The 115,343-nt window shown below is 70.3% G+C and carries 87 protein-coding genes and 2 pseudogenes (2 of these 89 cut by a window edge); 37 read left to right on the plus strand and 52 right to left on the minus strand.

Annotation, left to right across the window (positions count from 1 at the left end; all coding sequences use genetic code 11):
- On the minus strand, window positions 1-646 hold the 5' portion of the coding sequence (locus tag EAT51_RS05140) for an efflux RND transporter periplasmic adaptor subunit (RefSeq protein ID WP_165421898.1). It extends 545 nt beyond the left edge of the window; only the first 646 of its 1,191 coding nucleotides appear in the window; its start codon is at window positions 644-646; its stop codon lies beyond the left edge, outside the window.
- A 300-nt stretch (window positions 647-946) separates the two neighbouring features.
- Here EAT51_RS05140 and EAT51_RS05145 point away from each other — a divergent pair, with 300 nt between their 5' ends.
- Both EAT51_RS05145 and EAT51_RS05150 read left to right on the plus strand, forming a co-directional pair.
- Complete coding sequence (locus EAT51_RS05145; RefSeq protein WP_228257818.1) at window positions 947-3,367, plus strand: glucose/quinate/shikimate family membrane-bound PQQ-dependent dehydrogenase; 2,421 nt, start codon at window positions 947-949, stop codon at window positions 3,365-3,367.
- Between the two features lie 140 nt (window positions 3,368-3,507).
- On the plus strand, window positions 3,508-4,368 hold the full coding sequence (locus EAT51_RS05150) for an IclR family transcriptional regulator domain-containing protein (protein WP_130514733.1): 861 nt from the start codon (window positions 3,508-3,510) through the stop codon (window positions 4,366-4,368).
- Window positions 4,369-5,009: 641 nt separating this feature from the next.
- On the opposite strand, the gene pcaC is transcribed toward EAT51_RS05150, so the two are convergent.
- From pcaC to EAT51_RS05205, 9 genes are all read right to left on the minus strand, one after another.
- Window positions 5,010-5,402, minus strand: coding sequence for a 4-carboxymuconolactone decarboxylase (gene pcaC / locus EAT51_RS05155; protein WP_130514735.1), 393 nt, complete (start codon window positions 5,400-5,402; stop codon window positions 5,010-5,012).
- A 19-nt stretch (window positions 5,403-5,421) separates the two neighbouring features.
- Window positions 5,422-6,201 carry a 3-oxoadipate enol-lactonase gene (pcaD, locus tag EAT51_RS05160; RefSeq protein WP_130514738.1) on the minus strand — a complete coding sequence of 260 codons (780 nt, stop codon included), beginning with the start codon at window positions 6,199-6,201 and terminating at the stop codon, window positions 5,422-5,424.
- Between the two features lie 25 nt (window positions 6,202-6,226).
- A complete protein-coding gene (locus EAT51_RS05165) occupies window positions 6,227-7,564 on the minus strand; it encodes a 3-carboxy-cis,cis-muconate cycloisomerase (protein WP_130514740.1) in 1,338 nt (445 codons plus the stop codon).
- Window positions 7,565-8,344: 780 nt separating this feature from the next.
- Entirely contained in the window at window positions 8,345-8,908 is a 564-nt protein-coding gene (gene pcaG / locus EAT51_RS05180) for a protocatechuate 3,4-dioxygenase subunit alpha (protein ID WP_130514745.1), read from the minus strand.
- A gap of 3 nt (window positions 8,909-8,911) precedes the next feature.
- Window positions 8,912-9,619, minus strand: a complete 708-nt coding sequence (pcaH, locus tag EAT51_RS05185; RefSeq protein WP_130514747.1) for a protocatechuate 3,4-dioxygenase subunit beta — start codon at window positions 9,617-9,619, stop codon at window positions 8,912-8,914.
- 308 nt (window positions 9,620-9,927) lie between these two features.
- Entirely contained in the window at window positions 9,928-11,136 is a 1,209-nt protein-coding gene (gene pcaF / locus EAT51_RS05190; RefSeq protein ID WP_130514749.1) for a 3-oxoadipyl-CoA thiolase, read from the minus strand.
- 13 nt (window positions 11,137-11,149) lie between these two features.
- Window positions 11,150-11,794 (minus strand): 3-oxoacid CoA-transferase subunit B, encoded by a 645-nt coding sequence (locus EAT51_RS05195; RefSeq protein WP_130514751.1) that lies wholly within the window; start codon window positions 11,792-11,794, stop codon window positions 11,150-11,152.
- Entirely contained in the window at window positions 11,791-12,471 is a 681-nt protein-coding gene (locus tag EAT51_RS05200; protein ID WP_130514753.1) for a 3-oxoacid CoA-transferase subunit A, read from the minus strand. The genes EAT51_RS05195 and EAT51_RS05200 overlap by 4 nt, the downstream gene beginning before the upstream one ends.
- Window positions 12,472-12,697: 226 nt before the next feature.
- Entirely contained in the window at window positions 12,698-14,005 is a 1,308-nt protein-coding gene (locus EAT51_RS05205; RefSeq protein WP_130514755.1) for an MFS transporter, read from the minus strand.
- 497 nt (window positions 14,006-14,502) lie between these two features.
- Here EAT51_RS05205 and EAT51_RS05210 point away from each other — a divergent pair, with 497 nt between their 5' ends.
- The 3 genes from EAT51_RS05210 (at window position 14,503) to EAT51_RS05220 (ending at window position 17,410) form a co-directional block, all read left to right on the plus strand.
- Window positions 14,503-15,579 carry an aromatic ring-hydroxylating dioxygenase subunit alpha gene (locus EAT51_RS05210; protein WP_130514757.1) on the plus strand — a complete coding sequence of 359 codons (1,077 nt, stop codon included), beginning with the start codon at window positions 14,503-14,505 and terminating at the stop codon, window positions 15,577-15,579.
- Window positions 15,580-15,592: 13 nt separating this feature from the next.
- Complete coding sequence (locus tag EAT51_RS05215; protein ID WP_130561373.1) at window positions 15,593-16,354, plus strand: GntR family transcriptional regulator; 762 nt, start codon at window positions 15,593-15,595, stop codon at window positions 16,352-16,354.
- 72 nt (window positions 16,355-16,426) lie between these two features.
- On the plus strand, window positions 16,427-17,410 hold the full coding sequence (locus tag EAT51_RS05220) for a PDR/VanB family oxidoreductase (RefSeq protein ID WP_130514763.1): 984 nt from the start codon (window positions 16,427-16,429) through the stop codon (window positions 17,408-17,410).
- Between the two features lie 378 nt (window positions 17,411-17,788).
- Here the strand turns inward: EAT51_RS05220 and pobA are convergent, their stop codons facing one another.
- Complete coding sequence (gene pobA, locus EAT51_RS05225; RefSeq protein ID WP_130514765.1) at window positions 17,789-19,033, minus strand: 4-hydroxybenzoate 3-monooxygenase; 1,245 nt, start codon at window positions 19,031-19,033, stop codon at window positions 17,789-17,791.
- Window positions 19,034-19,119: 86 nt separating this feature from the next.
- Here pobA and EAT51_RS05230 point away from each other — a divergent pair, with 86 nt between their 5' ends.
- A complete protein-coding gene (locus tag EAT51_RS05230; RefSeq protein WP_130514767.1) occupies window positions 19,120-20,040 on the plus strand; it encodes a helix-turn-helix domain-containing protein in 921 nt (306 codons plus the stop codon).
- A 77-nt stretch (window positions 20,041-20,117) separates the two neighbouring features.
- Here EAT51_RS05230 and EAT51_RS05235 read toward each other — a convergent pair whose 3' ends face one another.
- The 15 genes from EAT51_RS05235 to EAT51_RS05305 all read right to left on the minus strand — a co-directional run bounded on the left by EAT51_RS05235 (window position 20,118) and on the right by EAT51_RS05305 (window position 44,637).
- Window positions 20,118-21,089, minus strand: coding sequence for an alpha/beta hydrolase (locus EAT51_RS05235; RefSeq protein WP_130514769.1), 972 nt, complete (start codon window positions 21,087-21,089; stop codon window positions 20,118-20,120).
- Between the two features lie 50 nt (window positions 21,090-21,139).
- Window positions 21,140-23,281, minus strand: coding sequence for an acetate--CoA ligase family protein (locus tag EAT51_RS05240; protein ID WP_205953458.1), 2,142 nt, complete (start codon window positions 23,279-23,281; stop codon window positions 21,140-21,142).
- A gap of 29 nt (window positions 23,282-23,310) precedes the next feature.
- Window positions 23,311-24,147 carry a p-hydroxycinnamoyl CoA hydratase/lyase gene (locus tag EAT51_RS05245; RefSeq protein WP_130514771.1) on the minus strand — a complete coding sequence of 279 codons (837 nt, stop codon included), beginning with the start codon at window positions 24,145-24,147 and terminating at the stop codon, window positions 23,311-23,313.
- Between the two features lie 167 nt (window positions 24,148-24,314).
- Window positions 24,315-25,787, minus strand: a complete 1,473-nt coding sequence (locus tag EAT51_RS05250) for a benzaldehyde dehydrogenase (protein WP_130514772.1) — start codon at window positions 25,785-25,787, stop codon at window positions 24,315-24,317.
- Between the two features lie 32 nt (window positions 25,788-25,819).
- Entirely contained in the window at window positions 25,820-26,587 is a 768-nt protein-coding gene (locus EAT51_RS05255; protein ID WP_130514774.1) for a coniferyl-alcohol dehydrogenase, read from the minus strand.
- A gap of 16 nt (window positions 26,588-26,603) precedes the next feature.
- Window positions 26,604-27,602 carry a SphA family protein gene (locus EAT51_RS05260; protein ID WP_425478184.1) on the minus strand — a complete coding sequence of 333 codons (999 nt, stop codon included), beginning with the start codon at window positions 27,600-27,602 and terminating at the stop codon, window positions 26,604-26,606.
- A gap of 209 nt (window positions 27,603-27,811) precedes the next feature.
- A complete protein-coding gene (locus EAT51_RS05265; protein WP_130514778.1) occupies window positions 27,812-28,291 on the minus strand; it encodes a MarR family winged helix-turn-helix transcriptional regulator in 480 nt (159 codons plus the stop codon).
- A gap of 84 nt (window positions 28,292-28,375) precedes the next feature.
- Window positions 28,376-29,716, minus strand: a complete 1,341-nt coding sequence (locus EAT51_RS05270; RefSeq protein ID WP_130514780.1) for a spinster family MFS transporter — start codon at window positions 29,714-29,716, stop codon at window positions 28,376-28,378.
- An 18-nt stretch (window positions 29,717-29,734) separates the two neighbouring features.
- Window positions 29,735-31,069: an alginate export family protein gene (locus EAT51_RS05275; protein ID WP_228257836.1), complete on the minus strand. Its 1,335-nt coding sequence runs from the start codon at window positions 31,067-31,069 to the stop codon at window positions 29,735-29,737.
- 921 nt (window positions 31,070-31,990) lie between these two features.
- Window positions 31,991-32,848: a type I 3-dehydroquinate dehydratase gene (gene aroD, locus EAT51_RS05280; protein WP_228257819.1), complete on the minus strand. Its 858-nt coding sequence runs from the start codon at window positions 32,846-32,848 to the stop codon at window positions 31,991-31,993.
- Window positions 32,849-32,924: 76 nt separating this feature from the next.
- Window positions 32,925-34,220, minus strand: a complete 1,296-nt coding sequence (locus tag EAT51_RS05285) for a carbohydrate porin (RefSeq protein WP_130514784.1) — start codon at window positions 34,218-34,220, stop codon at window positions 32,925-32,927.
- A 56-nt stretch (window positions 34,221-34,276) separates the two neighbouring features.
- Window positions 34,277-35,779 (minus strand): NosD domain-containing protein, encoded by a 1,503-nt coding sequence (locus EAT51_RS05290; protein ID WP_205953459.1) that lies wholly within the window; start codon window positions 35,777-35,779, stop codon window positions 34,277-34,279.
- A 914-nt stretch (window positions 35,780-36,693) separates the two neighbouring features.
- Window positions 36,694-38,049, minus strand: coding sequence for a Gfo/Idh/MocA family protein (locus EAT51_RS05295; RefSeq protein ID WP_130514786.1), 1,356 nt, complete (start codon window positions 38,047-38,049; stop codon window positions 36,694-36,696).
- Window positions 38,050-38,253: 204 nt separating this feature from the next.
- A complete protein-coding gene (locus EAT51_RS05300) occupies window positions 38,254-41,247 on the minus strand; it encodes a TonB-dependent receptor domain-containing protein (protein WP_130561375.1) in 2,994 nt (997 codons plus the stop codon).
- A gap of 120 nt (window positions 41,248-41,367) precedes the next feature.
- A complete protein-coding gene (locus tag EAT51_RS05305; protein ID WP_235872342.1) occupies window positions 41,368-44,637 on the minus strand; it encodes a TIM-barrel domain-containing protein in 3,270 nt (1,089 codons plus the stop codon).
- Window positions 44,638-45,043: 406 nt separating this feature from the next.
- On the opposite strand from EAT51_RS05305, the gene EAT51_RS05310 reads away from it, so the two are divergent.
- The 6 genes and pseudogenes from EAT51_RS05310 to EAT51_RS05335 all read left to right on the plus strand — a co-directional run bounded on the left by EAT51_RS05310 (window position 45,044) and on the right by EAT51_RS05335 (window position 49,881).
- Window positions 45,044-46,210 (plus strand): SIS domain-containing protein, encoded by a 1,167-nt coding sequence (locus EAT51_RS05310; RefSeq protein WP_130514792.1) that lies wholly within the window; start codon window positions 45,044-45,046, stop codon window positions 46,208-46,210.
- Window positions 46,203-47,135, plus strand: a pseudogene (locus tag EAT51_RS05315) (ROK family protein); the annotation flags it as partial. The gene EAT51_RS05310 and the pseudogene EAT51_RS05315, both read left to right, overlap by 8 nt.
- Before the next feature lie 105 nt (window positions 47,136-47,240).
- Window positions 47,241-48,026: a DeoR family transcriptional regulator gene (locus EAT51_RS05320; RefSeq protein ID WP_130514796.1), complete on the plus strand. Its 786-nt coding sequence runs from the start codon at window positions 47,241-47,243 to the stop codon at window positions 48,024-48,026.
- 251 nt (window positions 48,027-48,277) lie between these two features.
- Complete coding sequence (locus tag EAT51_RS05325; RefSeq protein WP_130514798.1) at window positions 48,278-48,880, plus strand: transcriptional regulator; 603 nt, start codon at window positions 48,278-48,280, stop codon at window positions 48,878-48,880.
- 71 nt (window positions 48,881-48,951) lie between these two features.
- Window positions 48,952-49,452: a hypothetical protein gene (locus EAT51_RS05330; protein WP_130514800.1), complete on the plus strand. Its 501-nt coding sequence runs from the start codon at window positions 48,952-48,954 to the stop codon at window positions 49,450-49,452.
- A 69-nt stretch (window positions 49,453-49,521) separates the two neighbouring features.
- Entirely contained in the window at window positions 49,522-49,881 is a 360-nt protein-coding gene (locus tag EAT51_RS05335; RefSeq protein WP_130514802.1) for a hypothetical protein, read from the plus strand.
- 261 nt (window positions 49,882-50,142) lie between these two features.
- On the opposite strand, the gene EAT51_RS05340 is transcribed toward EAT51_RS05335, so the two are convergent.
- A complete protein-coding gene (locus EAT51_RS05340; protein ID WP_130561376.1) occupies window positions 50,143-52,497 on the minus strand; it encodes a Tex family protein in 2,355 nt (784 codons plus the stop codon).
- A 185-nt stretch (window positions 52,498-52,682) separates the two neighbouring features.
- Here EAT51_RS05340 and EAT51_RS05345 point away from each other — a divergent pair, with 185 nt between their 5' ends.
- A complete protein-coding gene (locus EAT51_RS05345) occupies window positions 52,683-53,042 on the plus strand; it encodes a hypothetical protein (protein ID WP_130561377.1) in 360 nt (119 codons plus the stop codon).
- Between the two features lie 32 nt (window positions 53,043-53,074).
- Here the strand turns inward: EAT51_RS05345 and EAT51_RS05350 are convergent, their stop codons facing one another.
- The gene (locus EAT51_RS05350) at window positions 53,075-54,301 is read right to left on the minus strand and encodes an MFS transporter (protein ID WP_130514808.1); all 1,227 of its coding nucleotides are present in this window, start codon (window positions 54,299-54,301) and stop codon (window positions 53,075-53,077) included.
- A 76-nt stretch (window positions 54,302-54,377) separates the two neighbouring features.
- Between EAT51_RS05350 and EAT51_RS05355 the strand changes: the two are divergent.
- From EAT51_RS05355 to EAT51_RS05370, 4 genes and pseudogenes are all read left to right on the plus strand, one after another.
- Window positions 54,378-55,172: pseudogene (locus EAT51_RS05355) on the plus strand (AraC family transcriptional regulator).
- 266 nt (window positions 55,173-55,438) lie between these two features.
- Window positions 55,439-55,921 carry a hypothetical protein gene (locus EAT51_RS05360; protein ID WP_130514810.1) on the plus strand — a complete coding sequence of 161 codons (483 nt, stop codon included), beginning with the start codon at window positions 55,439-55,441 and terminating at the stop codon, window positions 55,919-55,921.
- Between the two features lie 19 nt (window positions 55,922-55,940).
- On the plus strand, window positions 55,941-57,224 hold the full coding sequence (locus EAT51_RS05365) for an XVIPCD domain-containing protein (RefSeq protein ID WP_130514811.1): 1,284 nt from the start codon (window positions 55,941-55,943) through the stop codon (window positions 57,222-57,224).
- A gap of 308 nt (window positions 57,225-57,532) precedes the next feature.
- On the plus strand, window positions 57,533-57,706 hold the full coding sequence (locus tag EAT51_RS05370) for a DUF1328 domain-containing protein (protein WP_130514813.1): 174 nt from the start codon (window positions 57,533-57,535) through the stop codon (window positions 57,704-57,706).
- 214 nt (window positions 57,707-57,920) lie between these two features.
- Here the strand turns inward: EAT51_RS05370 and EAT51_RS05375 are convergent, their stop codons facing one another.
- The 8 genes from EAT51_RS05375 to glyQ form a co-directional block, all read right to left on the minus strand.
- Window positions 57,921-58,364, minus strand: a complete 444-nt coding sequence (locus tag EAT51_RS05375) for a VOC family protein (RefSeq protein ID WP_130516131.1) — start codon at window positions 58,362-58,364, stop codon at window positions 57,921-57,923.
- A 612-nt stretch (window positions 58,365-58,976) separates the two neighbouring features.
- On the minus strand, window positions 58,977-61,127 hold the full coding sequence (locus EAT51_RS05380; protein WP_425478172.1) for a S46 family peptidase: 2,151 nt from the start codon (window positions 61,125-61,127) through the stop codon (window positions 58,977-58,979).
- 162 nt (window positions 61,128-61,289) lie between these two features.
- Window positions 61,290-61,937: a hypothetical protein gene (locus tag EAT51_RS05385; RefSeq protein ID WP_130514815.1), complete on the minus strand. Its 648-nt coding sequence runs from the start codon at window positions 61,935-61,937 to the stop codon at window positions 61,290-61,292.
- 60 nt (window positions 61,938-61,997) lie between these two features.
- Window positions 61,998-65,765 carry a translocation/assembly module TamB domain-containing protein gene (locus EAT51_RS05390; protein WP_130561421.1) on the minus strand — a complete coding sequence of 1,256 codons (3,768 nt, stop codon included), beginning with the start codon at window positions 65,763-65,765 and terminating at the stop codon, window positions 61,998-62,000.
- Window positions 65,766-65,842: 77 nt separating this feature from the next.
- The gene (locus tag EAT51_RS05395; protein ID WP_130514817.1) at window positions 65,843-67,912 is read right to left on the minus strand and encodes an autotransporter assembly complex protein TamA; all 2,070 of its coding nucleotides are present in this window, start codon (window positions 67,910-67,912) and stop codon (window positions 65,843-65,845) included.
- Between the two features lie 187 nt (window positions 67,913-68,099).
- Window positions 68,100-70,217, minus strand: a complete 2,118-nt coding sequence (glyS, locus tag EAT51_RS05400) for a glycine--tRNA ligase subunit beta (protein ID WP_130514819.1) — start codon at window positions 70,215-70,217, stop codon at window positions 68,100-68,102.
- 71 nt (window positions 70,218-70,288) lie between these two features.
- Window positions 70,289-70,921, minus strand: coding sequence for a glutathione S-transferase family protein (locus tag EAT51_RS05405; protein WP_130514821.1), 633 nt, complete (start codon window positions 70,919-70,921; stop codon window positions 70,289-70,291).
- Window positions 70,918-71,847, minus strand: a complete 930-nt coding sequence (gene glyQ / locus EAT51_RS05410) for a glycine--tRNA ligase subunit alpha (protein ID WP_130514823.1) — start codon at window positions 71,845-71,847, stop codon at window positions 70,918-70,920. Before glyQ ends, EAT51_RS05405 begins: the two co-directional genes overlap by 4 nt.
- Window positions 71,848-71,939: 92 nt before the next feature.
- Between glyQ and EAT51_RS05415 the strand changes: the two genes are divergently transcribed.
- The 3 genes from EAT51_RS05415 to EAT51_RS05425 all read left to right on the plus strand — a co-directional run bounded on the left by EAT51_RS05415 (window position 71,940) and on the right by EAT51_RS05425 (window position 75,420).
- A complete protein-coding gene (locus EAT51_RS05415) occupies window positions 71,940-73,748 on the plus strand; it encodes a GspE/PulE family protein (RefSeq protein ID WP_130514825.1) in 1,809 nt (602 codons plus the stop codon).
- Complete coding sequence (locus EAT51_RS05420) at window positions 73,745-74,470, plus strand: glutamine amidotransferase (RefSeq protein WP_130514827.1); 726 nt, start codon at window positions 73,745-73,747, stop codon at window positions 74,468-74,470. The genes EAT51_RS05415 and EAT51_RS05420 overlap by 4 nt, the downstream gene beginning before the upstream one ends.
- A gap of 62 nt (window positions 74,471-74,532) precedes the next feature.
- Window positions 74,533-75,420 (plus strand): BPSS1780 family membrane protein, encoded by an 888-nt coding sequence (locus EAT51_RS05425; protein ID WP_130514829.1) that lies wholly within the window; start codon window positions 74,533-74,535, stop codon window positions 75,418-75,420.
- Window positions 75,421-75,806: 386 nt separating this feature from the next.
- On the opposite strand, the gene tatC is transcribed toward EAT51_RS05425, so the two are convergent.
- From tatC to EAT51_RS05445, 4 genes are all read right to left on the minus strand, one after another.
- Window positions 75,807-76,571 carry a twin-arginine translocase subunit TatC gene (gene tatC / locus EAT51_RS05430; protein ID WP_130514831.1) on the minus strand — a complete coding sequence of 255 codons (765 nt, stop codon included), beginning with the start codon at window positions 76,569-76,571 and terminating at the stop codon, window positions 75,807-75,809.
- Window positions 76,552-76,998, minus strand: a complete 447-nt coding sequence (gene tatB, locus EAT51_RS20395; RefSeq protein ID WP_130514833.1) for a Sec-independent protein translocase protein TatB — start codon at window positions 76,996-76,998, stop codon at window positions 76,552-76,554. Before tatB ends, tatC begins: the two co-directional genes overlap by 20 nt.
- 63 nt (window positions 76,999-77,061) lie before the next feature.
- Window positions 77,062-77,298 carry a Sec-independent protein translocase subunit TatA gene (tatA, locus tag EAT51_RS05440; RefSeq protein WP_130514837.1) on the minus strand — a complete coding sequence of 79 codons (237 nt, stop codon included), beginning with the start codon at window positions 77,296-77,298 and terminating at the stop codon, window positions 77,062-77,064.
- 106 nt (window positions 77,299-77,404) lie between these two features.
- Window positions 77,405-78,316, minus strand: coding sequence for a lipid-binding SYLF domain-containing protein (locus tag EAT51_RS05445; RefSeq protein ID WP_130514839.1), 912 nt, complete (start codon window positions 78,314-78,316; stop codon window positions 77,405-77,407).
- Window positions 78,317-78,481: 165 nt separating this feature from the next.
- Here EAT51_RS05445 and hemH point away from each other — a divergent pair, with 165 nt between their 5' ends.
- Together hemH and EAT51_RS05455 are read left to right on the plus strand one after the other, a co-directional pair.
- Window positions 78,482-79,474, plus strand: coding sequence for a ferrochelatase (gene hemH / locus EAT51_RS05450; protein ID WP_130516137.1), 993 nt, complete (start codon window positions 78,482-78,484; stop codon window positions 79,472-79,474).
- Window positions 79,471-80,328: an alpha/beta fold hydrolase gene (locus EAT51_RS05455; protein ID WP_130514840.1), complete on the plus strand. Its 858-nt coding sequence runs from the start codon at window positions 79,471-79,473 to the stop codon at window positions 80,326-80,328. The genes hemH and EAT51_RS05455 overlap by 4 nt, the downstream gene beginning before the upstream one ends.
- A 285-nt stretch (window positions 80,329-80,613) precedes the next feature.
- On the opposite strand, the gene EAT51_RS05460 is transcribed toward EAT51_RS05455, so the two are convergent.
- The 6 genes from EAT51_RS05460 to ttcA form a co-directional block, all read right to left on the minus strand.
- Entirely contained in the window at window positions 80,614-81,705 is a 1,092-nt protein-coding gene (locus EAT51_RS05460) for an alpha/beta hydrolase family protein (protein ID WP_130514842.1), read from the minus strand.
- 16 nt (window positions 81,706-81,721) lie between these two features.
- Window positions 81,722-82,549, minus strand: a complete 828-nt coding sequence (locus EAT51_RS05465; protein ID WP_130514844.1) for an AraC family transcriptional regulator — start codon at window positions 82,547-82,549, stop codon at window positions 81,722-81,724.
- A gap of 273 nt (window positions 82,550-82,822) precedes the next feature.
- Window positions 82,823-83,605, minus strand: coding sequence for a M48 family metallopeptidase (locus EAT51_RS05470; protein WP_130514846.1), 783 nt, complete (start codon window positions 83,603-83,605; stop codon window positions 82,823-82,825).
- A gap of 55 nt (window positions 83,606-83,660) precedes the next feature.
- The gene (locus tag EAT51_RS05475; RefSeq protein WP_130514848.1) at window positions 83,661-84,560 is read right to left on the minus strand and encodes a recombination-associated protein RdgC; all 900 of its coding nucleotides are present in this window, start codon (window positions 84,558-84,560) and stop codon (window positions 83,661-83,663) included.
- Window positions 84,561-84,695: 135 nt separating this feature from the next.
- Entirely contained in the window at window positions 84,696-85,388 is a 693-nt protein-coding gene (locus tag EAT51_RS05480) for a hypothetical protein (RefSeq protein ID WP_130514850.1), read from the minus strand.
- Window positions 85,388-86,296, minus strand: a complete 909-nt coding sequence (gene ttcA / locus EAT51_RS05485) for a tRNA 2-thiocytidine(32) synthetase TtcA (RefSeq protein ID WP_130514852.1) — start codon at window positions 86,294-86,296, stop codon at window positions 85,388-85,390. Before ttcA ends, EAT51_RS05480 begins: the two co-directional genes overlap by 1 nt.
- Before the next feature lie 116 nt (window positions 86,297-86,412).
- Between ttcA and EAT51_RS05490 the strand changes: the two genes are divergently transcribed.
- The 5 genes from EAT51_RS05490 (at window position 86,413) to EAT51_RS05510 (ending at window position 89,356) form a co-directional block, all read left to right on the plus strand.
- Entirely contained in the window at window positions 86,413-86,619 is a 207-nt protein-coding gene (locus EAT51_RS05490; protein ID WP_130561378.1) for a YdcH family protein, read from the plus strand.
- Window positions 86,620-86,812: 193 nt separating this feature from the next.
- Window positions 86,813-87,475, plus strand: a complete 663-nt coding sequence (locus EAT51_RS05495) for a hypothetical protein (protein ID WP_130514856.1) — start codon at window positions 86,813-86,815, stop codon at window positions 87,473-87,475.
- Between the two features lie 56 nt (window positions 87,476-87,531).
- Window positions 87,532-88,155, plus strand: coding sequence for a hypothetical protein (locus EAT51_RS05500; protein WP_130514858.1), 624 nt, complete (start codon window positions 87,532-87,534; stop codon window positions 88,153-88,155).
- Window positions 88,152-88,766: a hypothetical protein gene (locus EAT51_RS05505; protein ID WP_130514860.1), complete on the plus strand. Its 615-nt coding sequence runs from the start codon at window positions 88,152-88,154 to the stop codon at window positions 88,764-88,766. Before EAT51_RS05500 ends, EAT51_RS05505 begins: the two co-directional genes overlap by 4 nt.
- On the plus strand, window positions 88,763-89,356 hold the full coding sequence (locus EAT51_RS05510) for a hypothetical protein (protein ID WP_130514862.1): 594 nt from the start codon (window positions 88,763-88,765) through the stop codon (window positions 89,354-89,356). Before EAT51_RS05505 ends, EAT51_RS05510 begins: the two co-directional genes overlap by 4 nt.
- On the opposite strand, the gene EAT51_RS05515 is transcribed toward EAT51_RS05510, so the two are convergent.
- From EAT51_RS05515 to EAT51_RS05525, 3 genes are read right to left on the minus strand one after another with little or no spacing between them, the layout of a single operon-like run.
- Window positions 89,353-90,609, minus strand: a complete 1,257-nt coding sequence (locus tag EAT51_RS05515; RefSeq protein WP_130514864.1) for a hypothetical protein — start codon at window positions 90,607-90,609, stop codon at window positions 89,353-89,355. The genes EAT51_RS05510 and EAT51_RS05515 overlap by 4 nt on opposite strands.
- A 13-nt stretch (window positions 90,610-90,622) precedes the next feature.
- Window positions 90,623-93,301, minus strand: a complete 2,679-nt coding sequence (plsB, locus tag EAT51_RS05520) for a glycerol-3-phosphate 1-O-acyltransferase PlsB (RefSeq protein ID WP_130514866.1) — start codon at window positions 93,299-93,301, stop codon at window positions 90,623-90,625.
- On the minus strand, window positions 93,301-94,308 hold the full coding sequence (locus tag EAT51_RS05525; protein ID WP_130514868.1) for a hypothetical protein: 1,008 nt from the start codon (window positions 94,306-94,308) through the stop codon (window positions 93,301-93,303). Before EAT51_RS05525 ends, plsB begins: the two co-directional genes overlap by 1 nt.
- Window positions 94,309-95,136: 828 nt before the next feature.
- Here EAT51_RS05525 and EAT51_RS05530 point away from each other — a divergent pair.
- From EAT51_RS05530 to EAT51_RS05560, 7 genes are all read left to right on the plus strand, one after another.
- Window positions 95,137-96,123 carry a glucokinase gene (locus tag EAT51_RS05530; protein WP_235872339.1) on the plus strand — a complete coding sequence of 329 codons (987 nt, stop codon included), beginning with the start codon at window positions 95,137-95,139 and terminating at the stop codon, window positions 96,121-96,123.
- Window positions 96,120-98,450, plus strand: a complete 2,331-nt coding sequence (locus EAT51_RS05535) for a beta-N-acetylhexosaminidase (protein ID WP_130514870.1) — start codon at window positions 96,120-96,122, stop codon at window positions 98,448-98,450. Before EAT51_RS05530 ends, EAT51_RS05535 begins: the two co-directional genes overlap by 4 nt.
- Before the next feature lie 174 nt (window positions 98,451-98,624).
- Entirely contained in the window at window positions 98,625-101,819 is a 3,195-nt protein-coding gene (locus tag EAT51_RS05540; protein ID WP_130514872.1) for a TonB-dependent receptor, read from the plus strand.
- An 89-nt stretch (window positions 101,820-101,908) separates the two neighbouring features.
- Window positions 101,909-103,297 carry an APC family permease gene (locus EAT51_RS05545; RefSeq protein ID WP_130514874.1) on the plus strand — a complete coding sequence of 463 codons (1,389 nt, stop codon included), beginning with the start codon at window positions 101,909-101,911 and terminating at the stop codon, window positions 103,295-103,297.
- Between the two features lie 3 nt (window positions 103,298-103,300).
- Entirely contained in the window at window positions 103,301-105,985 is a 2,685-nt protein-coding gene (locus EAT51_RS05550; protein WP_228257822.1) for a glycoside hydrolase family 2 protein, read from the plus strand.
- Window positions 105,986-105,987: 2 nt separating this feature from the next.
- Window positions 105,988-107,040: a LacI family DNA-binding transcriptional regulator gene (locus EAT51_RS05555; RefSeq protein ID WP_130514876.1), complete on the plus strand. Its 1,053-nt coding sequence runs from the start codon at window positions 105,988-105,990 to the stop codon at window positions 107,038-107,040.
- Between the two features lie 8 nt (window positions 107,041-107,048).
- Entirely contained in the window at window positions 107,049-107,885 is an 837-nt protein-coding gene (locus EAT51_RS05560; protein ID WP_130514878.1) for a sulfotransferase family protein, read from the plus strand.
- Window positions 107,886-107,972: 87 nt separating this feature from the next.
- On the opposite strand, the gene pyrF is transcribed toward EAT51_RS05560, so the two are convergent.
- Window positions 107,973-108,692 carry an orotidine-5'-phosphate decarboxylase gene (gene pyrF / locus EAT51_RS05565; RefSeq protein ID WP_130514880.1) on the minus strand — a complete coding sequence of 240 codons (720 nt, stop codon included), beginning with the start codon at window positions 108,690-108,692 and terminating at the stop codon, window positions 107,973-107,975.
- A complete protein-coding gene (locus tag EAT51_RS05570; RefSeq protein ID WP_205953460.1) occupies window positions 108,689-109,615 on the minus strand; it encodes a 5'-nucleotidase, lipoprotein e(P4) family in 927 nt (308 codons plus the stop codon). The genes pyrF and EAT51_RS05570 overlap by 4 nt, the downstream gene beginning before the upstream one ends.
- A 123-nt stretch (window positions 109,616-109,738) precedes the next feature.
- On the opposite strand from EAT51_RS05570, the gene EAT51_RS05575 reads away from it, so the two are divergent.
- Both EAT51_RS05575 and EAT51_RS05580 read left to right on the plus strand, forming a co-directional pair.
- On the plus strand, window positions 109,739-110,410 hold the full coding sequence (locus tag EAT51_RS05575; protein WP_130514882.1) for a YceH family protein: 672 nt from the start codon (window positions 109,739-109,741) through the stop codon (window positions 110,408-110,410).
- Window positions 110,411-110,473: 63 nt separating this feature from the next.
- On the plus strand, window positions 110,474-112,459 hold the full coding sequence (locus EAT51_RS05580) for a lysozyme inhibitor LprI family protein (protein WP_165422683.1): 1,986 nt from the start codon (window positions 110,474-110,476) through the stop codon (window positions 112,457-112,459).
- A 580-nt stretch (window positions 112,460-113,039) separates the two neighbouring features.
- On the opposite strand, the gene EAT51_RS05585 is transcribed toward EAT51_RS05580, so the two are convergent.
- Window positions 113,040-115,019, minus strand: a complete 1,980-nt coding sequence (locus EAT51_RS05585) for a UvrD-helicase domain-containing protein (protein WP_130561380.1) — start codon at window positions 115,017-115,019, stop codon at window positions 113,040-113,042.
- A 123-nt stretch (window positions 115,020-115,142) separates the two neighbouring features.
- Here EAT51_RS05585 and EAT51_RS05590 point away from each other — a divergent pair, with 123 nt between their 5' ends.
- Window positions 115,143-115,343: the 5' end (the start) of a thymidine kinase gene (locus EAT51_RS05590; RefSeq protein WP_130514888.1), read on the plus strand. The gene runs 426 nt beyond the window's last position; the window shows 201 of its 627 coding nt (coding positions 1-201); the start codon lies at window positions 115,143-115,145; its stop codon lies beyond the right edge, outside the window.

Below are 115,343 nucleotides of genomic sequence, written 5' to 3' on the forward strand. Positions count from 1 at the left end.
TGACGTCCAGGTAGATCGGATCCAGCCGCTGGATGGTGGTCAGCGCGGTGTCCTGGTCGGCGGTGAGCAGCGCGCCGACGGTATAGGCTGAGGTGCCGATGCGGCCGGAGATCGGCGCGGTGATGCGGGTGTAGTCCAGGTTGATCTTGGCCGCCTGCGCATTGGCCTTGGCCGCGACCACCGCCGCCTCGTCCTGGCGCAGGGTGGACAGCGCATCGTCGGCGTCCTGCTTGCTGGCCGCGTCCATGGCGGTCAGGGTGCGGGTGCGCTCGGCCTTGGGTCGCGCGCTGGCCAGCGCCGCCTCGGCCTGGACCAGATTGCCGCGGGCGACATCAAAGGCGGCCTGGTACGGCGCCGGGTCGATCAGGTACAGCGGCTGCCCGGCCTTGACCTCCTGGCCTTCCTCGAACAGGCGCTGGCGTAGCAGCCCGCCGACCTGCGGGCGCACATCGGCGGTCTCGTAGGCCACCGTCCGGCCGGGCAGGGTGCGCTCGACCGGCAGCGTGCGTGCGCCCAGGGTCATCACCCCCACCCGCGGCGGCGTCTCGGTGGTCGGCTTGTTGGCGGAGCAGCCCCCGGCCGCGGTAACGGCCAGCAACAGGGCACAGTGAACAAGACGACGAGGCGCCAGCGGAAGGTCGGACATGGGATTGCAGCCGGTGAGAAGCGCGCAACGCTACTCCCGAGATGTGTTGCATCGCGACATCCCCGCGGCGGGGCGTTGTACGCCCTTCACCAAGGTCGGAAAAACGTCGGAGCCGGCACAGTCCGTCGCATCCATCGGCCCCGGCACTTCTGTGCTATTACCGAACACTAATGCGATAATCGCCCAACCCGCCGACGCCCGCCTGGGCCGCGGCATGCCATCCTGCGCCCCGGCGCCCGCCCTCGCTGCGGCCGTCCTTCGACGGCGGATGCCGCCATCACGTTGCAGAGGAATCAGAACGTGCAAACCGAAACGAACGTGCCGGCCGGTGGCCGGATCCTGCTGTGGAGCGTCGGCCTGCTGCTGGCGCTGATCGGCCTGGCGCTGCTGGCCGGCGGCATCAGGCTCGCCACCCTCGGCGGCAGCCTCTACTTCCTGCTGATGGGCGCGGCCAGCCTGGTCTCGGCGGTGCTGCTGGTGCTGCGCCGCCCGGCCGGTGCCTGGCTGTACGCCGTGGCCTTCGTGCTCAGCGTCGTCTGGGCGCTGTGGGACGCCGGCCTGGAATTCTGGCCGCTGGCCTCGCGGCTGATGATGCCGGCGGTGCTGGCGCTGCTGGTGGCGCTGACCTACCCGACGCTGCGCCGCGCCCGCGGCCTGGCCGGCGGACGCGGCGCCTACGCGCTGGCGGCGGTGCTGGCGCTGGCCTGCGCCGGCGGCCTGGCCGGCATGTTCGTGCCGCATCCGACGGTGGCCGCCAAGGGCCCCGGCCCGGCGCTGGTGCCGGTGGACCCGGCGCATGCGCAGACCGACTGGGCGGCCTACGGCAATACCGACGGCGGTAGCCGCTTCGCCGCGCTGGACCAGATCAACCGCAACAACATCAAGGACCTGAAGGTCGCCTGGACCTATCGCACCGGCGACATCGCGCAGAGCAACGGCAACGGCGCCGAGGACCAGACCACGCCGCTGCAGATCGGGCAGAAGGTGTTCCTGTGCACGCCGCACAACAACGTGATCGCGCTGGACGCGGCCAGCGGCAAGCAGCTGTGGAAGCACGAGATCAACGCCCAGTCCTCGGTCTGGCAGCGCTGCCGCGGCCTGGCCTACTTCGATGCGAGCAAGCCGCTGGTGCAGCCCACCGCGGCCGGTTCCACGGCGGTGACCCCGGTCAGCCTGCCGGCCGGCGCCAACTGTGAGCGCCGCCTGCTGACCAACACCATCGACGGCCGCCTGATCGCCCTGGATGCCGATACCGGCGCGTTCTGCCGGGGCTTCGGCACCGATGGCCAGGTCGACCTGAAGGCCGGCCTGGGCGCCGCGCCCGATCCGTTCTACCAGCTCACCTCCGCCCCGACCCTGGCCGGCACCACCGTGGTGGTCGGCGGGCGCGTGGCCGACAACGTGCAGGCCAACATGCCTGGCGGCGTGGTCCGCGGCTTCGACGTGATCACCGGCGCCCAGCGCTGGGCCTTCGACCCGGGCAATCCGGACGACAAGGCGCCGCCGGCGCAGGGCCAGACCTACGCGCGCAGCACGCCCAACGTCTGGGCGCCGATGTCCTACGACGCGGCGATGAACACCGTGTTCCTGCCGATGGGCAGCCCGTCCACCGACCTGTACGGCGCCGAGCGCACCGCGCTGGACCATCGCTTCGGCGCGTCGATCACCGCGCTGGACGCCAGCACCGGTCAGGTGAAGTGGGTCTACCAGACCGTGCACAACGATCTGTGGGACTTCGACCTGCCGATGCAGCCGAGCCTGATCGACTTCCCCACCGGCAACGGCACCACCCCGGCGGTGATGATCGGCACCAAGGCCGGCCAGCTGTACGTGCTCGACCGCGCCACCGGCAAGCCGCTGACCGAGGTCAAGGACGTCCCGGTCAAGGCCGCCGACATCCCCGGCGAGCCCTATTCGCTGACCCAGCCGCTGTCGGTGGGCATGCCGCAGATCGGCACCAAGCACCTGGCCGAGTCGGACATGTGGGGCGCCACCCTGCTGGATCAGGTGCTGTGCCGCATCGCCTTCAAGCAGATGCGCTACGAGGGCCTGTACACCGCGCCGGGCACCGACGTGTCGCTGAGCTTCCCCGGCTCGCTGGGCGGCATGAACTGGGGCGGGTTGTCCTTCGACCCGGTGCATGGCTACGCCTTCGCCAACGACATGCGCCTGGGCCTGTGGGTGCAGATGATCCCGCAGAAGGCCGACAAGGCGGCCGCCTCCAGCGGCGGCGAGGCGGTCAACACCGGCATGGGCGCCGTGCCGCTCAAGGGCACCCCGTACGCGGTCAACAAGAACCGCTTCCTGTCCGCGCTGGGCATCCCCTGCCAGGCCCCGCCGTTCGGCACGCTGAGCGCGATCGACCTCAAGACCCGCCAGATCGCCTGGCAGGTGCCAGTGGGCACGGTCGAGGACACCGGTCCGCTGGGCATCAAGATGCACATGCCCATGCCGGTCGGCATGCCGACCCTGGGCGGCACGCTGGCCACGCAAGGCGGCCTGGTGTTCATCGCCGGCACGCAGGACTACTACCTGCGCGCCTTCGACAGCGGCACCGGCAAGGAACTGTGGAAGGCGCGTCTGCCGGTCGGCAGCCAGGGCGGCCCGATGACCTATGCGGTCAACGGCAAGCAGTACATCGTGGTCACCGCCGGCGGCGCGCGCCAGTCGCCGGACCGCGGCGACTACGTGATCGCCTACACCCTGCCGGACGCCAAGTAAGCCGCGTTTCGCGCGTCGGCCACGCCGGCGTCAAGGCAGCAACGAGCGGCGGACCTTCACCGGTCCGCCGCTTCTCGTTTGGGCGCCCGCCGCGCGCGCCGCTACCATGGCGCTCCGCCCGCCCGCAGACTCGCCCGCCGATGACCGACTCTTCCAAGCCCCGCGCTCGCCGCAAGCCCGCTCCGGCTTCGGCGATCGCCGAGCGCGGCCTGGCGCGCGAGATCATGCGGCAGATCGACGCCGCCCAGGGCGACCCGGACTTCATGACTTCGCTGGCGCGCGGCATGGCGGTGCTGAGCGTGTTCGCCCAGCACGGGCGCGAGGTCACCATGTCGCAGATCAGCGCCGAGACCGGCATCCCGCGCGCGGCGGTGCGGCGCGCGCTGTATACGCTGGCCAAGCTGGGCTACGTGGGCGAGCACGGCCGCGGCTATGTGCTGCTGCCGCGCGTGCTGGGCATCGGCGGCGCCTACGTGGCCTCCGCGCCGCTGGCGGTGGCGGCCCAGCCGGTGCTGGACGCGCTGCGCGATGCCGTGCACGAGTCCTGCTCGCTGGGCGTGCTCGACGGCGACGACGTGCTGTACGTGGCGCGGGCCGAGACGGTGCGCATCATGTCCATCGGCCTGCGTTCGGGCAGCCGCCTGCCGGCGTACTGCACCTCGATGGGCCGCATCCTGCTGGCCTCGCTGCCGCCGGACACGCTGGAAGGTTATCTGGAGCGCAATCCGCTGCGCCCGCGCACCGAGCGCACCATCACCCATCCGACCGAGCTGCTCGAGGTGCTGGCCAAGGTGCGGCGCGAGGAGCTTTCGCTGACCGACCAGGAGCTGGAGATCGGCCTGCGCTCGATCGCGGTGCCGGTGCGCAACCGCGCCGGGGCGGTCATCGCGGCGCTCAACATCGGGACCCAGGCGGGACGGGTGAGTCTGCAGACGATGCATGCGCAGCTGTTGCCGCCGTTGCGGCAGGCGGCGGCGCGGTTGGGGGCGGTGTTGAGTTAGGGACGCGGCGCTTGCTTGGGTTTGAGCTTGGGCTTGGATCCGATGCTTGGATGCTTGTATCAACGGCAGAAGGCATCGCGCCTGCGGCGCGCCAATGGCAAAGGCTTTCGCGCCTGCGGGCGCGAGCTACTTTTGTCTTGTCAAAAGTAGCCAAAACCGCTTCTCGCCGGGACGCACGCCGACGCTACGCGTCGGTCCCCTGCGCTCCTCGCGAAGCAGGGCACGGCGCCCAAACTCGCTTCGCTCAAACAGGGCGCCTCTTGGGCCCTGCTTCGCTGCGGTGCTCGGCGTGCTTTACGGCTCAGACAGGGAAAGCGACTGCAAAAGCAGAGGCTGTGAGCAACAGCAACAGCAACAGCAACAGCGACAGCGACAGCGACAGCGGGAGGTGGGGCGGAGGCGGGGACGGGGCCTGGGCTGGGAGCCGGGGCCGAAGCGGTCCTTTCAGACCGTCATTCCCGCGAAAGCGGGAATCCAGGGACTTTGCGCTGCTCGCTCGTGCTTCGCTTTTGATCCACCGGTGCGGGATCGCGCGAAGAGCGCCGTTTCAAATCGCCAAGGGTGATGCGCAGGCGCGTTGGCTTTGGAAGGGACATGGGTGTCCCTTCCAAGCACTGCAGCGGGTCACACCGACCAGAGCCTCACCCAGCCGGCTCAGCCGCCTGCTCTTCCAGAATCGGCTTGGCCAGGGCGAAAGCGTGGTTCGCGGCCGGCACGCCGCAGTAGATCGCGGTCTGCAGCAGCACTTCCTTGATCTCGTCGGCGCTGACGCCGTTGTTGCGGGCGGCGCGGATGTGCAGCTTGAACTCCTCGTCGTGGCCCAGCGCGACCATCATCGCGATGGTCAGCAGCGAGCGGGTGTGCCGCGGCAGGCCGTCGCGCGTCCACACCTCGCCCCAGGCGGCGCGGGTGATGAAGTGCTGGAACTCGTGGGTGAAGTCGGTGCGTGCGTCCAGCGAGCGCTGCACGTGCGCCTCGCCCAGCACGGCCTTGCGCACGGCCAGGCCGGCTTCGTAACGGGCTTGTTCGTCCATCGTGGGGTCCTTGAGGCTCTCAGGCGGTGAGGAAGTCGCGCAGCGCGGCGGTGAAGGCGGCTGGCGATTCGAGATTGCAGATGTGGCGGCCCGGCACCTGGACGAAGCGGCCGTCGGCCACGTGCTCGGCGATGAACTGCAGGTCGGCCGGCGGGCACACCGGGTCGTCGTCGCCGGCGATGGCCAGCAGCGGCACGGCGATGCCGGCCAGGTCGTGGCGGAAGTCGGCCTGGCCGACCGCGTTGCAGCAACCGACATAGCCCTCGGGCGAGGTCGCCAGGAAGGTGTCCAGCACCGCGCGCACCTGTTCCTCGTGCGTGTCGGTGTAGTGCTCGGTAAACCAGCGCATCACCGTGCCCTCGGCCAGCGCCTTGAGGCCCTGCGCGCGCACCTGCGCGATGCGCGCCTCCCAGCTCTCGGCGGTGCCGATCTTGGCGGCCGTGGCGCAGACCGCCAGCCGCGTCAGCCGGTCGGCGGCGTTGAGGCCCAGCCATTGTCCGGTGAGCCCGCCGATGGACAGCCCGCAGAAGTGCGTGCGTTCGATCCCCAGCGCGTCCCACAGCGCGACCACGTCGCCGCCGAGCTGGTCGATCGTGTAGAGGCCGGCGGGCGCGGTGGACTGGCCGTGGCCGCGGCGGTCGTAGCGCAGGATGCGGAAGTCGCGTTCCAGTTCGGCCACCTGCGGCTCCCACATCGACAGGTCGGTGCCCAGCGAGTTGCAGAAGGTCAGCCAGGGCGCGCCCTCGGCGCCGTCGATGCGGTAGTGCAGGCGGTGGGTGGGCAGGTCGAGAAACGCCATGGTTGGCTCCGTCGCGGGAAAGGGATCAGTCGGCCGCGAGCACGCGGTCGATCCAGGTGTCGCTCATGCCGCGCCAGCTGTCGGCGGCGAACAGCGCGTCGAGGCGCGCGGCATCGAGGACGGCACTGACTTGCGCGTCTTCGGCCAGCACCTCGCGCAGGTGGCGCTGCTCGCCGACCGCGCGCTTGGCGGCGGCCTCGACCAGCGCATGCGCGGCGGACTTGCCGAGCGTGGCCGCCAGCGCGACCGACACCGCCTCGGCGTAGAGCAGGCCGCCGAAGCTGTCCAGATGCGCGGCCATGCGTGCGCGGTCCAGCTGCAGGCCATCGAGCACCACGGTCATCTGCGCCAGGCTGCCGGCGGTGAGGCGGATCAGTTCGGGCAGCGTTTCCCATTCGGCATGCCACTGGCCGGGCGCGCGCTCGTGCGGCTGGCTCATGGCGGCCAACAGCGTGGACACCAGCGCCGGCACGCGCGTGGCCGCGGCGATGGCTGCCACGCAGCCGACCGGGTTGCGCTTGTGCGGCATCGCCGAGGAGCCGCCCTTGCCGGCGCCGCTGGGTTCGAAGGCCTCGCCGACCTCGGACTGCATCAGCAGCACGATATCGGTGGCGATCTTGCCCAGCGCGCCGGCCAGCAGCGCGAAGGCGGTGCCGACCTCGACGATGCGGTCGCGCGCGGTGTGCCAGGGCAGGGCGGGCAGCGGCAGCTCCAGCTCCCGGGCGAGCGCCTCGGCCACCTCCAGGCCGCGGTCCTCGAGCGAGGCCAGCGTGCCGGCGGCGCCGCCGAACTGCAGCGCCAGCGCGTCGGCGCGCAGCGCCCGCAGGCGTCGTTGCGCGCGTTGCAGCGCATCGAGCCAACCGGCGGCCTTCAACCCGAAGGTGACCGGCACGGCCTGTTGCAGCAGGGTGCGGCCGGGCAGCCCAGTGTCGCGCTCGGCCTGCGCCAGCGTGCGCAGGATGGCGCACAGCCGTTCGAGCTTGGGCGTCAGGGTGTCGAGCGCCTGACGCAGCTGCAGCACGGTGCCGGTGTCGATCACGTCCTGGCTGGTGGCGCCCCAGTGCACCCAGCGCGCGGCGTCTTCGTCACGTGCCTTCACCTTGGCGGTGAGCGCCTTGACCAGCGGGATGGCGGGGTTGCCGGCCAGCGCGGTGGCCGCGCCGAGCGCGTCGAGATCGAAGGCTTCGGCCCGGCAGGCCTCGGCGATCGGGCCGACGGCGCTGTCGGGAATCACGCCGCAGCGTGCCTCGGCGCGGGCGAGCGCGGCCTCGAAGTCGAGCATGCCCTGCAGCCGTGCGCGGTCATCGAACAGGGCGTCGATGTCGGGATCGCCGAACAGGGGGGCGAGCAGGCGGGAAGTCATCGATGCGGGTCTTCGGTGTGAGGCTTGATGGGATTATGGTGGGCCGATGGCAGGAAGGATGACGTCAAACCGCACGTTGCCGTTGCCGTTGCCGTTGCATTTGCTGTTGCTGTTGCTGTTGCTGTTGCTGTTGCTGCTGCTCTTCGCTTTTTGTCTGAGCCGTAAAGCACGCCGAGCACCGCAGCGAAGCAGGGCCGAAGAGGCGCCCTGTTTGAGCGAAGCGAGTTTGGGCGCCGTGCCCTGCTTCGCGAGGAGCGCAGGGGACCGACGCGCAGCGTCGGCGTGCGTCCCGGCGAGAAGCGGTTTTGGCTACTTTTGACAAGACAAAAGTAGCTCGCGCGGCGAAGCCGTGCGAAAGCTTTGCTTTTGAAAAGCGCCCGCACGGCGCTCAAGTTTTGTTTGCAAATTAAATTCAAGTTTGGCTAAGAACTGGCGCAGCACTGATTGGACAAGAGCAACGCGCCTGCGGCGCGCCAAGTGCAAAGCTTTCGCGCCTGCGGCGCGACTTCCTTTTGTCTTGTCAAAAGGAAGCAAAACCGCTTCTCGCCGGGACGCGAGCCGCCGCTGCGCGGCGGTCCCCTGCGCTTCTCGGAAGACGGGGCACGTCGCCCAAACTCGCTTCGCTCAAACAGGGCGACTCTTCGGCCCCGTCTTCCTGCGATGCTCGGCTCGCTTTACGGCTCAGACAGGTGAAGCAAAGCAACAGCAAACGCAACAGCAACAGCAAACGCAACAGCAACAGCAACAGCAACCGCTAATGCAAAGGGCGAAAAGCGGCGCTCAGTAGCTGAAGAACACCGTCTCCCGCTCGCCCTGCATCTTCACATCCCACGCGTACTGCCCCGGCGCCGTCTGCCGCGCGATCAGCGTCTCGCGCCGCGCTTCCGGCACCAGCGCCAGGATGCCGTCCTCGCCATTGCTGGCCTCGTCGGAGAAGTAGATGCGCGTCGGCGCCGCCTTGAGCAAGCCGCGCATGAACACCAGCGCCACCAGGTGCGGCGCCTGCGCGATCCCCTTCAGGCCCGGCACGCGGCCCGGCTTGATGGTGCTGAAGGAGAAGCGCCCTTGCGCGTCGGTGGGCACACGGCCCCACCCATGGAACGCCGGGTCGTGCGCGTCGCGGCGTGGGTCTTCTGCGTGGTCGTAGATGCCGTCGGCATCGGCCTGCCACAGCTCCAGCACCGCATCGCTGACCGGCGTGCCCAGGCCGTCGTAGACCGTACCGGTGATGGTGATGCGTTCGCCCTTGGCCTCGGGCGGGGCGATCTGCGTGTGGTACAGCGGTTCCAGCCCCAGACGGTAGTAGGGGCCGACGGTCTGCCACGGGGTCGATTGAAGGCTCATGCGTTACTCCCAGACGGTCTGCTTGCGGCCGCGCAGCACGATGTCGAAGCGATAGCCCAGCGCGTACTCGTTCTGCGTGGTCTCCCAGTCGAAGGCCGAGACCATGCGCGCCTTGGCCTGCGGATCGGGCACGCAGTTGTAGATCGGGTCGAAGGCCAACAGCGGATCGCCCGGGAAGTACATCTGCGTGACCAGGCGCTGGCCGATGCCTGCGCCATGCAGCGAGAAGTGGATATGCGCCGGGCGCCAGGCGTTGTAGTGGTTGCGCCACGGATAGGCGCCGGGCTTGACCGTCTTGAAGCGGTAGTGGCCGTGCGCGTCGGTCAGGACCTGGCCGGTGCCCTTGAAGTTGGGGTCCAGCGGCGCGTCGTGCTGGTCGCCGGCGTGCAGGTAGCGGCCGGCGGCATTGCACTGCCAGACCTCGACCACGGTGTTGCGCACCGGCTTGCCGTTCTCGTCCAGCACGCGGCCGGAGACGATGATGCGCTCGCCCAGCGGCTCGCCCGCAAAGCCCGCGGTCAGGTCGGCCGCATGCTCGCCCAGGGTGAGGCGGTCCAGCGTGGGGCCGGTCACTTCCGAGAGCGTCACCGGGATGGCGATGGGGTCGCTGCCCACGCCGCGCAGCACCGTGGAGGCGTAGGGCGGGTGGATGTAGGGCGGTTGCGAGCCGGGGTATGGCTTGCGGTAACCGGAAAGGGGGGAATCGCGCATCGCGGGCTCCGTTGGCTGGGCGACACCGAGGCGCCGCTGTTGCTTCATGTAGAGCGGAGCTTGCTCCGCTGCTGTTGCCGTTGCTGTTGTTGCTGTTGCTGTTGCTGTTGCTGTTGTTGATTTTGCTTCACGCCAAAGACGTGCAGGTGTTCAGCTCGTTGGGAAGGCCCCAGCGGAGTCCCCAAAAGGGGATTGCCACAAGCTCCGCTCTACAGGACGGGGCGATGCTCGGGGAAGGCCTCAGCGGAGTCCCCAAAAGGGGATTGCCACAAGCTCCGCTCTACGAGGCAGAACGATCCTCGGGCCACTCAAACCCGCTCGATCGCCAGCGCCACGCCCTGACCCACGCCGATGCACATGGTCGCAAGTCCGCGGCGGCCGCCGCTGGCCTCGAGCTGGCGCAGCAGGGTCAGGGCGATGCGCGCGCCGCTCATGCCCAGCGGATGGCCCAGGGCGATCGCCCCGCCGTTGGCATTGACGTGGGCGGCATCGTCGGCCACGCCGAGTTCGCGCAGGCAGGCCAGGCCCTGGGCGGCGAAGGCCTCGTTGAGTTCGATCGCATCGAAGTCGCCGATGGACAGGCCCAGGCGCGCCATCAGCCTGCGCGTGGCCGGCACCGGGCCCATGCCCATGTAGGCCGGCTCCACGCCGGCGCTGGCGAAGCCCAGCACCCGTGCGCGCGGGGTCAGGCCCAGCGCCTGCACCTGCTCGGCGCTGGCCAGCAGCAGCGCGGCGGCGCCGTCGTTGATACCCGAGGCGTTGCCGGCGGTGACCGTGCCGGGCTGGCGGAAGATCGGCTTGAGCTTGGCCAGGCCCTCGAGCGTGGTGTCGGCGCGCGGATGCTCGTCCACGCCGACCTCGGTGGTCTCGCCGCGCTTCCTGCCCGGGACGGTGACCGGCGTGATCTCGCCCTCGAAGAAGCCGGCGGCCTGCGCGGCGGCGGTGCGCTGCTGGCTGCGCAGGGCGAAGGCGTCCTGGTCCTCGCGCGAGATGCCGTAGCGCGCGGTCACGTTCTCGGCGGTCTCGCCCATCAGGTCCACGCCGTAGAGCTGCTTCATCTTCGGGTTGATAAAGCGCCAGCCCATGGTGGTGTCTTCGATCTGCTGGTTGCGGGCGAAGGCGCTCTCGGCCTTGCCCATCACCCATGGCGCGCGCGACATCGACTCCACGCCGCCTGCGATGGCCAGGCCCAGCTCGCCGGCGCGGATGCCGCGGGCGACGGTGCCGATGGCATCCAGGCCCGAACCGCACAGGCGGTTGACCGTGCTGCCCGGCACGCTGACCGGCAGGCCGGCCAGCAGTAGGCTCATGCGCGCCACGTTGCGGTTGTCCTCGCCGGCCTGGTTGGCGCAGCCCAGATAGACGTCCTCGATCGCGGCCGGATCGAGGTCGGGGTGGCGCGCCAGCAGCGCCGCCAGCGGCACCGCGCCCAGGTCGTCGGCGCGCACGCCGCTCAGGATGCCGCCGTAGCGGCCCACGGGCGTGCGGATGCCATCGACGATGAAGACTTCACTCATGCGCTTGCTCCGTTCAGTGCGCCAGGGTCAGGCCGGTCAGGCGCTGCAGTTCCTCGATGGACAGGCCATCGACCAGTTCGACCACGCGCGCCCCGTCGGGGCCGAGGTCGAACACGCCTAGGTCGCTGTAGACCCGGCTGACGCAGCGCAGGCCGGTCAGCGGATAGCTGCATTCGGCGACCAGCTTGCTCTCGCCGGTCTTGGTCAGCAGATCCATCATCACGTAGGTCTGCTTGGCGCCGATGGCCAGGTCCATCGCACCGCCGACGGCGGGGATGGCGTCGGGCGCGCCGGTGCTCCAGTTGGCCAGGTCGCCATGCTGGGAGACCTGGAAGGCGCCCAGCACGCAGATGTCCAGGTGGCCGCCGCGCATCATCGCGAACGAATCGGCGTGGTGGAAATAGCAGCCGCCGGTCAGCAGCGTCACCGGCTGCTTGCCGGCGTTGATCAGGTCCGGATCCTCCTGGCCCGGCGCGGGCGCCGGTCCCATGCCGAGCAGGCCGTTCTCGCTCTGCAGGAAGATCTCCTTGTCCGCCGGCAGGTAGTTGGCCACCTGGGTGGGCAGGCCGATGCCCAGGTTCACGTAGGCGCCCTCGGGGATGTCGCGCGCCACGCGCGCGGCCATCTGCTCGCGGGTCATGCGCTGGTAGCCGCTCATGCGCGGGCCTCCGCGTGGCCGACCGCGACCACGCGCTGGACGAAGATGCCGGGGGTGACGACGGCTTCGGGATCGAGCCCGCCGAGTTCGACCACCTCGTGGACCTGGGCGATGGTGCACTTGGCCGCCATGGCCATCAGCGGGCCGAAGTTGCGCGCGGTCTTGCGGTACACCAGGTTGCCCCAGCGATCGCCGCGGTGCGCCTTGATCAGCGCGACGTCGGCGTGGATCGGGTACTCGAGCACGTAGTGCCTGCCGTCGATCTCGCGGGTTTCCTTGCCGGCGGCCAGTTCGGTGCCGTAGCCGGTCGGGGTGAAGATGGCGCCCAGCCCGTTGCCGGCGGCGTGGATGCGCGCGGCCAGGTTGCCCTGCGGCACCAGCTCCAGTTCGATCTCGCCGGCGCGGTAGGCCGCATCGAAATGCTGCGAGTCGCTCTGCCGCGGGAACGAGCACACGATCCTGCGCACGCGCTTGTGCTTGATCAGCGCCGCCAGGCCGGTCTCGCCGTTGCCGGCGTTGTTGTTGACGATGGTCAGCTCGCGCGCGCCGTGTTCGATCAGCGCCTCGATCAGCGCGTCGGGCATGCCGGCCGTGCCGAAGCCGCCGATCATCACCGTGGCGCCGTCGCGGATATCGGCCACCGCCGCCGCGCACGAGGGCAGGGTCTTGTCGATCATGGCATCACCGCGCCGCCGCCGGCCGCGCGCGCTTGGGCAATCAGGGACATCGAAGTCGCATCCTCTCGCTTGGACAGTCCGCGCGCGCAAGCCGCGCGGGCCGTCAAGGTGGACCGCGCGAAAAACCGCGTCAATCCGAATATCGGTTTTAAGTTCGTTATTCGCACAAACTGGACCAAAGTCGAATCCCTCGCCTGGGCCGGCATCCGCGCGTCCGCGCCGGAGCTCAGCGCGCCGGCTGCAGACGCATCGTCAGTACCGCGGCAATGGCCACCAGCAGCGGCAGGGCCAGCACGTAGTACAGGTTGGCCGGCTGCCAGCCGGCGTCGACCAGCACGCCGACGGTCATCGGCGAGAGGATCGCGCCGACGCGGCCGATGCCGATCGCCCAGCCCAGGCCGGTGGTGCGCACGGTCGGCTCGAACACGATCGGCGCCACCGCGTACAGGCCGGCCATCGAGCCGAACAGCGCGGCGCCGATCACGAAGGCCACCGGGAAGGCCAACTGCAGCTGCGTGCCCAGCGAGGCGAACACCACCATGCCCAGCGCGGCGATCAGGAAGCTGGTCGCGGTCAGCCGCGGCAGGGCGAAGCGCGCGGCCAGCCAGCCGAACAAGGCCCCGCCGATGATGCCGCCCAGGTTCAGCAGCACCCCGCCGGTGACGCCCTGCTCGGCCGACAGCCCGGCCTGCACCAGCAGCTTGGGCGTCCAGCTCAGCACGAAGTAGAAGGCGAACATGTGCATGAAGAAGCCCAGCGCGATCAGCACGCTGTTGCGGCGCAGGCGCGGCGTGAACAGCGCCGCGTAGCCCGCCTTCTCCGGCGCCGGCGGCACCGGCGGCAGCGCGTCCAGCTTCGGGGCACGCATGCGCGCCAGCAGCGCGTTGAGCCGGGCCAGCGCGTCGGGCGGGCGCCGGCTGAGCAGGAAGTCCAGCGACTCTGGCAGCAGCGCCAGCACCACCGGGATGCACAGCAGCGAGGCAAGCGCGCCGAAGAAGAACGCCGCGTGCCAGCCCCAGCGCTCCAGCAGCACCGTGGCGATCAGCCCGCCCAGCGTGGCGCCGATGGGATAGCCGGTGGCCTGCAGCGCCACCGCGGTGCTGCGCCACTTGGGGCTGGCGTATTCGGCGGTGATCACGCCCACGCCGGCGAGCATGCCGCCGATGCCCAGGCCGGTGAACACGCGCAGCCCGGCCAGCTGCCAGGCATTGCGCGCCAGGCCGGACAGCGCCATGCCCACGGTCAGGATCACCAGGCACCACAGGATCATCGCGCGCCGGCCGTAGCGATCGGCCAGCGGCGCCAGCACCAGCGAACCGGCGGCCATGCCGACCAGGCCGGCGCTGAGCATCAGCCCGAGCTCCTTGCCGCTCAGGCCCCAGTCGGCCGACACGTGCGGCGCGGCGAAGGCCATCACCATCACATCGAAGCCATCGAGCATGTTGAGCAATACGCAGATGGCGATGGCCAGCCACTGGAACGGGCTCATCGACTGCAGCGTGAGCGGGGGCGGGGCGAGGGAAGACTGGGACATGGCGTTCCTTGGCGGGTGTGACGGGCGCGCTTGGATGCGGGCGGACACGGACCGGCGGATGGCGGGCGCCAGTGGCGCGAAAGGCGTTCTACGCTAGTTTTCGGGAGGCTGCGGGATCAAGTACGAATATCGCCTGATCGTTCGGTATTCGGTCATTTCGTACTAGACATCCGTCTAATACCCAGGGGCCTCGATCTGGCGCTCGCGGCATGGCCGGGGCGGATGCCGCGAGAGAAGGCGGGCCTCGGTTGCGTTGGGACGCCCCGACGCCGATGCCGGCTTTGGTCTGCCCGACAGGCTGCGCGAGCGCGGACTGCCGTCCGTCGAGTCCCGAGCGCGATGCTGCGATGCAGCGTGCGTGACGCCCTCCGTATGTATACAAAAATCACCGTCGAGGCCCAGCGTCTGCATCGAAGAAGTGGCGGAAATCCGGATTGATGGACGATTCCGCCGGTGACCATCGACAAAGCTACCCTCCATGTATACAGGAGTCCGCCATGTCCACTGCCGCCCCGCGGTTCCCACTCAATGCCTGGTACGCCGTCGCCTGGGACCATGAAGTCCGGCACGCGCTGCTGCCGCGCAAGTTCTGCAATCTCGATGTCGTCCTCTACCGCACCCAGGCCGGCCGCCTGGTGGCGCTGGAAGACGCCTGCTGGCATCGCCTGGTGCCGCTGTCGATGGGACGGCTGCGCGGCGATGACGTGGTCTGCGGCTACCACGGCTTGGTCTACGACGCCCGTGGCCGCTGCGTGCACATGCCCTCGCAGGAGACGATCAACCCTTCCGCCTGCGTGCGCGCCTTCCCGGTGGCCGAGCGGCACCGCTACGTCTGGGTCTGGCCAGGCGATCCCGCGCTGGCCGATCCGGCGCTGATTCCGGATTTGCACTGGAACAGCGACCCGCAGTGGGCCGGCGACGGCCGCACCATCCAGGTCAAGTGCGACTACCGCCTCGTGCTGGACAACCTGATGGACCTGACCCACGAGACCTTCGTGCACGGTTCGAGCATCGGCCAGGACGAAGTGGCCGAGTCGCCGTTCCAGGTCACCCATGGCGAGCGCACCGTGACGGTGTCGCGCTGGATGCGCGATATCGATGCACCGCCGTTCTGGGCGCGCCAGATCGAGCATGCATTGGGCTACCGCGGCAAGGTCGACCGCTGGCAGATCATCCGCTTCGAGGCGCCGTGCACCATCGCCATCGATGTGGGCGTGGCCATCGCCGGCAGCGGCGCGCCCGAGGGCGACCGCAGCCAGGGCGTCAACGGCTACGTGCTCAACACCATCACGCCCGAGACGGACACCACCTGCCACTACTTCTGGGCCTTCATGCGCAACCACTCGCTGCACGAGCAGTCGATGACCACGCTGCTGCGCGAGGGCGTGAGCGGGGTGTTCGGCGAGGACGAGGCGGTGCTGGAGGCGCAGCAGCGCGCGATCGACGCGCATCCGGACCACGCCTTCTACAACCTCAACGTCGATGCCGGCGGCATGTGGGCGCGGCAGCTGATCGAACGCATGGTCGCGCGCGAGCAACGCGGCCACGCGCTCGACCTGCGCCTGGTCGGCTGAAGGCGCGCCTGCCGTGTCCGCCTCCACGCCCTTCCGCTCCAGCGCCGCGCAGACCACGCGCGCGCTGCTGGAACTGCGCGACCTGATCCTCGGCGGCGAACTGGCCGCCGGCGAGCGCCTGTCCGAGCTGGCCGTGGTCGAACGCCTCGGCGTCTCGCGCACGCCGGTGCGCGCGGCCCTGCAGCGCCTGTGCGAGGAGGGCCTGGCCACGGCCCTGCCCGGCGGCGGCTATGCGGTGGCCGCCTTCAGCGAGCGCGAGGTCGACGACGCGATCGAACTGCGCGGCACGCTGGAGGGCCTGGCGGCGCGGCTGGCGGCCGAGCGCGGCGCCAGCCAGGCCCAGCTCGACGCGGCTTATGCGCTGCTGGCGCGGATCGATGCGGTGCTGGACTCGGCGCTGACCGAGGACGACTTCGCCGACTACGTGCAGCACAACGAGCAGCTGCATGCGCTGCTGATCGCAATGGCCGGCAGCGCGCTGCTCGCGCGCGAGTTCGCCCGCACCGTGCAGCTGCCGTTCGCCTCGCCCAATGGCTTCGTGATGGCCCAGGCGGTCGCCCCCGAGGCGCGCCTGATCCTGACCCTGGCCCAGGACCAGCACCGCCAGGTGGTCCAGGCTATCGCCCAGCGCCAGGGCGCGCGCGCCGAAGCCCTGATGCGCGAACACGCGCGCCTGGCCCAGCGCAACTTCCACCACGCGCTGCGCGACCAGCATGCGATCGACCGGGTGCCCGGCAACGCGCTGATCCGCCGCCAGCCGCCGTCCACCTCGTAGCGCGTCGTCGCGTCGCGGCCAGCGTCGCGCGGCGCTCGAACGCACTCTTCCCATCGCAATCGGAGCCCTGCCATGCGCAAGGACAACCAGTGGTCCCCGCTCCGCGTCGTCGCCGTCGCCGATGCCTGCGACGGCGTGCGCGAACTCCTGCTCGACCCCGGCGAACACGCGCGCGCCTTCGAGGTCGGCAGTCATCTCGACTTCCGGCTGCCGCTGGAGGGGCGCGAGGACATCCGCTCGTACTCGCTGGTCGGCGAGCCGCGTGCCGATGGGCGCTACCGGATCGCGGTGCGGGCGATGCCCGACAGTCGCGGCGGTTCGCGCTACATGTGGACCCTGCGGCCGGGCGATACGGTGCAGGCCTCGGCGCCGAGCAACAACTTCGCGCTCGATGACGGGGCCGAGGAGATCCTGCTGGTCGCCGGCGGGATCGGCATCACCCCGATCCTGGGCATGGCCCAGCGCCTGGCGCGCCGGCATCCTGCGTTCCGCCTGCTGTATGCCGGACGCCACGCGGGCGCGATGGCCTACCTGGACGAGCTGCATGCCTGCCTGGGTGAGCGCCTGCAGCTGCACTGCAGCGACGCACAGGGCGCGCCGGATCTGGACGCGCAGATCGCCGGCCTGGGCAGCAACGCCGAGATCTACGTGTGCGGTCCCTTGGCCATGCTCGAAGCGGTGCGTAAGGCCTGGCACGCCGCGGGCCGTTCGCGCGCACGCCTGCATTTCGAGACCTTCGGCAACAGCGGCAACGCGCCGGCGCGGCCGTTCGTGGTCAAGCTGCCTGCGCTGGACATGGAGGTGCCCGTGGCCGGCAATCAATCCATGCTCGACGCGCTGGAGGCGGCTGGCGTGGCGATGATGTCCGACTGCCGACGCGGCGAATGCGGCCTGTGCCAGGTCGAGGTGATCGAGGCAGGCGAAGGCCTGGACCACCGCGACGTCTTCCTCAGCGACGCCCAGCGCCAGGCCAGCCAGACCGTCTGCGCCTGCGTCTCGCGCGCACTCGGCGCCAGCATCAGCATCGACACCGGCTACCGGCGCGACGCGCTGTAGGGGCGCGTGCGCTGCCCCCTCCCTTTGGCCGCAGGCCAAGGGGAGCTCGAAGTCGCGGCTAGCGACTGAGGGGGAGGGGTGCTCTTCGCGGCAAAGCTTGAGGAGCGAAAAGCACCCCCTCCCAACCTCCCCCTTTCGCTACGCGAAAAGGGGAGGGGCGTGGCTTGCGGGTTGCTTCCTCAGGCGGTGAACGTTGTTGCTCCCTCCCTTTGGCCGCAGGTCAAGGGGAGGGCTGGGGAGGGGTGCTCTTCGCGGGAAGGGTTGAGAAGCGGAAAAGCACCCCCTCCCAACCTCCCCCTTCGCTGCGCGAAAGGGGAGGGGCGGGTCTTGCGGGGATGATGGTTTCTCGACTGCCGTTCTTGGGGTTGAACGCGGCTTCTAGCCGCCAGCTGTAGCGCTGACCGCCTCGACCGCCTCAGCCACCTCAAGCGTCGCCGCGGCCGCAGGCAGTTCCAGCGGCAAACCGGCGTAGTTCTCGGCGATGGTGTCGCGGCCGCTTGGGCTGGCCAGCAGATAGTCCAGTTCGGCCTCGTGCAGGCGGCGGTCGAAGGCGTCCTCGCTGGGGAACCGGTGCAGCATCGTGGTCATCCACCAGGAAAAGCGCACCGCCTTCCACACGCGCTTGAGCGCCAGTTCCGAGTAGCGCAGCAGGGGTGCGCTGCTGCCGTCGCGCGTGGCCTGGGCGAACAGCGCCGCCAGCAGGCCGACGTCGCCGGCGGCCAGGTTCAGGCCCTTGGCGCCGGTGGGCGGCACGATATGCGCCGCATCGCCGGCCAGGAACAGGCGCCCGTACTGCATCGGCTCGACCACGTAGCTGCGCAGCGGCGCGATGCTCTTCTCGATCGAGGGCCCGGTCGTCAGGCGCGCGGCCACCTCCGCGGGCAGGCGCGCGCGCAGTTCTTCCCAGAAGCGCGCGTCCGGCCAGTCCTCGACCCGCTCGCCCGCAGGCACCTGCACGTAGTAGCGCGTGCGCGTGGCCGAGCGCATCGAACATAGCGCGAAGCCGCGCGTGTGGCGCGCATAGATCAGCTCCTCGTTCACCGGGGGCGTGTCGGCCAGCACGCCGAGCCAGCCGAAGGGATACACGCGCTCGTACTCGCGCAGCACGCCGGCGGGAATCGCGGCGCGGCTGACGCCGTGGAAGCCGTCGCAGCCGACGATGTAGTCGCAGTCCAGGCGCACGCGCTGGCCCTGGTGCAGGTATTCGACCCAGGGGCGCGTGCCGTCCAGGTCGTGCAGGGTCGCGTCCTCGGCCTCGTAGACGGTGACCGCACCAGCGTCGGCGCGCGCCTGCATCAGGTCGCGGGTGACTTCGGTCTGGCCGTAGATGGTGACCGCGCCATGGCCGCCGTGGCCGCGCAGGTCGATACGCTCGCGGCGTTCGCCCAGCACCAGCTCGAAGCCGTGGTGGACGATGCCCTCGGTGCGCAGGCGCGCGTCGGCGCCGGCCTGCCTGAGCAGTTCCACGGTGCCCTGCTCGAGCACGCCGGCGCGGATGCGCGAGAGCACGTACTGCGGCGAGCGCCGTTCCAGCACGATGTTGTCGATGCCCTGGCGCAGCAGCAGCTGACCGAGCAGCAGGCCGGCGGGGCCTGCGCCGATGATGGCCACGGTCGTCTTCATTCGCCCTCCCGAGCGTGCATGGCGGTACTTTTCCTGCATTGTTTTTCGCAGGCGTGCCGAATCCAATGGACTAACCGCGCCAGTTCATGCACTTTTCGCAGATGGCCGAGAAGACCGTCCGCCCCGCCGTCGTACCCGCCTTCGGCCTGTATGGCGAGCGCGGCGGCAGCGCGCCCACCGATGCCCTGCACTGGGAGTCCATCCCCGCGCGCAGCCGTCTGCACGACTGGCACATCCGTCCGCATCGCCATCACGACCTGTCCCAGCTGCTGTACGTGCAGCGCGGTCCGGCCGGCGTGCAGATCGATGGCGAGGTGCGTCGCATCGCCCGGGCCACGCTGGTGTGGATGCCGCCGCTGCATGTGCATGGCTTCGAGTTCCATGCGCGCATCCGCGGTCACATCGTCACCCTGTCCCCGGCGCTGCTGGCGCACTGGACGGCGCAGTGGCCCGAGCTGGCCGCCGCCCTGGCGCGGCCGGCCTGTCTGGAGGTGGGCCATGACCGCCCGCAGCTGGACGCCTGCTTCGCCGCGATCGCCGGCGAGCATGCGCATGGCCGCGAAGGACGCGGGGCGATGCTGCACGCGCTGGCCGGCCAGCTGCTGGTCTGGGCCGCGCGCCGCTGCCTGCACCAGCGCCAGGCCCTGCCCGATGCCGAGCAGGCACGCGGCGCCGCGCACGTGCGCGCGTTCCTGGGCCTGCTGGATCAGCACTACCGCGAGCACTGGCCGCTGCAGCGCTACGCTGAACAGCTCGGCCTCAGCGCAGGCCATCTGGGCCTGCTGTGCCGGCAGTTCGCCGATGCCACGCCGCTGGAGTTGGTGCAGCGGCGGGTGATGCTCGAGGCGCGGCGCAGCCTGGTCTACACCGCGATGAGCGTGCAGCAGATCGCCGCCTGGCTGGGCTTCGCCGATGCGGCGTACTTCAGCCGCTACTTCAGCCGCAACGCCGGCTGTTCGCCGAACGCGTTCCGTCGCGCCCGGCAAGGCACCGGCGCGGCGTCGTGACCGCGCCAGCGCGCGCCGTCGGCGCCAGCGTAGATCGCGCTCCACGCAAGCCATGCAAGCGCCGAGCGCGACGGCCGCTAGGCCAGATGCTGGCGCAGGAAGTCGCCGCTGCGCACGATGGCCTGCGCAGCGGCCGGGACCGCGCCGGCCATCTCGATGAAGCCGTGCACCATGCCGGGCAGTTCGACGTACTCCACCGGCACGCCCGCCGCCCTTAGCGCCTCGGCGTACAGGCGGCCGTCGTCGAGGAGCGGATCGCACTCGGCGGTGAACACCAGCGCGGGCGGCAGTCCGGAGAAATCCGTCGCCTGCAGCGGCGAGAGCCGCACATCGCGCGGGTCCAGGCCCGAGGACAGGAACGGGCCGGACATGGCCTGCATCAGCTCCAGCGTCAACGGCGGCACCGCGCCGTTCCTGCGCCGGGACGGGAACGCATCGCCGGCGGAGGACAGCTCGGTCCCCGGGTAGATCAGCACCTGCGCACGCAGGGCCACCGCGCTGCCGCGCAGCGCGTGGCAGGCCATCGCGGCCAGGCCGCCGCCTGCGCTGTCGCCGGCGACTGCAAGGCGCGCCGGATCCAGGCCGAGCTCGGCGGCATGCGCCGCCAGCCAGCGGATGGCCGCCAGCACATCCTCCGGGCCGGCCGGCGCCGGATACTCCGGGGCCAGCCGGTAGTCCACCGCGATCACCGTACAGCCGGCGGCCTGCGCCAGGCGCCGGCACACCTTGTCGTGGCTGTCCAGGTCGCCCAGGATCCAGCCGCCGCCATGCAGGTAGACGACGGCCGCCGACGGCGCCGTGGCACCCGTGGGCAGATAGCGCCGCAGCGGGATCGGCCCCAGCGGCCCGTCGGCCTGGAAGTCGCGCACGTCCGACATCGGCCACGCATCGCCGCCGAGCATCGTGGTGATCTCGCGATAGGCCGCGCGCATCGCCGGTGGCGGCAAGGTGTGCAGCGGCGGCTTGCCGTCCACGGCGGCGGCGATGGTCGCCAGCGCCTGGAGCACATCGGGCGCCAGGCGCGAGGGGTCGAAGGGATCTGCTTGCATCGCGTGCTCCAACGCTGGGGTCGGGTGGAAAGGGGGGGCGAGTGGCGGGCTCAGTCGATCAGCATCAGCGCGTCCAGGGCGACCAGGCCCTGGCCTTGCGGATACAGCACCACCGGATTGAGGTCGATCTCGGTGACCCGCGGGCTGCCGCGCAGCAACGCGCCCAGCTTCACCACCAGCGCGGCCAGCGCGGCGGTGTCCAGCGCCGGTGCGCCGCGATGGCCGTGCAGCAGGGCAGCGGCCTTGAGCAGGTCCAGCTCGCGCTGCACCGCCGCGGCGGTGAGGTCGGCCGGCAGCAGCCGCACATCGTGCAGGACCTCGGCGGTGACCCCACCGAAGCCGACCAGGATCACCGGGCCCCACTGCGGGTCCTGGCGCGCGCCGACGATCATCTCCAGCCCGCGCGCGCCCATGGCTTCCACCAGGACGCCGTCCACCGCGACGCCGGGCGCGTGCGTGGCCAGGTTCGCCTGCAGCCGGGCCCAGCCCTGCGCCAGGGCCTGCGCATCGCCCAGGCCCAGGATCACCCCGCCCACATCGCTCTTGTGGCTCAGCTGCGGCGATTGCACCTTCAGCGCGACCGGCCAGCCGATGCGCTCGGCCACCTCCTGCGCCTGCTCCAGCGTGGTGGCCAGTTCGCCTCGGGCGAACGGCACGCCATGCGGGGCGAGCAGCGCCTTGGCCTGGTACTCCGGAATCACTCCGCCACCGGCAGGCAGGGACAGCTCGACCGGTGCCGTGGGGTCCTGCGCGAAATCGCACTCGGCCAGCGCCGCCAGGCGCTGGATCGCCCGCAGCGCGCGCTCGGTGCTGGGGAAGTAGGGGATGCCCAGCGCGCGCAGCTCGGCGATGGATTCCGTCGGCACCTGCGCGCCTTCGTCCAGGCCGGCGAAGATGACCGGGGTGTCCGGGCGCCGCTCGCGCATCGCGCGCAAAACCGGCGGCAGCTTGATCGCGCAGGTCACCGGATCGGTCTGGATCAGGCCCAGCAGGATCGAGGAGAAGCGCGCATCGTCGAACAGCGCCAGCAGCGTGCGCGTGTACAGGTCCGGATCGACCAGACCCTGCGCGGTGAGATCCAGCGGATTGCTGACCGCCACGAACGGCGGCAGCGCCGCACGCAGCGCCGGCGAATCGGCATCGTCGATCACCGGCAAGGCCAGTCCCAGTTCCTCGCACAGGTCCAGGCACAGCGCCTTGAACGCGCCGGACTCGCCCACGATCGCGGTGCCGGCGGCCGGCAGGCGTGGGCAGCGCAGGGCGATCTCGGCGATGTCGCCCAGTTCCTCCAGCGTCTCGGCCAGCACCACCCCGGCGCGTTCGACCAGGGTGCGCATCACCGCATGGTCGCCGGCCATCGCCCCGGTGTGGGTGGCCGCCGAGGCGCGCGCGGCGCTGCTCTTGCCCGGATGCAGCAGCACCAGGCGCTTGCCGGCCGCGCGCGCACGCGCGGCCAGAGCCAGCAGCCGGCGCGGCTGGCGGAACTGCTCGGCGATCATCGCGATCACCGGCGTGCCGGCCTGATCGATCAGGAACTCGAGATGGTCCTCCAGATGGCTGGCCGCCTCGTTGCCGGTGGAGATCGCATACGACAGGGGCAGGTGGCGGCTGGCCAGGGTGGTGTTGAGCACCGTCATCATCGCCCCGCTCTGGGAGAGGATGCCGATGGCCGGCTGCGCGCGGTTGCGGGCGGCCTGCGCCTCGCTGATGGCGACCTCGATGAAGGTCAGCGGGATGCGCTGCAGATAGTTGATGCAGCCCAGGCAGTTGGGGCCTTGCACCAGCATGCCGGCCTGCGCGGCGATCTGCGCGATCTGGCGCTGCTGGGCCTGGCCTGCCTCGCCGGCCTCGGCGAAGCCGGCCGAGAAGATCACCACCGCGCCGACCCGGCGCGTGGCCAGCGCGTGCACCGCCTCCAGCACCGCCGGCTGCGGGATCGCCAGCACCGCCACGTCCACCCCCTCGTGCAGCGCCTCGATCGAGGACAGGCACGGCCTGCCCTCGATGTCCGCACGCTTGGGATTGATCAGGTGGATGTCGCCGTCATAGCCGTTGCGCAGCAGGTTGCCCAGCACCGAGGCGCCCAGCGCCCCGGGCGTCGGCGAGGCGCCGACGATCGCGATCGAACGCGGCGACAGCAGCCGCTGCACCGGCGTGCGCGCGTCGGCGACCGGCATCGGAGTCGTGCTCATGTCCATCGTTACCCTCCCTCGACGATGGCTCAGGCGCGACGCTGCTTGGACAGGTCGTAGGCGCCCAGTCCGGGCTTGTAACTCTTCTCGTCCAGGAACTGCTTGAGGCCTTCCTTGCGGCCGTCGTCGTAGCTGTTGGCCGCCTCCTGCGCGCGCACCAGGAAGTCCTCGGCGTTGTCGTAGGTCATCTCGCGCACCCGGCGGATCGCATCCTTGGTGGCCTTCAGCGCGACCGGGTTCTTCTTGCGCAGCGCCTGCGCCACTTCGTCCACGCGCGCCTTCAGCGCGGCGGCGGGCAGGGCCTCGTTGACCAGGCCCCACTCGGCGGCGGTGCGGCCGTCGATCGGTTCGCCCAGCATCGCGTGGTACATCGCGCGGCGGAAGGAGAGCAGCTCGGCGGCGACCTTGGACGCCCCGCCACCGGGCAGGATGCCCCAGTTGATCTCCGACAGGCCGAACTTGGCCTCCTCGGCGGCGAAGGCCAGGTCGCAGGCGAACAGCGGGCCGTAGCCGCCGCCGAAGCACCAGCCGTTGACCATCGCGATGGTCGGCTTCTGGTACCAGCGCAGCCGCCGCCACCAGCCGTAGCTCTCGCGCTGGGCCTTGCGCGTGCCGGCCAGGCCGTGCGCCTCGGTGTCGCGGAAGTACTCCTGTAGGTCCATGCCGGCGGTCCAGGCGCTGCCCTCGCCGGTCAGCACCAGCACGCCGACGTCGTCGCGGAACTCCAGTTCGTCCAGCACCTCCATCATGCGGCGGTTGAGCGCCGGGCTCATGGCGTTGCGCTTGTCGGGGCGGTTGAACTTCACCCAGGCCACGCCGTCCTCGATGGTGTAGGCGACGGTCTCGTGTTCGGTGTTGCTGCTCATGTGGATACCTTTAGCGGGGGGGAGGATGGGAGTTGCCTTCTCCCACCGGGAGAAGGTGCCCCGAAGGGGCGGATGAGGGTTCGGGTGAAGCCTCGTGCGCTCGAGTCCGCGCGTCGCTTTCGCGCCGGGCCCTCACCCCTCTCCCGATGGGAGAGGGGCTTTCAAGCTCAGAACGGGTACTGCGGCACGGCGCCCTTGACCGTCACCCACTGCCAGTGGGTGTACTGCTCCCAGTCGGCCGGGCCGCCGACGCTGGTGCCGTTGCCCGAGGCGCCGGTGCCGCCGAACGGGTTGACCACCTCGTCGGCCACGGTCTGGTCGTTGATGTGCAGCAGGCCGGTCTGCAGGCGCTCGCCGATCGCCATCGCGCGCCCGACCGAGGCGGAGATCACGCCGGCCGACAGGCCGTACTCGGTGGCGTTGGCCAGTTCGATGGCCTCCTCGTCGTGGTCGAAGGGGATGATGTTGGCGACCGGGCCGAACACCTCTTCCTCGAACGCGCGCATGCCCGGCCTGACGTTGGACAGCACGGTCGGCGCGTAGAACAGGCCCTCGTGCGTGCCGCCGGCCTCGACCACCGCGCCGGCCGCCACCGAGGCGTCGACGATGTCCTTGACGTTCTGCAGCTGGCGCTGGTCGATGATCGGCCCCAGCGCGACCTGGCCGGTGGCCGGGTCGCCGACCGGCAGATGGCGAGCCTTCTCGGCCAGGCGCCGGGTCAGCTCGGCGGCGATGCCGCGCTGGACCAGCACCCGGCCGGTGGCCATGCAGATCTGGCCCTGGTGGAAGTAGGCGCCGAAGGCGATGGCCGAGACCGCCTTGTCCAGGTCGGCATCGTCGAGCACGATCAGCGCGTTCTTGCCGCCCAGCTCCAGCGAGACCTTCTTCAGATGCCGGCCGGCGAGCTCGCCGATCCTGCGGCCGGCGGCGGTGGAGCCGGTGAAGGCGATCATCGGCACGCCAGGCGCCTCGACCAGGGCCTGGCCGGCGTCGGCGCCGCCGGGCAGCACGTGCAGCAGCCCTTCGGGCAGGCCGGCGGCGGCGAGCACCTCGGCGATCACGAAGCCGCCGGCATACGGCGTGCGCGGATCGGGCTTGAGCACGACCGCGTTGCCGACCGCCAGCGCCGGCGCCACCGAGCGCAGCGACAACACCAGCGGGAAATTGAACGGCGAGATCACACCGATCACGCCCAGCGGCAGCTGCCGCGCCAGGCTCAGCCGCCCCGGCACGCTGGGCAGCACCTGACCGGTGGCATGCAGCGGCATCGCCGCGGCGCGCTGCAGCAGCACGATCGCCTCGCGCACCTCGTGCTCGCCCTTGGCCAGGATGCCGCCGGTCTCGCGCGCGATCAGCGCCGCGGCCGCGGCCGCGTGTTCCTGCAGGATCGCCGCGGCGCGGTGGAAGACCGCGGCACGTTCGCGCGGGGCCGTGGCCGCCCAGCCGCGCTGGGCCGTGCGGGCGCGGGTCACGGCGGCGGTGACCTCGCTCGGGCCGGCCTTGCCGACCGTGTGCAGCGGCTTGCCGGTGCCCGGCTCGATCACCTCGAGCGTCGCGGGCGCGGCGATCCACTGGCCGTCGAACAGCTTGCCTTGCCAGGTGGCGGCGTCGGCCACGGGAGAAGCGGATTGAATGTCCATGATGCGCAGTCCAGGGGAGAAAGAGAGGGAGTTCAGATCGCGCTGGCGGCCAGGCCGCCATCGACCGGCAGGTTGACGCCGTTGATCCAGCGCGCCGCGTCGGAGGCCAGGAATACGATGGCCTCGGCGACCTCGTCGGCGTAGGCGGGGCGCTTCATCTTGCCGGCGTCGGCCTGGACGCGTTCGGGGCCGAGCATCGTCACGAAGTCGCCCAGGATCGGTGTGAACACGGGCCCGGGCGCGACGCTGTTGACGCGCACATCGTGCCGGGCGAACCAGTCCTGCGCGCGCCGCGCGGTCCACACGATCAGCGCCTCCTTGAAGTACTGGTAGCAGGTGGCCTGCGGCACCGGATGCGCCGCCAGCCAGGCCTCGCCGGCGGCGTAGTCGGGCGTCTGCGCCAGCGCGCGATGCAGGTCCACGCGCTGCGGCCATTCGGCGCCCAGGATCGAGGCGACGTTGATGATGCCGCCGCCCGGCACGATCCGCGGCAGCAGCGCCTGACTCAGATGGCGCAGGCCCAGATAGTTGACCTTGGCCACCAGTTCGACCGGCGCGGTGCCGGGCACGCCGGCGATGTTGGCCAGCGCATCGATGCGTGCGGGCAGCTTGGCGACCAGGGCATCGATCGCGGCCGGGTCGCCCAGGTCGGCCTGGTGGAAGGCCTCCAGGGTCATGCTGACCGGATTGCGGTCCACGCCGATCACGCGCGCGCCGTGGAAGCGGGCCAGCCGTGCGACTTCGCCGCCGATGCCGGAGGACACGCCGGTGACGACCAGGGTCTTGTTGTGCAGGTGCATGGGAGTGGGGTCCGGATCAGAACACGTGGATGTATTGGAAATTGACGTTGCGACCGGAGGCGGTGTTCTTCACCTCGACCGGCGCATAGAAGGTCGCGTTGAGGATGTTGCGGCGATCGAACTGCCACGACCCGCCCGGGCCGAGATAGAACTGGGTCTGCTTGGTGTCGGCCACGCGCTGGCCGTTGGTCTGGTTGTCGCGCAGCTGCCTGAGGTAGTAGCCGCTGAGGCCGAGCCGGAAGGACGGGCTGAGCGCGTAGGAAGTGGCGAAGTTCAGCCACGCCGCATCGCCGGCCTTGCCGTTGCGGAACACGAAGCCAGGCACGGGCGGTGGGTTGGACGCCTTGTCGGCGCGGAAGTTGTAGACATAGTTCAGACGCGCGCTGATCTCCCACTGCGGCGTCGGCAGCACGGTGAAGGCCCAGTTGGGAACGACCGACCAGGCACACGCGCTCTGGTTGAGATCGCGATCGCGGTCGAACTTGCCCACCGGCGCGATGGCGTCCAGCTCGAAGCGCTGGGTGAACACCGGCCGGCCACCGCGCATCACCGGCATCATCTGCAGGTAAGGGCCGAAGGTGATATCGCCCAGTCCGAATCCGTTATCGCGCAGGCGCACCGGGCTGCTGCCGGCGAAGCTGGCATCCAGGTTGACCAACGGAAGCAGCACGGTCAGTCCCAGGCGTCCCTGCCCCAGCGTGTACGGCGTGGCGTAGGCGAGCTGGGTCAGCAGCAGGCTGGAGCGGATGCGGGGATCGCGGAACAACGGCGAATCATCGCCGTCGCTGTCCTTGATCGCATCGAGCTGCGAGTAGCGCGCGTACTGGATGATGCTCAGGCCCGGATCGGTGCGGCCGAAGCCATCCAGGAAACTGGTGCCGCCGGTGTTGAGACCGCTGGTCAACTGCACGGTCTGCGGTACGGCCTGCGCCCAGGCCGGCGCGGTGGCCAGGACCAGCGCGGCGGCCAGGGGCCGACGCCAGCGGCCGGAGGCGGGGAGACGACAAACGCGGATGCGAGGACGGTTCACTGCAAGACCTCAGGTCAGGAGCTGAAGGGCCGAACGCGGGGAGGACAGCAGGGGGAGAAACAGCGGGCACGGACCGGCCGCGGCGGCAGGTCCATGGCGCGCGGCCACAACGGCGCCGCCTGTGCAGGCGCATGCGGGAGAGTGGAAGTGGACTTCGCGCCGCGCGCGCCTCACAGGCGCGCCGGTGTGGCCGGTCAGTCGAGCGCGGTCAGCGTGTCCAGCGCGCGCAGCAGCGCCCGACTCTGTGTGGCGCCCAGCGCTTGGCTGAAGCGCGACTCCATCTCCAGGATCAGCGTCTCGGCGCGGTTGAGCAGGGTCTTGCCGGCGGCGGTCAGGTGCAGGTGCTGCATGCGCCGGTCCTGCTGTCCGCGCACCTGGCGCAGCAGGCGCCGCTTGACCAGGCGCGCGATCACGATCGCCAGGTTGGGCGGAGAGACGTCGAGCACCTCGGCCAGCTGGCGCTGGTTGACGCCGCTGTTCGCATCCACCAGCACCAGCACCGAGTAATCGACCGGCTTGAGCTCGCAGGCGCTCACGCAGTCCAGGAACATCCGGCGGATACGCAGCTCGGTCCGCGTCAACCGGAAACCGAGCAGACGGGTCAAGCGGGCCTGATCGATCGGTTCGACGGTCTCGCTGTTGCCGAGGGGAGCGGGTGTACTCAAGACCGGCATGGAGGCACGCGGTGGAGGAAGCCACAGCATAACGCAGCGATGGGTCGTGCCCGCGTGCATCGGCCCGGCAGCTCGCATGCGGCCTCATGCATGCGCTCCGCTGCTGCGCAGCAGCGCGCGATAGGGTCTGGCGGCGACCATCAGGCAGAGGGCACCGATCGCTGCCGACAGGGTGCAGACCACGCCCAGGGACAGGCCCACGCGGTGTTCGTCGCCGAGAACATAGTCGGTGCCCGCCGCGACCAGGAACGGGCCCAGGCCGAGGCCGATCAGGTTGACCAGCAGCAGGTAGATCGAGGTCACCTGCCCGCGCAGCCGATTGGGCGTGACGGCCTGCAGGATCGACGGCGCCAGCGCCACCGGCATGCCCAGGAAGAACGTGGTCAGCGCGATCGCCACCAGTGCGATCGTCGGGCTCGGCGCGAAGGCGAACAGCAGGCTCGTGGCGATCAGCACCAGCGCCCCGACCAGCGAGATCAGCAGGGCCGCATCGCTGCGCCCGCGCAGCGCCAGCCGGTCGGCGAGGTAGCCGCTGAGCAGCATGCCGCCGATCCCGCAGGTCAGGATGATGACGCCGTAGACCGGACCGATCTGCCCCGGCGTCCAGCCCCATTGGCGGATGAAGGTGGCCGGCAGCCAGGCGGTGATGCCGAAGGTGATCATCGCGATCACGCCGTTGGCCAGGAACAGCGCGGCGTACACGCGCAGGTTGCTCCTGAGGTGCGACAGGTCCGGTGCGGGTGCGCTGGCCTGCTGTTCGCGCCGGGCCGGCTCGCGCACGGTGAGCATCAGCGCGATGGCCAGCAGGCCCGGCAGGGCGACGATGATGAAGGCCGCCTGCCAGGGCCGGAAGCTGCCCAGCAGCGGCAGCACCACCTCGCTGGCCTGGCTGGTGGCGGCGATCACCATGCCGCCGACGATGAAGGCCGCCGCCGAACCGATATAGACCCCGGCGGTGTACACGCTCATCGCGCGCGCGCGTTTGTGCGGCGGGAAGTAGTCGGCCAGCATCGAGTACGCGGCCGGCGACAGCGAGGCCTCGCCGACGCCGACGAACACCCGCGCCAGGAACAGGGTGAAGAAGCTGGTGACGTAGGCGCCGGCGGCGGTGGCCAGGATCCAGACCACGATGCCGATCACGATCAGGTTGCGGCGATTGCGGCGGTCGGCCACGCGTCCGAGCAGCACGCCGATGAAGGTGTAGAACACCGCGAAGGCGAACCCGTGCACGATGCTGAAAGCCGCATCGGACAGCCCCAGGTCGCGCTTGATCGGCTGCACCAGCAGGCCCAGGATCTGGCGATCGACGAAGGACAGCGTATAGGCCAGCAGCAGCACCAGGGTGACGTACCAGGCATAGACCGGCCGGTGCGCGGTGGCGCCGGGCGCGGCGGAGACGATCGGAGCGGGAGCGGCAGCGGTCATCGAATCGGTCTCCGGCGCTCAGAAGCGCAAGGTCAGGTACGGGGCGACGTAGAAGTAGTCGCGGCCTTCGCGCGTGCCCTCGCGCAGGAACGCACCGGCGCTGGTGTGATGGACATAGACATCCAGGCTGGCGAAGTCGTTGAAGCGATACTTCACCCACATCACCTTGCGCACGCCGATGTCGCGCGCCTGGTTGGCATCGCCTGGCTGCACCACGCGCCAGCCGGCCGCGTATACCCCGTCGTGCAGGCTCTGGCGCTGCAGCTTGAGCACGTACAGGTCGACCCACAGCTTGTCGCTGGGGCGCAGCACCAGCTCCGGGCCGAAGTAGCGCACGTTGGTGGTCAGCATGCTGCCGTCGAACACCGACGCGCGCGCGTACAGGCCATTGAAGGTGTTGAGCTCGCCATCGCCGGGACGCCTGTCGCCGGAGGAGGCCTCCATGCGCAGGCCGAGCCGCGGCTTCCAGGCCTGGTCGAAGCTGTAGCCGGCGAACAGGGAACCCTGCCAGGCGCGCACGCGCTGCCCGGCGAAATGGCCGCGCTGACCGATCAACTCCAGGTCGTAGTCCCAGCGCGCGTAGGTGCCGCTGAAGCGGGTCGACAGGGTCTGGCGATGGTCCTCGCCCACCACGCCGGCATAGCGCCGCCCGTTCTGGTGCGTGTCCAGATAGATCGCTTCCAGCTTCGCCGCGCCCTGCGTCCCGGTGTACAGCGGCTTCTCCACGTGCGCGCCCCACAGGCGCTGGGCATCGTCGCTGCGGTCATCGAAGCTGCCCACGCGCGTCTGCACCGGACGCCCCCACAGCAGCCCGCCGCTCAGGCCCGGCCGCTGGTAAAGCACGCGCAGCGCATCGAACGGCATCCGCGAATTGGCCGGATCGCGCGGGTCGAGCAGGCGCTGCCAGGCGTAGGCGATCTGCTGGCGGCCGGCGCGCAGCCGCCAGGTCGGCACCGCGGCGTCGCCGGACAGTTCGACGAACCCCTGTGCCAGGACCAATGCGTTGCGGTCGGTGGCCTGCACTGGCCGCGTCCGCAGTCCGGCGACGGAGCTGCTGGCCAGCTCGCCGAACAGTCTCAAGTTGGGCGTGGGTCGATAGTCGGCCCACAGACGGAAGCGTTGCTGCCAGTAGCCGTGCGGGTCGGTGGCGAAGCGCCCGAAGCCGTTGTCCTGGCGGAAGTCGTACAGCGTGCGGCTCTCGCCGCCCAGGCTCAGCCAGCCCGAGCCGACCGGGATGTACTTGAGCCGCTCCCAGCCCGTCCTGGAGACGGCGCCCAGCGCGCTGTAGTCCTCTTCGTAAGGCAACAGCTTGGCCTGCGGACCTGCCGCCTGCGCCGCGCCGGCGGCGAGCACCGCCGCCAAGCCGGAAAGGCGGCGCAGGCGCCGTGCCGATGAGACTCGTCCTGCTCCGTCCTGCACTGCCATCGATTCCCTCCCAAGGACCGGATGCCATGTACGACCGACTGCAACGAAGACCGCGCCACCATCCCGGCGAGCGCCGGATGGCAATTTGATTAATTCAAATAAAGGTTACTGGCCATAACGATCTTCGCAAGCTGCATTGCAGCATCGCGCGATGCGCGCGCGGTGGTTCGATTCGGTGGGCTTATCGAGGTCGCCAGGCGGGAGGGCGCCTCGCGTGCCGCGAGCGTCGCCGGCAAAAGGGAGGTATGGCGCCGCGCGTGGGGCGCGTGGCCAGACCGGCTGCCCGGCTGCTCGGTTGCGGAAGGGTTGATCTGCCTTACGCGTCTTGCGCTCTTGGCCACAATTGCGGTCAGCGGTGGGCGCGGTACGCGCACGCAAGCCCGGTTCGCCGGCAGTAAGTGCGCCGCGTGGACGACCGCCGCCAGCGTCGGCAGCCAACAATTCGAGTCCCGAGCTCAGCGCGAAAGAGGACGCGACGCGAAACTGCGCGTGAGCACGCCCTTGCGATCGCGCCGCTCGCCGCGGTCTGCGGACGAACCGCGCCGCGGCGGCCGCTTCCTCACCACAGTCGCATCCCGACAGGGTTGATCGCTCGGCCATCGGCGCCGGGATCGGCGAGCACAAGGCGATCCAGGTCAGGCCGGCGCCGCACCTTTGGCCCAGCGCACGGTCAGACAGTCACCCGTCGCTGGCAACCCGCGACGCGATGACTTCCATCGCCGTCACGCGGGCGTGGTCATGCTTATCGACGCGCACCCGGATCGTGCGCGTCGACGCGCCGCGCACCCGTTCGAGCACGCCGGAGGACGGCTCGGCGGCATGGAGAAACTTAAGCGGTATGACGCCGGCTCAGTGCGCTGCACCGGCCGCCTGATGCAGCGTGTCGAGCACCTCGCGCAGCCGCCCGACCTCGATCTGGCCCGGTGCCGAGGCGGTGCCGATCATGCCGAAGGTCATGGCCTGGCCGAAGGTCTCGCCGGACAGGCGCGAGACCACGCCCACCGGGCCCATCGACATGGTCAGCAGCGGCCGGTCGCTGCTCTGGCGCAGCTGCCAGGTGGCATCGAGCAGCTTGAGCACATCGCCGGGGTTCTGCGGCATCACCGCGATCTTCAGCACGTCCGCGCCGAGGGCCTGCTGCTGGCGCAGGCGGGCGACGATCTCGGCCGTGTCCGGCGTGGCGTGGAAGTCGTGGTTGGACATCACCACGTAGGCGCCGGCCGCGTGCGCGGCGGCGACGATGGCCTGGACCACCGCGCGGTCGCGGAACATCTCCACGTCGTACAGGTCGGCGGCATGGGCCTTGATCAGCGCCGCATAGAGCTTGCCGTAGTCGGCATCGGCGATCGCGGTGGCGCCGCCCTCGGCCTTGGTGCGGAAGGTCAGGATCACCGGCTTGCCGCCCGCCGCCGCGGCGATCTGCGGGGCCAGCTTGACCAGCGCCTTGGCGTCGCTGGCGATGTCCAGGTAGTCGACGCGCCACTCGACCACGTCGGTGTCGGCATTGGCGCCGATGCGCTGGGCCTGGGCCAGCTGCTCGGCCGCGGTCTTGCCGGTGATCGGCACGATGGTCTTCGGCGCGCCCTGGCCGATCTGCACGCCCTTGACGGCGATGATGCGGACGGCGGGCGGGGTGGACGCGTTGGTCATGTCGGCGGCATTGGCGGCGATGGCGGCGCCGGCCATCAGGGTAAGGGCCAGCAGCATGCGGGCGGCTAGGGTAGTACGGCGGAGCTTCATCTCAAGTCCCTCCCGGGAGCGATGGCGTGCGGTGCGGCGTCTTTCAGAAGGTGATCTTGGCCTGCAGACCGACGGCCAAGGCGTTGTCGGTCTGCGCGTAGGAGAAGGTGCCGGGGTTGGTGATGTACTGCACATCCGGGCGCAGCATCAGCCACGGATTGACCTGGAAGCTGTAGGACAGCTCGTACAGCTCCTCGGCGCCGCTAAGCGCGAACAGCGGCGAATCGGCCGGCACGCCGGCGGTGGTCAGCGCGGCGCGGCGCGCATCCAGCAGGCGATGGTTGATGTCCGAGCCGACGTAGCCCAGCGCGATGCGGTCCTTGCTGCGCGCGCCCACGCCCTGCCATACCCCGCCGATGGCGTACCAGCGCTTGAGCTGGGCGGTGTCGCTGTCGGAGACCATGTACTCGGCGAAGGCGTTCAGGCCGATGCTCGCGTCGCTGCCCGGCGTGTAGAGCTTCTGCTCGGCCAGCACGTAGGCGCCGTCGCGGCCGGTGACGCTGCTGGTGTCCAGGCCCTTCTTGGGCACGCGCGAGGAGTCGTAATAGCCGCCGAACTTGTACACGCCCGGATACAGCGTGCCGGCGCCCGGCTTCCAGGTCAGCTCGACCGGGAACAGCGAGCCGGTGGTGCCCTCGACGAAGGGCCGGAACGCGTTGCGCTCGATGTTGCCGCCCAGGTTGGGATTGACCTGGAACCAGCCGGCGCGCAGGTTCACCGAGGACGTCAACTGCTCGGCGAACTCGCCGCCCCAGCGCGCGGTCGGGTAGTTGTACCAGCCGCTGTTGCCGCTCATGGCCAGCGGGTGCGCGCAGAAGGCGGCGTTGACGAAGCTGGTGCCGGCGCTGAGCAGGCCGAACTGGTTGCCCATCGCGTAGAAGCCCAGCTTGAAGTACGAGCGGCCGGCGTTGAAGGTCTGGTCGTAGCTGAGCTCGGACAGGCGCGTGTACTGGCCGCCGTAGGCTTCCTGGATCGGGAAGCGGTTGCCTACCAGGTCGGCCGAGGTGCTGCGGCCGCGGCGGTCGTTGAGGGTGAAGCGGAAGGTGCCGCCGTCCCAGCCGGCCAGCTTGCCCATGTCCAGATCGAAGCCCACGCGCACCTGCTGCGCGTAGCGCGCGCCGGTGTCCAGGCCGCCATCGACCACGCCCATCGCCTCGCCGACATAGTCGCCGCGCAGGCTGATGCCCTTGTCCACCAGCGCGGCGCGCTCGCCGTTCCAGCCGCCGGTCATGGTGGTCGCATCGAAGCGGTCCTGCGCCTGGGCCAGCAGCGGCGTGGCCAGCAGGGCGAGCGCCAGCGGCGTCAGGGCGCGGGGGAAGGGGCGGGAGACGTACGACATGGGGGGATTACCGGTGAATGCGAAGGAATTACGGGTGCGGCGGTCGGGCAGGGACTTCAGCGCGCCACGGCGCGCGGCGCGGACAGGGGCGAGGTGGCCCCGTCCACGGCGGTCACGGTCGCCGTGACGCCGGCGACATCGGCGGCGGCCGGCACGGCGAAGGAGAAGCGCGCCTGGCCCTGGGCGTCGGTGGTCACCAGGGCATCGCCCAGGTAGCGGGCCGCCTCGGTGTCGCTGGCGCGCGGGTTGCCGAAGACTTCCACGCGCTGGACGGTGTTGGCCGTGCCATGCAGCTGGCCCTGGATCTGCAGGGTGGCGCCGCTGCGGCGGGCCTGTTCGACCACCGGCGCGGCCAGGCCGTCGTTGGGCGCGGGCTGGCAGTGGTCGGTGACGCGCGCGCTGCAGATCTTGGCCAGCTTGGCGGGATCGCTCTCCACGCCGCCGCCGCGCGAGCCGACGAAGTCGGCATGTTCCAGCCCCGGCACGCCGAACACGATCGCGCCGCGCGCCTGGCCCGGCACGCAGGCGCCGCCGGCCTGGCAGCGCTCGATCTTCAGCCCGTTGCCGAAGATCGCGTTGCCGGTAATCCGGTTGGGCCGCGAGACCGGCTGCGGGCGCAGCGCCACGCCGATGCCGTTGCCGGTGATGGTGTTGCCGTCGACCACGTTGTCGCGGCCGGTCAGGCTGACGCCGATGGAATTGCCGGTGAAGGTGTTGGCGGCGATGGTGTTGCGGTTGCCCCAGTTGATCTGCAGGCCGTCGGAGTAGTCCTCGAAGCGGTTGCGCAGCACCAGGTTGTCGTTGCCCCACAGGATCTCGATGCCCTGGGAAGGCTCGGGATTGGCGTCGGTGGAGCGGAACAGGTTGTCGGCCACCAGGTTCCAGGCCGCGCCGCGGGTCAGCTCCAGGCCATCGCCGTTGTCGATGAATTCGTTGCGTACCACGCGGTTGTGCACGGTGGTCGTCGGCGTGGACTGGCCGTTGCCGTCGTCGCCGGTCAGCATCACCCCGGCGCCGCCCTTGTTGGCGACGATGCGATTGTCGTGCAGCCAGTTGTCGTGGCTGCGGTTAATCAGCACGCCGATGCAGAAGTTGCGCACTTCCAGCCCGGCCAGCTCGACCCCTTGCGTGTCGCGCAGGACCAAGCCCGGCAGGGTCGTGGTGCGCACATTGGTGCCGTACTGGCCCGGCACCGCGCCCGGGCAGGCCTGGGTGCCGGTGCCGGTGACGTAGGCGGCGCCGTCGATGGCCACGTATTGGCCGGACTGCGCGAAGGGCAGGCCGACGATGGCCACCGGGCCCTTGATCTCCGGCAGGGGCGCGCGCGGCTTGATCACATAGGGCGCGGCGCCGACCGCGGCGATCTCGATCCGGTAGGTGCCGGGAGCGGCGTTGGCGGTGGTGATGGCCCAGCGCAGCGAGCCCGGGGCCTCGTCATCGTCGTAGCGGTCCACCTTCAGCACCTGGCGCGGGGCCGGATCGGGCTCGGCCTGATGGCCGGCGGCCAGCAGCGGCAGGCAGGCCAGCAGGCCGCTGGCGACAAGGAGGACGGGGCGCATCTGGATCTCCGGCGGTACAGGGGTGTCTGCGCGGGCCGCGCAGCATGCCGCAAGGGCGGGGTGCGCGTGATGCCGCGGCAACGGCCGCCGTCGATCCGGCACCCGTGAGGACAGGTGCACACGCTAGTTTTATCGCAGTGCAGCATTCAAGTTCGATATTCGCTTGATGGTGCGAATATCGGACTATCGGGCTACTACCTTGGTCCAATGGCCGGGCCTCGCGCGCAGGGAATTTTCTCTGATTGAGGGCTTGTGGCGTTCTCGGCTTCGGATGGGCAGCGGTCCGGCGGGCGGGGGCCGCTTATCCCTCAATCAGGGCATCCTGCCCTGATTCGGGCGCTCGGCTTCCTGCCTCGCTAGGCGCGGCCCCCGCCCGCCGGCCCGCTGCCGCGCGCGTCCAGTCACGAGGCTTCGGCTTGCGCGGTCGTTCGAACCCCTAGCCCATGCGCAGAGCGCGATCAGTGACGGGAGGGCTTCAACTTGAGGCCCCCTCCCTTGCGCGCAGCGCAGGGGAGGGATGGGGAGGGGTCGGGGGCTTTACCGAGAAAGCCAACGAAGCAAGAGCAAAAGCACCCCACCCCGGCCCTCCCCTTCGCCTGCGGCGAAAGGGAGGGGGCAGAGCGCTCGCTCGGTGTCTTTGAATCGAAAGAAGTCTCGATCTACCCGCCGCAGTGCCTCGACCCGGCCGGGCGCGCGGAGAGCGGGCCAAGGATGGCCCGCGGCGGCGAGTCCGCCAGGGATGGCGGACCGAGCCGAGGAGCCGTGCCCGGCCGGGTCGAGGCTGGCTGGCGAAGCCCGCGCGCAGGCCTCGCTCTGATGCCATCACCTGATTCGTATCCCCGCACTCCTGCGAGAACAAAAAACGCCGCCCGGCGGAGCCAGGCGGCGTCGAGATCGGCACTGGCAGCCGCGGGCTAGTAGCGTGCGTCGAAGGCGAAGATCGGCTTGCGCTGCTGCCACTGGCCGCGGGTGAAGTCCGGGAAGTCCAGCGTCTGGAAGCCCTGCGCGATGGACTGCTCGGACAGCGGGGTGATCGCGCTCCAGGTCACCGCATCGAAGATGTCGATCGGCATCGGCGCCTGGGCCTTGAGCGCCTCGACGAAAGCGTGCATGACGAACCAGTCCATGCCGCCATGGCCCGCCCCGGCGGCATCGCCGGCGTACTGCTTCCACAGCGGATGTTCGTACTGGTCCTGGTAGGCCTTGAAGTCCTCCCACTCGTGCGGCGGGCTGCGGCCCTCGATATGGACGCCGTGGTTGAGGTCCATCCACAGCCCCTTGGTGCCCTGCACGCGGAAGCCCAGCGAGTACGGGCGCGGCAGCGAGGTGTCGTGCTGCAGCAGGATGGTCTCGCCGTTGGCGCAGGCCAGGGTGGTGGTGACCACATCGCCCAGCTTGAAGGTGACCTTGGTGCTGGGATGCGTGGTGCCGCCGCTCTTCTCCACCGTGTAGTCGTGCAGGCCGCGCGCCTTGGTGGCGAAGGCGTTGATGCGGGTGAAGCGGTTGCCGCGGTTGATGCCGGTGTACATCGCGCACGGGCCGATGCCGTGGCTGGGGTAGAGATCGCCATTGCGCTCGACCGAATGCTCGGTGCGCCAGCGCGCCTCCGACCAGCCCTTGGGGCCAAACTCCACGCCGCTGTCGTAGGGGTGGGCGGGATTGCCGTCGTTGAACTTCACCCCGCGCAGGTCGTGCTGGTAGCCGCCCTGCAGGTGGATCAGCTCGCCGAACAGGCCGGCGCGCACCATCTGCAGGGCCGCCATCACATCGCGCCGGTAGCACACGTTCTCCAGCAGCATGTACGGCGTGCCGGTGCGCAGCTGGGTCTCCAGCACGTCCCAGTGGTCCTGCAGGGTGATGCCGGCGACCACCTCGCAGCCCACCGCCACCTTGGCCTGCATCGCGCCGATGGCCATCGGCGCGTGCCATTCCCACGGCGTGGCGATGATGACCCCGTCCAGCCCGCGCGTCTCGAGCAGGCGCTTCCACGCGTTCACATCGCCGTCGGCGCCGTACAGCTTCGGCGCCGGCTTGCCGGCCTTGGCGACCATCGCCTGGGCCTGTCCGAGCATGATCGGCTCGATGTCGCACAGCGCCACCACGTCCACATCGTCGCGGCGCAGCAGCTCGGTCAGATGCACCTGGCCGCGCATGCCCGTGCCGATCACGCCCATGCGCAGCCGCCGGCCGCGCGCCCAGGCGGGGGTGGCCGACAACAGGCTGGTGGCCGCCAGCAGGCCGCCTGCGGCGATGAAGTCTCTGCGGTTCATGGATGCGGTGTCCTCTTCATTGGAATGCGATGAGCCGGCACGGCGCGCCGGCGCGTTGAAACGGTGCCACGTGTTGCTCGGCTTCCGCCCCTGCCTTTCGCCGTAGGCGAAGGGGAGGAGGGGAGCGGTTGCTCTACCACTACGCGCGCGGAGACAACCCCTCCCCGCCTCCCCCCGCTTCGCAAGGGGAGGGGCCCACGCCGGTCAGAACTTGTACCCCGCCTGCAGGCTGACCACCCGCCCATAGATGCTGGCGTAGTCGCTGGAGTCGCCCAGGAAGCTGTTGGGATCGTAGAAGGGCTTGCGGTCGAACAGGTTCTTCAGCGTCAGCCCCACGTTCCAGTGTGCGTCCGGGCGCCAGGCCACGCTGAGGTTGGCCGTCCACCACGACGGCGCGCCGTCGCACTTGCTCTTCTCCAGCGGCAGGTAGCCGGCGGTGCAGGTATCGGCATTGTTGTCCTGAGCGTCGATCCGGTCCCAGCCCCACTTGGTGCCGCCGGTGTAGTTGAAGAACAGGCTGGTGGTGAAGGCCCGGTAGGTCCAGTCGGCGTTGAGCGTGGCGCGCAGGCGTGGGTTGTTGTAGTAGCCCACGGTGTTGCCGTAGTACCAGCGGTACTCCTCGTCGATGTAGCTCTCGCTGCGGCGCGCGATGGTGGCGGCCAGGCCCAGGTTCAACTTGCCCCAGGCCCCGAGCGAGAACTGGCTGCGCGCATCGATGTCGAAGCCGTCGATCAGCGTCTTGCCCTGGTTCTTGTACTGGCCCACCACGGCGGACACGTTGCCCACGCTGTAGCCGGGCAACGTGCCGGGGCAGGCCACGCCGGCGCTGGGGTCGGCGCACATGGCCGCCAGCTGCGCCAGGTTGGCGCGGTCGGCGTCGGTGATCGGCGAGCGGGTCATCGACAGGATGTCGGTCTGCTTGCTGTAGTCCGGCGCCACGATCTCGTTGCGGCGATAGACGAACCAGTAGTCGGCCGACACCGACAGCCAGCGCACGGGCTCGAACACGAAGCCCAGCGTGGCGATCTTGGCCTTCTCCGGCTGCAGGTTCTTGTTGGGCTGGGTCATGCGCGCCACGGTGCGGCTGCAGTCGCTGTTGAGCAGCGCATTGCCCAGGTCCACATCGCCGGCGCGCCGCGACTGCAGCAGCAGGTTGGCGATCGCGTTGGTCTCGGCGCAGCGGGTCTCGTCGCGGTAGCCGCCGAGCTGGGCGAACACGCCGCCGGTGCCGGCCTCGGCCAGGCTGGGCGCGCGGAAGCCCTCGGAGTAGGTGCCGCGCAGCATCAGCTGCGGCAGCGCCTGGTACTTCAGGCCGATCTTCGGCGCCAGGTTGGTGTCGAAGTTGGGGTACTTGTCCGCGCGTAACGCCGCGTCCAATTCCAGCTTCTCGGTCAGCGGGGCCACGGTCTCGGCGAACAGCGCATAGGTGTTGCGCGCCCCGTCGAACCACGAGCCGCCCTGCTGGGTGATCAGGCCATTGGCCGCGTCCGGGTTGCCCGGGGTGTAGAAGGTCTCGCGGGTGGCGTTGAAGCCGAACGCCGCGCGCATCTCGCCGGCCGGCAGCTGCGCGATCGGTCCTTCGATCTTGCCGTCCAGGGTATGCAGGCGCGTCCAGGACTGGATGTCGAAGGTCGGGAACGCCTCGCGGATCAGCGCCGCGTTGGCCTCACTGATCTCGCCGAACTTGTACGCCGGATGGTCGGAGATGATCACACGCCCGGTGCCCGGCTCTACGGTGAACGGGCCGAAGGCCTTCTCGAAGCCCTTCAGGTTGACGTTGACGGTCTGGTAGGTGACCGAGTGGCTGCCGGCGGTGGCGAAGGCCGTCTCCCAGTTCCATTGCCCCAGCTGGCCGCGCAGGCCGGTGACCACGCGATAGCTCTTGTCGGTGTTGCGCTGGCCGAAGTAGTCATCGCCGGCGTCCTGCAGCAGGTACTGCAGGCCGACCACGCCGCCCATCATCGCCTTCAGCGCCGGGCTGGCGCGGTTGTATTCGTTGTTCGGCCCCAGATACGGATACAGGAACTGGTTGACCGTGGTGCCGGTATTGCGCGAGAACCAGCTGGTCGGATTGCCGGTGGTGGTGTTGAACGCGCGCGGTGTGCCGCCGTTGGCGCGCAGGTCGATGTCGGTGTAGGTGCCCTCGGCGAAGGCCTCGGTGGTGTCGCCGACCAGGAAGTGGCTGTTGAGGTAGACCGTGGTGCGCTCGGACTGCGCGCCGCCATCGATCTCGTTGTTCATCCAGGTCTGCCAGATGCAGCGCGGGCCGGCGGCCTCGGCGGTGAGCACGTTGTTGCAGCCCGGCGCGGCCTCCTGCACCTTCTTGCCGGTGACCGGGTCGAAGGCGAAGTAGCTGCCCGGATTGAACTCGCCGGGCTTGCTGCCGGTGCCCAGGCGCAGGTTCTTCAGGTAGTTGGGATTGTTGACGTAGTACTGCGCCGGGCGCTTGTCGTAGACATCGCTCAGCGGGATCGCATCGCGCTTGTAGTAGTTGACCGAGCCGTAGACGTTGTAGCGGTCGCGGTCCAGGTCGCCGAAGCCGCCGGTGATGCTGGCCTGGTGCTCGCCGTAGGAGTCGATGCGCGAGGAGCTGTCGGTGGTCAGGTTGATCTCGGCGCCCTGGTAGTCGCGCTTGGTGATCACGTTGATCACGCCGGCGATCGCGTCGGTGCCGTACACGGCCGAGGCACCGTCGGTGAGCACTTCCATGCGTTCGATCGCCGCGGCCGGAATGGCGTCGATGTTGACGAACTGGGTCTGGAAGCCGGCCGGCGCGCCGTAGTAGGACAGGCGGCGGCCGTTGAGCAGCACCAGCGTGCCCTGCGCGCCCAGGCCGCGCAGGTTGGCCTGCGAGGCGCCGTCGGAGCCTGAGAACAGCGAGCGGAAGTCCTGCTGCGCCGGCCGCGCCGCCGGCAGGTTGTCGAGCACCTGCAGCAGCGTGCGCGCGCCCATGTTCTCGATCTCCTGCTTGCTGATGACCTGCACCGGCGAGGCGGTTTCCACATCGGTGCGCTTGATGTTGGAACCGGTGACCTGGATGCGGGCCAGGTCGGTGGCCTGCTGGTCCTTGGCCTGCTCGCCGTCCTGGTCGGTGGTGTCCTGGGCGGCGGCGGGCAGGGCGAGGGCCAGCAGCACGCTGGCCAGGGCCAGCGACAGCGGGGAACGGGAGCGGGGGCGGAACGGGCGTGCGGGCAACATCGAGGGTCTCTCCTGGCAGATAACGGCGCTTGGGTGGCGGTGCGCCGGACAAAGCGATCCCAGGGCCGCGGCCTTGCGGTCGCGGCTGGAAGGGCGGGGCAGAGCGGTGTTACGCGGGGGTCATGGGCGCAGGACGCTGGCGGTGTCGCCCTCCTGGCCGATCAGCACGGCATTGGCCCAGTCGGCGCAGACCTGGGACGGGGAGGCGCCGGTCGCACCGGTGGTGCGCAGGCTCAGGGTCGACAGGCCGCGGATGTCCAGCTCGGGCTTGACCACGCCCGGCGCCTGGACCAGCCCGCTGTCGTAGAGCAGGCGGCCGTCGCCGAACACCTGGAACTGCAGCCCACCGGCCTGGCGACAGGCATCGTCGATGCCCAGGTCGGCGCGCAGCAGGCGCCACTGGCCCTTGAGCGCCAGGTCGATGCGGCTGTCGGGGCCCACGCCCAGCCCGCGGCGGAATAGCAGGCCGTTCATGCGCAGCTCGCCGCCGCGCAGCGCGCGGTCGGGCATGACCCGGCCGGCCAGCGCCGCCGGCAGCGGCAGCTCGGACAGGAAGCGCTGCTGGGCGGGGCGCTCGGGCTCGACGTGTTCGAGGATATGGAAGGTGGACAGCGTGATCGGCCCGACATCGCGCGGCTGCAGCGCATCGATGGCGCGCGCGCCGCCGCCACCCTGGGCGGCCAGCACCATCGGATCGGTGCTTGATGCGCCGTCGCCCTCCGGGTTCTGCACGCTGAGCACGCGGAAGCGCAGCAGGCGCCCGGCGTGGGCGGGGAAGTCGATGTGCTGGGTGCCCTGCGCCAGCTTGAGCGTGCCGCGCGCGACCGGTGCGCCCCACTCGCCGTTGCTGTCGGCCAGGTAGACCTCGTAGTCGCGCACCTGGCCGTGCTTCCAGTTGGCGTCGTTGCGCGGGGCCAGTTCGATGCCGTCGATCAGCTTGCGCTCGCCGAAGCCGACCACCCACTCGTGCGCGCCGGTGCGCACGGCCTGGTTGCGCACGGTGCGGAACCAGGTGCCGGGGTCGTCGTCGAAGGCGTTCTCCAGCGGCTGCCCGGGCTCCTCGGCCGGTCGGTTGACGACCAGCAGGCTGTCGGCGGGCAGCGCGCGGCCCAGCTCCGGCGCGGCCGGGTAGGCATCGTCGGCCGGCGCGGGCGCGACGGGGAAGTCCAGCTCCAGCGCCAGCGGCGTGCGGATATCCACCGTCGCGGTGCGCACGTGCAGCGTGCCGCGACGCTCGCCGGCGTCGAAGGACCAGCCTTCGGTCGCGCGCTCCAGCGCGGCGGCATCGGCCACTTGCGGCAGCGCGCGGCCGTCCAGCCGCACGGCGCGCGGCGCCTGCCGGCTGGACACGCGCAAGGCGTAGCGGCGCTGCGCCAGCTGGCCCTGGTACTGGCCCTGCACCGCGCCGAGCTCCACCCGCACCGGGCCGGCGCCCTGCTCCGGAGCGTGCACGACGACGTCCTGCGTGCTCGATTCGCCCTGCTGGTAGCGGCGCGTGCTGCCGTCGTCCTCGTACAGCGTGTACTGCGAGTCGCCCTGCGGATACAGGTCGAAGGTCACCTCGTCCAGCGGCTTCTGCCCGTCGAACAGCATCTCCGGATACATCGGCACGATCGCCCCGGCGCGCACGAACACCGGCAGCGTGGCCAGATCGACCTGGCGGTCCAGCTGGCGCCCCTGCGCGCCGGCCTGCACGCGGCGGCCGTCCCAGTAGTCGATCCAGGTGCCGGCCGGCAGGTGGATGTCGCGGCGCCAGCCGCGGCTGGCGGCCTGGCTGAGGTAGACCGGCGCGATCAGCAGGTCGCGGCCGAGCAGGAACTGGTGCTTGTAGGTCTCATCGTGCGCATGCGGGTCGCCGGGGAAGTCCCACATCAGCCCGCGCACCGGCGGCGCGCCGGTCTGCGCCGCCTCGTGCACCAGTCCGTACATGTATGGCGTCAGGCGCATCTTCAGCTTGAGCGCGGCGCGGTTGATGCTGCGATAGGGCTCGTCGAACCACCATGGGTGCTTGCGGTCGTTGGCCGACCAGCCGGACATGCCCATCAGCACCGGCGTGAACGCCTTCCACTGCAGGTCGCGGGTATAGGTCTCGGCGCTGCCGCCGAAGATCCCGTCCACATCGCCGGTGGCGTAGGCTAGCCCCGACAGCCCCGAGCCGATCAGCGTGGGGATATGCCAGGCGATGTAGTCCCAGCTGCCGCTCTGGTCGCCCGTCCAGGCCACCGCGTAGCGCTGGATGCCGGCCCAGCCCATCACCGTCCACAGGAACGGGCGCGAGTCGGAGTTGTCCAGGATGCCGTCGTAGGCCGCGCGGTTGGCATCCATGGCGAACTGATAGCCCTTGCCGGTCCAGGCCACGTCCAGCTTCTGCACCCGGCTGCCGGCGGTGCCGACCTCCCAGGCGATCTTGTCCACGCCGTTCTCAGTCCACAGGCCGGTCTTGAACCCGTACTTGGCCAGCCCCTGCACGACCTGCGGCAGCTGGGTATAGCCGCAGCCGTAGCCGTCGTTGGGCAGGATCCAGCCGCCGGGCATGTCGTGCGCGCGGTACTGGCGCGCCACCGTGTCGATCACGTCGGGCGTGGTGCCGGTGGGGCCGTCGTGCCAGCCGTCGGGCACGGTGCCGGGCTTCTTGGCGTTGTCGCCATCGTTGTAGCAATCGGCATCGCCGTAGGACAGCGCCCAGCGCGCCAGCATGGTGGGCCGGCCGGTGAGCCGGGTGTAGCGCTCCACCAGCTGCGGCAGGCCGGCACCGACGAAGTAATAGGCGTCGAAGCGGTCCTCGCGATGCAGCAGCGTGGCCTGGTCGGGCTGGCGCAGGTCGTAGTCGCCGTCGCGCCAGGTGTTGCGCAACATGCCCCAGCCGCGGTCGCTGAGCAGCATCGGCGCCGGGCTGGGCCGGTCGCCGTCCTCCCAGCCGCCGGAGTAGGAGATCTCCAGCTCGCGGCCCTTGAACTGGTAGCGCCCGTTCTGCTGGCCGCCGCCGTAGAAGCCTTCGTCCGGCTGCGAGGACAGCACCTGCACGCTGCGGTCCTGGCCCAGGTCCAGCGGCTGCAGCTCCTGCCACAGCGACACCGCCCGGCCCTGGTCCAGCCGCTCCAGGCGCAGGCGTAAGGGCGCGCGCTGCACGTGCAGCACCAGCGCATCGGTGCGCACGCGCAGCTCCTGGGCGTCTTCCTCCAGGCGCGCCTGCGCGGCGGTGGCCGGCTGCGGCAGCACGATCGGCGTCGCCTTGTCGCCGGCGCCGGTGAGCCTGCCGTCGCGCCCGGCCTGCACGCGCACGATGTCGGCGGCGACCACCTCGATGCGCATCACCCCGCCGTTGTCGGTGCGCAGCAGCCAGGCGTGCTCGCCCTGCGCGCTGACCGACCGCACATTGCCGATCGACATGGCCCCGGCCGCACCGGAGGCCAGCAGCAGCGCTGACAGGAGGGTGGCACGCAGCGGCGATCGCGGGGCTCGGACTTGCACCTGGAAGGCTCCGTTTGCCGGTTCAACCGACGTGCGAATTGCAGTTCGTCGCCGACTGTACGGCAGCATTTCGAAAGGTGTCAACGAAATGAAAGGCAAAAGCAACTAAGCGCGTGCTGAAAAGAAAGATTAGCCGGCGGGATTGTTTCGCTTTGCTGGTGCCTCACCGCGTTGAGCCGCCCTCCGCTGGCTCGATTGATGCGCTGGAGCAGCGACGACCTGCCTACGGCGCGGTGCATGCAATGGCGAACCTTTTCATTTTCTTTCGTTATTTGACATTTCGAAAGGAAGACGGGATGTTGCGCCGGCCCAACTGGATGCTTGCATGGACCTGATTCCGCTTTCCGATGCCCCCGCCTGGCAGCGCCTGGGAGGCGCGCACACGGCAGCCGAGATCGCCCAGCAGCCGGCGCTGTGGGAGGCGCTGGCCCAGACCCTCGCCCAGACCTGGCCGCAGGTGCAGGCCTTCCTGGGCGATGCGCTGACCGACCCGCGGCAGCGCGTGCTGTTCACCGGCGCCGGCAGCTCGGGCTTCATCGCCGAGATGGTGGCCGACACGATCAACGCGCAGTGGCCGGCCGAAGTACGGGCCCTGCACACCACCAACCTGCTGACCCATCCGGCGCTGTACCTGCAGCGCGACCGGCCGACCCTGCTGGTGTCCTTCGGCCGCAGTGGGTCCAGCCCGGAGAGCGTGGCGGCGGTCGAACTGGTGCGCGCCAGCGTGGACCAGGCGCGCTTCCTCGACATCACCTGCAATGCCCAGGGCGAGCTGGCGCGGCGCGGCGCCGGGCGGGTCGACACCTTCACCCTGCTGATGCCGCGGGCCAGCTGCGATCAGGCCTTCGCCATGACCAGCAGCCTGACCTGCATGCTGCTGGCGGCGCTGGCGGTGTTCGACCGCGGCGATGGGGACACGCGCGGCGCGCGCCTGCACCAGGTGGCCGCGCTGGCGCGCCAGGGCCTGGCGCAGTGGGACGCGCCGGTGGCGGCGCTGGCCGCGCGCCCGTTCGAGCGGGTGATCTATCTGGCCAGCGGGCCGCTGGAGGCGCTGGCGCGCGAGGCCGCGCTGAAGGTGCTCGAACTCTCCGCCGGGCGCGTGCTGGCGCTGGCCAACACGCCGCTGGGCTTCCGCCACGGCCCCAAGTCCACGCTGGATGCGCGCACCCTGGTGATCGTGCTGCGCAGCGTGCAGCCGCTGGCGCGCCGCTACGAGCAGGACCTGCTGGCCGAACTGCGCCGCGACGGCGTGGCCGGCCAGGTGCTGGCGATCGGCCCGCACGCCGACATCGGGGCCGACGACGACCTCACCCTGACCGTGCCGGCGACCACGCCGGCGCTGGACGATGCGTGGCTGGCGCCGGTGTGGCTGGGCCTGGCCCAGCTCTACGCGCTGCGGCGCTCGGCGGCGCTGGGGCTGACCCCGGACAATCCCTTCCCCGACGGCACCGTCAACCGCGTCGTGCAGGGCGTCACCATCCACCATGGCTGACGCATCGCCCGCCTGCTACGGCATCGACATCGGCGGCACCAAGATCGAACTGGTGGCCTGCGATGCGGCCGCGCAGGTGCGCTGGCGCCAGCGCGTGGCCACGCCGCAGGGCGACTATGCCGGCTTCCTCGCCGCGGTCGCCGCGCTGGTGGAGCAGGCCGATGCCGCGCTGGGCCAGGCGACCAGCGCCATCGGCATCGCCCTGCCGGGCGTGCGCGAGCGCGGCAGCGGCCGCCAGCTCAGCGCCAACGTGCCGGCGCTGACCGGGCAGACCGTCGCCGCCGACCTGCGCGCGCGGCTGGCGCGGCCGCTGGCCTTCGGCAACGACCTGCAGTGCTTCGCCCTGTCCGAGGCCCACGGCGGCGCCGCGCAGGGCTATCCGAGCATGTTCGGCGCCATCCTCGGCACCGGCGCAGGCGGCGGCTACTGCGTGGACGGGCGGCTGATCACCGGCTTCAACGGCCTGGCCGGCGAATGGGGCCACTGGAGCGTCCCCGGCCACCTGCTGCAGCGCCATGGCCTGCCGCTGCTGCCCTGTGGCTGCGGCCTGCAGGGCTGCGTGGAGCGCTATGTCTCCGGCAGCGGCCTGGCCGCGCTGGAACGCCATCTGGGCGGTACCGCGCCCGACGCGGCCGCAGTGATCGCGCTGGCCGAGGCGGGCGATGCGCGTGCCCGCCACGCGCTGGAGATCCATCGCGATCTGCTCGGCCACAGTCTGGCCGCGCTGGTGCTGGCCCTGGATCCGCACGTGATCGTGCTGGGCGGCGGGCTGTCGCAACACGCACCGCTGTATGCGCAGCTGCCCGATGCGGTGGCCGCGCACCTGTTCGCCGGCGCGCAGGTGCCGCCGATCGTGCCGCCGCGTTTCGGCGATGCCGGCGGCGCGCGCGGCGCGGCCCTGCTGGCCTGCCAGCCGGGCCTGTCCTCGAGTCCCCAGGAGCACGCCATGTCCTCGTCGCAGTCCTCGCTTCCCGGCCGTCGCGCCGGCGACGCGTCCGGCTAAGCTGCCGAACCCTTCCGGCACCCCGCGATGGCCACGCGCAACACCCGCTCCCGCCGCCAGCAGATCCTGCAGGCCCTGATCGAGCAGGGCGGCGTGCAGGTGGGCGCGCTGGTCGAGCGCTTCGGCGTCTCGGCGGTGACCATCCGCGCCGACCTCAATCACTTCCAGGCCCAGGGGCTGGCCACGCGCACGCACGGCGGCGCCAGCCTGGTGCGCACGCCGCCGCAGGAGCGCGACATCCATGAGAAGGACACGCTCAACCTGCCGCTGAAGGATTCCATCGGCCTGCGCGCCGCGCAGCTGGTCAGGCCCGGCGACAACATCATCATCGACTCCGGCTCGACCACCATGACCCTGGCGCGCCACCTGCACGGCCATCGCGACGTGTCGGTGATGACCAACGGCCTGAACATCGCCTGGGAACTGGCCACCGCGCCCGGCGTCAACGTGCTGCTCTCCGGCGGCCAGCTGCGCAAGCAGTCGCTGTCGCTGCAGGGCAACCAGGCCGAGCTGAGCCTCAACGCCTACAGCTTCGACACCCTGTTCCTCGGCGTGGACGGCCTGGACCTGCAGTTCGGCCTGACCACCCACGACGCCTCCGAGGCCCGCCTCAACCAGCGCATGGTCGAACACGCCCGCCGCGTGGTCGTGCTGACCGACGCCTCCAAGTTCGGCAAGGTCAGCCTGCACCGCATCGCCAAACTGGAGCAGGTGCACACCATCATCACCGACGCCGGCATCGACGCCGCCACGCGGGAGGGGCTGCAGCGGATGGGGGTTGAGGTGATCATTGCAGAGCCGGAGGGCGGTTGATTCGGCTCGATGATCAGGCCGCCCGAGTCGCCGGTGCGTCGGCGCAGCGTCTGACGCGCATAGCGCTATGCATGGGTGCCGCGTCCGCCGTGCGTACCCGGCGACTGCGAATGCCGGATTGATGTGCGCCACGCAAGCCCTTGTCGCGTGATGAGTTTTTCCTGTTGAAGCCCCCGGCAGCAGAACAGCAGACTCGCCGAATATTCCCCATTGTGGGGTCGAATGGCAGTTAGGCCTTCTTCGAGGCTGCGATGAACCCCGACGATCTCAAGGACCTCTCTTCCTTCTTCAGTGAGTTACAGCAGGAAACCGACCGCGGTCTTCCGCTAGTTGCTGCCGCGCTGATTGACGAGAAGCTACTAGAGACACTCCAGTCATTCCTTTGCCCTGGAAAATCAGCAGATCGGCTGCTAATTGATCCAAACGCTCCACTCGGCACATTCTCGGCCAGGATCAACGCTTGCGCTTCACTCGGGCTCATAGATGAATTTGAGTATCGCGAGATCACCCTGATCAGGCGCATCCGTAATCTGTTCGCACATTCGCGGCACGGACTCACTTTCAGCGATGAGAAGGTGGTTGGTCTATGCAGCAGTCTTGAGTCACCCCTGCCTTCCGGAGAGATATATGCAGCAGCCGGGGGGCGATTTCGCTTCATCAATGCGACGGTTTCGCTCTCGCTTCGGCTGTTCTATCGTGCGAGATGGGTTGCCCTAGAGCGCCGCGAAGCCAAGACGTGGGTTAAACCCGATGAGGTAGGCTGGCGGTCGTTTGAGACTGAGCAACCGCAGGAAGGTGCTCAATTCATCGCACTTGGTCTTTCGGGTCTGCGGGTTGGCGAGCGGAAGACCTAACAGTTAATTCAAGCCGACGCCGCTTCGCGGTGCGGCGTAATTCAGTCGTTAGGCAGCACAAGAGAAATGCAATGCCAGACATCATTGAAATTTCAAAAATTTTCGGCGCGGGCGGAACAATTTTAGCCGCTGTCATTGGATTGATTGTCTGGCTGCGCCCGATAAAAATAGTTCCCGGCATTCACCTCATCTTGGATGGTTCTGGCCCAGACGAGATAAGCGCGACCATAACCAATAAAAGCAGCAAGCCAATTTACGTCATAAGCTGTGTCTCAAAAGGCACCTATCCGCTGCGATACACGCTTATGCGGCATCTTCGCCAACCCTTTATGTCCCCTCGCTTCTATTCGGTGATCCGATTTGGTGGGCCTATTCATGAGCTTCTCTCTGGCGGGCCCATCAAGATTGAACCTCAGCAACCCATTGAGCTCAACCATCGGCTAGGTTCTCACTGGTTATCCAAGTTCCACAACGGCCAATTTTTGATCGAGGTTCAACTGTCAAATGGGCGCAAGTTTCGAAGCAGCCGAAAAAGTGTTCCGGCGCGATGGCGGCTGCAACGTGCCGCCTAACAATTCATTCAAGCCGGAGCCGCTTCGCAGCTCGGCTTAATTCAGGCGCTAGCACTCATAGGGGGATTTATGGCTATCAAGAATGAGAAAGAGCTTGGCGAGGCACTGAAGAACGAGCAGGACACCATCGAGATTGAGGGTGATTTGTCGCGGAAAGTCATGAAGATCAAGGCTACAGGCAAGGTTGCTTGGGCAGTCGCAATTGGCGCCATTGGCATAGCTGTAATATTGGCCTTGGGCTCCGGTGGCACGACTGCACCCTTTAGTGGTGCTGTTGGCATCGGCGCTGTCTCTGTCCTTGGTCTGCCTGCGGCTCTCTCGGCTGTAGCTATAGCAGTAGCGGCACGCGGTGTGGGTGCGCTTAACTCCTTAAGGCGGTACAAGATTGTTCGCCAAGAAGGGAGCAAGCTGGTACTGAGTCGTCGGTGACGCTCGTGAGTAATTTTGTTCCCGGCCCACCTGACTTTTTCTACTGCCGTCGTTGCAAGTACACGTTCAGTCGCGAAGTACCACTCAGGAAAACGGGGTCAGAGTGTAGTCTTGGTCCGTTGAGATTTGGGCTTGACTACAAGCTGTAGCTTCTTTGCATGTACTGCTTGAGCGAGACGCGCTCGGCTCCCGTAAGCAGACATGGTCAGCTCCACTTGAATCGCATCCCATAGCGTCGTCTGCGACGGGATGCGAGGGCGATCACTCCCCCCGCGCCCGGGCAAACGCCGCAGCCAGCGCGTTGTCTGCCGGTGGTGCGGTGGGCTTGGGCGGCCGTGCGTTGCCGCCGCCGTGGCGCGGGCCGCCACGTGCGTTGTCGCGCGCACTGCGGTCCTCGCGCGGGCCGCTGGTCGGGGCGCCGGGGACGTCGTCCAGGCGGCGGGTCAGGGCGATGCGCTTGCGGGCCACGTCCACCTCGAGCACCTTGACCTTGACGATGTCGCCGGCCTTGACCACCTCGCGCGGGTCCTTGACGTAGGTGTCGGACAGGGCGGAGATGTGGACCAGGCCGTCCTGGTGCACGCCGATGTCCACGAACGCGCCGAAGGCGGCCACGTTGCTCACCACGCCTTCCAGGATCATGCCTTCGCGCAGGTCCTTGATGTCCTCCACGCCCTCGGCGAAGCGCGCGGCCTTGAACTCCGGGCGCGGGTCGCGGCCGGGCTTCTCCAGCTCCTTGAGGATGTCGCGCACGGTGGGCACGCCGAAGGTCTCATCGGTCAGGCGTTCGGCCTTGAGCCCGCGCAGGAAGGCGGTGTCGCCGATGATCTGCTTGATGGTCTTGCCGTCGGCCTGGGCCAGGATGCGCTCGACCACCGGGTAGGCCTCCGGGTGCACCGCGGAGGCGTCCAGCGGCTGCTCGCCGTCGCTGATGCGCAGGAAGCCGGCGCACTGCTCGAAGGTCTTCTCGCCCAGGCGCGGCACCTTCAGCAGCGCCTTGCGGGTGGGGTAGGGGCCGTGCTGGTCGCGGTAGACCACGATGTTCTCGGCCACGGCCTGGGACAGGCCCGACACGCGCGTGAGCAGCGCGGCCGAGGCGGTGTTGACGTCCACGCCGACCGCGTTGACGCAGTCTTCGACCTTCGCATCCAGGGCGCGCGCCAGGCGGAACTGGTCCACGTCGTGCTGATACTGGCCCACGCCGATGGCCTTGGGTTCGATCTTCACCAGCTCGGCCAGCGGATCCTGCAGGCGACGGGCGATGGACACCGCGCCGCGCAGCGACACGTCCAGGTTGGGGAATTCCTTGGCCGCGGTTTCCGAAGCCGAATACACCGAGGCGCCGGCCTCGCTGACCACGATCTTCTGCAGCTTGGGGTTGTTGCAGGCCTTGATGACCTCGCCGGCCAGCTTGTCGGTCTCGCGGCTGGCGGTGCCGTTGCCGATGGCGATCAGCGCCACGTCGTGCTGCTGGCACAGGCGCTTGAGCGTCTGCAGCGACTGCTCCCACTGGCGCTTGGGTTCGTGCGGGTAGATGGTGTCGGTGGCCACCAGCTTGCCGGTGGCATCGACCACGGCGACCTTGCAGCCGGTGCGGATGCCCGGGTCCAGGCCAAGCACGGTCTTGGGCCCGGCCGGGGCGGCCAGCAGCAGGTCCTTGAGGTTGTCGCCAAACACTTCGATGGCCTCGCCTTCGGCCTTCTCGCGCGCCTGGTTGAACAGGTCCAGCATCAGATGCAGGTGCAGCTTGGCGCGCCAGGTCAGGCGGCAGGCCTGCGCCAGCCAGGCGTCGGCCGGGCGGCCGCGGTGGTCGATGCCCGCCGCGCGCGCGATGCGGCCTTCGGCGTAGGCGTTGCCGGCCTCGACGTCAGCGCCGGGCTCCAGGTCGAGCTGGATGAACTCCTCGCGGCGCGCGCGGAACAGGGCCAGCAGGCGATGCGAGGGAATCCTGGCCAGCGCCTCGCTGTGGTCGAAGTAGTCGCGGTACTTGGCGCCGGCGTCTTCCTTGCCTTCCACCACGCGGGCGCGGATCACCCCGTTGTCCTGCAGCCAGGTACGCAGTTCGCCCAGCAGCGCGGCGTCCTCGCCCCAGCGCTCCATCAGGATGGCGCGCGCGCCCTCCAGCGCGGCCTTGGCGTCGGCCACGCCCTTGTCGGCATCGACGAAGCCGGCGGCGAAGTCCTCCGGTACGCGCGTGGGGTCGGCCAGCAGGCCGTCGGCCAGCGGCTCCAGGCCGGCCTCGCGCGCGATCTGCGCGCGGGTGCGGCGCTTGGGCTTGTAGGGCAGGTAGAGGTCTTCCAGGCGCGACTTGCTGTCGGCGGCGAGCAGTTCGTTACGCAGTTCGTCGGTCAGCTTGCCCTGCTCGTCGATGCTGGCCAGGATCGAGGCGCGGCGGTCTTCCAGCTCGCGCAGGTAGACCAGGCGCGTTTCCAGTGTGCGTAGCTGGGTGTCGTCCAGCCCGCCGGTGACTTCCTTGCGGTAGCGCGCGATGAACGGGACCGTGGCGCCTTCGTCCAGCAGGGCGATGGCGGCCTGCGCCTGCGCGGCCTGCGCGCCGATCTCGTCGGCGATGGTCTGGGCGATCTGGCGCGCGAGCGCCGCGGAGAGTGCTGCCATTGCGTGGTTCAACCGGGACTACAGGGCCGGCGATTGTGGCGTCCTGCGTGCGCCAGTCCAAGCGGTTGACTTTCACCGCGCATGTCCAAATTGCGGTTTGACGCGATGCCGAGCCGCTGCTAGAAGAACTAAGGGCCGTGGATCGCCGGCCGGCTCGGAAGTACCACCCCTGACAGGACGTCACCATGATCCCCGATCCAGAGCAGTTGGCAGAACAACACGCGCGCGAATTCGCAGGCCCGCAGGATCGGATGCTGCGCCAGGCCGGTCGCGCGCTGGAGGCCGTCGTCCAGCAGTTGCCCGAGGCCGAGCAGATCGCCTTCGCCGACCGCTACATGGCGCGGCTGACCCAGCTGACCCTCGCGCAGTCCTCGTCCGCTCGCCCAGCCGAGGCCACGACGCGTCGATCGCCGGAGGCGGCGGGATTACCGGGTGATGCGAATCCGCGAACCCGACGGTCGGGCGTCCGGCGGTTGGTGCCGGTGCTGCTGGTCGTCGTCGCGGTGATCCTGGTCCTGCTGATCAGCGGCATCGGCGCGCGGTAGCTGCTGCCGCGCGGGCCGGGCCGCACACCGGCTCAGGCGTGCCGGCGGTTGGGCAGGAAGGCGGCCACGATGCCCAGCAGCGGCAGGAACGAGATCACCTGGTAGACCCAGAAGATGCTGGTGTGGTCGGCCAGCACGCCCAGCACCGCCGCGCCCAGCCCGCCCATGCCGAAGGCGAAGCCGAAGAACAGCCCGGACACCGTGCCGATGCGGGTCGGCATCAGCTCCTGCGCATAGACCAGGATCGCCGAGAACGCCGAGGACAGCACGAAGCCGATGATCACCGTCAGCACCGTGGTCCAGCCCAGGCTGGCGTAGGGCAGCAGCAGCGCGAACGGCGCCACGCCCAGGATCGAGGCCCAGATCACTGGCTTGCGGCCGATGCGGTCGCCCACCGGCCCGCCGATCAGCGTGCCCGCCGCCGAGGCCAGCAGGAAGCCGAACAGATGCAGCTGCGCGCTGGGCACGGACAGGTGGAACTTCTGGATCAGGAAGAAGGTGTAGTAGCTGCTGATGCCGGCGATGTAGAAGTACTTGCTGAAGATCAGCACCAGCAGCACGCCGATCACCCAGGCCACCGTGCGCCGCGGCAGCGGCGCAATGCCCGCCGGCGCCGCCGCCTTGGGCCTGGCCGCGCTGCGCGCCAGCTGCAGGCCGTACCAGCGCCCGACATAGGTCAGCAGGCCCATGCCGATCAGCGCCGCACCGGCGAACCAGGCCACGCTGGTGCGCCCGTTGGGCACGATCACCGCCGCGGCGATCAGCGGGCCGATGGCCGTGCCGGTATTGCCGCCGACCTGGAACACCGACTGCGACAGCCCATGCCGCCCGCCCGAGGCCAGCCGCGCGATGCGCGAGGACTCGGGATGGAACACCGCCGAGCCGATGCCCACCAGCATCGCCGCGCACAGCACCATGACGAAGTTGGGCGCATAGGCCAACAGCAACAGGCCGCACAGCGTCGAACCCATGCCCATCGGCAGCGAGTATGGCGCCGGCTTGCGGTCGGTGCGCAGGCCGATCAGCGGCTGGAACAGCGAGGCGGTGAGCTGATAGGTCAGGGTGATCAGGCCGACCTGGGCGAAGCTGAGCTGGAACTGGCCCTTGAGGATCGGATACAGCGCCAGGATCAGCGACTGCATCATGTCGTTGACCAGGTGCGAGCCGGTCAGCGCGGCGAGCACGCCCACCGCGACCGGGCCGCGCGCGGGCGCTGACGTGGCGGGCTGGGCGGGCAGGGGCGCGGTGGTGGTCGACATGACGGCGGCACGGTCCGGGACGGGCAGGGGGCGCATGGTAAAGTCGCCGCCGACGCCTTTCTTGCGCGATCTGGTCATGACCTCCCGCGAAAAGGACATCGATGGCCTGGGCGAATCCCGCCGCGTCGGGGCGGCCACCGACGTGCCGGTGACCTGCCTGGCCCGCGATTACCCCGCCAATACCCTGATTCCGCTGCACCACCATCCCGACCGGCACCAGCTGGTCTATGCCGAAGGCGGCGTGCTGGCGGTGCGCGCCGGCGATGGCCGCTGGGTGGTGCCGAGCACGCGCGCGCTGTGGATGCCGGCGGGCGTGGGGCATCAGGTGCACTGCATCGGTCTGGTGCGCATGCGCAGCCTGTACATCCTGCCCGGCGCACTGCCGGCCGCGCCGAAGGCGCCTTCGACCGTCTCGGTGACGCCGCTGCTGGCCGCGCTGATCCATGCCGCGGCCGAGGTCGCCTCGCCGTGCGCGGCCGACTCGCGCGATGGCCGGCTCATGCGCCTGATCCTGGACGAACTGCAGACCCTGCCGGTGCTGCCCCTGCATCTGCCCGAGCCACGCGACGCGCGGCTGCGCGCGATCGGCCGCCAGCTGGAACAGGCGCCCGACGATGCCTCCACCCTGCAGGACTGGGCCGCGCGCCTGGAGGTGGACGTCAAGACGATCCAGCGCCTGTGCCAGCGCGAGCTGGGCATGACCTTCGGCCAGTGGCGTCAGCAGGCGCGGCTGCTGCGCGCGCTGGAGCGCCTGGCGGTGGGCGAGAAGGTGATCGATGTGGCGCTGTCGCTGGGCTAAGACAGCCCCAGCGCATTCGCGACCATGTTCAAGCGCCGCTTCGGGCAGACGCCGAGCCAGTTCTTCCGGTGAAGACACTAAAGCTGGGACAGACGTCGCAGCTGACGGGTTTGACCGCTTTCCGGGGCGCTGCTAGAAGGTGAACCGGGCCATCCGGGGGTGGCCTCTCTCTCGCAGCGAGACCGATCTCCATGCACCGTCCGACCCCATCTGCCGCCGTCGTTACCCTGCGCCTGATCTGGCTGGCCCTGAGCGGCCTTGCGACCACGGGCTGCGCGACACCGACGCGTCCGGACGCCGACCCCGCCGCCGCTTCCATCCCTTCGAAGGATCCGATGATGAATGCCACCACCGCGCCGCCCCTGAGCCTGGACGATCTCAACCAGCGCGTCCTGCGCCTGATCGACGGCATCCATAGCCGCGAGGATCTCGCACCGGCGCAGCTGCAGCGCCTGACGGGCGTGGAGGTGGAGGTCAATGCCGAAGACCCGACGATCTATGGCATCGCCGGCCCGGTCGCAGGCCAGGGCCGCTACAGCCTGGTGTCCTCGCACAAGAACGCCTCCGGCCAGGTCGACAGCCTGCTGCTCTCCTTCGAGCCCGACGATGCGGCCGCGCCCTGCGCCAGCGTCGAGGGCTACCGCAGCGCGCTGGCGGCCGCCGGCTTCTCCGGCCAGCACCTGCCGGCCGGCCACCGCGGCAACGAAGCCTGGTACTTCACCCGCCAGGGCGTGAGCGTGAACCTGCATGTCCGCCCCGCGCGCGGCGCCTCGCCCGCGCCGGACTGCGTGGCGTCCATGGTGATCGGCGTCTACCAGTAGCATTGGCGAGGACCAGGACATGAACGACAAGCACGTCGCAGGCAAGCCCTCGCCCACCCCGGAACAGCAGCTGCAGTCGATGCTGGATGCCTTCGACAAGGCCAATGCCAGCGGCAGCGTGCATCCAGGGGAAGACCTCAAGGCCGTGCTGGACAGCACGCCGGGCCTGAAGGCCAATGTGCTCGACGCGATCGAGAAGAAGCAGCTGGACAGGATCGAGGCGCTCAACGTCAACGGCGCGCTGGGCGTCTACATGGGCGATTCGCGCACCATCCAGATTTCCCCCAGCCAGCTGCACATCGCGCGCACCGACCCGGAGATGCTCAACTCGGTGCGCTTCACCCTGGGCCACGAGGTCAAGCACGCGGCCGATCGCGCGCAGATCATGACCTCGGACGCCAGCCTGGAGAAAGGCGTCAATGCGCTGGCCGGCAGCGGCGGCAAGGTCCACGACTACACCTCGGTGATCAAGCAGTTCAACGAGACCTCGCGCAGCCTGGAGACGCATGCCGAACTGACCGGTTACAACGTCGTGGTCGCCCAGGTGCTGAAGGACAATCCCAAGGCGACGCTGCGCGATGTCTACAACACCTCGCCCAGCGACATGGATCCGTACATCCAGAAGGGCGGCACGCCGGCCAACCCGACCTACACGCCGCGTCCGGGCATCACGCTGGACGGGCTGAAGATGGCGGAGACCAAGGAGAACCTGGCCGCGGTCAACACCTACTTCTACGAAGCGCGCGGCTACCCGCAGCAGAACGTCTCCCAACTGCTCGACTACGCCGGCCAGGCCGAGGCGCATTACCACCCGGGCAAGGGCGCGCCGCAGATCGAGGTCGACCTCAAGGCGCTGGGCGTGTCCAAGGGCCAGGTCTCCACCAGCGCGACGTATGTCGATACCAGCGCCAAGCCACGGCTCGGCGTGCCGGCCGCGGCGCCTGACGGGCTATCCGGCAACCGCCTCTACGATGATGCCGCGCAAGGCCTGGGACGCACGCAGACCGGTGCCGCCCTGGACGGGATGGCCTTCCGCCAGACCGCCGCGGCGATGGCGGCACAGGCGCAGCAGGACGGCCTGCGCCGGATCGACAGCGTGCACGAAGGCCGCGATGGCCGGCTGTTCTCCGTCCAGGGCCAGCCGGGCGCGCCCGACGCCCTGCGCAGCCATGTCGAAAGCGCCCAGGCCAGCCGCCAGCCACTGGAGCAGAGCGCCCAGGCCCTGCAGAGCCCGCAGGCGCCACCGCCGCAGGTGCAGTCGCGCGAGCAGGAGGTGCAGCAGCATGCGCCGTTGATGCGCTGAGCGCAGCGTCAGCCGGCGCGTGGTGCGTTGGCGGGCGGTTCGTTGGTTTAGGGCGGGATTGCGCGGGAGACTCGCGCTGGAGGCCAGAGGCCAGAGGCCAGAGGCCAGGAGGATTGCGGGGATTGCTAGGTTGGCGGGCCGTCAGCATGCGCCGGCCCGCGCGGGCTATGGGATACCTCAGCAACGCGCCGCGCGGTCGTCGCTGGCCGGGCTACGCGGGATGTGAGCATCGCGTCTGCGTGTCCTCACCCGATGCGCACCGCGCGCTGGCTAGGGTGCCGTCATCTGACCGTGCAAGGAGACATCCCATGCTCAAGTGGGCGCTGATTTTCGCCATCATCGGTGTGGTGGCCGGCGTACTCGGCTTCGGCGGCATCGCCGGCGGCGCGTTCGCCATCGCCAAGTTCCTGTTCTGGGCCTTCATCATCATCGCCGTAATCCTGTTCGTCCTGGGCATCACGGTCTTCAAGAAGGTCACCTAGCTCACGCTCCGCCCCTCCCCTTGCGCAGCAGGGGGAGGCTGGGAGGGGGTTGTCTCAGCCGAGGCGATTTCTACCGAAGAGCAGCAGTCTTTTCACTGACTGGTTCTCTAATCCCAGTTCCCGTTGGATTGCGCCCCAGCGCGGCGACATCGTCTAACGAAGTGCTGGCTAATCACTTGGACTGCAGGTGCGGCTAGGCCTCTCACGCGCCCGATCATTCCGCTGGCGGCTGCATGAACTCGATCGTGATGCGATCGGGGCCCGCGACATAGGCAACCAACGTCCCCTTGCGTGGCCCGCCCGGAATCGGCTGTGGGCTGCCTTTCGCTTTCCAACCCGCGGCCTCGACGCGCTCGATGGCGGCGTGGATGTCCTTCACGGCCAGCGCCAGGTGGGCGGCGCCGATCGCACCTGCGCTCTCCGGTACGGCTCCATGTTCGCGGCCTCCGGAGTACTGCAGCAGTTCAATCACGAACCCGTCCGGCGCCTCAACGATCGCGGTCCGCACACTCGGATCGTCCACCCCTGTGACCTCACGGAGGAATTCGCCGCCCATCTCCGACTGCCGCCGCAGCGTGAAGCCCAGCGCTTGCGTCCAGAAGCGGATGGACTCGTCCAACGAGGAAACGGCAAAGCCCGTGTGATCCACGGCGATCACGTTGGCGGTCTGGGTCACTGCGGCATGCTCCCTGTGGGGGATCGGGAAAACAGGATCTTGCACCTTGAGACCACCGGCAACTGCGAGGCGATCCTGGGTCGAGCAGATCTCAAAGCAAAGAGCAAAAGCACCCCTCCCCCTCAGTCGCTAGTTCGCGACTTCGAGCTCCCCTTCGCCTGCGGCGAGAGGGAGGGGGCAGAAGCGTGCGGCTTGCGTCTGTGGGCTTACGCAGCCAGCGAGCCAGGCAGAGTGCTGCGCGCTGCCCCTCCCCTTGCGCAGCAGGGGGAGGCTGGGAGGGGGTTGGGTCAGGTCGCGCAGATCTCAAAGCGAAGAGCAAAAGCACCCCTCCCCAGCCCTCCCCTTCGTCTACGACGAAAGGGAGGGGGCAGAAGCGGTGCAGCGCCTTGGGTTTGTGGGCTTACTGGGCCAGAAGGCCAAGCAGGGTGCAGCGTGCTGCCCCTCCCCTTGCGCAGCAGGGGGAGGCTGGGAGGGGGTTGCCTCAGGTCGCGCAGATCTTGAAGCGAAGCGCAAAGGCACTTCCCCCTCAGTCGCTAGTTTGCGACCTCGAACTCCCCTTCGCCTACGGCGAAGGGGAGGGGGCAGAAGCAAGGCTTACTGCGCCGGCACGCCCATCTCGCGCAGCAGGGCAGGGGCCGGATAGACCTTGGCCAGCAGCCAGCGGATGTAGCGCGCATCGACGTGGATGGCGCGCTTGTAGCGCGGGTCGTACCACCAGCTGGCGCTGACCGCTTCCCAGTTGCTGTCGAAGTTCAGGCCCATCAGCTCGCCCTTGGCGTTGAGCACGGGCGAGCCTGAGTTGCCGCCGGTGGTATCCAGGTTGGTCAAGAAGTCCACGGTCTGGGTCTTCAGCACCGGGTCGGCGGTGCTGCCGAAATCGCCCTTGGCGATCGCTTCCAGCAGCGGCTTGGGCGCGTCGAACGGCACCGTGCCGGTGTTCTTCTCCACGATGCCGGCCACCGTGGTGAGCGGCGCATAGGCCACCGCATCGCGCGGCGCCAGCGGGGTCACCTGGCCGAAGCTCACGCGCAGCGTGCTGTTGGCATCGGGATAGCTGGCGCGGCCCTGCTTGGCGCGCCAGGCGGCCAGCGCCTGCATGTAGGCCGGGCGAAGGCGCAGCAGATCGCCCTCGCGCGTCTTGCGGGCGTTCTCCAGTTCCAGCTGCGCCGGCACCAGCTTGGCGGCCAGTGCGATCAGCGCATCGTCGGCCAGCGGCTGGCCCTGGCGCGCGGCAGCGAAGCGCGACAGGCGCTCGCTTTCGGTCCCCAGCGTGGTCGCGCCGTACAGCGCGTCCAGCGCCTTGGCCAGTTCGGCCGGGGTGCGGCCGAAGGCGGCATCGAAGGCCGGCACGCGCTGCGCCTCCGGCAGCTGCTGGTAACGGCCCAGCAGCACGGTCAGCAGCGCCTTCTCGGTGGTCGCGTCGTAGCGGCGCTGCACCTGCTTGAGCTGGCCCTCGATCAGCGCCTGGTCGCGCTGCTGGTAGCCGGTCTCGCGCTGGGCATCGGGCTTGGCCGACTCGAGGCGCAGGCGCTCCAGGGTCAGCGCCGAACGCAGCAGCTGCGTCTGCCCGGCGACCAGGCCCAGCAGCAGGTCGCGATCGCCCAGCGCCTGGCCTTGGGCCAGCAGCTGCTGCAGCTGATCGATCTGCTGCTTCTGCGCGCCGCGGGTGGCCGCGAGCATGCCGGCCTCGTCGGCGGCGCGCAGGCGCGCGGCGTCGCTGCGCTGCAGGCCTTCCAGCTCACCGGCGGCGCGCTTGCGGTTGTTCTTCAGCGACTGCAGCTGCGAGGCATAGCGCGTGCGCGCCTCGGCATTGGCCTTGCCGGCCTGCTCGATCTGCGCGATCAGCGCGATCAGCGCATCGAACACCGCCACCCGCGCCGGCAGCACATGGCCGACCTGCGCCTCGAACTCGGCCGCGGTGCGGTTGCGATAGGTGATGCCGGGATAGCCGGCCAGCATGGCGAAGTCGCCTTCCTTCGGCCCCTCGACGGCCATCTTGAGGAACGCCGGCGGCTGGTAGGGCACGTTGTCGGCGCTGTAGTCGGCCGGCTTGCCGTCCTTGCCGACATAGGCGCGCAGGAAGGTGAAATCGCCGGCGTGGCGCGGCCACATGAAGTTGTCGATCTCATCGCCGTAGTTGCCGATGGCGCGCGGTGGCGCATAGACCAGGCGTATGTCGCGCAGCTCCAGCTGGGTCACGCGATAGAAGTCCGCGCCGTAGTCCATCGTGGCCACGCTGCAGCGCACGTTGCCGGCGGCCTCGCACGCGGCCACCAGGCGCTTGCTGGCCGCGTCCACGGCGTCGTAGTAGGCGCGGCCGGTCTTGCCCTTCGCATCGGCCAGCACCTGGTCGGTGACCTTGTCGAAGGCGGTGGTGACCAGCACGCGGAAATCCGGATTGGCCGGCAGCTCCTCGCCGCGCGCCTGCGCGACGAAGCCATCGTCGATGAGGTTGGCGCCGGCCTTGGTGCTGTACTGGATCACGCCGTAGGCCACGTGGTGGTTGGTGACCAGCAGTCCGTCGCCGGAGACGAACGAGCCGGTGCCGCCGCCGACCTTCACCACCGCGCTCAGCGGCGCCTGCGTGACATCGGCCAGCGCGGCCGGATCGCCGCGGAAACCCGCCTCACGTAGCGGCTCGGCCAGCGACGGCAGCTGCGTGGGCAGCCACATGCCTTCGTCGGCACGGGCGGTGGAGGACAGCAGCAGCGCCAGCGAGGCGGCCAGGGGCAGGGTGCGGGTCATGTGGATCCGGATGCGATGCGAAACGTGGCGGCGACAGTAGCGGCCACCCGCGCACGCGGCAAATGGGAAGCGCATGACGGTTCGGTCATGAGCGTGCTCGACAGTCGCAGGACCGACGCCGACCCCATCGCGCTTGCTGGGCAAGGGCGTTCATATCGCCGCTTAAGCGTCAGGGGCGTTGGTAAGCCAATTCTTGTCCAGCTTCAACGCGCGGTAGCTGTTGCCGGCTTTGGTCTGGAGCGCGCGCTTAAAATACGGCTCTCGTAGCTTGAAGGGCGAGTCCTTCATCAAGGCCTGCAGCCACGGACGGTGTTCTTGTGCATCGAATGCAAACGGAAAGACATAGGCAGGCTGAAAAAACATGCCGTTGAAGTCATCGAAGTTGATGCCGAGATACGAGCCTGCGATGGTCGTGTCATCGATCCCGCGCCAACGGAAATCTTGCGTAATGCAGAAGCGGAAGCTTGAGACTTTGCGCTGGTGGGACGCATGGGCGTAAGAAAATAGTTCGAAAGCCTTCGGAACATCTTCGATTCCGATGCGCCAGCGGCACCAATGGCCTTCGCTTTTTTCTGGGGCGCCAAACGTAGCTAGCGCCCGTTCTTGCGATGGAAACTTCATCTTCTCCCCGGCGTATCCGCTTGGCCCGACTGCTTCAACGAGGATATCGGTTCGCAGGGCACCCTGCGTATTGCGAGTAAGGAAGCGCTGCGTCATATCCCAAGCATCAAAGACGTTCCGCTTTGTTGGCGCATGTCCAAAACCAATGGATTTTGGAGGTGAATAGCTGAGGTGTTCGACGGTGTCCATCTGCGTCCTTGCAAGTGGGTGCCCAGGGCGCGGGCATCGCGATGAAGCGGAAATCTCGGCCTACTTCTCTTTCTGCCAATTGATCGACCCGCGCGTTTCCACGGTGGACGATTCGATCTCGGCGTTGAAGCCCTTGCGCAGCAGGTATTTCAGGGTGACCACCGAACCGCCGCCGACCATGGCCACGCCGTAGCTGACGTAGAGCTTGGGCGAGAGATACTTGCCGATGCCGAATACCGAGGCGCCCATCGTGCGCGACTCGAGCACGCCGGCGTCGTCCAGGCCGATCTTGGCGCCCAGCTGCGAGGCCAGCAGGCCGGCGCCGGCCGACAGCGCCGAGGACGCGGCGCTGACCTGCGCGCTTTCCTGGCTGCTGGCGGTGCTCAGCGGGCGGCCCAGCACCAGGTAGGCCAGCGCGTCGGATTCGGAGGTCTCCGGGTTGGACCAGACACTGGCGCGCGGCGCGCTGGCGCGGCCGGTGACGTCGATGCCGGCCGTCACCCCGGCGCTGACCACTTCGCGTTCGGCGCGGATGTTGATGTTGGGGTCGGAGACGTCGTCGTTGCTCCAGCTCAGCTCGCCGCGGGTGATGGTCAGCTTCTGCCCATAGGCGGTGTAGCGGCCATCGACGTTGAGCTGGCCGGTGGCCGACATGGCGCGGCCGGCGCGCGAGTGCACGTTCATCTGGCCCTGCAGCGAGCCTTCCAGGCCGAAGCCCTTCATCCGCACCTGGTCGCCCAGGTTCACCGCCAGGTCCAGCTTGAGCAGCGAGCTGCCGCCTTCCTCCGGGTCGGCCGGGTCCAGCACCACCACGTCCTCGGAGGTGGACACGCCTTCGCTGAGCTTCTCCAGGTTGAGGTTGGCCGAGGGCACGGTGACCTGGCCGCCGACGCCCAGCACCTTGCCCTGCAGGGCGATGGTCATGTCCGGGTCGATCACCGCGCGCAGCTGGGTGGTGTCCGAGGCCAGGAAGTTGTCGCCGCGCACGTGGAACAGCAGCGGCTCGTCGCCGCCCTGCCAGCCCAGCGAGCCGTCGATGGACAGCGCGCCGCCGGTGCCGCCGCCGCCGGTGGCCGACTGCGACTTCACGCTGCCCTTGATCTGCGCGGTGCCGTCGGACAGCGCGGTCAGCTGCGCATTGCCCTGCACCAGGGTGATGCCCAGCGCCGGCAGGTCGCCGGTGAAGTCGCTCAGGTCGGCCTCGCCGCTGAGCAGCGGCGCGCCGCGCGTGCCGGCCAGGCCGATGTGGCCCTTGAGCTTGCCCTGCGGGCGCACCAGGTCCGGCGAGAACAGCTCCAGCCAGAACAGGCGGTCGTTGTAGAGATAGATGTTGCCGGTCAGCGGGGCGTAGCTGTCCCAGCCGGTATCGAAGGTCGCATCGACGAAGCCGTTGCCCGCGAAGCCCGTGCCGAGGCGGCCGTGGATCTTCTGCGGGGTCATGTCCACATCGATGCTGAAGTGGTCGTAGTGGACCAGTTCGCCGCGGCTGTTCTTGCCCATCTTCAGGCCGCCGTCCATCGAGGCGATGTGCACCTGGCCCTGCCAGGCGTTGGCCTGCGGCTTGAGGTTGGCCTCCAGTGTCAGGTCGCCGCGCAGGCTGAGCTGGCGGCCGTCCTGCTGCGGCAGCCACGGCTGCACCAGGGTCAGCGGCAGTCGGTCGGAGTGCGCGCGCACGCCGTTGCGCGGCCAGTCGGCCGACACGCACAGGCTGCCGCCGTCGCCGCCGGCCAGACAGCTGTCGGACAGGGTGAAGGCCTGGCCCTTCTGGCTGAAGCGCGCGGCCTGGGTCAGCGCCCAGGCATCGCCCTTGGACGGCACGATGCGCAGCGTCTCCAGCGTGCCGGACCAGGCGCCGTCCTGCGCCTGGCGCGCCGCGCCGGCGAGGGTGAGCGAGGCCATCGGGCTGTCGGCCTGCGCGTGCAGCTGCAGGTCCTGCACCGCGCCGCGCGCTTGTACCTCCAGGCGGTCCAGCGCCAGCCCGGCCTGCACGCCGGTGCCGGTCAGGGCCAGCTGGCCATCGCCGCTCTTCCACGGCAGCCGGCCCTTCAGGCTCAGGGTCTGGGCGGTATAGGTGTCGAACTTGAGCGCGTTGCCGGTGAGGTCGGCCTCGAGGGTCGGCGCGGCGCGCGGGCCGGAGAGCTTCAGCGTGCCGGCCAGCACGCCGGTGGCGCCAGGCAGCAGGTCGGCCAGCTCCAGCGGGTCCAGGGTAGCATCGACATCCAGGGTGTCGGCCACCTTGCCCTGCGCCTGCACGCGGCTGGCGCCCAGGCTCAGATCCAGCTTGCCCTGGCCGCTGTCGCCCTGCAGGACGAAGTTGCCGCTGCCGGCCAGCTTGCGGTCGCGCAGGCGGCCGCCCAGCTGCGGGATGTCCAGCGTCGCATCGAACCCCGTGCCCTTGCCCGCGGCCGGATCGCGCTGCGCGCCCTTGCTGGACAGCTGGCCGGTGACCGCGCCCTTCCAGCCGGCGGCGAAGTAGCCCGGGTCGAAGTTCTGCAGCGTCGCCGCCACGTCCCAGGACAGCTGCGGCGCCCAGCCGACCTGGCCGGTCACCTGCAGCCCGCCGGCCGGAGTGGTCGCCTTGAGCGTCTTGAGCAGCACCTTCTCCAGGTCGCCGCGGCCGTCGAAGTCGACCTTCGCCTTGTCCTGTCCGCGCGCCAGATCGGCCGTGCCGATCGCCGCCCAGTCCGCCTTGCGTCCGGCCACGCCCAGGTCCGCATCGGCCTGGATGCGCGCATCGCCTTCGCCCCACTTCAGGCCGCGCGCGTTGACCGCGAACTTGAAGCTCGGGTCCTCGGTCTGGGTGAAGTCGGCATGGCCGTTGAGGGTGACGCGGCCGTCGAGCAGCTGCACCGCCAGCGGCTGCACGGTCAGCGTGGTGTCGTCGATGCGCACGTGCGAGGGCTCGATCACCACCGCGTTCTCGCCCTGCTGGGCGTGGCCGCTGATGGCCGCGCCGCCGTCGGTGCCGCTGGCCTGCAGGTCGAAGGCCAGCGGCGGCGCATCGGCCGCACCCACGCCCAGCAGCGACAGGTCCAGCTGCTTGCTGACCGCGCGCATGGCCCAGTCCGGCTTGGTCGCGCCGCGCACGTCCAGATGCACGCGCACCGGCGCCGGCGCGTTGCCGCCCACCGCCACCTGCATGTGCTTGACGTCGCCGCGCGCGACCAGCCCCAGCCGCGCCGGCGTCTTGCCGCGCGGCGCAGGGAAGCCGGCCGACACGGTCAGGTCGGTGTCGTAGTCGTCGCCCGGCCGGTAGTGGCCGTCGATGGAGAAGTTGCCGCGGTCGCTGGTGATCTTCACCGCGCTGGCTTCGGCATAGCCATCGCCCAGGTCCACGCCGCCGCGGATGCTGCCGAGGAAGATCACCGGCTCACCGTCGGAGGTGTAGCGCAGCCGGTCGACCTGCAGCGTGTCGGCCTGCAGGTTCAGCGGCAGCTCGATCTGCGGCATGACCTCGGGCCAGCGCGGCAGCTCGAACGGCTTGTCCGGGCTGGGCGCGACCTCCAGCGTGGCGTCCTCCACTTCCAGCCGGTCCAGGCGCAGGCGCTTGCCCAGCAGCGGGCGCAGGTCCGGATCCAGCAGCACACGCTTGGCGGTGAAGTCGATGCCGTCCATGTGGAAGTGCACGTCGCGCAGCGTCAGCGGCCCGGCGACCGGGCCTTCGGCGCTGGCGTAGGTCAGCGAACTGCCGGCCGGCAGGCGCGCGATCACCTGCGCCAGCAGCACGTCGCGGCCGGCCACGGTCTGCAGCAGCCAGTACAGCCCCACCAGCGCCACCACCACCAGCGTGGCCACGCCGATCGCGCTGCGGATGGCCAGCGTGCGCATGCGCGCCTTGCGCCGGGCGCGCAGCTGCGCGATGCGCGCCTCGCGCTCCTCGGGGGTGAGGTCCTGCGGCGTGCGGCTCACAGGCTGGTCCCGATGCTCAAGTACAGCTGCACGACCGAGTCGGGATCGTTCAGGCCGTGGGCGATGTCTACCCGCACCGGGCCGATCGGCGAGCGGTAGCGCACGCCGACGCCCACGCCGGTCTTGAGATCGGGCGAGTCGTTGTAGGCGCTGCCGGTGTCGACGAAGATCGCGCCGCCGAACGGGCCGCCCTTGTAGTAGTGCTCGTACTCGGCGCTGGCGGTGATCAGCTTCTTGCCGCCGACCGAATACTCGCCGCCCTCGGTGCGCACGCGCGGACCGACCTCGCGGTACTGGTAGCCGCGGATGCTGTTGTCGCCGCCGGCGTAGAAACGCAGGCTCGGCGGCAGCGCGTCGGGCGAGCCGGCGCTGGTCTGACCGATCTCGCCGCGCAGGATGAAGCGGTCGTTGGCGCCGATGCCCTTGAACCAGCTCGCGCCGACCTGCAGCTGGGCGAAGTTGGTGTCCGAGCCGGCGCCTTCCAGGCCGCCGCGCAGGGTCGAGCGCGCGACGATGCCGCTGCGCGGGAACAGGCGATCGTCCACGTTGACGTACTGCGCCTCCAACTGCGGATAGACGTAGGTCGCGTAGCGATACGGCGCGGCCGCCTCGGCGCCGTCGCCGTTCTCGTCTTCCAGCTCCAGCTTCCAGCGCTCGCGCAGGGCGTGGATCGAGGCGGTGAGCGTCCAGTTCTCGTTGAGCTGGCCGCTGCGGCTGCCGATCAGCTCGATGCGGCGGGTGTCGATGTAGTCGGTCTGCTCGTCGTACAGCTGCGCGGTGGCCGCATACCAGCCATCGAGCCACTTGAACGCCGGGATGCGGTAGTTGCCGGTGAGCGACTTGCGGTTCTGCGCGTAGTCCAGCAGCGCCTTGAATTTGTGCCCGCGCGAGTTGACGTAGCGGCGCTCGATGCCCGCCAGCACACCGGCGCCGTACTCGGTGCCGTAGCTCAGGCCGGCGGTGTAGATGTTGCGCTTGGCCAGCTTGAGGTTGACGTCGATCGGCACGCGGCCGTCCACCGCGTGATCGGGATCGGGCTGGATGTCGATGTTGCTGAAGTAGTCCAGCGCCACCAGCGACTGGCGCAGCCGGTCCAGCTTGCCCTGGTGGTAGTAGCTGCCCTCGTCCCAGTAGACCAGCTGGTCGAGCAGGCCGGGCCGGAAGTAATCCTGATGGAAGATCGTCGGGCCCATGTCGTAGCGGATGCCGCTGACCCAGGACAGGTCGATGTCGGCGGCATGCTGGGCGCGGGTGATCTCGACCCGGCGGTCCTGGAAGTCCGCATCCAGATAGCCGCGCTCGGCCAGGCGGCGCACGATCTTGAGCTTGCTGGCCTCGTAGGTCTGGTGGTCGAACACCTGGCCCGGGCGCGGCGCGAAGTCCTTCAGGTCCTGGGCCAGGTAGCGGTCGCTGCCGCCTTCGCCCTCGATGCGGATGTCGGCATCGCGCACGCGCACCGGTTCGCCCGGGTCCACGGTGACCACCACCGTGAGGTGATCGGCCGGCGCGCGCACGCGCGGCGCGTTGGCGGCGCTCGGCGCGGCCTGCCCGGTGGCCTGCTGCGCGGTGGTGCCCTCGCTGGCATCAGGATTGACGTCGGCCGGGGCCACCGAGGTGGTCACCTTGCCGTCGGCGTCACTGGCGTCGCGCTGCACCTGGGCGCTGGGCTGCGGCGCGGTGTCGCGATCGTCGTCGTCATCCTCGTCGTCGTCCTTGTCCTTGCCGCCGGTCTTCTTCTGCCGCTCCACGCGCGCGGCCTGGGTGGCATCCAGGCGGGTCGTGGTGACGGTGATGGTCGGCCCGTAGTAGCCGAAGGGCTCCAGCGCGTGGGCGGCCTCGTCCTTGGTCTGCTCCAGCAGATACTCCAGCCGGGCCTCGCCCAGGCGCTTGCCCAGCGCGTCGTTCAGCGTCAGGGCCACGCGGATGTTCTCGGCCATCGCGGCCTGGGTCTCATCGTCCTCGTTCAGGCCCTTGATCTGGACCTGGTCGACGATGGCCGCCGCCCACGCCAGCGCCGGAGACAGAGACAACGCGGCGGCGAGGGCAAGCGAGGAAAGGACGCGCATGGGGGAAAGCATACCCAACCGCCCTCCTGCGCCGGGTTAAGGCGCCATGACGGCGTTGCGTCCCGAAGGCGCCACAACACACCCCATCGTCGTTCCCGCGAACGCGGGAACCCAGCGCCTTCCGCCTGGAAAAGCCCAAGCCCGCTGTGTCCGCCTGCGCGGGAACAACGGGCCTCCCAGGCCGTCCTCAGGCCGAAAGCTGCGCGATATCGGCCACCTTGCCGAAGCGCGCATGCAGCCGATGCAGCAGGGCCAGGCGATTGCCGCGCACGGCCGGGTTCTCGGCGTTGACCATCACCATGTCGAAGAAGCTGTCCACCTGCTCGCGCAGCAGCGCCAGGCGCGCCAGCACCGCGACGTAGTCGTGCTGATGCAGGGCGGTGTCGGTGTCGCCGATCGCGGCCTGCACGGCCTCGGCCAGCGCGGCCTCGGCCGGGTGTTCGATCAGGCCACGATCCAGGTGATCGGGGATCTGCACGCCCTCGGCCTGGGCCTTCTTGAGGATGTTGCCGATGCGCTTGTTGGCCGCGGCCAGCGCGGCGGCCTCGGGCAGCGCGGCGAAGGTGCCGATGGCCTCGATGCGGCGGTCGAAGTCGTACAGCGAGGCCGGCTTGAGCTCGGCCACCGCGTTGAACTGCGTGGTCGGCACGCCCTTGTCGGCGTAGTAGCCTTTCAGGCGGTCGAGGATGAAGTCGTAGAGCTCAGGTAGGAGCTTGTCCATCGCATCGAACAGCTCTTTTTTGCTCTTATCTGCAGGACCGGCCTCTCCAACCAAGCCAACCGCAGTGGCTAGCAGCGACTTCAGATCCAGATCAAACCCACTCTCGATGATCGTCCGCGCCAGCCCCAGCGCATTGCGGCGCAGCGCGAAGGGATCCTTGTTGCCGGTCGGCTTGAGGCCCGCGGCGAAACCGCCGGCCAGCGTGTCCAGGCGCTCGGCGATGGCCAGCACCTTGCCCAGCGGCGAGAGCGCGATGTCGTCGCCCGCGAAGCGCGGCTGGTAGCCCTCGTCGATGGCCAGCGCGACCTCCTGCGATTCGCCGGCCGCCAGCGCGTAATGGCGCCCGGCGATGCCCTGAAGCTCGGGGAACTCGCCGACCATGCGCGACTGCAGATCGTTCTTGGACAGCTCGGCCGCGCGCCGGGCCAGCGCCGGGTCGGCGCCGACCTTCGGGGCGATGGCCTGCGCCAGCGCGGCCACGCGCGCGACCTTGTCGGCCACCGTGCCCAGCTTGGCCTGGTAGGTGACGGTCGCAAGGCCCTCGCCCATCGCCACCAGGCCCTGCTTGAGGTCCTCGTCGAAGAAGAACTTGGCATCGGCGAAGCGCGGGCGGATCACCCGCTCGTAGCCGGCGCGCACCTGCGCCGGATCGCGCGAGGCGATGTTGGCGATGCCGATGAAGTGCTCGGTCAGCACGCCGTCGCGCAGCACGGGGAAGAACTTCTGGTTGATCTCCATCGTCTCGATCAGCGCTTCCTGCGGCACGGCCAGGAAGGCGGGTTCGAAACTGCAGGCGACCGCGCTCGGCCACTCGGTCAGGCACACGACCTGTTCCAGGTTGTCGTCGGTGACGCGCGCGTCGCCGTCGACGCTGCGCGCGGCGGCCTGGACCTGTTCGATGATGCGGGCGCGGCGCTGCTGCGGGTCGACCAGCACGCGCGCGGCTTCCAGCGCGGTGACATAGTCGCCCGGCGCGGCGATCGACACCGGCGCATCGTGCTCGAAGCGGTGCCCACGGCTGTCGCGGCCGGCGGCCACGCCCATCAGCGTGGTGTCGATGACCTGCTCGCCCAGCAGCGCCACCAGCCACTGCACCGGCCGGGCGAAGGCGTAGTCGTGATCGCCCCAGCGCATCGGCTTGGGGATCGGCATGGCGGCCACGGCCTCGGCGATCACCTCGGGCAGCAGGTCGGCGGTGCGCGCGCCGGCGCGCGTGGCGCGCAGCACGAAGCGCTCGCCCTTGGCGTCGGTGGTGCGCTCGAGCTGGGTCCAGTCCACGCCGGCCTTGGCCGCGAAACCGCTCAGCGCCTTGGTCGGCTGGCCGTCGGCGTCCAGGGCGATGTTCACGTACGGGCCGAACACCTCGCTGGCCTGCTCGGGCTGCTCCACCGCCACGCCCGGCAGCAGCACCGCCAGCCGGCGCGGGGTGAACAGCGGCCGCGCCTCGCGCGCGTCCACCGCCACGCCGCGCTTTTCCAGCCCGGCCTTGATGCCCTCGAACAGCGCATCGGCCAGCCCCGGCAGCGCCTTGACCGGCAGCTCCTCGGTGCCCAGTTCGATCAGGAGGGGAAGTTGTTCGCTCATGTGGTCAAGCCTTGGAGAAGAGTCCGCTCGGCTGGGCGAGCGAGGTGCATCGGGAAGATCGTCGAGCGCCGTCAGGTGGTCGGCGCGAAGAACGGGACGTAGCGCTTGGCGAACACCGGCAGCGCTTCGTAGCGCGCCACGCGTGCGGCCAGCGCCGGCGTGTCGGCCAGATCGTGCGGGACCGCGTCGCGCGCATAGGTCGTGCAGCAGGCCAGGGTGATGTCGGCCTGGCTCATCGCGTTGCCGATGAGCCATTCGCGCTCGCCGGCCTCGACACAGGCTTGCTCCAGCACCGCCAGGGCGCCGCGCATCTGCGCATTGCAGCGCTCGACCCACGGCGCGTGGCGCTTGTCCGCGGGGCGGAACACGCGCTCCATCACCTGGTGCAGCGCCTTCTCGACCGCGCCGGTGGCAAAGCCCATCAGGCGCTGGGCCTGGCGGCGTGCCGGGCCGTGCGCGGGCAGCAGGGCGCGCTGCGGCCCGGCGACCTCGTCGAGGTAGTCCAGGATCACCGCCGATTCGGTCAGCGCCTCGCCGTCGTCCAGCACCAGCACCGGGACGCGGCCGAGCGGGCTGTAGGCGCGGATGCGGTCGAAGTCGCGGCCCACCGACCAGTCGCGATGCTCGAAGGGCATGCCCAGCACGTCCATGCTCACCGCCACGCGGCGCACGAACGGCGAGTCGAACATGCCGATCAAGATCATGCCGCCGCCTCGTGCGCGGCGCGCTTGAGCCCCGGGAAGCCGAGCTTCTCGCGCTGCGCGTAGTACGCCTTGGCCACGGCCTGGGCCAGGGCGCGCACGCGCAGGATGTAGCGCTGGCGCTCGGTCACGCTGATGGCGCGGCGCGCGTCGAGCAGGTTGAAGCTGTGGCTGGCCTTGGTCACCTGCTCGTAGGCGGGCAGCGGCAGGCCGGCCTCGACCAGCTTGACCGCCTCGCGCTCGCAGGCGTCGAAGCGGTGGAACAGCTCGGCCACGTCGGCATGCTCGAAGTTGTACGCGCTCTGCTCGACCTCGTTCTGGTGGTAGACATCGCCATAGGTCACCGGCGTGCCGTCCGGGCCGTAGGTCCACACCAGGTCGTAGACGTTGTCGCAGTCCTGCAAGTACATGCACAGACGCTCGAGCCCGTAGGTGATCTCGCCCAGCACCGGGCGGCATTCCAGGCCGCCGGCCTGCTGGAAGTAGGTGAACTGGGTGACTTCCATGCCGTTCAACCACACTTCCCAGCCCAGGCCCCAGGCACCGAGCGTGGGCGATTCCCAGTTGTCCTCGACGAAGCGTAGGTCGTGCACCAGCGGGTCGATGCCCAGCGCCTCGAGCGAATCCAGATACAGCTGCTGCAGGTTGTCCGGGTTGGGCTTCATCGCCACCTGGTACTGGTAGTAGCGCTGCAGGCGGTTGGGGTTCTCGCCGTAGCGGCCGTCGGTGGGGCGGCGCGAGGGCTGTACGTAGGCCGCGTTCCACGGCTCGGGGCCGAGCGCGCGCAGGAAGGTGGCCGGGTGGAAGGTGCCCGCGCCGACTTCCAGGTCCAGCGGCTGGATCAGCACGCAGCCTTGGGCTGCCCAGAACTGGTTGAGGGTCTGGATCAGGCCCTGGAAGGTGATGGGTGTGGCCGTCGTGACAGTCATGCGGCGAAGGGCGGAAAAAGGGGTGGGCTAGTATACGGGCGTGATGCGACCGCTTCTGGCCGCATGGACACGGCCAGGGGGCCGATGCCGCAATGGAACAGACCCAGCGCAGGGCCGATTTCTCGCCGGAGTCCACGGTGCTCGGGTCGGGCCGGCTGGACTTCGCCCAGGTCGCCCGCGCGGTGCTGGCCGACGGCCTGGTCGCCGAGGCCGACCGCGGCCGCATCCAGATGTCCGCCGCCGGCGCGCGCAGCGCCAGCGAGGTGCACCCGCTGGTGCTGCTGGCCAACCTCAAGCTGGCCGCGGCCGCCGGGGGCGAGCTGAGCCTGGAGCGCCTGACCGAATGGCTGGCCCGCCGCGTGGAGGTGCGCTACCTGCGCATCGACCCGACCCGGGTGGACGTGGCCAGCGTCACCGCCGTGGTCAGCCAGGCCTACGCCCGCCGCCACCGCATCCTGCCGCTGGCGGTCGAGCACGACCGCGTGCTGATGGCCACCAGCGAGCCGCTGGACCTGAGCTGGAAGCCCGACCTGACCCACCTGACCCGGCGCCACATCGAGCTGGCGCTGGTCAATCCGCTGGACCTGCACCGCTACACGATGGAGTTCTTCGGCGTGACGCGCTCGGTGCGCGGCGCCAAGGACCAGCGCGATCGCGAGCAGAACGCGTCCATGCCCAGCTTCGAGCAGCTGGTCGACCTGGGCCAGAGCGGCGAGGTCGGCGCCGACGATCACCACGTGGTGCAGATCGTCGACTGGATGCTGCAGTACGCCTACGAGCAGCGCGCCTCGGACATCCATCTGGAGCCGCGCCGCGAGCTGGGCCGCATCCGCTTCCGCATCGACGGGGTGCTGCACAAGGTGTTCGAGCTGCCGCCGCCGGTGATGACCGCGGTGGTCTCGCGCATCAAGGTGCTCGGCCGCATGGACCTGGCCGAACGCCGCCGCCCGCAGGACGGCCGCATCAAGACCCGCTCGCCCGGCGGGCGCGAGGTGGAGATGCGCTTGTCGACCATGCCCACCGCCTTCGGCGAGAAGTGCGTGATGCGCATCTTCGACCCGGACACCGCGTTCAAGCCGATCGCCGAGCTGGGCTTCAGCCCGACCGAGGCCGCCGGCTGGAACGCGCTGGTCGAGGCGCCGCACGGCATCGTGCTGGTGACCGGTCCGACCGGCTCGGGCAAGACCACCACGCTGTATTCGACGCTGCGCAAGCTGGCCACCGCCGACGTCAACGTGTGCACGGTCGAAGACCCCATCGAGATGATCTCGCCCGAGTTCAACCAAATGCAGGTCCAGAACAACATCGACCTGGACTTCGCCTCCGGCGTGCGCACCCTGCTGCGCCAGGACCCGGACATCATCATGATCGGCGAGATCCGCGACCTGGAGACCGCGCAGATGGCGGTGCAGGCCTCGCTGACCGGCCACCTGGTGCTGTCCACCCTGCATACCAACGACGCGCCCTCGGCCATCACCCGCCTGCTGGACCTGGGCGTGGCCCACTACCTGGTCGCCTCGACCCTGAGCGGCGTGCTGGCCCAGCGCCTGGTGCGCACCCTGTGCCCGCACTGCCGCCAGCCCACCACGCTGCCGGCCCATGCCTGGGACGCGCTGCTGGAGACCGGCCGCCAGGTGCCCGAGGACGCCGCGCCCAACGCCCCGGTCGGCTGCCTGGAATGCCGCCGCACCGGCTACATGGGCCGCGTGGGCCTGTACGAGCTGATGCCGCTGACCCCGCAGCTGCGGGCGATGATCCGCGCCGACATGGACCTGGCCGCCTTCACCCGCGCCGCGCGCATCCAGGGCATGCGCACGCTGCGCGACGCAGGCCTTGACATGGTGGCGCGCGGTCTGACGACAATCGAGGAAGTCGTCTCCGTCCTGCCCCCTCGGGAATGAACCCGCCCTTCCTGATCGTCGAAACCGGCCAGCCGCTGCGCAGTCTCAAGCGCCACGGCGGGTTCTCCCACTGGATCCGCGTCGCCGCCGGCCTGGAGGCCGACGAGGCGGTGGTGGCCAATGTCGAGCGCGGCGACGCGCTGCCCGCGCATGGCGACTTCGCCGGGATCATCGTCTCCGGCTCCTCGGCCATGGTCACCGACCGCGCCGACTGGAGCGAGCGCGCCGCCGGCTGGCTGCGCCAGGCCGCGCACGAGGGCCAGCCGCTGCTGGGCATCTGCTACGGCCACCAGCTGCTGGCCCACGCGCTGGGCGGCGAGGTGGCCTACAACCCGGCCGGGCGCGAATCGGGCACGGTGCGCATCGACCTGCATCCGCCGGCCGCGCAGGACCCGCTGTTCGCGCACCTGCCCGAGGGCTTCATGGCCCACACCAGCCATGTGCAGACGGTGCTGCGCGCGCCGGAAGGGGCCACGGTGCTGGCGCGTTCGCAGCGCGACGGCTGCCAGGCCTTCCGCTGGGGCGAGCGCGCCTGGGGCGTGCAGTTCCACCCCGAGTTCGCCACCCACCACATGCGCGGCTACGTGGTCGCCCGCGCCGAGCACCTGCGCAGCACCGGCCAGTGCCCGGTGCGCATCCACCGCGAGGTGACGGCCGCGCCGCAGGCGCGCACACTGTTGCGGCGGTTCGTGCGCCACGCGCGCCAGGCCCGCGCCCGCTGACCCCGGCCAGGCGCGCCGGGCCTTTCCTGTCCTCCCCCCTGCGTTCATTCGGAAGTGTCTCGATGTCGATGATCAACAAGGTGCCCGCGAGCGCCGGCGCGCAATGGCTGCTGGACGGGCTGGCCGCGCTCAAGCGCGCGCCGCTGCAGCTGGGGGCGCTGGGCGCGCTGTGGGCGCTGCTGTCGCTGCTGGTGGCCCAGGTCATGGCGCTGGCCACGGTGCCGGGGCTGTTCCTGCAGCTGCTGCTGGGGCTGGCCTCGCCGGTGCTGTTCGCCGGCATGGTCGGCGCGGCGCGCAAGGTGGCCGGCGCGCAGCCGGTGGTGCCGGGCGACCTGTTCGGCGGGTTCCGCTCCGGCCGCATCTCCAGCCTGGTGGCCACGCTGCTGCCGCAGGTGCTGCTGGCCATCGCCGCCGGCCTGCTGCTGATGGCGCTGCTGGGCACCGAGGGCGTGCAGAAGCTGCAGGAGGTCATCGGCCATCTCGAGCAGCAGGCCGCCAGCGGCGGCGAGCCCGATCCGGCCATGGTGGCGCAGCTGCCGGCCGGGCGCCTGCTGCTGTGGCTGCTGCTGCTGATCGCCGGCGGGCTGGTGGCCAGCCTGCTGGTGTTCGTGGCGGTGCCGGACGTGCTGTTCGGCCAGCGCCGTGGCATGGAGGCGATGTTCAACAGCCTGCGCGCCTGTCTGCACAATCTGCCGGCGGTGGTGGTGTTCTACCTGCTGCTGGTGATCGTGCTGGTGCCGCTGCTGATCGTGGTGCAACTGCTGGGCCTGGCCGTGGCCATGGTCGCCGGCCAGCTGCTGGGCATCCTGCTGACCAATGTGCTGCTGATGGGGGTGATGCTGCCGCTGCTGGCCGGCTGCGTGACCAGCGCCTGGAGCCAGCTGCTGGGCCAGCCTGGCGCCGTCGCGCCGACCGAACCGCTGCCGCCGCCTTCGACCTTCGCGGCCTGATTTGGTCGAAGCGGTTTTCTCTCGATCGAGGGACCGCGGTGCGTGGGGGTTCTTGGCTTCGGAGGGGCAGCGGTCCGGCGGGCGGTGGCCGCTTGTCCCTCAATCAGGGCATCCTGCCCTGATTCGGGCGCTCGGCCTCCTGCCTCGCTAGGCGCGGCCACCGCCCGCCGGACCGCTGCCGCAGGCGTTGCGCTAAGCGGCTTCGGCGCGCAAGAAGTCCTGATCCATCCTCAGCGGGGTCATCGGCCGGGTGCGACCCATGTGGGAGCAACCGTCTCCTGTAGAGCGGAGCTTGCTCCGCTGGAGCCTTCCCCACAAACCGACGAAGCGCAGCGGAGCAAGCTCCGCTCTACCCACAAAGAGCTAGAGCCCGCTGAGCGCGAGCTTCAGGCTTGTGCGGCCTTGCGGGGCAGGACCCAGCGGCAGGCCAGGATGCCGAGCTCGTAGAGCAGGCACATCGGCAGGGCCAGCATCAGCTGGGAGACCACATCGGGCGGGGTGATGATCGCCGCGATGATGAAGACGCCGACGATGGCGTAGCCGCGCGATTCCTTGAGCTGCTGTGGGGTGACCAGCCCCACCGCCACCACGATCACCATCGCCACCGGCAGCTCGAAGCTCAGGCCGAAGGCCAGGAAGATCACCACCACGAAGTCCAGGTACTTGGCCGGGTCCGGCGCCAGGGTCACCACGTCGGGCGTGAACAGCGTCAGCGCATGGAACACCGCCGGCAGCACGGCGAAGTAGGCGAAGGCGCAGCCGGCGAAGAACAGCGCGATCGAGGACACCAGCAGCGGCACCGCCAGGCGCTTCTCGTGCCGGTACAGGCCCGGCGCCACGAAGCACCAGGCCTGGTAGATCAGCCACGGCGAGGACACGAACAGGGCCAGGTAGAAGGCCAGCTTGATCGGCGCGAAGAAGCCCGAGGTCGGGTCGGCGGCGATCATCTTGGCGGCCTGCTCGACCGGCAGCTGCGAGAGCAGGGGGCGCGCCAGGTGCTCGAAGATGCGCTTGGCGAAGGGCATGGCGATCACCAGCACCAGCGCCACGCCGGCCAGGCCCCGGATCAGCCGCGTGCGCAGCTCGAGCAGGTGCTCCATCAGGCTGCTTTCGGCCTCGTGCTCGGAGCGATCAGGCACGGGGGCGTTCATGGCCTGGCTCGGATGCGGCGGGTTCGGCGGCGGTGGACTCGGCGGCGGTGGATTCCACGGGCGCATGCGGCGCGGACGCGGCGGCCACGTCGGCGGCGGTGTCGGCGTTCGCCGCGGCGTCGTGCTCGGTGCCGGTGTCCTTCACTGCGGTGCGCAGCTCGTCGAACTGCTGCTGCGCCTGGGCGCCGCCGCGGCGGGCCTGTTCCTCGGTGCGGCGCAGGGCCTCCTGGGCCTCGTGCAGATTGCGCTTGAGCTCCTCGGCGGCCAGCTCGCGCTCCAGCTCCTGCTTGACCGAGTCCCACTGGTTGCGCGCCCGGCGCACCCACAGCCCGGCGAAGCGGGCCGCCTTGGGCAGGCGCTCGGGGCCGAGCACCACCAGGGCGACCACGGCGATGACGATGAGTTCGGGAAAGCCGATCTCGAACATGACGCGGCCCTCAGCGTCCGCCGGGCCGGCGCGGGCAGGGAGCCAGCACGACCACGCCTGCGATCAGCGGGCGTCGCCGCTGCGTTCGCGCTCGCGCTCCTTGGCGGCGGCCTCGTCGGCGCCACGCGCCTCGTCGGACAGGCGCGCGACCGGCTTGTCCTCGTCGTCGCGCATGCCCTTCTTGAATTCCTTCACCGCGCTGCCCAGGTCCTTGGCCCCGCTGGTCAGCCGCTTGGTGCCGAACACCAGCAGCACGATGGCCAACACGATGATCCAGTGCCAGATGCTCAAACCGCCCATGTCGGACCCGCCGGGTAGAAGTGGACAGTCAGGATAGCCTACGCCGCGCGCGCTTGCGCTGACCGCGGCGACCGCAAGCGCGGTGCCGCGTGCCGGTCCCGTGCGTTCAGTTCAGCTGTTCGGTGCGGATTTCACCTTCGCCCACCGGCTGGAAGCCCTGCTGCGGGGCCGGCTGCGGCTGCGCGGGCTGCGGCTGGGCCGGCTGGCCGGCGCCGATCGGCGCGGTCTGCGCCTCGGGATAGGCCGGCGCGGCCGGCGGTGCGCTGGGCGTGCCGGTGGTCACCACCGGGCGCGCGTCGCCGCCCCGCGCGGCGCGGGCGGCGGCGGTGGCTTCCTCCAGCTCGTCGCGGAAACCCACCACCTGCGCGGAGGGATGAGCGGTGCGCCCCTCGAAGATCGCGCGCGGCGTGGCGCCCGGCCCGTAGGCGGCCACGTTGGCATCGTCGTCGATGGACAGCACGGCCCCGTCCAGCGCGATGCCGGCGAACAGGCCACGGGCGCGCGACCAGGACCAGATCTCGGCCTTGAGCTGGCCGTCGGTGGCGGCCGAGGCGTTGCGCCCGACCGGGCCGGCGGCCACGCCGGCGTCGGCGCCCAGGGTCACCTTGCCGTTGACGATGTTGTTGAGCGAGCGGTCGTTGCGGAACACCAGCACGATGTCCGAGGACTGCACGCCGGCCTGGAAGCCCACGCTGCCGCCGGTGAGCTTGACGAACACCGGCTGCGACCAGGTGCCGTCGGGATTCTTCACCGACATCAGGCCGTGGCCGCTGCGCCCGCCGAACAGCAGGCCGACCTTGAGCGAATCGGGGATGACGATGATCGCCTTGCCCTCGTCCAGCAGCTTGTCGGGGATGGACTCCTCGGGGATGCGCTGGATGTCGGTCAGCACGCGCGTGGCGTTGACGGCGCGGTCGTCCTGTTCGGTGCCGGCGAAGGCCTGCGTGGCGGCGAGGCTGGCCAGCAGCAGCACGCCCAGGCGGGCGAGGCGGCGCGGCGCGAAACGGGACAGGGGCATGCGGGAGGCTCCGGGGGAAGTGGCAGGACAACGCAGCGCGCGCCGACGATGCCATCGGCCGCCATGCAACGCCGCGAGCCTAGTGAGCGGCGAGTGAATCGGCCATGAGCCCGCGCGGCATCTGTCATCATGCCGCCCATGTCCGACGCCCCCCTCGCCACGGCCATGGGCCAGGCCGCTTCCTCCTCGTCCTCCGCCATCGCCGGCACCCTGGTGCTGGCCAATCTGGGCACGCCGACCGCGCCGACCGCGCCGGCGGTGCGCCGCTATCTGGCCGAGTTCCTCAGCGATCCGCGCGTGGTCGCCATTCCGCGCCTGCTGTGGCAGCCGCTGCTGCGCGGGGTGATCCTGCCGCTGCGCGGACCCAAGTCGGCCGAGAAGTACGCCAAGGTCTGGCTGGAAGGCGGCTCGCCGCTGGCGGTGTACACCACCGGCCTGGCCGCGCAGGTGCAGGCCCTGCTGCCGCACTGGCGCGTCGTGCCGGCCATGCGCTACGGCGAGCCCTCGCTGCGCGCGCTGCTGCAGCAGGCCCGGGACGAAGGCGGGCTGGTGCGGATGCTGCCGCTGTATCCGCAGTACTCGACCACCACCACCGCCTCGATGCAGGACGTGGCGCGCGCGGTGAATCCGGCCGCGCCGGACGCACGGCTGCAGTGGGTCGAGGACTATTCGGACGATCCGGACTGGATCGCCACGGTGGCCGAGTCGATCGCGCACTGGCGCGCGCGCCACGGCGCCGGCGCGCATCTGCTGTTCTCCTTCCACGGCCTGCCCCAGCGCGTGGCCAACAACGGCGATCCCTATCCGCAGCGCTGCGAGCGCAGCGCCGCGCTGATTGCCCAGGCGCTGGGCCTGGGCGAGGGGGAGTGGACGCTGACCTATCAGTCGCGCTTCGGCCGCGAACGCTGGCTGGAACCGGCCACCGATACCGAACTGGCCGCCCTGGCCGCGCGCGGAGTGACCCAGGTCGACGTGGTCTGCCCGGGCTTCGCCGTGGATTGCTTGGAGACGCTGGAGGAAGTGGGCATGCAGTTCGCTGAGGGCTTCGCCCATGCCGGCGGCACGCTGCGCTACATCCCCTGTCTCAACGACGCGCCCGCCCATGCGCGCGCGCTGGTGGCGATGCTGGAGCGCCAGTTCGGGCCGATGCGGGTATGAGCCTGCACCCGGTCACGGTGCCGACCCAGGTCGGCGCGCTGGCCGCGCTGCGCGGCGGCGATCCGCACGGGCCCAAGGTCATCGCCCTGCACGGCTGGCTGGACAACGCGGCCAGCTGGCTGCCGTTGTTCGAGCACCTGCCGCAGCCGCTGGACGTGCTGGCGCTGGACCTGCCCGGCCATGGCCACAGTCCGCACCTGCCGCCGGGCGTGGAGTATTCGCCGTTCGTGGCGATCAACGCCGTGCTCGACGCGGCAGATGCGCTGGGCTGGGCGCGCTTCGCGCTGCTCGGGCATTCGATGGGGGCGGGGATCTCCAGCCTGATCGCCGCGGCGTGTCCACGGCGCGTGCGCGCGCTGGTCTGCATCGAGGCGCTGGGCGGACTGGCCGAGGATGCGGCCGAGGCCGGCAGCCGCCTGCGCGATGCCATCGAGCGGGCGCGCCAGCCCGCGCGACGGCCGCTGCGCGTGTTCGCATCGCTGGAGGCGCCGGTGCGCGCGCGCATGCAGGCCAACGGACTGAGCCAGGCCAGCGCGACCCTGCTGGTCGAGCGCGGCGTGCGCGCGGTCGACGCCGGCTGGGTCTGGAGCAGCGATCCGCGCCTGATGCTGCCCTCGCTGTATCGCGCCACGCATGCCCAGGTCGATGCCATCGTCGAATCGATCGACTGCCCGACGCGGGTGATCCTGGCCACGCCCGCCCAGCCCTACTTCCCCGAGCCGATCCGCAGCCAGCGCGCCGCGCGCCTGCGCCACGGCCAGACCTTCGTGCTGCCCGGCCACCACCATGTGCACATGGACGACCCCGCCGCCGTGGCCGCCCTGATCGACAACGCCCTCGGCAGCAACGACTAACCCTGTGGGAGCCGCCATGGCGGCGATGAGGCTCTCCCGGTAAAGCTTCATCGCCGCATTGGCCCAACAGGCCAATGCGGCGGCTCCCGCCTGTAGAGCGGAGCTTGCTCCGCTGGGGCCTTTCCCACGAACTGAACGAAGAGCAGCGGAGTCCCCAAGAGGGGATTGCCACAAGCTCCGCTCTACAGCGGACCGTGGCGAGATTTGAGGAGACAGTTGCTCCCCCCGGCCACGCGCAGACTCCTCGGCCAGGCCCCGGCAGGCGCCACCCGACCCTCGGCGCGACTAAGGGCGCTCGACTTTCAAACGGGCATCGAAGAAGGCGATGGCCTGCCGGATCGCGGTGGCATGCGTGGCCTCCTGCGGTGCGGCCAGGTGCTGGCACAGGGCAATGCGCGCCACGCCCGCACGCGTGCAGCGCCCGAGGAAGTCGTAGTGCCCCACTCGCGGAAGCGTGGTCAGCGTGGCCTGCGGCAGCTGCTCCGCCAGCCAGCGGCCATCGCTGGCGAGCGGTGCGACGGTATCGGCCTCGCCGCCCACGATCGCCACGGGGCGATCCAGCGAGGTCAGGCTGTCCGGCGCCAGCAGCAGCGCGGCGCCCGGTGCCATCAGGAAGGCGGTCTGCAGACCGCTGATCGCATGGTCATCGCCCGAGCGCGCCGCTTCCGCGGCCAGGGGCGCGCGCTTCAGCGCCGCCTCCCGCGCGGCCAGGGTCAGCTCGGGCGCTTCGGCCTGCGGCAGGCAGGCGGCCTCCTGCGGATCGGCATGGCAGCGCGCGATGAGCCGGCCCAGGTCGGCGCGCGCGCCCAGGGCGAGCAGGGCGGTGAAGCCGCCCAGCGAGAAGCCGGCCACGCCCATGTGGCGCGTGTCCAGGTGCGGGCCGAGCACGGGATCGCGCCGCACCAGCGCCAGCGCGGCGCGTAGGTCATCGGCGCGCTCCCAGACCAGAATGCTGCCGGCCACCGTCATCGCATCCACGCCGTTGTTGCCGGGATGATCCACCGCGATCACGACATAGCCGGCGCGCGCCAACGCCGTGCCGAACCACGCCATCATGCGTGCCGAGCCGCCATTGCCATGCGAGAACAGGACGATCGGAAAGCGTCCCGGCGCCACAGGCGCATCACTGGCCGCACGCCCGGATTCGAACAGCGGCGCGCCCGGCGGTCCGATCTGCACCGGTGTTTCCGCCGCATCGGGCACTGCCGGATACCACACGGTGACCCGGACGTCATCGCGGTGGTCGGCATTGCGCAGGGCCGCGCTGGGCACGTGGGCCAGGCGATGGGACTCGCCTGCGGTGCCGGCCGTGGCGCGCGCACCGAGGGCCAGGCTTGCCGTCAGCACGATCAGGGAGGTCAAACGAAGCAAGGTCATCGAGGTGTCCTGCGGATCAGTCGGTCAGGGGCATCCACAGCTCGACATCGCCGATGCCGGTGCGCGTGTCGAAGTCGTCGCTGTACTTCTCGAAATCCGGGGCCTCGGCCACGGGCAAGCCGGAGCGCGGGAGCCAGTCGCCGACGAACACCCGCCAGGTGCGGCGGATCGCCGAGATGTGCCCACGGTGCAGCGCGACCGCGTAGCGGCGCGCGGGCAGCGTCAGGCGCGTGAGGCCGGCTCTCGGATCGCGCGCATCGCGGCGCTCGAACCCGGCCAGATAGTCGAAGCTGCCGTCGGGCGCGCCGTTGCAGAACACGCCGAAGGCGGTGCCCGACGGCGGCTGGGCAAACGGATGGGTATACAGCGCCTGCCACTGCGAGGGGATGCCCTGCGTGGTGCCACCGACGTAGCGCCGGGCGATGCCGACGATGCGCCAGTCGGGGGCGTGGACGACGCGCGGCGTCTCGGGCAGCTCGGCGGGGCCTTCCGCGGTGCGCCAGGGCTCGACCAGGTCGAGGCCTTCGAGCGTGCCGCGTGCGCGCAGCGCGGCCGGCGCCAGGCCGAACTGCTCGCTGAAGGCCCGGGTGAAGGCCTCGTGCGAGCCATAGCCCGACGCCAGCGCGATGGCCAGGATGTCCGGCGCGCCACCGGCGAGCTGGCGCGCGGCTTCGCTGAGTCGCCGCGCGCGCAGGTAGCGCACCACCGAGCAGCCGGTCATCGCCTGGAACAGTCGCGCCAGGTGGAAGGGCGACACGCCGGCGACCGAGGCGATGGTTTCCAGCGAGAGCGCTTCGGTGTAGTGGCTTTCGATGTACCAGAGTGCTTTTTCCGCCGCGACCATCGGTCCCCGTCCCTTGCGAGTGCGGGCAGCTTAGCGAGGCGGCTCGGAGCCGGTTTGATCGTTCTTGCGGTCGGCCGGGGCCGCACCCGCCCTGCGATTGCCTCCCACCTGTAGAGCGGAGCTTGCTCCGCTGAGGCCTTACCCCACGAACCGAACGAAGAGCAGCGGAGTCCCCAAGGCAAGCTCCGCTCTACAGGCAGACCGCTGCGAGATTCGAGGAGACAGTTGCTCCCACCCAGCCACAGCCGGCTCCACCCACGGGTGCCTGTTGCTTCAGGGCTGCAGCAAGGCGCGCAGCTGCGCCTTGAGGCCGCGGCCTTCCTGGTGGAAGTAGGCGCGTTCGGCGCGCCAGTCGGGGAAGCGGCGTTCGACCTCGTCCCAGAACGCCTGCGAGTGGTTGGCCTGGGCCAGGTGGCACAGCTCGTGGACCAGCACGTACTCGAACGCGCTCGGCCGGGCCAGCACCAGCGACAGGTCCAGCGCCATCGTGCCGTCCGGGCTCAGCGAGCCCCACTGCGAGGACATGATCTTCAGCCGCAGCCGCGTCGGCGCGCGCGGCAGGCCGGGCAGGTGGCGCGGCATCCAGCGGGCCACGTCGCCGCGCGCCTGGGCCTCGTAGAACTCGCGCAGCGCGCGCGCCAGGGTGGCCTGCGAGCCGCGCGCCGGCCATTGCACGTGCAGGCCGTCCTCGCGCAGCTCCAGGCGCGCGTAGCGGCCGGGCTGCCAGTGCAGCGGGATCAGCGCGCCGCGCAGCGGCAGGTGCATGCTCTGGCCCGGCTGCAGCGGCTGCACCTCGCAGGCCTGCACGCTGCGGGCCAGCTGCTCGTAGAGCCAGTCGCGATGCAGGTCGAGGAAGCGATCGCCGGCGATGAGGCTGGCGCGCAGCGGCAGGGTCAGGCGCGCGCCGCGTTCGTCCACGCTGAGGCGGATGCGGCGGGCGCGCGGATCGCGCACGCGCTGGATCTGCAGCGGGGCGCCGCCGTCGGCCGCCGGGTACAGCACGGTGTCGCGCTCGACGGTGCGGGTGGGTTTGGCGATGAGCCGGCGCAGCAGCATGGGGGCATTGTACGGACGCGCGTGACGGGTATTCGACCGCCCGCGCGCAGCGGCGCTACTCCACCTTGCTGAACTTCAGCGCGCCTTCCAGGATGAAGAACAGGCGCCGCACCTCGGCGCTCATCAGCGCGAAGCGCGCGTCCAGCTCGGCGCGCAGGTCGTCGATGTTGTCGTCCAGCTGATCGACCGCGCCATCGAGGAACTTGAGCTTGCGGATGATCAGGTCCTCGCCCAGGACGAAGGACACGTGGTCGTCGAGGTTGAGCGCCAGCTTGGTGACCTGCTTGCCGGCCTCCAGGTGCTTGTCGACTTCCTCGCTGCGCAGTTCCTGCTTCTGGCACTTCACCACCGCGCCGCCGTCGATGGGGTCCTTCATCTCGCATTCCTCGCCCAGGCTCAGGCCTTCGGGCAGGGGCTCGCCGGCGATCCAGCCGGTGAGGATCGAGCGCGGCGCGATCTCGGCGTTGATCGGCATGGCCGGGAAGCTGCCCATCACCCCGCGCAGCTCGGACACCACGTTCTCGGCGCTCTTGCGCGAGGACGCGTCCACGGCGATGAAGCCCGAGCGCGCATCGATCAGCGCATCGGTGCGCGAGGGTTTGACGAAGGCGCGCGGCAGCAGCTCGTGCAGCAGGTCGTCCTTGAGCCGCTTGCGGGTCTTGCCGCCGGGGCGGCGCCCCTCCTTGGCCTCGATCTCGTCCAGCTTGCGTGCCAGCAGGTCGTTGACCACCGCGCCGGGCAGCAGCTTGTCCTCGCCGCCGACGCTGACCCAGATCGCGTCGTCGGCGCGGTGGGTGGCGACGTCCTCGGAGCGCCCGAAGGGATTGATGAAGCCGCGCGAGTTCATTTCCAGCGGGCCGACCGGCTTGAGCGGGGCCTGGGCGACCTGGGCGTCGAGTTCGGAGAAATCCAGCGAGGTGGGGAAGCGGAACAGGGTGAGATTGCGAAAGAACATGCAGGGGACCGGATGGGGCGCGCGGCGCGCTGGAAGCGGCGGACAGCGCGGCGAAAGGGATCGGGGATTATCACCGCTGCGGACCGCGCCGACAGCCTTGACACGTCGGCGCGGCGGCAGTGCCGAAAAGATCCTTCAGGGATGGGCGCCGACCAGCTGCACCGCGTCGATCGAACCGGTCGGCGCGCCGGGCGTCACGGTCAGGCGCACCGCGCGGGTCTGGTAGGGCGTGGGCGCGAAGCGCGCCTGGAACCAGGTGATCTGCTGGGCGTCGCGCGGGCTGCGGTCCGGGCCGTTCCAGACCACGTGGCGCGCGCCGGTCTGATCGATCAGTTCGATCCGGCGCAGGCGGCCGGGCAGGCCGACCTGGCGCACGCGCACCGCGCTGGCCGACACGGCGGTGTCGTAGCGCAGCTCCAGCCATTCCGGCGCGCGGCGCTTGCCGGTCGCCTGTTCGGGCGCCCAGCCCTTCTCGGGGTAGCGCACGCTTTCGGCGTCGGGCGCGCCGGTGGCCGCCTCGGGCGTCCAGCGCCCGTCGTGGCCGGCCAGGGCGGTGGCATAGGTCGAGCTGGCCGTGGCGCTGATCGCCCATTGCCCGGCCGGATCGTCCAGATACTGCTGGCCGGCCAGGGCCTGCTCGATCTTGGCCTGGCGCTGGGCCGCCTGGCGCGCGCTCGCCGCCGGCGCGGCCAGGGTCGGGGTCGGCGTGGAGGTCTCGGGCGCGGCCACGGGCGCATCGGCGCCGGCGCGCGCGCAGCCGGCCAGCACGGCCAACGCCGACAGCGCGACCAGCGGCCGCGATGCGTTGTTCAGCCCACGCACCGCCATCAGTCCAGCCCGGGCGTCTCGCCGCGCAGCCAGGCGTGGGCATCGGGCTGCACGGCGCCCTCAGCATGGCCCAGGGCGGCGAAGTCGAACAGCTTGGCATCGGCCAGCTGCGAGGGCCGGATATCGCCCATCGCGCGGGCGATCTGCTCGATCCGGCCGGGGTGTTCCTTCTCCCAGGCCTTGAGCATGTTGCCAACCTGGCGGCGCTGCAGGTTCTCCTGGCTGCCGCACAGGTTGCAGGGAATGATCGGGAACGCCCGGCGTTGCGCGTAGTCGACGATGTCGGCCTCGCGCACATAGGCCAGCGGGCGGATCACCACGTGGCGGCCATCGTCGGACAGCAGCTTGGGCGGCATGCCGGAGAGCTTGGCGTGGTGGAACAGGTTCATGAAGAAGGTGGCCACCATGTCGTCGCGGTGGTGGCCCAGGGCGATCTTGGTGAAGCCGTGCTCGGCCGCGTAGGCGTAGAGCGCGCCGCGGCGCATGCGCGAGCATAGCGAGCACAAGGTCTTGCCCTCGGGCACCACGCGCGTGACCACCGAGTAGGTGTCCTGCTCGATGATGTGGAAGGGCACACCCAGGTCTTTCAGGTAGGCCGGAAGCACGTGCTCCGGGAAGCCCGGCTGCTTCTGGTCCAGGTTGACCGCGACCAGCTCGAAGGGCACCGGCGCCTTGCGCTGCAGCTGCAGCAGGATGTCCAGCAGGGTGTAGCTGTCCTTGCCGCCGGACAGGCACACCATCACCTTGTCGCCGGCCTCGATCATCGCGTAGTCGGCGATGGCCTGGCCGACTACGCGGCGCAGGCGCTTGGCCAGCTTAGTCTGCTCGCGGCGCGCGCGCGCATCGGCGCTGGCCGGCGTGGCCGGCGGCGCGCTGTCGATCAGCTGCAGGGGCAGGGGCGTGGACATGGGGGTTGGGCATTCTAGCCGGCCGCCGCGGTCCCTGCCCGGGCCGGCGCGCGCCGGGCGGTGCCGGGCGGGCCGGTGCGCACCGCCCGTTGCGGTCTTCCGCGTATGCTTGGGCCGTGCACCAGGAGCTCACCAGCGATACGGTCAACCGGCTTGCCGCGCTGCGGCGGGAGCACCGCGATCTGGACGACCATATCAGCCGCAGCATCGCCGAGCTGCACGCCGACGAGCTGACCATCAAGCGCCTGAAGAAGCGCAAGCTGTGGCTGAAGGACTGCATCACCCGCCTGGAAAGCGCGCTGATCCCCGACGAACCGGCTTGAGCCGCAGCGGCGGCTTGTGACCGCCACCGTCACTGGTGCGGTCCCGCACGTGCCCCGCAGGCCGGCGGGAAAACCCCGCATCGGCGCGCAGTTGCGTGTGCTCACCGGGTTTTGGCGGGAATTGGCCCGATGCTTGCTTCACAGTGGGTTACGGCCCTGACTCGTCCGGGCGCTTGGTGTTGTGTGTCCGCCCATGTCTCCGATCGGCTCCGCCGCTTCCGCCATCGCCCTCCCCCCGACCGGGGCAGGGCTGCGCGTGGTGCGGCTCGGGCCCGGCCAGGCCGGGGCGCCGCTGCGGGCGATGCGCCGGCGCCTGGCGGCCGAACAGGGCCGTGAGCCCGAGCCCGACGACGCCCTGGAGGCCAGTGCCACCGTCGTGGCGGTATTCGCCGGCGAGGCCATGGTCGCGGCGGTGCGCGTGCATGCGACTGATACCCCGCAGCTGCGGCGCGAGCTGGGCACGCTGCTGCAGCTGGACCGCTTCAGCGGCATCTGGGCGCCGGAGCACATCGTGGTCGGCTCGCGCCTGCAGGTGCTGGCCGATTTCCGCACCCGCCAGGTCATCGATGCGCTGCTGCGCGAGAGCTATCGGCTGGTGCGCGATTCGGACGTGCGCTTCGGCCTGATCGCCTGCGAGCCGGCGCTGCATGCGCTGTTTGCCTTCTACGGCTTCCGCGAATACCTGCCGCCGGCGATCCTGCCCGGCGATACCGGCGTGCTGCGCATGGCGCTGGTCTGCGAGGACGCCAGCACCTTCATTACCTGCGGCTCGCCGCTGGTGGATCTGGTCCAGCATCCGCAGCTGGGCCTGTCCGCGCGCGCCTGGCTGGAGCAGACCTTCCCCGTGCTGGTCTGAGCGTCGCCGCCGCGCGGGCACGATGCTAAGGTGCCGGCGCCGACGGAGCGCTGGATGTGGTTGGAAAGCAGGAACTCATCGACAAGGCACGCAACCCCTGGTGGCAGGCCGCCGCCGCGGTGGCCTTGCTGGCCCTGGTGCTCACCTTCGTCCTCGGGGGCTTCCGCGACGCCTCGGGCAAGGCGCATCCGCTGCCGCGCAGCGGCCCGGACAAGACGCTGCGCAGCGGGGCGATGGCGGTGACCCCGCGCCAGGCCTGGCTGGCGCACTACCCGCCGGGCGGACGGGTCGATCCGGCCGATCCCCAGGCGCTGTACCTGGTGCTGGAGGCCGACGTCGAGAACCTCACCGAGCGCAGCTTCAACGGCTACGGCTTCCTGCGCGAGGACGTGGTGCTGGTCGATGCGCACGGCGAGCCCACCCGCCCCGAGCTGCTCAAGCGCGCCGACGACCACAGCATCTTGACCGCCCTGCAGCCGCGCCTGCCCCAGCGGGTGGAGCTGGTGTGGCCGCTGCCGGCCGGCGCGACCGTGCCCGCGCAGCCGCTGTTCGGCCTGTTCGCCCGCGACTACGTGGCCAAGGCCTATCTCAACGACGAGGGCGGCTGGATGCAGGGTGCGCCGAAGGCCTTGATGCAGCTGCCCTTGCGCGACCTGCGCGATCGGGTGGTGGCGCCATGAACGCCGGGCCGTGGTCGCTGCCGCGCCTGCGCTGGCGCCCGCTGCTGTGGATCGCGCTGGCGCTGGTGGCGATCGTGGTCCTGCGCAAGCACCAGTCCAGCTACGAGCAGCGCGATGCGCCGCTGCTGCAGCCGGCGCCGGCGAGCGATGCGGTGGGGCGCAACTTCCGGGTCGAGGTCGGCGCGCTCAAGGTCGTCCATGCCTACCTGCTCAACGGCCCCTATCCGGGCGATGAGGCGCTGACCCTGCGCACGCCGGGCATCTGGCTGTCGGTCCTGGCCAAGGTCGAGGCCACCCAGACCCAGGGCATGCTCAACGCCCAGCTGCGCACCCGCAGCGGTCGGGTCTATGTCGCCTCCGGCGCCGAGCGTCCGCGCCTGCCGGCGTTCAACCTCTCCGGGCGCGAGCTGGCCCCGGGCCTGCAGGAGGTCGGCGCCTGGTTCTTCGAACTGCCGCCGGATCAGCTGCAGGGCGCGCACCTGCAGCTGTTCTGGGGCACCAGCCTGCCCGTGGGCGGCGACAGCCTGGTCGATGTCGACCTCGGCCTGGACGCGGCGCGCGCGCGGAGCATGCTCGAAGAGGCCAAGCCCGTCCTGGATCTGCGCCAATGAAGACAACGGTCACGACCGGATGGTGGCGGCGCAACGCCGGCTGGCTGGCCGGCGCGCTGGTGCTGGGTGCCTTGGCGCTGTGGCTGCCCTACCGGCAGGCGCGCCAGGAAGCGCTGACCCTGCATCCGGACATCCCGGTGCGCGCGGCGCCCGGCCAATGGGCGAGCTTCGGCGGGGCGCGCTGGCGGCTGCTGGCGGCCGAGGTGGTGGAACCGGGCGACCGCCGCCTGCGCGGCTGGCTGCGCCAGGATGCGGTGGTCCTGCTGCTGCGCTACGAGGTCGTGCGCGCGCCCGGCGCCGATGTGACGCTGTTCGAGACCTGTCGTGGCGCGGTCACCGATGCGGCCGGGCGGCGCTGGGAGGCTGGCCCGAACGCCCTGCCGCGGCTGGCCGGGCCACGCCTGCCGACCGGCTGCGGGAGCGGCCTGGACGCGAACAGCAACCGGGTGACCATCGCGCCCGGTCAGCCGCTGCTGTTCCAGCACGCCTTCGTGCTGCCGCGCGGGCAGGAGGTGCACGGCCTGCATGCGCGGATCGAGCTGAGTCCGCGGGCCGGTGTCTCCGGCCGTTACCTGGACGTGCCGCTCTAGCGCGCGGCCGGCAGCCGTGCGATGGCGCGGTCGAAGGTGGCCGCTAGCAGCACGGTGCGCAGCACGTCGGTCAGCAGCGAGGTGCGGAACGACAGCGGCGTGGTCAGGAACACCGCGTACAGCTGGCCCTGCACCTGCTGCACGTCCGGCGACTGCGGCCCGATCAGCTGCCGCATCCAGTGCCAGGCCCAGGAGTCGACCCAGGCCAGCAGCTGCCAGCCCACGCACAGGGTCAGCAGCGCCGGCAGGCCCGCGCGCAGCACCAGGCGCAGGCTGTTGACCACCGGCACGCCCTTGCTGGTCCAGCCCTCGCTGACCTTGTCCACCAGCATGCGCAGGCCGAAGTGCAGCCCGCGGTAGCGCTGCACCAGCTGTTCCAGCCGGGTGTCGGCCTGATCCAGGCGCTGGGCCTTCTTCAGGTCGATGCCGTAGATCAGCGCGGTGATCGCCAGCCAGATCAGCGGCAACACCACCGCCCCGGCGGCCGTGGTCGCCACGTCCCACAGCGGGTCCAGCAGGCGCCGGGCCGGCGGCAGCAGCGCGAACAGCGAGGCCGGGCTCTCCCACCAGCGCGTGGCCGCCACATAGACCGCCCGTTCGTGCCACCAGTCCATGGCCAGCCCGTGCAGCTTGCCGATGGCTGCCACGCCGACGAACACCCAGTACGCCTCGCACACGGTCACCAGCAGTTTCCAGCCCCAGCCCTCGCCGGCGGCGGCGCGGCGCTTGGCCGCCCAGCGCAGCAGCCAGGCGATGGCCAGCGCGATCCAGATGCCCTTCAGATGCAGGACGTTGGCCAGGTCCTCCTTGTCCCACACGCTGACCACATAGCCGGTGCGGAAGTCGCGGCGCAGGTTCTCCAGCAGGCCCCAGCCGGCGTAGTAGGCGAAGAACGGCAGCAGCGCCACCGCCAGCGCGCCGCTCCAGTGCGCGCGCGCCGGGTCCAGCTGCGGCGTGGTCGCGCCGCCGGCCAGCATCGGCAGCGAGGGCCGCAGCGACTGGAACATCATGATCGTGCCGGCCAGCTGGGTGACGATCAGCAGCGACAGCGCGGCGAAGGACAGCAGCGCGCTATAGCCGCCCAGCCGCACCGCCAGCTGCATCAGCGCGTCGTAGCACACGCGCATGGCGAAGAACCAGAACAGCAGCGCCGGCCAGTGTTGTACCAGCAGGCGTCCGGCCAGGCGTGGCACCTCCAGCCAGGCCGGCCCGCGGTCGTCGGCGATCTCGGAGCTTGCGGCGGGCTGGGACATCGTGCGGCTGGCCTTATTCGGAGGGCGCCGGCGTCGGTTCGGGACGCGCGGCCTCGGGGCTGACGCGTTCGATGGTGTGGCGCAGCTCGCGGCCCAGGATCACCTTGGCGTCGCGCGCCCACGCATCCAGGCGCGCATCGAACAGCAGCTTGCTGTGCTCGTCCGGCCACACCAGCTTGAGCTCGCGCAGCTTCTGGATGAAGCCGCGGAACAGCGTCCTGTCGAAGAACTCCGGCGCGGCCGGGGCGTAGAGCAGGCTCAGGCGCTGGGCGGCCTGCTGGCACAAGCTCTCCAGCTCGGCCGCGCCCAGCGTGCCGGGGCCGTTCTTCACCAGCACCGAGATGGCGATGTAATAGCGCTCGAAGGCCTGCTGCAGCGAGTGGCCGATCGCGCGCAGGCGGAACACCTCGTCGGTCTGCCCGGCGTTGCGCTGCAGGACGCCGCCATCGTCGTCGTTGACCCCCGATCCGGTCGGGGGCAGGTTCTGCTCGAGCAGGTGCGCCTCGATGAACACGTCGATGGTGTGCTCGATGCGCGAGGCGAACTCCTCGGCCGTCCACGGCAGGAACAGCTCGGCCTGCAGGAACGGATACAGCTGCTGGCCCAGCGCGATCAGCCGCGACCGCGCCATGCGCCGGTTGTTCTGGAAGCAACAGGCGATCCACGACGCGGCGGTGAACAGGTGCAGCACGTTGTTGCGGTAGTAGCTCAGCAGCACCGCGGTGTCTTCGTCGACCACGTCCAGCACATCGCCCAGCGGATGGGAGATGCGGCGCAGCACGTTGATGTCCAGGCCGTGGGCGATGATCCGCTCGGGGCTGTGCGGGGTGACGGTGACGCGGTCCGAGTACGGCAGGCGCGCCAGCAGGGTCTTGCTCAACTCGATCTGCGCGATCAGGTCGGCCTCGGCCATGGCGTGCTTGGGCGTGGACAGCAGCGCCAGCGCCAGCAGGTTGATCGGATTGACGTCGGCGGCGGCGTTGACGCGGGTGTTGATGGTGGTGGCCAGCGCATCGACGGTGTCCGACAGCCAGCGCGGCTTGTCGTCCTCGGGCAGCGGCTTGCCGTCCCATTCCGGCGCGTGCCGGGCCAGCATGTCGGTCAGCTCGATCGGCTCGCCGAAGTTCACCACCACCTGGCCGAAGTTGGAGCGCAGCACCTTGGGGATGGACCACAGCAGGCCCCAGATGGATTCCTTCTGCTTGGGCCGGCCGGACAGCTCGTCCAGGTAGCTCTTGCCCTCCATCAGCTTCTCGTAGCCGATGTACACCGGCTGGAACAGCACCGGCTTGCGCGGCTGGCGCAGGTAGGCGCGCACGGTCATCGAGATCACCCCGCCCTTGGGCGGCAGCAGCCGGCCGGTGCGCGAGCGCCCGCCCTCGACGAAGTACTCGATCGAATAGCCGCCGGCCACCAGCTGGGCCATGTATTCGGTGAACACCGCCGAATACAGCGGATTGCCGCGGAACGAGCGCCGGGCGAAGAACGCGCCGCCCTTGCGCAGCAGCGTGCCGACCACCGGCAGGTTGAGGTTGATGCCGGCGAAGATGTGCGGCGGCACGATGCCGCGTTCGTACAGCAGGTAGCTCAGCAGCAGGTAGTCCATGTGGCTGCGGTGGCTGGGCACGTAGACGATCTCGTGCCCGGGCGCGGCGTCCTTGAACTTGTCCAGGTGATGCACCAGCACGCCGGCGTAGATGCGGTTCCACACATGGCTGAGCAGGAAGCTGGCCGAGCGCACCACCGGGTTGGAGTAGTCGGCGGCGATCTCCCAGGCGTAGGCGTGGGCCTTCTTCCACGCCTCCTCGGGCTTGGAGTTGTCGCGGCGCGCCTGGTCGGCGATGGCTTCCTTGACCGGCTCGGCCGCCAGCACCTGGTCCACCAGCAGGCGGCGGGTGGACAGGTCCGGGCCGATCACCGATTCGCGGATGCGGTGGAAGTGCTTGCGCAGCACGCGCGAGAGCTTGCGCACCGTGCGCTCGGGTGGCAGCTGCTCGGCCACCGCGTCGCGCACCGACACCGGCGCGGAGAAGCGCACGATGGTGCTGCGGCCGTTGAGCAGGATCGCCAGCAGGCGGCGGAACCGGCCCACCAGCGCCCAGTTCTCCGAGAACAGCACCGCGAACCAGCCGCTCTGCTTGTCCGGCGCGCGGCCGACGAAGATCGACACCGGCACCAGCTGCACGTCCAGCGCCGGGTTGGTGCGGTGCGCCTGCAGCAGGCGCGCCAGCGAATCGGAATGGGTCTTGGTGCTGCCGGCCTCGGGGATCAGCGAGCTGGCGATACGCCGCGACAGGGCCAGGTAGGCGCGCTTGCGCCGCAGCGGGTCGCCCGGCACCGGCAGCGGCAGCAGCGGCGAGGGCAGGCCGGCGGCCTGGCAGGCGCGGTCCAGGATCAGGGCGTTGGACAGGCCGTAGTCTTCCAGCACGTAGCACACCGGCCGGCTGTCCAGCAGCGTGGACGGCGCCTCGGGTTCGATGTCCAGCTCGACCCAGGGGTCGACCACCTTGTGCAGCAGGCGTGCCCACAGCGGGGTCTTGCCGCTGCGGCCGATCGGGGCGGACACCGCCACCGGCAGCTGCGCGGGGGCGGGCGCCGCGGCGTCGGCCGCCTCCGCCGGCGGTGCGTCCTCGCGCTCGGGACGCGGGTCTTCGGGGAAGGGCAGGGGGTTCTGGTCAGGCATCGCGGTCATTATGCCCAATGGCCGTTGCCGGCCCCGGTGACCGTTCCGGCCACCTTGCCGTCCGGCGGCGGTGGCGAGGACGCCGGCGGTGCGGAGGGGGACGGCGCCTCGGGCGCCGGCGCGTTCGGCGCTTCGGGCGCGGTGGGCGCCTGCTGTTCGAGGCGTTTGCGCAGGGCCGCGGCCTGGTCCATGTAGTGGGCCACGTACCAGTGGCCGTCCTGGCGGCGCAGGGTCACGGTCAGCTGGATCGGCTTGCCGGCCAGCGGGTAGGTCACCGCGACCTTGGCCAGGTCGCCTTCCTGGGTGACCTCGCCGACTTCCAGCTTGGCCAGGCTGTCGTCCAGCGACAGGCCGTAGTCGGCCAGCACGCCGCCGAGCGCGGCGAAGAAGGGATCCAGCCGGGTCAGCGCGCCGGCCATCCCGGCCTGGGTCAGGTCGGCCTCCGAGTCGATGCCGGTCGCGCGCGCGGCCGGCACCAGGGTGCGCAGGGCGGTGTGGGCGCGGGGGGCGTCGGCCAGCGGGGCGGACTGCGCCCAGGCGGTCAGCGCCGGCACGACCTGGCCGAAGTGCGCGCGCTGGTCGGGGGTGAACTCGCCCTGGCTGCGCACGTACTGGCCGATGAACAGGCCCAGAGTCTGCGCGGCGTTGCGCAGGTCGGTGACCTGGCCGGCGAGGTTGCGGTCGTAGTCGATGCCCAGTTGGCGTTCGGCGTCGTTGGCCGACAGCGCGGCCAGCATGGGCACCAGGCGTTCGGGCAGGGGCAGTTCGCTCAGCGGCCAGCGGCTGGCGCCGGCGGCCCAGCCGGCGGCGAAGGTCTGGTAGTCCTGGGCGGGCACGGCATCGCGGGCGAAGCCGGCCAGGTCGTACTGGCGCAGCTGTGCGGCCAGGTGACGCACGGTGGCGGCCGGGCCGTCCGGCCGGTCGTCGACCACCGGTTTGGGCGAGCGCTGGCACGCGGCCAGGACGGCCAGGGCACAGGCAAGGACAGCGGCGGGAATGCGCAGGGCCCGAGGCATGGGGGTTCTCTCCAGGTGGGGGGCATCTTGGCCGCTGCATGTGTCTGCGGGCAACACGCGGGGGGGGTGGGACACGCCCAAAACCTTGCCGTCGCGCGAAGCCGGCCACCCGCCTCGACCCGGCCGGGCGATACGTCGCGTGCTCCTTGTAGAGCGGAGCTTGCTCCGCTGCTCTTCGGCCGGATCATCGGGAAGGCCCCAGCGGAGCAAGCTCCGCTCTACAGGCGGTGTCTTGCCCGCTGCCTATCCCAGAGACCGCGCGGCGTCCGATCTCTCGATCGGCAGAGGGATCAAAAAAAACAGGCCCGGTCGAATGACGACGCACGGGCCTGGAAAATCCGGGTCGGGCCCGGAGGACATCGGTTGTGGCAACACTCCAGCCCAGGGGCCGGACGGCGCACAGCCTAACCGCTGAATAGAGGCAATGCAATACTTTAATTATATTTACTTAAGTGATTGTTTTTAAATTGAAATATCTACACTGGAGCGCGTGCCGAAGTCGATGCCTCGACCCGATTGGCAGTCCGAGCGTCTCTCCGCTAACCCACGGCGCTGCCGGGTCCGCGAAGCTGGCCTGATCCGGAGCGTGCCACGCACCCCCAAGTGCTGTTGCAGCCCTCCGGCGACACCTTCCCCCAGCAACTTGCCTGCGCTCGATGTGCCCGGCCGCGCTGCTGTCGGCACGGGCCGCGCTCGCCCCTGGTCACGGCCGCGTCATCCGTCGTTGACACCGGTGTCATGTGGTGCTTAATCTCTCCGCCGGGGCCTGTTGGGGAACACGGCATGGTGGTCACGGCATCGATGCGGTCGGTGGATCGGGGGAGCTCCGTGTTCCTGGCCGCCGACATTGGCGGGACCCATGCGCGGGTCGCGCTGATGCGCGCGTTGCCCGGCGAGGGCCACCGGCTCGAGACCCTGGCCTACCGCAGCTACCCCTGCGCGCAGTTCCCTTCGCTGGCCGCGCTGCTGCGCGCCTTTCTCGATACCGACACCCAGCAGCCGGTGCGCCACTGCGTGCTCGCCTGCGCGGGCCAGCTGGTCGGCGAGGAGGTCGTCAACGACAACCTGCCCTGGCCGATCGGCACCGGCGCCCTGCGCCAGGCGCTGGGGCTGGAGCATGTGGCGGTGCTCAACGACTTCGAGGCGCTGGGCTACGCGCTGGAAGGCTTCGCGCAGCAGCGCCGCCATCTGTGTGGGCCGACCGTCGCCGGCGATGGGCCGGTCCTGGTGATCGGCCCGGGCACCGGCCTGGGCGCGGTCGTCCATCTGCCGGGTGCGGCCGGCGGCGTGGTGCTGACCACCGAGGCGGGGCAGATGGCGTTCGCGGCGCATTCGCTGCGCGAGCGCGCGGTGCTCAGCGAACTGGCGCCGCAGGGCGGCTATGTCGAGGTCGAACGGATCGTGTCCGGGCGCGGCCTGCTGACGCTCTACACGGCGCTGTGCGCGCTGGATGGCGTCGCGCCGCGCCTGCAGGCGCCCGAGGCGGTGACCGCCGCCGCGCAGGACGATGCGCAGGCGGCCGAGGCCGTGTCGATGTTCTGCGCCGCGCTCGGTGGCCTGGCCGGCGACCTGGCCCTGGCGTTCATGGCGACCGGCGGGGTGTATCTGGCGGGCGGCTTCCTGTCCTCGATGCAGGCCGAACTGGCGCGCAGCGCCTTCCACCTGCGCTTCCTGCATGGCCGCAGCGCGCGCACCCTGCTGGCGCCGGTGCCGGTGTGGGTGGTCGAACACGGGCGCAACGGTGTGCTCGGCGCGGCCCGCTGGTATCTGGACAAGGGGCTGCCCGCGTTTCCTTCCGGCGGCCAGGCCGCATGAACGGCCTGCGCGCGGCGCTGCTGCGGCTGTGCATCGCCTTCGGCGGGTGCGCGGCCGGGCATGCCGCCGCCGCGCACGTCGCGACGCCCTGGCCGCTGCTGCCGGCGCCGGCGCAGGTGGTGCCGGCCGGCGCCGGGACGTTCGAGGTCGCCGACGGCGCCGCGCTGGCGGTGGAGGGGGCCGACGCCAGCGACGCGCGCTTCCTCGCCGACCATCTGCTGCAGCTGCTCGACGCGACCGGTGGCCCGCGCCTGCGCGTGGCCGGCGCGCACGGCGCGGCGCCGGCCATCCGCATCGTCATCGACCCGCGCGCCGCGCTGGACGAGGCCGGCTATCGCCTGCGCGTCGAGGCGCGGGGCATCCTGGTCCAGGCGCGCACGCCGCGTGGCGCGTTCTACGGCGAAACCACGCTGTGGCAGCTGCTCACCCCGCCCGGCCACGCGCGCGGTGCGGCGGTGGCGGTGGCGCAGGGCGCGATCGACGATGCGCCGCGCTTCGCCTGGCGCGCGCTGCTGCTCGATTCGGCCCGCCACTATCAGCGCGTGGCCGAGATCGAGCGCCTGATCGATGCCATGGCGCTGGCCAAGCTCGACGTGCTGCTGTGGCACCTCACCGACGACCAGGGCTGGCGCCTGCAGGTGCCCGGTTATCCCGAACTGACGCGCATCGGCGCCTGCCGCCCGGCCGCCGCCGACGGCAGTGAGCCAGCCGACCGCGCCGGCGCCTACTGCGGCAGCTACAGCGATGCGCAGGTCCGGCAGATCGTGCGCTACGCCGCGCGGCGCTACATCGAGGTCGTGCCCGAGATCGACATGCCCGGCCATGCGCAGGCGGCCATCGCCGCCTATCCGTGGCTGGGCGTCAGCGGGCGCCGCCCGGCGGTGTGGACCGACTGGGGCGTCAGCGCCTGGCTGCTGGCGCCCAACGCGCGGACGCTGCGCTTCGTCGATGCCGTGCTGGCGCATGCGACGCAGCTCTTCCCCTCGCGCTACGTCTCCTTCGGCGGCGACGAGGCCGACCACGCGCAGTGGGATGCCTCGCCCGCGGTGCAGGCGCAGCGGCGGGCGCTGGGGCTGGCCAGCAGCGACCAGCTGCAGGGCTGGTTCATGGCGCGCATCGCCGATCAGCTGCGCCGGCGCGGACGCGTGCCGGTGGGCTGGGACGACGCGGTGGAGTCCGGCGTCGCGCTCCCGGACTCGCAGGTGGTGATGTCCTGGCACGGCCAGGATCACGAGCGCGTGGCCCTGGCCGCGCTGCGGCAGGGGCACCAGGTCGTGATCGCGCCGCAGGAGTCGCTGTACTTCGATCACGTGCAGTCCGCGCTGGCCGACGAATGGCCCGGCCCGCCGCCGGTGGTGAGCCTGCGCCAGGCCTACGACACGGCGGTCATTCCCGAAGGGGCCAGCCAGGCCGAGGCACAGCGCGTGCTCGGCGTGCAGGGCGCGCTGTGGACCGAGCAGATGCCGAGCTTCGCCCACGTCCAGCACGCGCTGTTCCCGCGCCTGGCGGCGCTGGCCGAACTGGCCTGGTCGCCGGCGAGCAGCCACGACTGGAATGGCTTCCTGGCGCGCCTGCCGGCGACGCTGGCGCGCGAGCGCGCGCTGGGCATCGCCGATGCGGACAGCGCCTTCGCGCCCGTCATCGCGCTCGAGGCGCAGGCCGATGGACGCGTGCGTGCGGTCGTGTCCAACCAGGTCCAGGCCGGCGCCATCCACTACACCATCGACGGCAGCACGCCCGACGCGCAGGCGCCGCTGTACACCGCGCCGCTGTTGCTCGCCCAGGGCACGACGCTGCGCGTGGCGACCTTCGATGCGTACGGCCAGTCGCTCACCGGCGTGCGCCGTCAGCAGGTCGACCGGCAGGCGCTGCGCACGCGTGCGGGCAGTGCGCTGGCGACGTGTTCGGGCGAGCCGCCCTCGCGGTTAAGCGGGACCGTGCGGGCCGGCGCATCGCCGTCGGGGACGGTCTATTCGGTGGACATCGGCAATGCCTGCTGGCGCTGGCCGCAGGCGCCGCTGGACGGCGCGCGCCGCGTGGCGCTGGCGGCCGGGCGCGTGACCTGGCGCTTCGGCGACGAGGCCAAGGGCGCGGTGGTGCGGCGCCGGCATAGCCCCGACGGCGAATTCGAGCTGCATACCGGCGGCTGCGATGGCCCGCTGCTGGCGCGTCTGCCGCTGGACCACAAGGCGCAGTCCTCCGGACTGGCGCTGCTGGAGGCCGACCTGATCCTCCCCGATGCCGGTCGCCAGGACCTGTGCATCTTCGCCACGGGCGATCCGCGCCTGGGCCAGTGGGCGCTGGCCAAGATCCTGTTCTCCGGATAACGGCGGCGCACGCGCGGCGCACGCCGCGCCGCCGTCGCGCCGTTCGCGCGCGGCCAGAGGCAAGCCAGGACTTTCATCGTCTCCCGCGCAGGACTGCGCGACCCGGTCCCTCCCATCCCTGCAGTACCTCGGCTTCCTGGCGCCTGCCAAGCCACCATCACGAGGTCAATGCTCATGTCCACCGCTCACCGCATCCATCCGCTGGCCATCGCCGTCACCCTGTCCCTGTTCGCCGCGCTGCCGGCCGCGGCCGTTACGGCACCGACCGATCCCGCATCAGGCGAACAGGACACGCGCAGCGACGCCACGCAGGCCACGACGCCCGCCGCGGCGTCTACGCCGAAATCCAGCCAGAACCAGGACGGCAAGAATCCCGACGTCACCAACTTCACGGCGGTCACCGTCACCGGCGTGCGCGAGTCGCAGGCCCATGCCATCGACGTCAAGCGCGACGCCGCCAACATCCAGGACAGCATCACCGCCGAGAACATCGGCGCGCTGCCGGACACCACCATCACCGACTCCCTGCAGCGCATCACCGGCGTGCAGATCAACCGCGACGCCGGCGTGGGCACCTCGGTGGACGTGCGCGGCCTGCCGCAGGTGGGCACCATGCTCAACGGCGAGGTGTTCATCACCGCCGACCAGATCGATTCGCAGCAGCCGGACTTCACGATGCTGCCCTCGACGCTGTTCCAGGGCGTGGACGTGGTCAAGTCGGCCACCGCCAACGAGACCGCCTCGGGCATCAGCGGCGCCATCGACCTGCACACCTACCGGCCCTGGGACCTGCCCAGCGGCTTCACCTACAGCTACTCGGCCAATGGCGAGCGCGGCACCAGCAGCCGGCGCTGGGGGCCGGAGGCCAACGGGCTGATCTCCTACAACGACGACCACCACTGGGGCGTGCTGGCGTCGGTCGACTACTCGGACACCACGCGCTCGAACTCGCGCGAGGGCCTGGACCAGTACGGCGTGGTGCTCAACGGCGAGAACGCGGCCAGCGCCGGCGGCTACAACGGGTTCCTGACGCCGTGGAACGGCGCGCCGATTCCCTCGCAGATCGTGCAGAACGCCGACGGCACCGTGGACGTCAACGGCGACGGCAAGTCCAACGGCGTGTTCATGGGCAGCCAGGACATCAACCTGTGGCAGCAGTCCACGCGGCGCAAGCGCAAGTCCGGCAACCTGTCCTTCCAGGCCGATCTGGGCGGCGGCTTCAACCTGACCAGCGACTTCTTCTACTCCCAGCAGCACGAGTGGAACACCATCGCCGGCATCCAGTTCAACTCGACCAACTGGCAGGGCGCCACCTACGTGCCCAATGTCTCGCGCGACACCGGGCGCGCGGTCGCCGGCGCCTACGGCACGCCGGATCCGGACTGGGCCGGTTCGCAGATGTACACCACGCAGGTGTATCAGAAGTGGCCGGGCGATGTTGAGTCGTTCTCGGAGATCGCGCAGAAGGACTCGATCGCGCGCAACTTCAACCTGCAGCTGGACTACGACAACGGCGGGCTGTTCACCGGCAGCCTGCGCGGCCTGCATGCCAGCGCCACGCAGTCCAGCATCGAGACCGACGTCAACATCTCCAACTCCGACGGCGCGCTGTGGCCCAACCATCTGATGGACGGCGTGCCCGACGATGCGGTGCCGCCGGGCACGATGGTCTACCCGGCGCAGCTGGGCGGCAACCGCGTGTTCAACAGTAACGGCATGGCGCAGAACACGGTGCCGGTGCTGGCCGACTTCCGCGGGCGCTACCTGAAGATGGGCCTGCCGCAGGGGCTGGCCGACCAGTTCGCCAACCCGTACGGCTGGTCGCTCAAGACGCTCGAATCCTCCGGCGACTACGACCGGCAGGTCGCGCTCAACGCGCTGCGCTTCGACGGCAAGCTGCACTTCAACGATGGCCTGGTGCTGCAGTTCGGCGTGCGCAACAGCATCCGCAACGCCGGCAATCGCGGCTGGACGCTGGAGGCGCCGGTCTACGCCGGCATGGGCGCCAGCGATCCCAATGGCTGCCTGGTGCGCTACGTCGGCGCCGACGTGGTGCTGGACAGCGGCGCGTGTACCGCCGGCAACGACCAGGGTTACTTCCGCGCCGGTTCGCTGTCGGCGCTGCAGATGCCGCTGACGGCCGCGCCGCTGTCGCGGGCGTGGAAGAAGTACAACAACCTGCTCGGTTCGGGCCTGAACTTCTGGGCGATCAATCCGGATTCGATGATCAATCCGCTCGACTACTGGCAGTCGCTGTATCCGGGCACGGTCAAGGTGGGCGAGCCCGGCACCACCTGGGACGTGGGCCTGCACGAGCTGTCCAGCTATCTGCAGCTGGACTTCGGTGGCGACCTGGGCCAGATGCCGTACAGCGGCAACGTCGGCGTGCGCGTGGTGCGCACCGGACTGAACGTCACCCAGTACCTCGGCGGCGCGCCGGGCGCCTATGGCGACGAGCCGGTCTTCGCCGGCACCGAGACCACCCATCGCAGCTACACCGACGTGCTGCCCGCGGCCAACTTCTCGCTGGACATCACCGAAGGGCTGAAGCTGCGCCTGGCCTACTCCAAGAACATGATGCCGCTGGACCTGAGCACCTGGGGCGGCGGCCTGCAGCTGGACTACTCGCTGATGGAGACGCCGGACGGGGCCATCTTCCGCGTCTCCAGCGGCCAGTCCAGCGGCAACCCCGATCTCAAGCCGTGGCGCTCGAGCAACTACGGCGCCTCGCTGGAGTACTACATCAACGCCAGCAGCATGCTCAGCCTGGCGCTGTTCCGCATCAACATGGAGAGCTTCATCAAGAACGGCTCGGTGACCAACTGCACCCTGCCCGACGAGGACGGGGTGGTGCGCAACCACTGCATCGTGATCACCGAGCCGGTGCAGGGCTCGGGCAACAGCATCCAGGGCGCCGAGTTCGACTACCGCCAGGGCTTCACCTTCCTGCCGGGCCTGCTGGCCAACACCGGCGTGGAGGTCAACGCGACCTATGCGCCCAGCGATTCGGGCGAGCGCGACCTGGCCGGCAAGAAGATCCCGTTCCAGGACAACTCGACCAAGTCCGGCAACCTGATCCTGTGGTACCAGGACGGCGCCTTCCAGACGCGCCTGGCCTACAACTACCGCTCGCGGCGCGCGGTGGGCGACAGCATCGGCGGCATCACCGGCATGGAGCTCTACGAGGCGCCGCAGAAGTATCTGGACGCCTCGGTGTCCTACAAGCTGAGCAAGTACGCCGAGCTGGTGATCAACGCCACCAACCTCACCAACGAATACCAGAAGTACTACCTGGTCTGGCCCGACCAGCCGGCGCATTCCAACTTCTCCGAGCGGATGTTCACCTTCGGCGTGCGCGGCCAGTGGTGAGCGCGCGCTGTGCGCGTGGCTTGAGGCGCTGCCGGCTCGCGGGCCGGCAGCGGGAAACGGGAAGGCCCAAGACCTGGAAGAGGTGATGCATGCAGGACCACAACGCGCCCCAGGCGGGGCAGGGCGGCGGCTTCCACCGCTCCATCGGCCTGTTCTCGGGCACCGCGCTCAACATGACCCAGATGTGCGGCGTCGGGCCGTTCATCACCATCCCGCTGATGGTGGCCACGCTGGGCGGCCCGCAGGCGGTGGTCGGCTGGATCGCCGGCGCGCTGCTGGCGGTGGCCGACGGCCTGGTCTGGGCCGAGCTCGGCGCGGCCATGCCGGGCTCGGGCGGTACCTACGTCTATCTGCGTGAGGCGTTCCAGTACCGCAGCGGCAAGCTGATGCCGTTCCTGTTCATCTGGACGATGCTGCTGGCGATCCCGCTGCTGATGTCCACCGGCATCATCGGGCTGGTGCAGTACCTGGGCTACTTCCTGCCCGGGCTAGGCTGGTGGCCGGCGCATCTGATCGGGCTGGCGGCCACGGCGCTGGTGGTCTGGCTGCTGTACCGGCGCATCGAGTCGGTGCGGGCGATCACGATCGGGCTGTGGGTGATCATGCTGGTCGCGGTGGCCGGCGTGGCGGCGGCGGGATTCTCCGACTTCGACCCGGCCCATGCGTTCGGCTTTCCGCCCGATGCCTTCGGCCGGCGCTTCTTCCTGGGCCTGGGCGCGGGTCTGGTGATCGGCATCTACGACTACCTGGGCTACAACACCACGGCCTACCTGGGCGATGAGCTGCGCGATCCGGGCCGCACCATGCCCGGCTCGATCATCATCTCGGTGGTGGCGATGATGCTGATCTATCTGGTGCTCAACATCAGCGTGCTCGGCGCCGCGCCCTGGCAGGAGATCGCGCGGTCCACCTCGGTGGCCTCGCTGGTGGTGGAGCGCAGCTGGGGCCATCTGGCGGCCGCGGTGATGACGGTGCTGATCGTGGTGACGGCCTTCGCCTCGGTGTTCACCGGGCTGCTCGGCGGTTCGCGCGTGCCGTTCCAGGCGGCGCAGGACAAGGTGTTCCTGGCCGTGTTCGGGCGCCTGCATGCCCGCCATGGGTTTCCGCACGTGGCCTTGCTGGTGATGGGCGTGGTGACCGCGGTCGGCACCTTCTTCGATCTGAGCGAGGTGATCAACATGCTGCTGACCGCGACCATCCTGGTGCAGTCGCTGGCGCAGATCGCCGCGCTGGTGATCCTGCGCCGGCGCCAGCCGGGCCTGAAGCGTCCCTATCGGCAGTGGCTGTATCCGCTGCCGTGCGTGGTCGCGGCGGCGGGATGGATCTTCGTCTACGTGTCGGCCTCGACGCTGTCGCTGCTGCTGTCCAGCGCGTGGATCCTGGCCGGCATCGTCGCCTTCCTGGTCTGGGCCAGGAAGACGGCATCGTGGCCGTTCGCGCCGCTGCGCATCGAAGAACGCTATCTGGAGGAGCACTGAGCCATGCGACAGACCTGCAGGCACCTGCTGTGGTGGATGCTCGCCGCCGCCTCGACGGCCGGCGCGATCACGCCGTACGCGCCCACGACCGTAGCGGCGGACGCCGGGACCGTCACCCGCATCGCCCACTGGCAGATCCAGGACAGCACCAAGGCGCAGCAGCGCGGCGAGGAGATCTCGGCCGCCGACTTCTCCACGCAGGGCTGGTACGCGGCCACTGCGCGCGCCACGGTGATGGCCGCGCTGCTGGAGAACGGGCTGTATCCCGATGTCTTCCATAGCGACAACCTGACCGCGGTGCAGGTGCCGGACGGCTCGGGCAATCTGGTGGTGACGCCGTGGTGGTACCGCAGCGAATTCGTCCTGGGCGCGCGCATGCCCGGGCAGCGCACGCGGGTGCGGACCAACGGCGTGATCGCCGCGGCCGACCTGTGGGTCAACGGCCATCTGGTGGCCGACCGCAGCGCCATCGACGGCGCCTATCCGGTCAACGAATTCGATGTCACGCCGTGGGTGCACGCCGGGCGCAACGTGATCGCCCTGCGCGTGCATCCGGCCGATCCGCGCCAGAGCCTGAGCATCGGCTGGGTGGACTGGAACCCCACGCCGCCGGACAACAACATGGGGCCCTGGCGCGGCGTGGACATCGTGCAGAGCGGGCCGGTGGCGCTGGGCGACCCGCAGGTCGAGACCGCCCTGTCCGACGACCACGCCCGCGCCGCGCTGACCGTGCGGGTGGAGGCGCGGAACCTGGATACGGTCGCCCATGAAGTCACCGTCATCGGGCGCGTGGCCGACGTGCCTCTGGCGCGTACCGTCACGCTGGCGCCCGGCCAGGTGCAGGAGGTCACGTTCGTGCCCGAGGACACGCCCGGCCTGGTGCTGGCGCATCCGCGCCTGTGGTGGCCGGCCGGCATGGGCGAGCAGCCGCTGTACGCGCTGGAACTGCGCGCGGCGGTGGGTGGGGCGGATTCGGATCGGGCGGCGACCGCCTTCGGCATCCGCAGCGTGGTGTCCGACCTGACCGCCGAAGGCTACCGGCGCTTCTCGATCAACGGCCAGCCGCTGCTGATCCGCGGCGCGGGCTGGGCGCCGGACATGTTCCTGCGCGACGACCCGGCGCGGCTGGAGACCGAGTTCGCCTACGTGCGCAACCTCGGCCTCAACATGCTGCGCACCGAGGGCAAGCTGGAGGACCAGCGCTTCTACGAGCTGGCCGACCGCGACGGCCTGCTGATCCTGGCCGGCTGGGAATGCTGCGACATGTGGGAGTCGGCGGCGCAGACCGGCGGCGTGCCCTGGGAGGCGCACGACTTCGACGTGGCGCAGGCCTCGATGGCCACCGAGGCGCGGTTGCTGCGCAACCATCCGTCCGTGATCGGCTTCCTGATCGGCAGCGACAACGCGCCGCCGCCGGCGCTGGCCAGGCTGTACCTGGATGCGCTGCATGCGGCGCACTGGTCGCTGCCCGTGATCTCGGCCGCCGCCGATAAGCCCGCCGAGGGCCTCGGCCCGTCCGGCATGAAGATGGCCGGGCCATACGACTGGGTGCCGCCGGCGTACTGGTACGCCGACAAGCTGGGCGGGGCGTTCGGCTTCGATTCGGAGGTCAGCGCCGGCGCGGACATCCCGCGCATGGAGGACCTGCAGCGCATGCTGTCGGAGCAGGAGCAGGAGGCGCTGTGGAAGCTGCCCCTGCAGCGCCAGTACCACGCCTCGGCCGCCTGGTCGCCGTTCGCGGTGCTGACGCTGTTCGACCAGGCGCTGGCGCGTCGCTACGGCGCGCCGAGCGGGCTGGCCGACTACGTGGCCAAGGCGCAGCTGGACAACTACGACAACACCCGCGCGCAGTTCGAGGCGTTCAATGCGAGGATGGACGCCGACCATCCGGCCACCGGCGTCATCTACTGGATGCTCAACAACGCCTGGCCGTCCTTGCACTGGCATCTGTACGACTATGATCTGCATCCCGCCGGCGCCTACTTCGGCGCCAAGAAGGCCAACGAGCCCTTGCACATCCAGTACGCCTACGACTCGCGCGAGGTGGTGTTGGTGAACCACACGCTGCGCCAGGTCGAAGGCCTGCGCGCCACGCTCCGGGTGCGCGATCTGTCCGGTGCGGTGCGTTACCAGCGCCAGGTGGACGACATCGCGCTCGCGGGCAACCACACGCGCCGCATCGCCACGCTGCCGCCGCCCACCGGCCTGTCCACGACCTACTTCGTCGAACTGGACCTGGCCGCCGCCGATGGCGCCGCGCTCGGGCGCAACGTGTACTGGCTGTCCACCCGCGCCGATGTGCTCGACTGGGAGCATTCCAACTGGTACGCCACCCCGTCCAGCCAGGACGCCGACCTGCGCGGCCTGTCGACGCTGCCCCAGGTGTCCTGCCAGGTCGAGGCGGCGAGCCGGCGCGAGGGCGATCAGGAGATCACCACCGTGACGCTGTCGCTGCCCGCCGGGGCGGCCGGTCCGGCGGTGTTCCAGCACCTCACCCTGCGCGATGCCGCCGGCCAGCCGCTCGTGCCGGTGCTGTGGGACGACAACGACGTCACCCTGTGGCCGGGCGAATCGCTCGTCCTGAACGCGCGCCATCCGCGCGCCGCGGCCGCGGCGGTCGTCGAGATCGAAGGCTGGAACAGCCCGCTCGCCCGCCTGCCCCAGGCCGCACCGGTCACCACGCATTGAACATGGGCGGACCAGCGGCACGGGTCACCATCAACGACGTCGCCCGCGCCTCGGGCACGTCGAAGAAGACCGTCTCGCGCGTGCTCAACGACGAGCCCAACGTGCGCGAGATGGTGCGCGCGCGCGTGCTGGCGGCGATCGCCGAGCTCGGCTATCACCCGCTCGCCTCGGCGCGCAGCCTGGCCACCAACCGCTCGTTCACGGTGATGCTGCTGTACGACAACCTCTCGCCCAGCTACATCATGGAAGTGCAGGCCGGCGTGCTGCAGGCCTGTCAGGCGCAGGACTACAGCATGATGGTGCAGCCGCTGGCCTACCCCGCGCCGGAGCTGGTCGAGCGCGTGCAGCACCTGCTCTCGCGCCATCGGCCCGACGGCCTGATCCTCACCCCGCCGCTGACCGACCATCCGCAGCTGCTGGCGCATCTGCGCGCCACCGGGCTGCCGTTCGCCTCGATCGCGCCGGGCGACCCGCAGGGCTGCATCGGCGTCATGCTGCGCGAACGCGAGGCGGCCGCGGAGATGGTCGATCACCTGGTGGCGCTGGGCCACCGGCGCATCGCCCACATCATCGGCGACCCGCGCCACGGCGCCGGAGTCTGGCGCCTGGCCGGCTTCCGCGATGGCATGCAGCGCGCGGGCCTGGAGGAGCGCGCGGACTACATGGTGCAGGGCCGCTTCTCTTTCGAATCCGGCGTGGCCGCCGCGCGCCGCCTGCTGGCGCTGGCCGACCGGCCCAGCGCGATCTTCGCCGCCGACGACGACATGGCCACCGGCGCCATCTGGGCCGCCGCCGAGGCCGGGGTGTCGGTGCCGCGCGAGCTGTCGATCTGCGGCTTCGACGACACCAACATCGCCACCCAGATCTGGCCGCCGCTGACCACCATCCACCAGCCGGTGCGCGAGATGGGCCAGTGCGCCACCGACCAGCTGCTGCTGCACATCCAGGGCCGGGAAGGCGCCAGCATGGTCGAGGTGGGCTACCAGATGCGCCTGCGCGCCTCGACCGCGCCGCCGCCGGACGCGCCCGGCTCCGACCCACGCTCCCGCCAGTGACCGCCGCCATGTCCGATCAGCCCGCATCGCCCCGCGCCTTCCACTTCATCTCCGGCCTGCCGCGCTCGGGCAGCACGCTGCTGGCCGCCATCCTCAACCAGAACCCACGCTTCAGCGCCGGCATGACCAGCCCGCTGGCCGACATCATGGGCCTGGTGATGGCCGAGGCCAGCAGCCGCAACGACTTCGCCTTCGACGTCAGCGATGCGCAGCGCGCCGCGCTGCTGCGCGGGCTGGTCGAGAACTTCTACAGCGTCAATGCGACGCCGCAGGTGGTGTTCGACACCAGCCGGCTGTGGTGCAGCCGCATGGGGCTGCTGGCCACGCTGTTCCCCGGCGCGCGGGTCATCGCCTGCGTGCGGCCGCTGGCCTGGGTGCTGGACAGCATGGAGCGCCTGGTGCGCGCCCAGCCGCTGAGCGTCAGCAAGGTCTTCCGCTACGACACCAACACCACGGTGTACTCGCGCGCGGAGGCGCTGACCGACCCGCGCGGCATGGTCGGCTTCGCCTTCCAGGCCACCAAGGAAGCCTTCTACGGGCCGCATGCCGCCCAGCGCCTGATGCTGCTCAACTACGACACGCTGGCGCGCGATCCGGGCACGGCGATGCGCGCGGTGTATGCGTTCCTGGGCGAGCCGTGGTTCGAGCACGACTTCGACCACGTGCACTACAGCGCCGACGAATTCGACGCCCGCGTCGGCATGCCCGGCCTGCATGCGGTCAAGCCGAAGATCCAGGCGATCGAGCGCACGCCGGTGCTGCCGCGCGAGATCTTCGCCCGCTTCGCCAACGAGTCGTTCTGGCTCGACCCCCGCAACAATCTCAACCAGGTCCAGGTGGTCTGAAGGCCGCGCGCCGCCGCGGCGGCGCGATTCCAGGCGGCGTGATTGCGGTGCAGGGCGCCGCTGCGGCGCGCCCGCACCGGGCGACGCTTACGCGGCCTGCTGCGCGGCGAGGATCTGCTGCTGGATCGCCTCGGCCGCCGCGCGCGGATCGCTGGCCTGGCGGATCGGCCGGCCCACCACGATGGCATCGGCGCCGGCGGCGAAGGCCTGCGCCACGTCCAGCACGCGCTTCTGGTCGCCCACCGCGCTGCCGGTCGGGCGGATGCCGGGGCAGACGATGTCGAAGCCGGCGCCGGCCGCCGCGCGCACCGGCGCGGCCTCCAGGCCCGAACAGATCACCCCGTCGATGCCGGCGGCCTGCGCGGCCAGCGCGCGCTGCACCACCACCGCCTGCGGATCGGCGTCGATGCCCATCGCGGCCAGGTCGCCGCGGTCCATCGAGGTCAGCACCGTCACCGCCAGCAGGCGCAGCTCGCCGCGGCGCGCCTGCGCGGCGGCCTGCATCATCGGCGCGTGCCAGCCGTGGATCGTGGCGAAGGTCACCGGCCAGCGCGACAGCCCGGCGATCACCCCGGCCACCGTGGCCGGGATGTCGAAGAACTTCAGGTCGACGAAGATCTTCTTGTCGCGCTTGGCCAGCGCGTCGAGCACGCTGAAGTAGTCGCCCGAGGCCAGCAGTTCCATGCCGATCTTGTAGAAGCTCACCGCATCGCCCAGGCGATCGACCCACTCTAGCGCCTGGGCGCCGGTGGGCTCGTCCAGGGCGACGATCAGGCGCTCGCGCGGCGCCAGCTGCAGCGCGCTCATGGCGCCACGTCCAGCTGCGCGCGCTTGGCGGCGCGGCGCGCCTCGCGCGGCTGCTGCCAGTCGTTGTTGAACAGCGCCGGCTCCCACGAGCCGTAGGTCGGGCCGGCCAGCATCCACCAGCGCTCGCCGAACCAGTCGCGGTACTGCGTCAGCAGCTTCTCGCGGTCGGCCTGTGTGTTGGCGACCACCTGCACGAAGTCGCCCAGCTGGTCGCCGAACTGCATCAGCACGCGGTACTTCTGCCCGGCCAGCTTGCGCCGGCAGTTCTTCTCGGTGCCGTTCTGCTCGCAGCCCGGCACGTTGGTGCCCAGGCCCAGGAACACGCTGTCGTCGGCCACCGGCAGGCCGACCGCCTTGAGGTTGGCGATGGTGGCGTCCTTGAGGTGCACGGCGCGGTTGGAGACGTACAGCAGGGTCACGCCCTTGGCGTTGGCGGCCTTGGCGAAGTCGACCACGCCCGGCACGGCCTTGGCCTTCTTCTCGGCCACCCAGCGGTCCCAGCTGACCTCGTCGTACTCGGCGTTGTCGCGGATCAGGCGCGCCTGGTAGGGCGAGTTGTCCAGCACGGTCTCGTCCACGTCCAGGATCACCGCCGGCTTCAGGCCGGTGGCGGCGTTGCCGCGCTCCTCCGGCACCAGCGCGTCCCAGTGCTTCTCCTTCAGCGCCGCGTCCAGGTGGTCCGCGGCGGCGCGATAGGTCTGGATCGACAAGGCCTGGTATTCGACCGAACGCTGCACCCACAGCACCGCGTTGAGGTTGTCGTCGGCCGGCGCGGTGGGCGTGGTCGGCACGGGCTGGGTCGCCGCGGCGGTGGCCGGGGCCGGCGTGGAGGCGGCCGGCGTGGCGGCCGGGTCGGTGCGCTTGCAGGCGGCCAGGGCCAGCACGGTGCAGAGGCTCAGGAGCAGCGGTCGGGTTGCGGTCACGTGAGAGGGATCGACGCGAAGGAGACCGGCAAGTTTACCGGCTGGCGGTGACAGCCTCACTTCGGCGCCGGCCGCGCGCGGCGGCTATCCTTGCCGGTCCCTTGAACCGTTCCCAGGTGCCTTGTGACCGACGCCGCCGACCTGCCCGTGCTCGACACCGCTCAGGCCCGCCTGCTGGGCTGCCTGATCGAGAAGGAAGCCACCACGCCGGATGTCTACCCGCTGACGGTCAATGCCGCGGTCTCGGCCGCCAACCAGAAGACCGCGCGCGATCCGGTCATGAACCTGCAGGCCGGCGCCGTGCAGCACGCGCTGCGCGCGCTGGAGGCGCTCGGCCTGGCGCGCCAGCAGTTCTCCTCGCGCGCCGAACGCTACGAACACCTCACCGGCAAGGCCTTCAGCCTGCCCAACCAGCAGGTCGCGCTGCTCGGCCTGCTGCTGCTGCGCGGCCCGCAGACCGCGGGCGAGCTGCTGGCCCGCGCCGAGCGCCTGGCCTCGTTCGCCGATGCCGAGGACGTGCGCCATCACCTCGAGCGCCTGGCCCATCGCGCGCCGGCGCTGGTGGTGCAGATCCCGCGCGGCCCCGGCCAGCGCGAAGACCGCTGGATGCACCTGCTGGCAGGCCCGGTGGACGTGGCGGCGATCAGCGCGCGCGTCGCCAGCGGCGCGGCCGGCGAGGGCGCGCCCAGCGCGCTGGAGCACCGCATCGCCGAGCTGGAGGCGCGCGTGGCCGACCTCGAGGCGCGCCTGGCGCAGCTGCAGCCGGCCGGGCCTGCGGTGCCTCAGCTGTCCTGAGCGCGCCGCCTTCGGCGTGACATTCCAGGACGCGCCCCGCGCGCTGCCCTCGGAATCGATCCAATGCGCACCCCTCTGACCGCCGGCGTCGTGCTGCTGCTGGCGCTGGCCGGCTGCGACCGCCCTCGGCCGGCCGCCGCGGCGGGCGACGCCGCGGCCGAGGAGGCGCTGCCGGACACGCCGGCCCCGCCGGTGACGGTCCGGGCCTCGTTCCAGTGCCCCAGGCCGGCGATCGAGGGCGAGCCGGCCCTGCCGCTGGACGCGCCGCTGAGCGCGCTGCAGCGGCTGATTTGCGCCCAGCCCGACCTGGCCCTGCTGGACCGGCGCGTGCACGAGGCCTATCTGGCCACCCGCCTGCGCAGCGGCGTGGACCGCGGCAACCTGGCCAAGCGGCAGACGCAGTGGCAGGCCGACCGCGACACCTGCCTGAGGGCGGCCGACCCGAGCGCGTGCGTGGACGAGGCCCTGCGCACGCGGCTGGTCGAACTGGCGCTGCAGGACCCGCAGACCGTGGCCGGCACGCGCGTGGCGTTCGTCTGCGAAGGCTCCGGCACGCCGTTGACCGCGGCGTTCTACAGCCGCTTCGACCCACCCTTCGCCGTGCTGGGCTTCGGCAAGCAGCAGGCAGTGGTGTTCCTGCGACCGACCAACGCCGGCCTCAAGTACGAGCGCAGCGGCGCCAACCTGTTCGTCCACCAGGGCCGGGTCGAGGCCGAGCTGTACGGCCGCACGCTGAACTGCGTGTTGCCGTCTTCGCCGTGGTTGCGGGCCCCGGCGCCGGCGGTGGCTGCGGCGGCTGGGGCTGGGGCCGAGCGAACCGAAGCGGCGCCGGTGGCGGGAACCTTACGCGCCGAAGCGGCGCCTGCGGGCGGAGCAGCTGCCGTCCAGGCGACGCCCGCGCCTGGAGCAGCGCCCATCCCAGCGGCGCCGGTGGCTGGCGCGGCATCGGCCAAAGTGACGCCTGGGGCTGGAACCGCATCGGCCAAGGCCGCGCCTGCGGCTGGGATGGTGTCGGCCGAAGCCGTTTCTGTCGCGCCTACCCCGCCCGCTGCGTCCGCCAGGCCCGCCATCCCAGCGAGGCCTCCCGCACCGGCGCTCACCGCGCCGACTGTCCCTATGGTGACGCCCGCCGCTGTGGCGACTCCGGCTTCTGCGGTCGCGGCCGCGCAGGGACCGCGCGCGACATCGCCGCAGCCCGCAGCGCAGCGCCCGTCGACGCCCGCTTCGACCTCGACTTCGACACCCAGATCTGCGGCTACCAAGCCACCCACCACCGCGATTGCCACCGCTGCGCCATCCAGGCCTGCGCCAGCGGCCGTGTCAGCCGCTGCCGGTGCGGCGAGTGCCCCCGCGCCGGTCCGCGCACCGCCGACAAGAGCGATCTCCGGCCAACCCCAGGCGCCGTTGCTCGCACTGGCCTCCAGGCCGGCACCGGCCGCCTCGTTCTCCGCACCCGCGTGGTCGCTACCAGTTTCAGCCGCTTCGCCTGTCGCAGGCACGGCGCCGACGGCCATTGCACAAGCCACGCCACGCCGCGCCGCTGTGCAAGCTCCAGTCCTGGTATCGGCACACCCAACGACACCCGCCCCAAGCAGAGTCCCGACGGTGCTGGCACAAGCCCCGGTGGCGCGTATCTCCGCATCACCATCATCACCATCACCATCACCATCAACAGCATCACCATCAGCACCCGCGCCATCCGCAGCGAAGGCGCCGGTGGCCGCAACGCCCGCAGTCAACACCAGTGCATTGCCGAAGCCTGCGTCCCCGCTGCCTGTCGCCGCACCCGTTGCCTCGGCCGCCTCGCCGATGGAAGCGCGTGCGAGTGGCGCAACTGCCGCGGCGATGACAACCCCCAAACCGTCCAGGGCGGCCGTTAATGCGGCCGCCGCCGCGGCTACGGCCGCGTTGATCCAGCAGGTGCTGGCCGAAGTGCAGGCTGGCTCGGCCGAAGCCGCGCGCGCCAGGTCTGCACCTGCTGCTGTACCGAGCGCGGCCGCGGTGTCGTCTACCGCGCCGACGCCGACGCCCGTGCAGGCCGAGCCTTGAAGCCGCCGGCAGCGTCGGTGTCGTCGTTCGAAAGCCTCGGAAGCGAAAAGCAAAAGCACCCCTCCCCGGCCCTCCCCTTCGCCTTCGGCGAAAGGGAGGGGGCAAAGCGCCGGCAGGCCAAACAGGACTGAGCCCAGGAGCAGACAGCCCGCAGCTCAACGCTCCGTTACTTGCGCGCAGCGCAGCTCGAAGTCGCGGCTAACGACTGACGCGGAGGGAGCCGGGGCTTTCTCAATTGGCTAGAAGCCCGCGGCGGAATACCCCCTCCCTTGCGCGCAGCGCAGGGGAGGGCTGGGGAGGGGTTAGGGGCTTTCCCGATAGACCAGGAGCCAGCTGCGTTGTGCCCCTCCCTTGCGCGTAGCGCGGGGGAGGGGTCCGTGCTTTCCCATCAAACGTCAGCAACAATCGCGCTTCGTCGTTACCGTCAAAGCGCGAGCCCGGTGGCTATCACATTGGGACGTTGAAGACACTGAGTTGCTGTCTTCTCAGAAGCGGAACGGCTCGTGACGTCAGCGCCACGTCTTAGCCTTGCTCAACGTCGCGACGTCTCAACATCACGCCGCTCCCAACCCCACCCCCACTAATCATCAAACAACGCCTGGATCGCAGCCAGTCCCGCCTTGGCGCGCTCCTGCTTGTGCGCCGCGTCGGCCACCGGATCGGCGCCGTCGCGCTGCAGTTCGGCCGCGGGCAATTCGTCGAGGAAGCGGCTGGGCTGCAGGCGCATCAGCTCGCGGAACTTGCGCGTGGTGCGGCTGTGGCTCAGGTACAGGCCTTCCTTGGCGCGGGTGATGCCCACGTACATCAGCCGGCGCTCCTCCTCCAGCGAGCCTTCCTCCAGCGCGGTCTCGTGCGGCAGCACGCCGTCCTCGCAGCCGACGATGAACACATAGCGGAACTCCAGTCCCTTGGCCGCGTGCAGGGTCATCATCCGCACCTGGTTGCCGCCGTCGTCCTTGTCGTTGCGCGACAGCAGCGCCAGCTGCGCGGCCAGGTCGCCTGCGCTGGCGCCGCGCGGGCCGCCGCCGAACCAGTCCGCCAGCTCGTCCAGGTTGGCCTTGCGCCGCTGGAACGAGGCCTCGTCCTTGGACTGCACGCGCAGGTCGGCCAGCAGGCCCGAGCGCTCGGCCAGCAGCCGCACCAGATCGGCCGCCGAGGTGCGCGGCGCCTGCTCGCGCAGGCTGCGCAACGCGTCGTTGAAGCTGGCCAGGCCGTTGGCCGCGCGCGGCGGCAGCGCCTGCAGCGCGCCGGTGATCTCGGCCACGCGCGCCATCGGCAGGTGGCGCTGCTGGGCCATCTCGGCCAGGCGCGCCAGCGAGGTCGCGCCGACCTCGCGCTTGGGGTTCTGCACCGCGCGCAGGAAGGCCGCATCGTCGTCGGGATTGGCCACCAGCCGCAGCCAGCTCAGCGCGTCCTTGACCTCCTGCCGGTCCAGGAACGCGGTGCCGCCGGTGAGGTGGTAGGGGATGCGCAGCAGCTGCAGCGCCTTCTCGATCACCCGCGACTGGAAGTTGCCGCGGAACAGGATGCAGAACTCGTTCCACGGCACCTGCTTGGCCGCCTGCAGGAAGGCGATCTCCGCGGCGACCTTCTCCGCCTCGTGGTCGTTGTCGCGGCATTCCCACACGCGGATGCGCTCGCCATCGGCCTGGTCGGACCACAGCTGCTTGAGGTGCTCGTGCGGGTTGTGCGCGATCAGCGCATTGGCCGCGCGCAGCACGCGGTTGGAGCAGCGGTAGTTCTGCTCCAGCTTGATGATCTCCATCTGCGGATAGTCGCGACCCATCTGCAGCAGGTTTTCCGGGTTGGCGCCGCGCCAGGCGTAGATGCTCTGGTCGTCGTCGCCCACGCAGGTGAAGTCGCCGCGCGGTCCGGCGATGGCCTTGAGCAGGCGGTACTGCGCGTCGTTGGTGTCCTGGCACTCGTCCACCAGCAGGTAGCCGATGCGCTCGCGCCAGCCGGCGGTGATCTCGGCATTGCCTTCCAGGATCTGCACCGGCAGCCGGATCAGGTCGTCGAAATCCACCGCGTTGAAGCTCGCCAGCCGCGCCTGGTAGCGCGCGTACAGCGCGGCGGCCTCGACCTCGCGCGGGCTCTTGGCCAGCTCGGCGGCGGCCTCGGGCGAGAGGCCCATGTTCTTGGCGCGCGAGACCAGCGACTTCATCAGCTCGATCGCGTCCGGCTTGGCGCCCGGCATCAGGTCCTTGATCTGCGCGGCCGAATCGTCGGCGTCGAAGATGGAGAAGTTGCGCTTCAGCCCGGCCGCGGCGTGCTCGATCTGCAGGAACTTCAGCCCCAGCGCATGGAAGGTACAGATGGTCAGGCCTTCGGCCGCGTCGCCCTTGACCCGCTTGGCCAGGCGCTCGCGCATTTCCTTGGCCGACTTGTTGGTGAAGGTGATCGCCGCGATGCGCTTGGCCGGCATGCGCTTTGATGCGATCAGGTGCGCGATCTTCTCGATGATCACGCGCGTCTTGCCGCTGCCCGCGCCGGCCAGCACCAGCAGCGGGCCATGGACGTGCAGCACCGCGGCGCGTTGCGGGGGGTTGAGGAAATCCATGGGTCCAAAGCGTTACGAGAAACGAGGAAGGGCAGGAGCGTTCCCGCTGCGGGTATTCTCTCATCCCTTGAGGCGCGACCGCTGTCGCGCGTTCCTCGGCCCTTCCTCCTCGTTCCTCGCCTCATGGCCAAGCTCTACTTCTATTACTCGGCAATGAACGCCGGCAAGACCACCACGCTGCTGCAGTCGGCGCACAACTACCGCGAGCGCGGGATGCGGGTGCTGATCCTGACGCCGCGGCTGGACGATCGCGCCGGCACGGGCGTGGTGGCCTCGCGCATCGGCCTGCGCGCGGAGGGCAGGGCGTTCACGGCCGAGGACGAC

This window comes from Pseudoxanthomonas winnipegensis (genome assembly GCF_004283755.1).
GTDB classification, from domain to species: Bacteria; Pseudomonadota; Gammaproteobacteria; order Xanthomonadales; family Xanthomonadaceae; genus Pseudoxanthomonas_A; species Pseudoxanthomonas_A winnipegensis.

What these genes read in the sequence shown, in the direction of transcription:
- EAT51_RS05545 (WP_130514874.1), top strand. Translation starts at nt 101,909, where the DNA reads ATGCAGGACCACAACGCGCCCCAGGCGGGGCAGGGCGGCGGCTTCCAC.
- EAT51_RS05455 (WP_130514840.1), top strand. Translation starts at nt 79,471, where the DNA reads ATGAGCCTGCACCCGGTCACGGTGCCGACCCAGGTCGGCGCGCTGGCC.
- EAT51_RS05360 (WP_130514810.1), top strand. Translation starts at nt 55,439, where the DNA reads ATGAATGCCACCACCGCGCCGCCCCTGAGCCTGGACGATCTCAACCAG.
- EAT51_RS05270 (WP_130514780.1), bottom strand. Translation starts at nt 29,716, where the DNA reads ATGACCGCTGCCGCTCCCGCTCCGATCGTCTCCGCCGCGCCCGGCGCC.
- EAT51_RS05300 (WP_130561375.1), bottom strand. Translation starts at nt 41,247, where the DNA reads ATGTTGCCCGCACGCCCGTTCCGCCCCCGCTCCCGTTCCCCGCTGTCG.
- EAT51_RS05380 (WP_425478172.1), bottom strand. Translation starts at nt 61,127, where the DNA reads ATGACCCGCACCCTGCCCCTGGCCGCCTCGCTGGCGCTGCTGCTGTCC.
- pyrF (WP_130514880.1), bottom strand. Translation starts at nt 108,692, where the DNA reads ATGAGCGCGCTGCAGCTGGCGCCGCGCGAGCGCCTGATCGTCGCCCTG.
- hemH (WP_130516137.1), top strand. Translation starts at nt 78,482, where the DNA reads ATGGGCCAGGCCGCTTCCTCCTCGTCCTCCGCCATCGCCGGCACCCTG.
- EAT51_RS05405 (WP_130514821.1), bottom strand. Translation starts at nt 70,921, where the DNA reads ATGATCTTGATCGGCATGTTCGACTCGCCGTTCGTGCGCCGCGTGGCG.
- EAT51_RS05200 (WP_130514753.1), bottom strand. Translation starts at nt 12,471, where the DNA reads ATGATCGACAAGACCCTGCCCTCGTGCGCGGCGGCGGTGGCCGATATC.
- glyQ (WP_130514823.1), bottom strand. Translation starts at nt 71,847, where the DNA reads ATGACTGTCACGACGGCCACACCCATCACCTTCCAGGGCCTGATCCAG.
- EAT51_RS05195 (WP_130514751.1), bottom strand. Translation starts at nt 11,794, where the DNA reads ATGAGCGGCTACCAGCGCATGACCCGCGAGCAGATGGCCGCGCGCGTG.
- plsB (WP_130514866.1), bottom strand. Translation starts at nt 93,301, where the DNA reads ATGACCGCGATGCCTGACCAGAACCCCCTGCCCTTCCCCGAAGACCCG.
- EAT51_RS05305 (WP_235872342.1), bottom strand. Translation starts at nt 44,637, where the DNA reads ATGTCGATCGGCAATGTGCGGTCGGTCAGCGCGCAGGGCGAGCACGCC.
- EAT51_RS05470 (WP_130514846.1), bottom strand. Translation starts at nt 83,605, where the DNA reads ATGCTGCTGCGCCGGCTCATCGCCAAACCCACCCGCACCGTCGAGCGC.
- EAT51_RS05310 (WP_130514792.1), top strand. Translation starts at nt 45,044, where the DNA reads ATGGACCTGATTCCGCTTTCCGATGCCCCCGCCTGGCAGCGCCTGGGA.
- EAT51_RS05320 (WP_130514796.1), top strand. Translation starts at nt 47,241, where the DNA reads ATGGCCACGCGCAACACCCGCTCCCGCCGCCAGCAGATCCTGCAGGCC.
- ttcA (WP_130514852.1), bottom strand. Translation starts at nt 86,296, where the DNA reads ATGTCCACGCCCCTGCCCCTGCAGCTGATCGACAGCGCGCCGCCGGCC.
- pcaG (WP_130514745.1), bottom strand. Translation starts at nt 8,908, where the DNA reads ATGAGCCTTCAATCGACCCCGTGGCAGACCGTCGGCCCCTACTACCGT.
- EAT51_RS05365 (WP_130514811.1), top strand. Translation starts at nt 55,941, where the DNA reads ATGAACGACAAGCACGTCGCAGGCAAGCCCTCGCCCACCCCGGAACAG.
- EAT51_RS05230 (WP_130514767.1), top strand. Translation starts at nt 19,120, where the DNA reads ATGCACTTTTCGCAGATGGCCGAGAAGACCGTCCGCCCCGCCGTCGTA.
- EAT51_RS05335 (WP_130514802.1), top strand. Translation starts at nt 49,522, where the DNA reads ATGGCTATCAAGAATGAGAAAGAGCTTGGCGAGGCACTGAAGAACGAG.
- EAT51_RS05385 (WP_130514815.1), bottom strand. Translation starts at nt 61,937, where the DNA reads ATGGACACCGTCGAACACCTCAGCTATTCACCTCCAAAATCCATTGGT.
- EAT51_RS05475 (WP_130514848.1), bottom strand. Translation starts at nt 84,560, where the DNA reads ATGTTCTTTCGCAATCTCACCCTGTTCCGCTTCCCCACCTCGCTGGAT.
- pcaH (WP_130514747.1), bottom strand. Translation starts at nt 9,619, where the DNA reads ATGCGCGATTCCCCCCTTTCCGGTTACCGCAAGCCATACCCCGGCTCG.
- EAT51_RS05560 (WP_130514878.1), top strand. Translation starts at nt 107,049, where the DNA reads ATGTCCGATCAGCCCGCATCGCCCCGCGCCTTCCACTTCATCTCCGGC.
- EAT51_RS05295 (WP_130514786.1), bottom strand. Translation starts at nt 38,049, where the DNA reads ATGAACCGCAGAGACTTCATCGCCGCAGGCGGCCTGCTGGCGGCCACC.
- EAT51_RS05340 (WP_130561376.1), bottom strand. Translation starts at nt 52,497, where the DNA reads ATGGCAGCACTCTCCGCGGCGCTCGCGCGCCAGATCGCCCAGACCATC.
- EAT51_RS05525 (WP_130514868.1), bottom strand. Translation starts at nt 94,308, where the DNA reads ATGCCTCGGGCCCTGCGCATTCCCGCCGCTGTCCTTGCCTGTGCCCTG.
- EAT51_RS05445 (WP_130514839.1), bottom strand. Translation starts at nt 78,316, where the DNA reads ATGCCCCTGTCCCGTTTCGCGCCGCGCCGCCTCGCCCGCCTGGGCGTG.
- EAT51_RS05265 (WP_130514778.1), bottom strand. Translation starts at nt 28,291, where the DNA reads ATGCCGGTCTTGAGTACACCCGCTCCCCTCGGCAACAGCGAGACCGTC.
- EAT51_RS05505 (WP_130514860.1), top strand. Translation starts at nt 88,152, where the DNA reads ATGAACGCCGGGCCGTGGTCGCTGCCGCGCCTGCGCTGGCGCCCGCTG.
- EAT51_RS05585 (WP_130561380.1), bottom strand. Translation starts at nt 115,019, where the DNA reads ATGGATTTCCTCAACCCCCCGCAACGCGCCGCGGTGCTGCACGTCCAT.
- EAT51_RS05330 (WP_130514800.1), top strand. Translation starts at nt 48,952, where the DNA reads ATGCCAGACATCATTGAAATTTCAAAAATTTTCGGCGCGGGCGGAACA.
- tatB (WP_130514833.1), bottom strand. Translation starts at nt 76,998, where the DNA reads ATGTTCGAGATCGGCTTTCCCGAACTCATCGTCATCGCCGTGGTCGCC.
- EAT51_RS05235 (WP_130514769.1), bottom strand. Translation starts at nt 21,089, where the DNA reads ATGCAAGCAGATCCCTTCGACCCCTCGCGCCTGGCGCCCGATGTGCTC.
- EAT51_RS05480 (WP_130514850.1), bottom strand. Translation starts at nt 85,388, where the DNA reads ATGGCGGTGCGTGGGCTGAACAACGCATCGCGGCCGCTGGTCGCGCTG.
- EAT51_RS05245 (WP_130514771.1), bottom strand. Translation starts at nt 24,147, where the DNA reads ATGAGCAGCAACACCGAACACGAGACCGTCGCCTACACCATCGAGGAC.
- EAT51_RS05415 (WP_130514825.1), top strand. Translation starts at nt 71,940, where the DNA reads ATGGAACAGACCCAGCGCAGGGCCGATTTCTCGCCGGAGTCCACGGTG.
- glyS (WP_130514819.1), bottom strand. Translation starts at nt 70,217, where the DNA reads ATGAGCGAACAACTTCCCCTCCTGATCGAACTGGGCACCGAGGAGCTG.
- EAT51_RS05325 (WP_130514798.1), top strand. Translation starts at nt 48,278, where the DNA reads ATGAACCCCGACGATCTCAAGGACCTCTCTTCCTTCTTCAGTGAGTTA.
- pcaF (WP_130514749.1), bottom strand. Translation starts at nt 11,136, where the DNA reads ATGAGTGAAGTCTTCATCGTCGATGGCATCCGCACGCCCGTGGGCCGC.
- EAT51_RS05535 (WP_130514870.1), top strand. Translation starts at nt 96,120, where the DNA reads ATGAACGGCCTGCGCGCGGCGCTGCTGCGGCTGTGCATCGCCTTCGGC.
- pcaD (WP_130514738.1), bottom strand. Translation starts at nt 6,201, where the DNA reads ATGGCGTTTCTCGACCTGCCCACCCACCGCCTGCACTACCGCATCGAC.
- pobA (WP_130514765.1), bottom strand. Translation starts at nt 19,033, where the DNA reads ATGAAGACGACCGTGGCCATCATCGGCGCAGGCCCCGCCGGCCTGCTG.
- aroD (WP_228257819.1), bottom strand. Translation starts at nt 32,848, where the DNA reads ATGCTGCTGGCCCTTACCCTGATGGCCGGCGCCGCCATCGCCGCCAAT.
- EAT51_RS05510 (WP_130514862.1), top strand. Translation starts at nt 88,763, where the DNA reads ATGAAGACAACGGTCACGACCGGATGGTGGCGGCGCAACGCCGGCTGG.
- EAT51_RS05165 (WP_130514740.1), bottom strand. Translation starts at nt 7,564, where the DNA reads ATGACTTCCCGCCTGCTCGCCCCCCTGTTCGGCGATCCCGACATCGAC.
- EAT51_RS05150 (WP_130514733.1), top strand. Translation starts at nt 3,508, where the DNA reads ATGACCGACTCTTCCAAGCCCCGCGCTCGCCGCAAGCCCGCTCCGGCT.
- EAT51_RS05240 (WP_205953458.1), bottom strand. Translation starts at nt 23,281, where the DNA reads ATGAGCACGACTCCGATGCCGGTCGCCGACGCGCGCACGCCGGTGCAG.
- EAT51_RS05395 (WP_130514817.1), bottom strand. Translation starts at nt 67,912, where the DNA reads ATGCGCGTCCTTTCCTCGCTTGCCCTCGCCGCCGCGTTGTCTCTGTCT.
- EAT51_RS05540 (WP_130514872.1), top strand. Translation starts at nt 98,625, where the DNA reads ATGTCCACCGCTCACCGCATCCATCCGCTGGCCATCGCCGTCACCCTG.
- EAT51_RS05250 (WP_130514772.1), bottom strand. Translation starts at nt 25,787, where the DNA reads ATGGACATTCAATCCGCTTCTCCCGTGGCCGACGCCGCCACCTGGCAA.
- EAT51_RS05210 (WP_130514757.1), top strand. Translation starts at nt 14,503, where the DNA reads ATGTCCACTGCCGCCCCGCGGTTCCCACTCAATGCCTGGTACGCCGTC.
- EAT51_RS05370 (WP_130514813.1), top strand. Translation starts at nt 57,533, where the DNA reads ATGCTCAAGTGGGCGCTGATTTTCGCCATCATCGGTGTGGTGGCCGGC.
- EAT51_RS05285 (WP_130514784.1), bottom strand. Translation starts at nt 34,220, where the DNA reads ATGTCGTACGTCTCCCGCCCCTTCCCCCGCGCCCTGACGCCGCTGGCG.
- EAT51_RS05290 (WP_205953459.1), bottom strand. Translation starts at nt 35,779, where the DNA reads ATGCGCCCCGTCCTCCTTGTCGCCAGCGGCCTGCTGGCCTGCCTGCCG.
- EAT51_RS05550 (WP_228257822.1), top strand. Translation starts at nt 103,301, where the DNA reads ATGCGACAGACCTGCAGGCACCTGCTGTGGTGGATGCTCGCCGCCGCC.
- EAT51_RS05350 (WP_130514808.1), bottom strand. Translation starts at nt 54,301, where the DNA reads ATGTCGACCACCACCGCGCCCCTGCCCGCCCAGCCCGCCACGTCAGCG.
- EAT51_RS05390 (WP_130561421.1), bottom strand. Translation starts at nt 65,765, where the DNA reads ATGCGCACGCTGGCCATCCGCAGCGCGATCGGCGTGGCCACGCTGGTG.
- EAT51_RS05345 (WP_130561377.1), top strand. Translation starts at nt 52,683, where the DNA reads ATGATCCCCGATCCAGAGCAGTTGGCAGAACAACACGCGCGCGAATTC.
- EAT51_RS05495 (WP_130514856.1), top strand. Translation starts at nt 86,813, where the DNA reads ATGTCTCCGATCGGCTCCGCCGCTTCCGCCATCGCCCTCCCCCCGACC.
- EAT51_RS05255 (WP_130514774.1), bottom strand. Translation starts at nt 26,587, where the DNA reads ATGCACCTGCACAACAAGACCCTGGTCGTCACCGGCGTGTCCTCCGGC.
- EAT51_RS05420 (WP_130514827.1), top strand. Translation starts at nt 73,745, where the DNA reads ATGAACCCGCCCTTCCTGATCGTCGAAACCGGCCAGCCGCTGCGCAGT.
- EAT51_RS05555 (WP_130514876.1), top strand. Translation starts at nt 105,988, where the DNA reads ATGGGCGGACCAGCGGCACGGGTCACCATCAACGACGTCGCCCGCGCC.
- pcaC (WP_130514735.1), bottom strand. Translation starts at nt 5,402, where the DNA reads ATGGACGAACAAGCCCGTTACGAAGCCGGCCTGGCCGTGCGCAAGGCC.
- EAT51_RS05205 (WP_130514755.1), bottom strand. Translation starts at nt 14,005, where the DNA reads ATGTCCCAGTCTTCCCTCGCCCCGCCCCCGCTCACGCTGCAGTCGATG.
- EAT51_RS05465 (WP_130514844.1), bottom strand. Translation starts at nt 82,549, where the DNA reads ATGGTCGCGGCGGAAAAAGCACTCTGGTACATCGAAAGCCACTACACC.
- EAT51_RS05515 (WP_130514864.1), bottom strand. Translation starts at nt 90,609, where the DNA reads ATGTCCCAGCCCGCCGCAAGCTCCGAGATCGCCGACGACCGCGGGCCG.
- EAT51_RS05460 (WP_130514842.1), bottom strand. Translation starts at nt 81,705, where the DNA reads ATGACCTTGCTTCGTTTGACCTCCCTGATCGTGCTGACGGCAAGCCTG.
- EAT51_RS05220 (WP_130514763.1), top strand. Translation starts at nt 16,427, where the DNA reads ATGCGCAAGGACAACCAGTGGTCCCCGCTCCGCGTCGTCGCCGTCGCC.
- EAT51_RS05580 (WP_165422683.1), top strand. Translation starts at nt 110,474, where the DNA reads ATGCGCACCCCTCTGACCGCCGGCGTCGTGCTGCTGCTGGCGCTGGCC.
- tatC (WP_130514831.1), bottom strand. Translation starts at nt 76,571, where the DNA reads ATGAACGCCCCCGTGCCTGATCGCTCCGAGCACGAGGCCGAAAGCAGC.
- tatA (WP_130514837.1), bottom strand. Translation starts at nt 77,298, where the DNA reads ATGGGCGGTTTGAGCATCTGGCACTGGATCATCGTGTTGGCCATCGTG.
- EAT51_RS05425 (WP_130514829.1), top strand. Translation starts at nt 74,533, where the DNA reads ATGTCGATGATCAACAAGGTGCCCGCGAGCGCCGGCGCGCAATGGCTG.